Here is a 107,077-nt window from a genome sequence, read left to right as displayed (position 1 = left end):
AACAGCCCGGTGGTCCGATCTACGGCACAGGTTCAAGGACCTCAGGAGCGACTCGGGTTGCCACCGGGCTGACAGGGGATGGTAGCTAATCATCTCCCTGCGGAGAGACACAAGGAGCGACTTCAGTCGCGATGAAGATGGCACCGGAGCGGATCGCGACTGAAGGGAACGCCGCCCTAGGGGGTACCGCTGAAGCGGCGGGCGGCGTCCACCAGCCAGGTCTGGAAGTGCGCCAGGGTCTCGTTGCCGCGCTGGCTGTCAGGCACCACGAACTGGTAGGCGTCGTTGCTGCGGAAGCTGTGCCGGAACGGAATCACCAACTGGCCGCTGTCCAGCTCCTTGGTGATCAGGAACGGCGGAATCAGCGCTACCCCCATCTTCTGAATCGCCGCCTCGGCGAGCATGGTGAACAGCTCGTAGCGGGGTCCGGCCATGTCCCGTTCCACTTTCAGGCCCAGGGATTCGAACCAGGTCCGCCACATATAGGGGCGGGTGGTCTGTTGCAGCAACGGCAGCCGGGCGATGGCCTCGCCGTCCAGGTGGCCGTCGCCGGCCAGGTCCGGGTGGCACACCGGCACTGGCTCTTCGTGCATCAGTGGTACCGCCGTGGTGCCCGGCCACTGGCCGTCGCCGAAGTAGATGGCGGCGTCGAAGCGGGTGTCGGCGAACAGAAACGGCCGGGTGCGGTTGGTCAGGTTCACGGTGATGTCCGGGTGCCGTTCACGGAACGCGGCGAGCCGGGGCAGTAGCCAGCGGGTGCCGAAGGTGGGCACCACCGCCAGTTCCAAAATGTTATTCGTGCCATGCTTGCCCATGGCTGCCAGGGTATCCCGTTCCAGCTCGTTGAGGCGCGCGCTGACCTGGCGGCTGTAGTGCAGGCCGGCGGGTGTCAGGTGCACGCCCTGGCGCCCGCGCCGGAACAGCTTCACCCCCAGGAATTCCTCCAGACCATTGATCTGGCGGCAGATCGCGCTCTGTGTGAGGGACAGTTCCTCGGCGGCCTTGGTGAAACTCTGGTGGCGGGCGGCGGCCTCGAAGCCCACCAGGGCGGTGGTGCTGGGAATGTTGCGGCGCATGGTGTCTCCGGGGCGGGTTCTTGAAGTGAGGAAAAAGCACAATGGGGTGAATATTAATCGCTTGCGGAGAGGGATAACAGGTCCATAGGATGGACGCCCTTTACGGGTCCCGCCCTCGCCGCGGCGCTCTATATCAACAAATGCATAGGTGGACATCATGGCGAATCAGGCTTCGTTCAACTGGGAAAGCCCCCTGCTGCTCGATCAGCAGCTCACCGAAGACGAACGCATGGTGGCGGACTCCGCCCGCCAATACTGCCAGGACAAACTGGCGCCCCGCGTGCTGGAGGCCTTCCGCAACGAGAAGACCGACCCGGCCATCTTCCGCGAGATGGGCGAGCTGGGCCTGCTCGGCGCCACCATTCCGGAAGCCTACGGCGGCGCCGGCATGAACTACGTATGCTACGGCCTGATCGCCCGTGAGGTGGAGCGCGTGGATTCCGGTTACCGGTCCATGATGAGCGTGCAGTCTTCCCTGGTGATGGTGCCGATCAACGAATTCGGCTCCGAAGAGCAGAAACAGAAATACCTGCCCAAGCTGGCCAGCGGTGAGTGGATCGGTTGTTTCGGTCTGACCGAGCCGGACCACGGCTCCGATCCGGGCAGCATGGTGACCCGCGCCAAGAAAGTGGACGGCGGTTACAGCCTGACCGGCGCCAAGATGTGGATCACCAACAGCCCGATCGCTGATGTCTTCGTGGTCTGGGCCAAGACCGAGGACGGCAAGATCCGGGGCTTCATCCTGGAGAAAGGCTGGAAGGGCCTGTCCGCGCCGGCGATCCACGGCAAGGTGGGCCTGCGCGCTTCCATCACCGGTGAAATCGTGATGGACAACGTGTTCGTGCCGGAAGAGAACATGTTCCCGGAAGTGACCGGCCTGCGCGGTCCGTTCACCTGCCTGAACTCCGCTCGCTACGGCATCGCCTGGGGCGCCCTGGGTGCCGCCGAGGACTGCTGGTTCAAGGCTCGCCAGTACACCCTGGACCGCAAGCAGTTCGGCCGCCCGCTGGCCGCCAACCAGCTGATCCAGAAGAAACTGGCCGACATGCAGACCGAAATCACCCTGGGCCTGCAGGGCTGCCTGCGCCTGGGCCGCATGAAGGACGAAGGCACCGCGGCGGTGGAAATCACCTCCATCATGAAGCGCAACTCCTGCGGCAAGTCCCTGGACATCGCGCGCCTGGCCCGCGACATGATGGGCGGCAACGGCATCTCCGATGAATTCGGCGTGGCCCGCCACCTGGTGAACCTGGAAGTGGTCAACACCTATGAAGGTACCCACGACGTGCACGCGCTGATCCTGGGCCGCGCCCAGACTGGCCTGCAAGCCTTCGCCAACTAAACGCTTCGGAGAAGTCTGATGTCCGGAGCATTGTCCCACCTGCGCGTACTGGATCTGTCCCGCGTTCTGGCCGGCCCCTGGGCCGGTCAGATCCTGGGCGACCTGGGCGCCCGGGTGATCAAGGTGGAACGGCCTGGTCGCGGGGACGATACCCGTGGCTGGGGCCCGCCCTACCTGAAGGATGGCGACGGCGGCGACACCGACCAGGCCGCCTACTACCTGACCGCCAACCGCAACAAGGAATCCGTGGCCATCGACATCACCCGGCCGGAAGGCCAGGAACTGGTGCGCAAGCTGGCGGCGGAATGCGACGTGGTGCTGGAGAACTTCAAGGTCGGCGGGCTCAAGCGCTACGGGCTGGACTACGACAGCCTGAAAGCGGTGAACCCGAAGCTGATCTATTGCTCGATCACCGGCTTCGGCCAGGACGGCCCCTACGCCAAACGCGCCGGTTACGATTTTCTGATCCAGGGCATGGGTGGGCTGATGAGCCTCACCGGTCACGCCGAGGGCGAGCCCGGTGCCGGGCCGATGAAAGTGGGCGTGGCGCTCACCGACATCACCACCGGCCTGTACGCCACCATCGCGGTGCTGGCGGCCCTGTCCCACCGGGACCGCACCGGCGAGGGGCAGCACCTGGACATGGCGCTGTTCGACGTGCAGATGGCCTGCCTGGCCAACCAGGCGATGAATTACCTGACCACCGGTCAGTCGCCGCGCCGGTTCGGCAACGCCCATCCCAACATCGTGCCCTACCAGGATTTTCCCACCGCCGATGGCGACATGATCCTGACCGTGGGCAACGATGACCAGTTCGCCCGCTTCTGCGAGGTGGCCGGTCATCCGGAATGGGCCGAGGACCCGCGTTTCGCCACCAACCGCTCGCGGGTGGAGCATCGCGATGTGCTGGTGCCGTTGCTGCGCCAGACCACGGTGATGAAGACCACCACGGAATGGCTGGCGGCTCTGGAAGCGGTGGGCGTGCCCTGCGGCCCGGTGAACAACCTGGAGCAGGCGTTCGCCGATCCCCAGGCCCGGGCCCGTGGCCTGCGCCGGGAGATGGATCACCCCATCGCCGGCACCGTGCCCACCGTGGCCAGCCCGCTGCGCCTGTCGGCGACGCCGGCGGAATACCGTCTGCCGCCGCCGCTGCTCGGCGAGCACACCCGCGCGGTGCTCGGCGACATGCTGGGCCTCGACGAGTCGGCCCTGGAAACCCTATTCGCCAACGGCGTGGTCGCCTGAGGCAGAATCCGCGCGGCCTCCGATCTCGGGCCGCGCTGCGCTGACAGCTGAGATCTCTGCCTTGACTTTGCCGCTCCGGTCCCCCCGGAGCGGTTTTTTTTTGTTCATCGCGGCTAAAGCCGCTCCTACCGCGCAATTCAACCGCCAACGCAACGCTACAAAGCCGCGCGAGACGCCACCTCGTAGCCTGTCGTCGTGTGCCCCCTTCCGGGACCCTGTCAAACAGGATGTTTGACCGGGAGCCCCCATGGGTGAGGCAAGCGTGTTGCGAAGCACTGCTTCGCGCGCCGCCGAACGCCGCCCATCTGTGATGGGTGGCCGGACCCGCTTGCGGGGGTTCACGGCGTTCCCGGAAGGGGGCACACGACGACAGGCGGCCCCGATGGAGGGTTTGGCCCCTGTTCCTCGTCGCGGCTACGAGCCCAACCTCCGGTATTTCGCCGGGGTCTGCCCGGTCCAGCGCTGGAAGGCGCGGATGAAGGCCGCCGTCTCGCTGTAGCCGAGCCGGTCGGCGATGCGCTCCACGCTGAGCGAGGAATCCCCTAGCAAGGCACGGGCCTTGCGCAGCCGCACGTCATCGAGAATTTTCTGGAAGCTGCGTCCCTCCTCCCCCAACCGGCGCCGGAAGCTGCGCTCCGGCAGATCGAAGGTGGCGGCGGCGCGGGCGGCGTCCGGGAAGTCGCCGAGAAACAGATCCAGGTAAGCGGCCACCCGATCCGCCAGCCCTTCCGGGGCGCCGGCCCGACGCGCCAGCAGGGCATCGCATTGGGAGCGGTACAGCTCCTGGGCGGCCTGGTTGTGGAACGGCAGCGGCGTGGCCAGGTCCCGGTTGCGGATGGTGGCCTGGGCCCAGGGCTGGTCGAAGCGGATCGGCGCCCGGAAATATTCTTCATAGAAAGCCGTGTCGCGGGGTTCCGGATAGGGCAGCCAGATTTCCCGGGGCGCCAGGTCCAGGCCCAGCTGGGTCTGCAGATCGTTGACCAGGCGGAAGGTGCCGGTCATGTCCCGGTCGATGAGCATGCGGCGCACCGAGGCGGGCAGGGCGATGGGCTTGAGAATCAGCGCCGTGTCCTGCTCGCCGGGCACCAGGGACAGCTCGCCGTACAGATAGGTCAGCGCCTGGTAGCGCACCCCCAACTGAAAGCCCTCGAAGGCGGTGCGGCTGGTCATCAGCAGCATGGTCAGCGGGCCGTAGCCGGCCAGGCCGAAGCGCTGGCCCATCTCGAAGCCGAACGCCGGGTCGCCGGCCAGCGGCAGCAACTCGGTGAGCACCGCCAGTTCCCGGTCACGTTCGATTTCGCCGTTGGGGTCCAGGCGCGCCGGGTCCAGCCCGTGGCGGGCCAGCACCGCGTCGCACGCCACTCCGCGCTGGCGGAGCAGGTCCACGGTATACATCAGGGCAAGGATCGAGCGCTGCGACATTTTTTGGCCGGAATTATCAATTTCCGGGTCAGCTTAACAGCTTTCTTCCACCTTCCGCCAAGGTAGGGTAGGCCCATCGAAAAGGCGCCCGGGTCAACCGGGCCAGCGCCACCCGTGAACAGGGAGAACAATATGAACAGTCGAGTGAACCCGGCAAACCGGGCCGTGAAGGTCGCCATCGTCGGCGGCGGTTTCGGCGGCCTGTGCATGGCCATCAAGTTGCGCGAGGCCGGCATCGAGGACTTCGTGGTGCTGGAGAAGGCCGGCGAACTGGGCGGCACCTGGCGGGAAAACACCTATCCTGGCTGCGCCTGCGACGTGCAGTCGCACCTGTATTCCTATTCCTTCGAGGGCAACCCGGACTGGTCCGCCCGCTACAGCGGCTGGCGGGAAATTCAGGACTACATCCTGGCCACCGCCGGCAAGCACGGCATTCACGAATGTACCCGCTTCCACGCCGAGGTCACCGGCGCCCACTATGACGAAGCCCGCGCCCGCTGGACCCTGGACCTCACCGACGGCGACCAGGTGGAATGCCAGCACTGGGTGCTGGCCAGTGGCCCGCTGCACGTGCCGCAAATCCCGAATTTCCCCGGCCTGGAGCGATTCCAGGGCAAGGTGTTCCACTCTTCCCAGTGGGACCACGACTACGATCTGAGCGGCAAGAAGGTGGTGTCCGTGGGCACCGGCGCCAGCGCCATCCAGTATGTGCCACAAATCGCCCCGCGGGTGGAGCGGCTCACCGTGGTGCAGCGCACCCCGGGCTGGATCATCCCCCGCGACGAACGCCGCTACAGCGCTTTAAGCAAGCGCCTGTTCCGGCGCTTCCCGGTGCTGCGCAAACTGCACCGGGCGCGGCTCTACTGGAGCAACGAGTCCCGGGTGCTGCCGATCTTTCACCCGCGCCTGGCCACGTTGCTGGAGAAGGGCGTCAAGCAGTTCATCCGCTATCAGGTAAAGGACAAGGACACCGCCCGCCGCCTCACGCCCAGCTATACCCTGGGCTGCAAGCGCATCATGATCTCCAACCGTTACTACCCCACCTTCAACCGGGACAACGTGGAGCTGGTCACCGAAGGTGTGAAGGAAGTCCGTGAACACAGCATCGTGTTCAGCGACGGCAGTGAGCGCGAGATGGACTGCCTGGTGCTGGGCACCGGCTTCGTGGTGGACCCGCGCATCTACATGCAGGGTTTCCCCATCGTCGGTCGGGGCGGGCGCACCCTCCAGGAGGACTGGAAGGACGCCTCCGAGGCCTATCTGGGCGTCACCGTGGCCGGTTACCCGAACCTGTTCCAGATGGTCGGTCCGAACACCGGCCTGGGGCACAACTCCATCGTCTTCATGATCGAGTGCCAGGCCCGTTACATCGTCGACGCCATCGAGAAGACCGACGCCAAGGGCGTGGACGCCCTGGACGTGAAGCGCTCCGAAATGGACGCCTTCAACGAGAAGTTGCAGAAGGATGTGGCCGGCACCGTCTGGCAGCAGGGCGGCTGCAGCAGCTGGTACCAGCAGGCGGACGGCAAGAACGTGGCGATCTGGCCGTACTCCACCTGGCGCTACTGGCTCAAGACCCGCCAGGTGGATGAGAGCAAGTACCACTGGGAAAAAGCCGCGCGGCCCGTCACCAGCACCGCCGCCACCCCCACCAATACGTAGGAGCGACTTCAGTCGCGATCCGGCGTTTGAGCATCGGGCCATACGCCGGATCGCGAATGAAGCGGAATGCCGCCCAGTCGCTCCTACAGCGCCAAGGCCAGCGCCAGGCGCGGTCGGCTTGGGTTCTTTTCGCGATCCGGTTAGGCTTAGGCTCCACGCTCAGGAGCGCCCATGGACGACCGCAAACCGGAGATCATCGACACCCGCCTGATCGCCAGGAGCCGCCTGTTCGGCATCGAGGAAATGCATCTGCGTTTCAGCAACGGCGAGGAGCGCACCTACGAGCGCCTGCGCACGCCGCCCATCGCTGGCGTCATGTGCGTGCCGCTGCTGGACCCGGACACCGTGGTGTTGATTCGCGAGTACGGCGCCGGCGTCGAGGATTACCAGATTACTCTGCCCAAGGGCGCCTACGAACACGGCGAGGACTGGCGCGACGCCGCCAACCGTGAACTCAAGGAGGAGGCTGGCTACGGCGCTCGCAAGCTCACTCTGCTCAAGCGCATGACACTCTCCCCCGGCTACATGGGGCACGCCATCACCGTGGCCCTGGCCGAGGACCTCTACGAGGAAAAACTGCCCGGCGACGAGCCGGAACCCCTGGAAGTGATCACCTGGAAACTGTCCGATCTGGACCGCCTGCTGGAACGCGACGACGTGACCGAGGCGCGGGTGATCGCCGCTCTGCTGATGACCCGACGGATATTGGAAACCCGCTAATGACCGACCTGCACGCCCTGCTGGAACCCGTGGCCCACATCGCCGCGGACGCCGGCGCCGCCATCCTGGAAATCTATAACCGCGGCGACGTGGACGTGGACCGCAAGGACGACGACAGCCCGATCACCGCCGCCGACCGCGCCGCCCATGAACTGATCGTCGCCCGGCTCGCGGAGCTGACCCCGGAGATTCCGGTGTTCTCCGAGGAGTCCGGAGGCATCGAATACGCCGACCGTAAGGACTGGCCGCGCTTCTGGCTGGTGGACCCGCTGGACGGCACCAAGGAATTCATCAAGCGCAATGGCGAATTCACCGTCAACATCGCCCTGGTGGAAGGTAACCGGCCGGTGCTGGGCGTGGTCCAGGTGCCGGTGCTGGACGTCTGTTATCTGGGGGGCGAAGGCCTCGGTGCCTTCAAGGAAGAGAACGGCCAGCGCCAGGCGATCCACTGCCGCGAACGGCACCTGCCGGTCATCATGGTGGCCAGCCGCAGCCATGGTGGTGGTACCCGGATGGAAGTGCTGGAAGCCCTGATCCAGCAACGCCTGGGCGCGGTGGAAAAAACCTCCATGGGCTCATCGTTGAAGCTGTGCCTGGTGGCGGAAGGCAAGGCGGACATCTATCCGCGCCTGGCGCCCACCAGCGAGTGGGATACCGCCGCCGCCCACGCGGTGGTAAGCGCCGCCGGTGGCGAAGTGGTGAACACCGATTTCGAGTCGCTGGTCTACAACAAGGAAGATATTCTCAACCCCCATTTCCTGGTGCTCGGCCAGCCCGCCGCCGATTGGCGCTTCATCCATTCCGCCGTGGCGGAATAAAGGCCGGATCGCGGCTGAAGCGAAACGCCCCCGGCCGCTCCTACACGGTGTCTTCCCGCTGTAGGAGCGGCTTCAGCCGCGATCGGCGGCGAAGCCGTCTATCCCACCCAGCTCGGCAACAACCCCATCAACACCGGCTGCACCTGCTGGTTCAGCCAATACGCCCCGACCGCCACCATGGACAGTTGCACCATGGGCAGCATGATGCCCAGGGCCAGTACGTTCACTAATACTTTCTGGCGTATCCGTCCGCTCCACAGCAGCAGGGCCAGCACCGTGAAAACCGCCAGCGGCAGGGCGAGAAGATCGTGCAGTGCGGGCGGCGCCGGCAACGCGGGGGTGAGGTGGAACGGCAACTCGAACATGGGACATGGAGCTCAGTGGGTATTAGGAAATTAATACTAATGAGTATTACTGTAAGGTTGCGTGAATACTAAGAACTTCGTCACAGTATGGTATCAAAGTGCCATCAGCCGACCTGCGCCGATATCATGGTACATACGTCCTAATTTTCGCCATGGTCCTGGAGGTCCAGGTAGTCGCGCAGCGCCACCGGGTCCGGTACCGTGACCTGCCCATAGCTGAAGGCGATCAGCCCCTCCGCCTCCAGCGTCTTGAGCACGCGGTGCACGCCCTGGCGGGTCATGCCCATCATGTTGGCGATGTGCTCGCGGGTCAGTTTGAAGGTTACCGGCCCGCTGGCGCGGCTGCCCGGGTCGTGCATGGCGGCCAGAAACAGCAGCCGCCGACCGACCCGCCCGGGCATATCGCGCAGGGCGTTGTCCTCGATGATGGAAATCGCCGACCACAGGCGCCGGCTGAGCATGTCCAGCGTGCGTGGGTAGGCCTCGGGATGGCGCGCCAGCAGATCCCGGTAGGCCTGGCCGGGCACCTCCACCAGCTCGCCGTCGCTGTGGGCGGTGGCGCCGAACACCCGTGGCATGCCCGGCGAGAACACGGTATCGCCGAACCAGGCGCCGGGCTCGAACAGGGTCAGCATGATTTCCCGGCCCTCGGCGCTGGTGGAACTGATGCGCACGTTGCCAGCGCCCACCACGGACAGCGCCGACTGCACCTCGCCGCGCTCATAGAGCACCTCGTTGGCCCGGAATGGCCGCACCCGCGCCACCGCTGCCGCTTCCGCCAGCGCCGCCGCCGGCAGGCCGGCCAGCAGGGAGCAACCCCGCAATACTTCAAGACTGTGATCGGACATGGCCCATCCACCCGGCCCCGGAAACTGTAAAGCCGTTGACAGTATGGCCGCCGTCGCCGGCTCTAGACTGTCCCCACGGCATAAACAGCATACCAATAACAGAGCCAGGGCCCGCCGGGCCCCAGCCAGGAGAGCATCATGCACGAGCACGAACCCCGCGCCCAGTTCAAGCATATGGAAGACGGCACCGCCGAGGACTGGCGGATCATTTCCCAGGCCTTCGGTGGTTTCGCCCGCGAGCTGCCCGATCGCATCATCGAGCACCTCAAACTGCTGGAAGGCGATTGCGGTGGCTTTCCGGTGGATCGCCTGACCCATTGCCTGCAGACCGCCACCCTGGCGCACCGTGACGGCCAGGACGAGGAGTACGTGGTGTGTGCCCTGCTGCACGATATTGGCGACACTCTGGGGCCCTACAACCACGCCGACGTGGCGGCCAGCCTGCTGGAGCCCTTTGTCAGCGAGGAGAATCACTGGATGGTGAAGCACCACGCTATCTTCCAGGGCTACTACTTCTTCAACCATCTGGGGCTGGACCGCGACCTGCGCGAGCAATTCCGCGATCACCCGTGCTTTAAACGCACCGTGGAATTCTGCGCCAAGTACGATGCCGCCGCCTTCGACCCGGAGCAGGAAACCCTGCCGCTGTCGTTCTTCGAGCCCATGCTGCGTCGCGTCATGGCCCAGCCCAAACGCTCGCTCTACAAGAAATCCCTGGACCCGCGGCCCGCCGAACAGAGTGCCTGACCGGCGGCGGCGCGCCGGGCCGGGTTTCACGGCGCGGCGCGCGCATGGGGTGTACACCCTCAAACTGTCAAAAACAGCGAAATATTTCGGCCATCGCCGAGTCACACCCGATCCTTAAGGTGAGCCCCGCGTAAACAGTCCTTACTCGGGAGACTCACCATGAATACCCTGCACCCGGCCCGGTGGCGAGCCACCTGGCTGACGCTCTTACTGTGTCTTTTCCTCTCCGCCTGTGGCGGCGACAGCAGCTCCGGTGGCGGTGGCGATAACACGCCGCCGGACGGCAACGATGGCCAGGCCGCCAATGCCTTCACCCTGGCGGTGCTGCCCGATACCCAGAAGTACGCCCGTTATTCGCCGGAGCGTTATACCGTTCAGACGCAATGGATCGCCGACCATTACCAGGAAGAAAACATCAAGTTCACGGTGCATCTTGGCGACGTGGTCGACCGTGCCAATGTGCCCGAGGAATGGGTGGAGGCGCGCAACGCCATGCAGATTCTGGAAGCCAATCCGGAAACGCCCTACAGCGTGCTGGCCGGCAACCATGATGTGATGAACAGCGGGCAGTGGGACGATCAGCGCACCCTGGCCAACGAACCTTTCCTGCAGCACTTCCCAGCGTCCCTGCAGGCCTCCAACTTCGGCACCTTCCAGGGCACCGACGACACTGGCTTCAACAGCTATCACCTGTTCCAGGGCGGCGACCGGGAGTACCTGGTACTGGCCCTGGACTGGCTGCCGTCGCAGCAAACCGTGGCCTGGGTACAGGACGTGCTCGACCAGCATCCGGACACCCCCACGATTCTCACTACCCATCAGTTGCTGGGCATCGGTTCCGATGGTGAAACCGCCGTGTTCACCCCCCTGGGCCAACAGTTGTGGGAAGACCTGATCCGTTCCAATGACCAGATTTTCCTCACCGTGAGCGGCCACAACCACGGCGAAGCGACGCTGATCGGCAAGAACGACTATGGTCGCGACGTGGTGATGGTGGTGGTGGATTACCAGTCCGGTTTCTGGGGCGGCAACGGCATGATGCAGCTGGTGACCTTCAACGAGGCGGACCAGCAACTGGACTTCCGCTCCTACTCACCCTGGGTGGCGGCCATTCCGGAAGCCGAGCGCCAGCCCCAGGATGAACTGTCGCGCTGGGAATTCAGCGTGCCGATGAACTTCGAGCGGCGTTTCGCCGACCTCAACCAGGGCACCGTCGCCGACGCTCCGGGCAACATCGAGGGCACCGAAGCCTATTGGATTCTCGACGACGATCACCGCATCACCCGCGCCGACGGCTCGGTGCAGTTCCTGGACGCCTCCGGTAACGGCAACACTCTGGAGCTGGTGGATTACAACGATCCCCAGGGCGAGCAGAGCGACTTCTTCGAACTGCGCGACGACGCGCCGCCGTTCGGTTACGCCACCGGCACCGCCACCTTCCACGGCAACAACGACATCGGCGGCTATTACCTGACCACCGGCGGGCCGGGGCTGAGCTTTGAAAACAGCGCCGCCGGCAAGCCAGGTTTCCTGCCGCAATACACCATCGAAGCCATCGTCCGCCTGCCGTCCGATTGGATGCGCGACCAGAATCAGTGGTCCGGCATTCTCAACCACGAGCCGGGCATCAGTCAGGTCTGCCAATACCACGAGGTGGGGTGCTCCGGCAGCGATGCGTCCCTGGGCTTGAACGTTTCATCCCTGAAGGAGTTCCAGTGGGTGAGCACTTCCCAGAATGGCAAGGGTCAGGACAACTGGTCCTGGGAAGTGGCCAGCGATTACTGGTACCACATCGCTTTGGTGAACGATGGCGAGCGGGTGCAAATGTACGTGGACGGTTCCCTGACCATGCGTACCGGCGTTGATCCGCAGCAGGGGCTGCTGGTGGAGCCGGGGCAGCCCTGGAACATCGGCATCAACAGCTGGCAGGGCAACCCGGGGAATCTGTTCGCCGGCGATATCGCCGAGATCCGCATCAACAATCGGGCGCTGGATCGCAGCGAGTGGTTGTACAACCAATAACGTTCCGATCACCTCTTCAAGCGCCCCCCGGGGCGCTTTTTTTATGCGCGCTGGATTGGGGAGGCTCCATCGGGGACGCGTCTCGGTGTGGGCCCCCTTCCGGGAACGTCGTGAATCCGTCCCTGGAGACTCCCGGTCAAACATCCTGTTTGACAGGGTCCCGGAAGGGGGCCCACACCGAGACGCTACGAGGTGGCGTCCCGCGCCCCTGCTGGAGCAAACCTACGTCAGGTTCAGAAGCGCGAGGAGGGCATCGGTATTCAGGTGCTGGTCGATGGCGTCGGCCAGGCGGTTCAGGTCGTGCTGGCGGTGGGCGTCATAGTCGACGGCGTTGGCATTGTCGGCCAGGCCGGCCCAGCGCAGCAGGGCGTCGGTGGCGCCGGGGTCGTCGAACAGGCCGTGCAGGTAGGTGCCGCGAAGGCGGTCGTCGTCGCTGAGGGCGCCGTCGGCGCGGCCGTCCAGGCGCAGCAGCGGGCGGTCCAGGGCGGGGCCTTCACTGACGCCGTTGTGGATCTCGTAGCCGTGGATCGGCACGCCGTCCGGCAGCAGGGTGCCGCTGACGTTGCGCAACTGCTTGCCGCGAACCAGGGTGGTGCGCAGGGGCAGCCAGCCCAGGCCATTGTCGCCGCCGGGTTGGCCTTCCAGGCCGTCCGGGTCCTCGATGCGCTCCCCCAGCATCTGAAAGCCGCCGCAGATGCCCAGCACCTTACCGCCGTAGCGCAGGTGCCGTTCGATCTCCTGGTCCCAGCCCTGCTCGCGCAGGAACGCCAGGTCGGCGCGGGTGGCCTTGCTGCCGGGCAGGATCACCAGGTCCGCCGCCGGCCAGGGCCGGCCCATTTCGGCGAAGCGCAGCTCCACGCCGGGGTGCAGGCGCAGGGGATCGAAGTCGTTGTGGTTGCTCATGCGCGGCAGTAGCGGCACCGTCACCTTGAGCGCGCCGGCGTGGTGCTCGCCGCCGCCGGCCACTGCGTCCTCCGCGTCCAGCATCAGGCCGTGCAGGTAGGGCAGCACGCCCAGCACCGGCTTGCCGGTGCGTTGCTCCAGCCAGTCCAGGCCGCTTTGCAGCAGCGCCGGGTCGCCGCGAAAGCGATTGATCACGAAGCCGCGAATGCGCGCCTGTTCCTCCGGCGGCAGCACTGCCAGGGTGCCGACGATCTGCGCGAACACGCCGCCCCGGTCGATGTCGGCCACCAGGATCACCGGGCAGTCGGCCAGCTCGGCGAAGCCCATATTGGCGATGTCGTTGGCGCGCAGATTGATCTCCGCCGGGCTGCCGGCGCCCTCGGCGACCACCACCGGATGGCGGGCCGACAGCGCCGTCCAGGCATCGCGCACCGCGTCCCGGGCCGTCGCCTTGAACGCGTGGTAATCGAGCGCGTCCATGTTGCCGTGCACCCGGCCACGCAGGATCACCTGGGCGCCCCGGTCGGTCTGCGGTTTGAGCAGCACCGGATTCATATCCGAATGCAACGGCACCCCCGCCGCCAGCGCCTGCAACGCGGTGGATCGCCCCACCTCGCCGCCGTCCTCGCTGACCGCGCTGTTCAGCGCCATGTTCTGCGGCTTGAACGGCGCCACCCCCACCCCGCGCCGCGCCAACCAGCGACACAACGCCGCCACCACCAGCGTCTTGCCGGCGTCGGAGGTGGTGCCCTGAACCATCAACGTCGTCACAACTCCACGCCTTTCTGCGCGCGAACCCCCTGATCCTTGAACGCATGTTTGACGACTTTCATTTCCGTCACCGTGTCCGCCAGTTCGATCAGTTCCTTGGGCGCGTAGCGGCCGGTGACCACGGCGTGCTGCAGGGGCGGGCGGTTCTGCAGGTCGTCGAGCACCGTGTCCAGGTCCAGGTAGTCGTAGCGCAGAGCGATGTTGAGCTCGTCCAGCAGCACCAGGTGGTAGCTTTCGTCGCGCAGCATCTTCCTGGCTACTTCCCAGGCCGCCTCGGCGGCGGCCACGTCCCGTGCCCGGTCCTGAGTGTCCCAGGTGTAGCCCTCGCCCATGACGTGGTAGTCCACGTTGGGCAGGTCGCGGAAGAAGGCTTCCTCGCCGGTGCTGAAGGCACCCTTGATGAACTGCACCACGCCTACCTTCATGCCGTGGCCCAGGGCCCGGGCCAGCATGCCGAAGCCGGAGCTGCTCTTGCCCTTGCCCGGGCCGGTGAGCACCAGCAGCACGCCCTGGTCCTTGTCGGCGCGAGCAATGCGTTCCTGCATGATCCGTTGTTTTTTCGCCATGCGTTCGGCGTGGCGTCGCGGGGTCTTGGCGTCCTCTCGCATGCGTGTCTCCTGTTACCGGGAAGGGGGGAAGAGGCCTTCGAAGATCGAGGCCACCAGCGTCGGTGATGAAGGAAAGTAGCCGTGGAAGAAGCTGGCCACCAGACCGTTTTTTACGAACACCGGTTCGCCTCCGGCGCCGCTTTGTTTGTCGCTGAACAGCCGGGCGTCTGGCGCGTCTTCCAGGGCGGCGTGGTGGAAGGTGTGGCCGCGCAGTTCGTGATCGCCCAGGCGCAGTCCGTGCATGCCCAGCCCCTGGAGCTTGCCGGTGAGCCGTGCCGTACCGGGCAGCAGCCCGAAGCCTTGATGGCGTTCGCCGTCGCCGTCCAGCACCGTTTCCAGGCAGACCATCAGGCCGCCGCATTCCGCCAGGATGGGTTTGCCGGCCTGATGGTGGGCGCGAATCGCTTCGCGCATGGCGGTGTTGGCGGCCAGGGTGGCGCCGTGCAGTTCCGGGTAGCCGCCGGGCAGCCAGAGGGCGTCCACCGCGGGCAGCGCCGTGTCGGCCAGTGGCGAGAAGAAGCGGAGCTCGGCACCCAGGTCGCGCAGCAGGTCCAGGTTGGCCGGATACAGAAAGGCGAAGGCCGCGTCCCGGGCCACGCCGATCCGTTTGCCGTCCAGCAGGCGGGGCGGCGGCGCCGGGCGTGGAGCGTTGAAGGCCACCGGTGCCGGCAGCCGGTCGAGGCCGGCCTCGGCGAGCACGGCGGCGGCCTGGTCCAGGCGTTGGTCCAGATCGTCCAGCTCGCCGGCCTGAACCAGGCCGAGATGGCGCTCGGGCAGCGTCATAGCCTCGTGGCGCGGCACCGCGCCCAGCAGGGTCAGGTCCGCCGGCAGGCCCTCGGCGAGCAGATCGCCATGGCGGGGGCTGGCCACCCGGTTGGCGATCACCTCGCGCACCGTCAGATCGTCCCGGTAGCGGGCCAAGCCCAGGGCCACGGCGCCGAAGGTCTGGGCCATGCCCCAGGCGTCGATCACGGGAATCGCCGGGATGCCCGCCAGCACCGCCAGGTCGGCGCTGGACGGGGTGCCGTCAAACAGGCCCATGGCCCCTTCCACCAGTATCAGATCCGCCTGCGTGGCCGCCTCGGCCAGCCGCCAGCGGCATTCCGCCTCGCCGGTCATCCAGGGTTGAAGCTGGTACACCGGCGCGCCGCTGGCCCGCTCCAGGACCATGGGGTCCAGGTAGTCCGGCCCGAACTTGAACACCCGCACCCGGCGGCCGGCGTTGCGGTGCAGCCGGGCCAGGGCGGCGGTGATCAGTGATTTGCCCTGGCCGGAGCCGGGGGCGCTGATCAGGGCGGCCGGCACGGTGCCGGTGAACGATTCGTTAGCGGTCATGGTCCACCGGGTCTCCAGGGTCGGGGGTGGGCACGAACACGGGCGCGCCGCCCACCCGGGTCATGGTCAGCGGCTGGCCGTACAGCCGCTCCAGGGCGCGGGGCTCGAGCATCACCTCGGCGGGGCCGGCGCAGTGCTGGCCGTCCGGGAACAGCAATAGAAGATGGTCGCACCAGCGTGCCGCCAGGTTCAGGTCATGCAGCCCCATGACGACGGTGGCGCCGCGCCGGGCCTGATCGGCGAGCAGCCGCATCACCGCCACCTGATGACGCAGGTCCAGATGGTTGGTGGGTTCGTCGGCCAGCCACAGGGCCGGGGTCTGGGTGAGGGCGGTGGCGATGGCCACCCGCTGGCGCTCGCCGCCGGACAGGGTGGTCACCAGCCGGTCCGCCAGGTGGTCCACCGCCAGGGCGGCCAGGGCCTCCCGGGCCAGGCGCAGGTCCTCGGTCCCTTCCCGTTGCCAGGGGGCCAGGAACGGGTGGCGGCCGATCAGAGCGGTTTCCAGCACCGTGGCCGGAAAGCCGTCCTGGCGCTCCTGGAACACCAGGGCCAGGCGCCGGGCCACCATCTTGCGTTTGAGGGTGGCCAGAGGCGCGCCATCCAGGTAAACCCGGCCGGCGCGGGGCGGGTGCAGCCCGGCCAGGGTGTGCAGCAGGGTGGTCTTGCCGGCGCCGTTGGGGCCCAGAATGCCCCAGCGCTGGCCCGGCGCCAGGCACAGCGACAGCGACCGGCCATCGGCACGGCCGGGAATGTCGATCACCAGGTCCCGGGTTTCCAGCATCGCCATCAGCGGCTCCGGTACAGCAGAAACAGGAAGGTGGGCACCCCCAGCAGGGCGGTGATCACGCCCACCGGCAACTGCTCCGGGGCCAGCAGGGTGCGCGCCAGGGTGTCCGCCAGGGTCAGCAGGGCGCCGCCGGCCAGCACGCTGGCCGGCAGGATCAGGCGCTGGTCATTGCCCAGTAGCAGGCGCAGCATGTGCGGCACCACCAGGCCCACGAAGCCGACGCTGCCGGCGGTGGTCACCGCCACCGCGGTGAGCAGGCTGGCCAGCACGTAGACGGTGATTTCCAGGGGCCGCACCGCCACCCCAAGGGCCGCCGCCTGCAGCGGGCCCCGGGCCAGCACATTGAGCGTGCGCCCCAGGGGCAGGGTGGCCAGCAGCGCGGGTACCAGCACCAGCCAGGCGGGCAGCGGCGAGCGGGCGTAGCTGAGGTCGCCCATCAACCAATAGAGCATGCCAGGCAACTGGTCGGCGGGGCTCAGGGTGAGCAGGAAGGTGACCACGGCGCTCCAGCCGGCGGCCACCACCACCCCGGTGAGCAGCAGCCGGGTCGGGCTCCAGCCGCCCACGCCCTGGGCCAGGCCGAACACCAGCAGCGTGGACAGCAGCGCCCCGGCGAAGGCGGCGCCGGACACGCCGAAGGCCGCCGCCCCCACCAGCATGGCGCCCAGGGCGCCCACCGCCGCGCCGCCGGACAGCCCCAGCACGTAGGGGTCCGCCAGGGGGTTGCGCAGCAGCACCTGCATCAGGGCACCGGCCAGGGACAGCAGGCCGCCGGTGGCGAACGCCGCCAGCGCCCGGGGCAGGCGCAGGGACAACAGCAGCTCCCGGTGCAGCGGGTCGCCGCCGCCGGTGAGCACCGCCAGTAGCTGGGTCACCGTGATCGGCACGCTGCCCACCGCCAGGGCGGCGGCCACCGCCAGCAGGCCGAGCCCGGCCAGCACCATCAGGGCCGCCAGGCCCCGACCGCTAACGCCGGGCACGGGCGGTCTCCAGGTGGCGGCACAGTAGCCGGGTGCCCTTCAGCATCTGCGGAGTGGGGCGCTGCAGGGTGGAGGGCGGCACGAAGAACAGGTTATCCCGCTGCACGGCGGTGAGCGCCGGGAACCGCTTCCAGGGTTCCAGCCACTCCGGATTGTCCTCGCCCATGCCGCCGGCGACGATGGCCTCCGGGTCCTTGGCGATCACCGCTTCCTTGCCGATGCGCGGCGCCAGGCTGGTCTGATCGGCGAACACATTGATGCCGCCGCACACACGGATCGCCTCGCTGATCAGGTGCTCGCCGTTGACCGTCATCAGCGGCTCTTCCCAGACCTCGTAGAACACCGTCACCGGGTCCGCGTCGGCGTAACGTCCACGCAGATCGGTGATGCCGTCGCGGAAATGGTCGGCGGCGGCGCGGCCGGCCCGTTCGGTGCCGGCCAGCACGGAAAAACGTTCCAGGGTGTCGGCCACGTCGGCGAAGCGCAGCGGCTCACCCCGGTAGACGGTGAGCCCAAGTTCCTCCAGCCGCTGAACCTGGGTGTCCGGATTGCCGCTGATCCAGGCCACCACCAGGTCCGGTTTCAGGGCCAGAATCGCCTCCATGTCCAGGCGCTTGTAACTGCCCACCCGGGGCAGCGCCTTGGCCGCCGGCGGGAAGTCGCTGAAGCTCACCGCGCCCACCAGCCGCTCGCCGGCGCCGGCGTCGAACAGCAGCTCGGTGGCGCCGGGGGACAGCGCCACGATGCGCTCTGCCGGTTGCTCCAGGCACACCCGCCGGCCCGCGTCGTCGTCCACGCACACCTGCGCCCGTGCCGAGACCGCCAGCGATATCAGGCCGACGGCCTGAATCAAAGCGCGGAACAGCGATGAGCGAGGCATGGAGGTCTCCGTTTACTGCAGTTCGTAGCGCAGATTCAGCATGGTGAAGCGGCCGGCATTAAGGTAGTCCCAACCGGCGTAATTGGTGCTGGTGGCGTAGCTTTTATCGAGCACGTTCTTGACCGCCAGACGTGCCGACCAGCGCGGCGCGAAACGCCAGTCCGCGCGCAGATCAAGCGTACCAAAGCCGGGCAGTGGTTCCTCGTTTTCGGCGTCATTGTAGCGGTCACTCTTGAGCACCAGGGTACCGCCCAAGGAAACGTCCCCGAGTTGCCGGTCCGCGTCCAGACGCAGGCTGCGTTTGGCGCGGCGCTGCAGAACGTTACCGGTATCGCGATCGCGCGGGTCCTCGATGGATGCCGCCGCCGCCAGACGCCACTGATTCCATTCCAGGCCGGAGGTCAACTCGGCGCCACGAATGCGTGCCTCGTCCACATTGTACGAGCCCAGGCCGAAACCGATGTCGGCGGTACCGATCAGGTCGTCCACATTGGTCTCGTACAAGGCCAGGTCCCAGAACCAGGTTTGCCATTGGCCGCGAACGCCGAGCTCCAGGCTTTTTGATTTCTCCGCTTCCAGTTCAGGGTTACCGAAGCCCGGATAGTACAGCTCATTGAACGACGGCGCGCGAAACGCGGTGGCATAGCTGGCGCGCACACGGTGGTGAGGGGTGACCTTGTAGCCCACGGCCAGACCGCCGGTGGTTTCGCCGCCGAAGGCTTCGTTGTCGTCGTAGCGGCCGCTGGCCTGAATATCGAAGGCGCCGAAATTCAGCAACAGCTGGGCGAAGCCGGCGCTGTTATCGCGCTCGTCCTCGTCATACACGGTGCTGCTCTCCACGCTATCGCGCAGGAAGTCGCCGCCGATCACCAGCTCGTGATCGCCGAACAACAGAAAATTCTGCCAGCTCGCGGCGCGGCTGCGGGTGTTGAAGAAGTTGCTGCGATTACCGTCGGTGTAACCTTCGCTTTCGTCGCGGGCATCGCTGATTTGCAGCTTGCTCAGCCAGTTGTCGCTGACCCAGACGCCGCCGTGGACGCCGGCCGCCTGCAGCGCATAGTCGGTGGTGCGTTCCTGCGCGGGAGTGGAGCCCTCGAACTCGGTGGTGCCTTCGGCGCGGAAGGCGAATACCCCCAGCTCGGCGTCATTGTCGAAGCGGTGGGTCAGGTTGATGACCCCGGAGGTATTGTCGTAACCCCGATCCCCGCTGTTTTCACGCAGTTCGGTGCCATCGGTGTCGAAGCGGTCCACGCCCAGGGTATAGCGGGTGCCTTCACTTTCGCCGGAGGCCCCGGCGGCCAGATGGCGGGTATTGAAGGTGCCGGCGCCGGCTTCCACGAAGGCGCCGTCGGCGGTGCGATCGGTGAATACCTGTACCACCCCACCCATGGCGTCGGCACCGTACAGGCTCCCGCGTGGTCCGCGCACCACTTCCACGCGACTGATCAGCGAGGCGGGCAGGAATTGCCAAGAGGGATTGCCGGCGGTGGCCGAACGCAGACGCACGCCGTTTAGCAGTAACAGCGAGGAGCTGCTGCCGGTGCCACGAATAAAGACGCTGGTGGCCTTGCCGAAACTGCCGTTGCCGGTGACATCGATGCCCGGCTGACCACGCAGTACATCGGTGAATTCCACCGGCTGTTGCCGTCGCAGTTGTTGTTCGTCGATCACCGTCACGGATGACAGCGATGCGTCCACCGTGCGGCTGGAGAGGGTGGGAGTGATCACCACCGGGTCCAGAGCGGCGACGTGCAATGGAGAGGTATCGTCGGCGGCGGCCAACGGTGTTAAAGCGGAACAACAAACAGGCAGGACGGCGAACGCCGTCGAAAAACGCAAAGTCATGCGAAACGATCCCCTTCGCCGAGCTCACCCGCACGGCGTGATAGTGATTGTCGGGGAGGAGCGGGCGGGGCATACGGGCCGGGCGGCTCCGGATCACGCCGCCGTCGCCCTCCGCGACGCCAGGTCGGCACCGGCAGGCCGGTGTCCTTCCTCGCGGCCGGTATCCGGGCTGATGAGAGGGAGGGGTTCCCGGGGCCATCGCCTTCCCGTGTGAAACACACAGTGGCGACTCCGATGGCCTTGCTCTCAATCACCGTTGCGGGGGCAGCGTCGGGCTGGCGCGGGCGCGCGTCACCGACTTCCCGTTTAACCCCGCCGTCGCGGGGCACCGTAAGGAGCGCGAAAGCTAGCAAGTGAAGGCGCAATAATCAACGAAGTCTGGCAATTTTACCGCCGACCTCATGGTGTGGGCTGATGCTCCAGGGCTTGGTGCAGGCGGCGCCAGCAGGCCTCGTCGCCGGGCAGGCCCAGGCGCAGGCCGGCGGGGGTGTCCCAGAGGCGGGTGAGCACCGCCCGGCGGGCCAGGGCGTCATGGTGGTGGGCGGCGTCGGCGGCGGGGCACCAGGCGAACAGGTCGCTGTCGCCTTGTGGGGTCAGGCCGTGGTCGCGGAGCAGGGCGTCCAGCCGTTGGCGGTCGGCGCGCAGCCGTTGCCGGGTGGCGTCTTGCCAGGCGGTGTCGGCCAGAGCCGTGGCCATCACATGTCGGGCCGGGTGGCTCAGCGCCCAGGGGCCCAGTCGCTCCGACAGCGCCCGGCATAGGGCCGGTGGCCCGGCCATCAAGCCGGCGCGCAGGCCGGCCAGGCCGAAGAACTTGCCTAGGGAGCGCAGCACCACCAGGCCCGGCGCGCCCAGCGCCGGCGCCAGGGAGGCGAAGGGGCTCGCCTCGATAAAGGCCTCGTCCACCACCAGCCAGCCGTCCCGCTTCGCCAGCACCCGGTGCCAGCGGAGCAGGGTGTCCGTGTCCAGGCCGGCGCCGGTGGGGTTGTTGGGGTGAATCCACACCAGGGCGTCCAGGTCCGGCAGGGCGGCGGGCAGCTGAGCCGCCGTCAGCGGGATTACCCGGTGGCCGGCCCGGCGCCAGGCGGCGGCATGTTCCCGGTAGCCGGGTGCGGGCACGCCCACCCGGCCGGGGGCACGCAGCAGGGGCAGGGTCTGCAGGGCGGCCTGGCTGCCCGCCACCGGCAGGCAGCCAGCGGGGTCGGGCAGGCCGAGCCAGGCGCGGGCGATGTCCTCCAGGCCGTCGTCCTCCTCCGGAAGCCGCCGCCAGACCCGGGTCGGGATCGCCGGCACCGGGTAACCATGGGGGTTGATGCCGGTGGAGAGATCCAGCCAGTCCGCGGGGGGAATGCCCCATTGGCGCGCGGCCTGGTTGAGACGGCCGCCGTGCTCCGGTCGCGGGTCGGTCATGGGCCGGCTCCCAATAGCAAGGCAAGCAGCAACGCCAGCCCCAGCCACAGGATCAGGGTGCGCCGCACCAGGGTCAGGGCCGCGTCGATGGCGGCGGCGTCCGGCGCCGGGCCCTGGCCCAGCCAGGGGCGGTTTTTGAGCGCGCCGTGGTAGGGTGCCGGGCCGCCCAGGGTCACGCCCAGGGCGCCGGCGCCGGCGGCCATTACCGGGCCGGCGTTGGGGCTGTCCCAGCGCGGCGCCTGGACCCGCCAGCAACGCAGCGCCGGGGTCAGGTGGCCGCACAGTCCATAGCCCAGGGCGGTGAGCCGGGCCGGCGCCCAGTTGAGCAGGTCGTCGAGGCGGGCAGCGGCTTTGCCGAAGCGCTCATAACGGGGCGTGCGGTAGCCCCAGAGGGCGTCCAGGGTGTTCACCACCCGGTGCAGGATGACGCCGGGCAGGCCCGCCACCAGGAACCAGAACAGGCTGGCGAACACTGCGTCGGCGCCGTTCTCCAGCACCGATTCCGTGGCCGCCCGGGCCACGCCTTCGGTGTCCAGGGCGTCGGTGTCGCGGCTCACCAGCAGGCCCACGGCGCGGCGCGCCGCCGGCAGGTCGCCGTTGGCCAGGGGCGCGGCCACCGCCCGGGCATGCTCCGCCAGGCTGCGCGTGCCCAGGGCCAGCCACAGCCCCAGCACTTGCAGCGGCCACAGCAGCCACGCCGGCAGCCACAGGGTCAACGCCAGGGCGATCAGTACCGGCGGCAGGGCCAGCAGAGCCACCGCCAGGACGCCCCGGGCCAGGTCGCCGTCGGCCTGGCGGTTGAGGTGGCGTTCCAACCCGCCGGCGGCCCGCCCCAGCGCCACCAGCGGGTGCCCGCGACGGGGCTCGCCCAGGGCCCGGTCGAGGGCCACGGCGGCGAGGGCGGCGAGGGTCAGGCTCCACATGAGGCGGCATCCGGGCAATGAAAAGAGGCGCAGTGTAGCGGCAAGCGGTTACCGAAGGCACCTTGACAGTGCCGGGAGCCGGGAAGAGGATTGGCCCGCTTTCGTCATCACCCAGAGAGGAGCCCGAGTGACCGATACCGCCGCGTGGCAAGCGCCCATTGCCGCCCCCAGCGAGGCCCACCGTGACCGGGCCCTGACCCGCCAGGCCCGCCTCACCAAGCCGCCGGGCTCCTTGGGCAGGCTGGAGACCGTGGCGGTGGAACTGGCCGCGTTGCAGGGCGCCGACCGGCCCGATGTGGACCCGGTGGCGATCACCGTGTTCGCCGCCGACCATGGGGTGTGCGCCGAGGGCGTGTCCGCCTTTCCCCAGGCGGTGACCGGGCAGATGATCGCCAACTTCGTGGCCGGTGGCGCCGCCATTTCGGTGCTGGCCCGGCAACTGAATGCCCGTCTGGAGGTGGTCAATCTCGGTACCGTGGCGCCGCCGCCGGCGGGCGACGGCGTGGTGGACGAGACCATCGCGGCCGGCACCGACAACCTGGCGGTGCGCCCGGCGATGAGCATGGAACAGCTGGACGCGGCCCTGGCCGCCGGTGACCGGGCCGCCGCCCGCGCCGCCGACCAGGGTGCGCGCCTGTTTATCGGCGGCGAGATGGGCATTGGCAATACCACCAGCGCCAGCGCCGTGGCCTGTGCCCTGCTGGGCAAGCCGGCGCGCTCGCTGACCGGGCCCGGTACCGGCCTGGATCGTTATGGCGTGGGCCGCAAGGTGGCGGTGATTGAACGTGCCCTGCGCCGCCACGCGGACCCTCGTGATCCATTGCAGGCGCTGGCCTCGGTGGGCGGTTTCGAGATCGCCGCCCTGGCCGGTGCCTTCATCGGTGCCGCTACCCGGGGGCTGGTGGTACTGGTGGACGGTTTCATCGTCACCGTGGCCGCCCTGGCGGCGGTGCGCCTGCGCCCGGAGCTGCGCCCCTGGCTGCTGTTCGGCCACCGTTCCCGGGAGCCGGGCCACGCCCGCCTGCTGCAGGCCCTGGAGGCGGAGCCGCTGCTGGATCTGGAACTGCGACTGGGCGAGGGCAGTGGTGCCGCCGCCGCGGTACCCTTGCTGCGTCAGGCCTGCGCCCTGCATAACGAGATGGCCACCTTCGAGGACGCTGGCGTCGAGGCCGGTTCATGACCACCACCTGGTTCGATCTGCTGCGCCATGGCGAGCCGGACGGTGGCCCCCGCTATCGGGGCCACCGGGACGACCCGCTCAGCGAACTGGGCTGGGAACAGATGGGGGCCGCCGTCCGCGACAACGATCACTGGGACCATATTCTCACCTCCCCCCTGGCCCGCTGCCGGGCCTTCGCCGAGACCCTGGCCGCCGAGCGCGGCCTGCCCTGCACCGTGGAACCGGGCTTCAAGGAAATCTCCTTCGGCGCCTGGGAAGGCCTGACGCCGGCACAGGTGGATGAGCGTTTCGGCGACAGCCAGGACCGTTTCTGGCGGGACGCGGAGCGCCATTCCCCGGACGGCGGCGAGCCGATCCAGGGGTTCCATGAGCGGGTGGGTGCCGCCTGGCATCACTGGCGCCAGGCACTGGCCGGCCAGCGTGTGCTGCTGGTGTGCCACGGCGGTGTGATCCGCATGGTGCTGGCCCACGTCACCGGGCTCACCCCGGGCCGCGCCCTGGGCGCCTTCATGGTGCCCTACGCCAACCGCTCCCGGGTGCGCCTGGACGATACCGAGCACGGCCCGCTGGCCTGTCTGGTGCAGCACGGCACCCTGGAGCCAGCGTTATGAACCGGGAGCCGGCACGGCTGGCCCTGTCCCTGCTCACCCGGCTGCCGGTGCGGGTGGCGACGCCGGTGGACGAGCGTGACCAGGGCCGCTCGGTGGCCTGGTACCCGGCGGTGGGCCTGTTGATCGGCCTGCTGCTGTGGGGCCTGGCGTCGCTGCTGGTGTCGGCGCCGGCGTGGCCGGTGGCGGTGCTGGTGCTGGCGGTCTGGGTGGGCCTCACCGGCGCCCTGCATTTGGATGGCCTGGCGGACAGTGCCGACGCCTGGCTGGGCGGCTACGGCGACCGGGCCCGCACCCTGGCGATCATGAAGGACCCCTACTGCGGCCCCGCCGGGGTGGTGGCGGTGGTGCTGGTGCTGCTGGCCAAGGCGGCGGCGCTGGCGGTGTTGATCCCGGTGGCGCCGCTGGCGTTGCTGGTGGCGCCGGTGCTGGGCCGGGCCGCCTGCGCCGGCCTGTTCCTGGCGTTGCCCTATGTGCGCGAGCAGGGTCTGGGCAGCGGCGCCGCCCGGCATCCGGCGCGGCGCGCGGTGAGCCTCGCCATGGTAGCGGCGGCGCTGCTGGCGGTGCTGCTCGGGCAGTGGCTGGTGGTGCTGGTGGCCGGCGCGGTGTTCGCCGCTGCAGTGGCGCTGATGCGCCGCCGGCTGGGTGGCTTCACCGGTGATACCGCCGGGGCTTTGGTGGAGACGGTGGAAGCCGTGGTGCTGCTGGTGGCGGCGTTAATGCTTTGAGGAGAGGATCGCGACTGAAGTCGCTCCTACGAGGAAGGGTACGTTGTAGGAGCGACTTCAGTCGCGATCACCCGGCGCGGCCTATTGGGACAGCGCGGCCCCCTTTAGCACCAGGGGCAGGCCGGCGGCGGTGAGGATGACCCGCTCCGCGCGAGCCGCCAGATCCTGATTCAGCCAGCCCAGCTCGTCGGCGAAGCGGCGACTGAGCGGGTCCATGCCCACCAGCCCCAGTCCTACCTCGTTGCTGACGATGATCACCGTGCCGGGCCAGTCCGCCAGCGCCTCCAGAAACGCCCGCCGCTGTTGTTCAAACACGGCGTCGCCGGCGTGCAGCAGGTTGCTCACCCACAGGCTCATGCAGTCGATCAGGATGCAGGAGGCACTGCCCGCCCGGCCGGTCAGGGCGTTGCCCAGCGCCAGGGGTTCCTCAAGCAGATCCCAGTGCGCCGGTCGCCGTTGTCGGTGGCGCCGGATGCGCTCGCGCATTTCGCCGTCGCCGGGTTCGGCGGTGGCCAGGTACAACACGGTGGGGTGAGCGGCGGCAAGCCGTTCCGCCAGGGCGCTCTTGCCGGAGCGAACACCGCCCAGAATGAGATTGGTGGCCACGCCGGGGAAAGCTCAGATGCCCAGGCGGCGGGCCATGGTTTCCATCACCCGGCGCCAGGCGGCGGCCCCTTCCGGGCCCACTTCCTCGAAGGCGTGGATCAGCAGATCGTGCTGGATACCGGTCAGACGCTGCTCCAGCTCGCTGCCGGTTTCGGTGAGGGACAGGCGTTTGACGCGCTTGTCGGTGGCATCCCGGGTCACCGCCACCAGCTCCTTTTCCACCAGGGTCTTGAGCGGCTTGTGGATGGCCTGTTTGGTCAGGCGCATGGTGTCCACCAGTTCATTGACGCTGAGTTGGTCATTGTGGCCGATGAAGAACAGCAGACGGTGGTGAATGCGGGACAGGCCCTGGGTCTTGAGGATGCTGTCGGGTTCGGCGACAAGTCCCCGGAAGGCGAAGTGCAGGGTTACCAGATTCTGATTCAGGCTCTCCCGCGAAGCGTCGTCGGTCATAATAGTTTCACCACCCCTAAGTTATCGCTATAGGTCACCGAGGTTGACCTTCAAACTTGCCCCATGCAAGCCTTATTTAACCGAGTGCCTGGCGGTTTGGCGAGCATGGGCGCGCGGGGAATGTCCTCGACGGTGACACCATCAACGGATTTTTCCCCTATCCAAAACAGCGCAGTGTACCGGATTCATGGTCTGAAGGCGTGAACGGGGGCGGCGAAAATGTATCGCGCTGTCGGACGGTGCGACGGCAGGAAAGGGGCGGGCGCCAAGGCGCCCGCCCGGCGGCTGATCACGGGTATTGCAGGTTCACCTGGTACACGGCGGTGGTGCCGCTGACCTCGTAGCCCACCACCAGCAGCGGGGTGTCCCCCGGCGCGTCCTTGGCGGGGATGAACACCAGGCCTTCGGGGCCCAGATCCCCGGCGGCGGCCAGCACCGATTCGGTGTCCTCGGTGGCCCAATCGTCGCGGGTGTTCAGGTAGTCCACGCGCACCGGCGCGGCGGGGTCGGTGATATCGTAGACCAGCACGCCACCCATGCGCTCCAGCCCCAGGAACAGGAAGGTCTTGTCGCCGAGATGGGCGAGGGTCAGGCCCTCCGGCTCCGGGCCCTTGGCGTCGCTGCGGCTGTCGAAGGCGTCGCCTTCGTCGTGGCCGGAGTTGAAGTAATCCTTGCAGTCCAGGGTGCGCTGGGTGCCCAGCTTGCACTCGTCGCTGGCCAGGAACCGTTCGATGGCGTCGCCGGAGTCGAACACCAGCTCCCCGTCCTCGCTCCAGATCGAGAAGGAGCGGCCACCGTAGGCGTACAGTTGATCGTACATGAGCCGGTCGCCGTTGGCGTCATCCTGGACGCCGGCGGCAGTGAACAACATCGGGTCGCCGTTTTCGTGCTTGCGGTAGCCCTCGGTCCAGGTGATGTTCAGGCGGCCCAGCACCTCGTCATCGCGGCACTCGCCCGGGTCGCCGGCGCTGGCGCCACAGTAGGCGAAGGTGTCCGGGTTGAGCAGGCCACCGGCGCCCAGGGCACGCAGTTGCGGTGGCAGGTCGTCGCCACAGCGGCGGTCGAAGCCGCTGGCGTGGACCAGGTGCTTGACGCGGAATTCCTCCACGAAGCCCTGGCTGGCGTCGCCGGCGCAGCCGTCTCCCTCGGTGCCCCAGTAGGCGTCGTTGTCCTCGCCCCAGGCACGGGCGTCGCCTTCGTTGGCGGTGACCAGGTAAGTCCGGCCGCCGCTTTGGTAGGCATGAATGGCGTCCGGTTGATACAGGCCGACCACGCCGGGGTAGGCGCGGATATTGATGGCGTCATCCTCATCGCTGGCGTCGATGCCGTTGCCTTCCTGGCCCAGATCCTTCTCGCCCAGGGGCAGGATGTCGGTGACCGTGGCGCTGGCGATGTCCAGTTTGGCCAGGGCATTGTTTTCCTGCAGGGTCACCCAGGCGGTGGCGCTGTCGGCGGACACCGCGATGTATTCCGGTTCCAGGTCCTCGGCGACGCTGGCGCCGGGGCCGTAGATGCGCACGCCGGCGGCTTTCAGGTCCGCTTCCTGGCCGTCGAAGGCGGTGAAGGTGGCGCGGTTTTCCACCGGCTTCTCCGGGGTGCTGATGTCGATGACGCTGATCGAGCCTTCCGGGTCGACACTGTAATCGTCGTTAGGCTCGCCTTCGTTGGCGGTGAGCACATAGTGGCCGTCCGGGGTGAACGCCACCATGTCCGGCAAAGCCCCCACCGGCACGAAGCTGATACGCTCCAGGGTGTTGGCGTCGTACAGGGCCAGGAAACCGGTGTCGGTTTTGGTGCCGGCCTGCACGGCGATCGCCACCAGGTCACCCTGCACCGCCACGCTGTTCACTTCCGAGCCGGCGGAGATGTCGCCGGTGAGCAGGGTGTCTTCCAGGGTCGGGTTGGCGGGGTCCGCCAGGCTCATGATGTCCAGGGCACCCTTGTTGGCGTTGACCACGAACAGACGCTGGGAAGCGGCGTGGTAGGCGGGGATCTCCGCCGCTGATTGGTCGAACTGGCCACTGCCGTGACGGCCCAGGAAGCTGAGCTTCAAGCTGGAGGGCGTGGGCTCCGCCGCCGGCGGGTTGGCGCCGTCGTCGTGATCGCTGTCGCCGCCGCAACCGGCCAGAAGGGTAGTGGCCAGCACGGTGCCGGCGCCAAGGGCAAGCCAGGGTTTCATGAAAACACCTCGTCATTATTCGTTCACGGATACCCGGGTAGTGGGCCGCAAACCCATGACAAGGGGATGACGATTTTTTGAAGAACGGCGGATCGCCAACGGCGGGGCTGAAAAGTTCCGGGACATTATGTCCAATTTGAATGGCGGTTTGCCTGACCTAGACTTGGGCTGATATTTCACGCCTGGAAAGAGTCGGAATGGAATGGATCCCGGTAGTTTTCATTACCTTCAAGGTCGTCGTGCTCGGCACGGGCATGTTCTTCGCCATCAAGTGGCATTACGACAAAGGCAAGAAAAAGAAAGACGAATAGGCGCCAGACGCCAGACGCCAGACGCCGGACGCCAAGTCAAAACCCGGTGCGGCAATGTTCGCGGGTTCGCAGAAACGCTTTTGCGAACTTGACAAGCTTGGCGGAGCCCCCGATTTTTTCGCGTCCAGCGTCCAGCGTCCAGCGTCCAGCGTCCAGCGTCCAGCGTCCAGCGTCCAGCGTCCAGCGTCCAGCGTCCAGCGTCCAGCGTCCAGCGTCCAGCGTCCAGCGTCCAGCGTCCAGCGTCCAGCGTCCAGCGTCCAGCGTCCAGCGCCCCCTCAATCGTCCTTCAGCAACCGGCGCAACACCTTGCCCGCCGGCGTGGCCGGCAGCTTGTCGATAAAGGCGATCTGGCGCGGGTACTTATACGCGGCCATATGTTCCCTGGCCCAGTCGATCAGCTCGCTCTCGCTGACCTTGCCCTGGTGCCCGGGCTTGAGTACCACGAACAGTTTCACCGTTTCGCCACGCTGATCGTCGGGTATGCCGATGGCGGCGGACTGAGCAATGGCCGGATGATCCAGCATCAAGGCTTCCACGTCCTCCGGGAACACACTGTAGCCGGAGCACTTGATCATTTCCTTGATGCGGCCGGTGAAGAACAGGTAGCCCTCCTCATCGAAGTAGCCCACGTCGCCGGTGTACACCGCGCCGTCGCGCAGGGTTTCCGCGGTAGCCTCGTCACGCTTCCAGTAGCCCTTGAACACCGCCTTGTTGCGCACCACGATCTCGCCGCTCTGGTTCGGCGCGCACTCCGCGCCGGTGGCGGTATCGACAATGCGGATCTCGTTCTCCGCCATCGGCACGCCGCAGCTGCCCCACTTGATGCGGTCCTTGGGCATGAAGGTGTCCGAGGTGTGGGTCTCGCTCAACCCGTAGGCGGCCTCGTGGGTCTGACAGCCGGTGAGCGCCTTCCATTCAGCGGCCAGCGGCTCGGTCAGGGGAATACCAAAGCTGGTGCAGGGGTTATTGGTCAGCGACGTCAGGTCGCGCTTTTCCACGCCGGGGAAATCCAGAATCGCGCGCAGCATCGGCGCGATGCTGTACCAGTTGTTTACCCGATAGTGCTCGATGGCATCGATGGTGGTGGCCGGATCGAAGCGCGCCAGGATCACCAGGGTCTGACGGGTGTACACCGGCTGGTAGACGCCGAAGTTCATGCCGGCGATATGGCACAGCGGCGCGATGCCCAGGCTCATGGTGTCTTCGGCCATGCGGTTGGCACGGAAGGAGGCCGCCATCTTGAACAGGCTGGACCCGTAACTGAGCATGGCGCCCTTGGGCCGGCCGGTGGTGCCGGAGGTGAAGGTCATCAGCCCCACGCCTTCCCACAGGTCCACCGGTTCGAAGTGTCGCAGCGGCGCGGTGTGGGTCAGAATCGTGCTCAGGTCGTCGGTTCCCGCCGGGCAGCTTTCCGGTTCGCCGAGCAATTCCTTGGGCACGGCGAGGCTGGGCGTGGCCGGCAGATAATCACCGTAGGCGGTGCTCACCACCGTGGCCAGGGTCGGTACCTGGTCGCGCACCTCGGCGACGATCGGATAGAGATCCCGCGCCACCACCAACGCCTTGGTCTCCGCGTTGCTCAACTGATAGGCCACCTCGGCGGCCTTGTACTGCGGATTCACCGGCGTGACCATGGCGCCCAGCGCCTGCACCGCGTAATGGGCGAAAATGTACTGCGGGCAGTTCTGCATGAACAACGCCACCCGATCACCGGGCCCCACCCCGTGCTCACGCAAATGCGCCGCCAGCCGCCGCACCGCGTCCCCGGCCTCGGCCCAGGTAATCTCGGTACCGTAATAGATATAGGCAACCCGGTCCGGCACTTCCTCGGCGTGCTGGAGCAGATAGTCGTGCAGCGGCTTTTCACCACGCAGATAGGTAACGCTGTCGCCGGCCCAGACGGAACCGGGCACCGGCACCGGCTCGAACCCGGTTGCGGAAACGGTGGACATCTTTGTTCTCCTTAAACTCTCAAAAACCTTTGGCGCGCGCAGGAAGCCGAACGCCGAATGACTGGTAGCGCCAGCGGCATTCCGCTTCAGTCGCGATGCGGTTGGCACCGCCGTTGATCGCGGCTGAAGCCGCTCCTACAACCCCATCCAATCCACGAAGCCACGCCGAGACGCGTCCCCGCTGGAGGGTCCAAACGACCAACGAAGCCGAAATCACCCATGCCCCCGCGCCGTCGGGTCCAGAGCGGTACGCAGGGATTCCCCCAGCGCATTGAACGCCACCGCGGTAATCATGATGATCAGCCCCGGCGCGTACATCTGCTCCGGCACCAGCGACATATACAGATAGCCACGAGCGATCATGGCGCCCCAGCTCACGTCCGGCGGCTGCACCCCCAGACCCAGGAAGCTGAGGCTGGCCTCGGCCAGCAACGCCACCGCCAGCAGCAGAGTGCTCTGCACGATCACCGGCTGGATCGCGTTAGGCAGCACATGGCGCCCCAGCAGCCGCAACGGTGACGCCCCGAAGCAACGCGCCGCGTCCACGTACAGCTCCTGACGCACCACCAGCGTACGGGCGCGAATCAGCCGGGCGATCTGCGGCGCGAATACCAGCCCCACGGAAAACATGGCGTTGGTCAGGCCGATGCCCATGGCACCGGTCACCGCCACCGCCAGAATGATCGCCGGGAACGACAGAAAGGTATCGATCAGGCGACTGATGGCCACATCGGTCCAACCACCCACGAAGCCGGCGATCAGGCCCAGGGGAATGCCGATCAGCAACGCCACCGACACCGCCAGCAGGGCCGCGTACAGGGAATTGGCGCCACCGTGGATCAGCCGGCTGAGCACGTCCCGGCCCAGATCGTCGGTGCCCAGCCAGTGGGCCGCCGACGGCCCCTCCAGCATATGCTCCAGATCCTGGTGGGCCGGGTCGTAAGGCGCTACCCAGGGGGCCAGCAAGGCGGTGCCGAGAATCAGCACCAGCACCAGCAAACTCAAAGCGGCGCGCGGATCGCCGCGCAGCCAGCTCAGCACGCGCCGGGCCAGGCCCGGCTCGTCGGCGGCGTGGCTGGACGAAGAAGAAACGGAGGCGGTGGTCATGCGTGAATCCTCGGGTCGAGCACGGTGCAGGCCAGGTCGGTGCACAGGTTCACCAGAATCACCGTCACCACCATGGCGAGCACGGCGCCCTGCACCACCGGAAAGTCGCCCTGCAGCACCGCGTTGACGATGGAACTGCCAATACCGGGAATGGCGAACACCGCTTCCACCACCACGGTGGCGGCGAGAATCTTGTTGAACAGCAGCCCCACCACGGTGAGCAGATTGACGCTCACGTTCTTGAGGCCGTGCTTCCAGAGAATACGAGCCGGGCTCAGCCCCTTGGCGTGCAGCGTACGCACATGCTGGGAAGACTGGATCTCCACCAGCGAACCGCGCAGCTGCCGGGCCACCTCGGCGATGCCGTTGGTGCACAGCGCCAGCGCCGGCAGGGTGGCGTACCAGAGCGCGCCGCTGAAATCCTCCAGCGGCGACACGAAGCCGGTGGCCGGAAACCACTGCAGCCCCAGGGCCAGGAACAGCACCAGGATCATGCCAAACCAGAAATTCGGCACCGCCACGCCCAGGGAGGCGGCCCCCATGATGGTGCTGTCCAACGGCGAGCCGGCGCGGGTGGCGGCGAGAATACCCAGCGGCACTCCCACCAGCACCGACACCAGCACCGCGTAGACGGCGATCAGCAGGGTATTGGGGAAAGTGCGCGCGATAGTGTGCGCCACCGGTTCACCGGACAGTAGCGAGGTGCCCAGCTCGCCCTGGGCGGCGTGCGCCAGCCACTGGCCGTACTGCACCAGAAACGGCTGGTTCAGGCCGTAGGCCTCGCGGATTTGTTGGATGCGTTCCATGGAGGCGTTTTCGCCGGCCAGGGTCACGGCCACGTCACCGGGAATAAGCTGCATCAGGCAGAACACGATGAAGGTGGCCAGCACCAGAATCGGCAATGCCTGCAGCAGCCGGGCAGCCACCATGCGCTGTTTGACGCGGTTGGCCACGGGATCAGCCCTCGATGGTTACGTCATTGAACTTGGGCTTGCCAAGCAGGTTGTTGCGCAGGTTTTTCACTTTGCCGTTGACGGCGACGATGCTCTCCCGGAACGCCAGCGGCACCACCAGGGCGTCTTCCATCACCAGCCGCTGGACCTTGGCCAGCGCCTCCCGGCGGATGGCCAGGTCGTCGCTACCGCGCGATGCCAGCAGCGCCTCGGTGAAGCCCTCCGGCGGAGCCTTGTCGCCGGCGTTGAAGTAGGACTCCTGGTTGTACATCAGCGAGTAGCTGAGGCTGGGGTCGGGCCGACCGGTCCAGGCGGACAGCAGCAGGTCGCCCTGTTTCTTGGCGAAGTACTCCGCCGACATATCGGCGATGGTGCCGGTGCGGAAGCGGCCCTTGATGTTGGCGCGGGCGAACTGCGCCAGCAGCAGTTCCTGCATCTGCACCGAGGACTGGTCGTTGTAGCCGCGCATGTCCAGGGTCACGCCGTCGGCGTAGCCGGCTTCCTTGAGCAGCGCCCGGGCCTTGTCCGGATCGTGGGGATAGAGCTCGGCGGTGGGCGCGTCGTAGGCCCAGTGGGACTTCGGCAGGTTCATATAGGCGGCCTCGCCGGAGCCGGCCATGGCGCCGCGAATAAAAGCATCCCGGTCGACCGCGTAATTCAGCGCCTGGCGCACCCGGCGGTCCGCCAGGGTGTCCCGGGACATGTTCAGATAGAGCTGGAAGCAATACACCGTGGAGCCGACCACACCGTTCAGGGTGGGCATCTTTTCCACCAGCGGCTTCTGGCGACCGTCCAGGTGATAGGCGAGATCCGCCTGCCCGGACATCACCGCGCGCAGCCGGGTGGCGCTGTCGGTGATGATCGAGAAGGTGATGCCGGCCAGGGCCGGTTTGTCGTCACGACGGTAGCCGTCGAACGCGGTGAGGGTGATTTCGCTGCCGTCGTTCCATTTCTGGAATGTCATGAAGCCGGTGCCCACCGGCTTGCGGTCCACCCGGTTGCCGTTGGCCTCGAGCGCCTTGGGCGACACCATCATCCCGGCCCGGTCGGAGAGGATCAGCGGCAGGGCGGTGTCCGGATTCTTCAGGTGCAGGGTGACGGTGTGCTCGGCGTTCACCGTCACCTGGTCCACCGAACCGAGATCGGAGCGGATGTTGGAAAATTCCGCCGCGCGGCTGCGATCCAGATTGGTTTTCACCGCCTCGGCGTTGAATGGCGTGCCATCGTGGAAGGTGACGCCCTGGCGCAGATGCAGTACCAGGGTTTTCGGGTCGGTGAATTCCCAGCGTTCCGCCAGGCCCGGCTCCGCCTTGAGGCTGGCGAAGTCCCAGGTAACCAGGGTGTCGTAAATCGGGAACAGGAACACATGGTCGGAGCCGGAGCCGCCGGTGGCCGGGTCCAGACTGGACGGGTTGGCGTTGGCGCCCACGCGCAATACGGCGCCGCCGCCCTGGGCCCAGAGCCGGCCTGGCGCGCCCAGGGTGCCGACCGCCAGGGCGCCGGACAGGTAACCGAGAAAGGCCCGGCGGGAGACGGCGTGGCCGCCCACGTCCAGGGTGTCATGGTCCGGGTGTTCGTGATGGTGGGGCGCTTTCATGTTCATGGGGCTCTCCTGGAATTTTGTTGTTTTGTTCGGAAAAACGGGTTGTTCAGGCAGGGCCGGCGAAATGGCAGGCCACGCGATGGTCCGGTGCCACCTCCCGCCATTCCGGCACCTGTTCCGCGCAGCGTGTTTCGGCGCGCGGGCAGCGGGTGCGGAACGGGCAGCCGGAGGGTGGATTCAGCGGGCTGGGAATCTCGCCTTGCAAGCGGATGCGGCGCCGGTGGTCGCGCTGGTCGCTGGGCAGCGGCAATGGCTCCGCCGACAGCAGCGCCTGGGTATAGGGATGCAGCGGCTGTTCGCAGACCGCGCCCGCCGGCCCTTGCTCCATGAGCCGGCCCAGATAGAGCACGCCCACCCGGTCGCTGACGTGGGAGACCACGGAGATGTCGTGGGTGATGAAGGCGTAGGTGATGCCGAACTCGTCCTGCAGATCGGCGAACAGATTCAGAATGGCGCCGCGAATCGATACGTCCAGGGCCGCCACCACCTCGTCGCAGACAATGAAGCGCGGGCGCAGGGTGAGGGTCCGGGCGATATTGACCCGCTGCTTCTGCCCGCCGGACAACTCATGGGGGTAGCGGCGGCCGACCTCCGGTGCCAGGCCCACCCGCTCCAGGGCCTCGTCGGCCACCCGGCGGCGCTGGGCACGGTCGCCGTCGCGCAGAATGTCGAGTGGCTCCATCACCGACTGGGCGATGGTCATGCGCGGGTTCAGGGCGGCGTGAGGGTCCTGGAAGATAATCTGATGATCGCGCCGTTGTCGCCGGCGCTCGGCCCGGTTCAGCGATGACGGCTCGCGGCCGTCGTAGAACAGGCGCCCGTCGCTGAGCGGCTGCAGGCCGGCCAGTGCCCGACCCAGGGTGGTCTTCCCGGAGCCGGATTCGCCGATCAGGCCGAAGGTTTCTCCGGGGCGGATATCGAAGCTCACGTCGTCCACCGCCTTGACGGTGCCGGCGCGGGTGGGGAAGTGCACGCGCACCCGGTCGGCGCGCACGCCGGCGGCCTGGGTGGAAGGGCGGGGTGTCAGGCGGGCATTCATGTCACCGCTCCCGGCAGGGTGAGTTCGGCGCCACGCCAGCAGCGCGCCAGCCGCCCGTTATCGAGCTCGCGCAGGGGCTGGCCCTGTTCACAGCCGTCGGCGGAATGCGGGCAGCGTGCCTGGAACCGGCAGCCGGCGGGCATCTGGCCGGGCGCGGGCACGCGTCCCGGGATCGACGGCAGACGGCCGCCCCGCTCGCTGAGCCCGGGTAGCGAGCGCAGCAGCCCGGAGGAATACGGATGCGCCGGACGGCGCAGCACGGTGTCCACCGGCGCGCTTTCCACCACCTCGCCGGCGTACATGGTGAGCAGCCGCGAGCAAGTCTCCGCCACCACCCCCAAATCGTGGGTAATGAACAACAGGGCGGTGCCGGTGGTGTCGCTGAGTTCACGTAGCAGATCGATGATCTGCGCCTGCACGGTCACGTCCAGGGCGGTGGTGGGTTCGTCGGCGATCACCAGCCGGGGCCGGCAGATCAGTGCCATGGCAATCATCACCCGTTGCCGCATGCCCCCGGAGAACTGGTAGGGGTAGTCGTCGAGGCGCAGGTGCGGCGAGGGGATGCCCACCTCCTCAAGAGCGGCCACGGCCCGTTCGCGGGCTTCCCGGCGGCCCACCTTTTCATGGGCGCGCAGGGTTTCGGTGAGCTGCTCACCGATGGTGAAGACCGGGTCCAGGGCACTCATCGGTTCCTGGAAAATCATGCTGATATCGCGGCCGCGAAGACGGCGCAGCTCGCGGGCTGGCATGTTCAGCAGGTCGCGGCCCTGGAACAGAATCTCGCCGCGCACCCGGGCGGTGCGCTCCGGCAGCAGGCCAAGCAAGGCCAGCCCGGTGACGGTCTTGCCGCAGCCGCTTTCGCCCACCACGCCGACTCGCTCGCCGTGGCCCACCGTGAACGACACATCGCGGGTGATGGCGGTCTCGCCGGCGTCGTTCGCGAATGCGATGTTCAGATTGTTCACCGCCAGCAGGGGCTGCCCGGTGTGGTCATCGTGTGCCATGGTTTATCTCCGTGCGGGCACATCCACGGTCGGCCTCTTCCGAGGCCGAAGGGGATTGTTGTTATCGGTTGCCGTAAGCGGCGGTGACGGTGTCGATCACCGCCTGATAATGGTCGAGCAGTTTGTTCAGGCCGCTGTGTTGGGTGAGCAGGGAGCCGAAATACCAGAGTGGGGTAATCAGCATCACCACCTGGCGCACCGGTGTGTCGGGGCGCAATTCGCCGCTGCCAATGGCCAGCTTCACGGCATGGGACACATAGTCCTCGAAATGTCGCGACATCTCGGAGATGCCTTCCTGGATGCGCTCCGGAATCAGGTGTCGCTCGAACCGCGCCCGTGCCGAAAGGCTCCAGGGGTTACGGCCCTTTTCGCTGTCGTTGAATTCGTAAAAACGGCGTTCGCAATCCGCGGCCACCAGGCCGATGCGTTCCGCCAGGGTCAGCCCCGGACGCGCCCACACATTCTGGAACTGCTGCTCCAGGTCATCGAAGGTTTCCTGGAACACCGCCTCGATCAGTGCCGCCTTGTTACCGAAGTGGTAATGCAGGTTGGCGCGGGTGGTGTTGACCACCTCGGCGATGTCGCCGTAGCTGACGTCGCTGAGCCCGCGCTCGATGAACAGGGCCCGGGCGGCGGCCTTGATCTGGGCCTTCATGGGTGGCTGGCCTAGCTGGGATTTTTTTTCCGGTCGGGCCACGCCGGCCTCCTCATGGTTGGGTGGAACGCTGCGAGTGTTGACTAATCTGCAAGTAAATAAAACCTGAGTCAATACTAATTGACGTGCAAGTCAGTATCTCGCTATCTTGCCGCCAAACGATCTGTGAATCGACTGATAAAAAACCGGACTGCCGCCATGACCCGTAAGCTTCTGATCGCCAACCGTGGCGAAATCGCCGTGCGCATCGCCCGCGCCGCCGCCGACCTGAACATCGCCACCGTGGCGGTCCACCCCGCCGACGATGAGCGGTCGCTGCATACCCGGGTGGCCGACCAGTCGGTGCGGCTGGAGGGGCGCGGCGCCGCCGCCTACCTGGACGCCGAACAGTTGGTGCGGGTGGCCGTGGAGGCCGGCTGCGACGCGGTGCATCCCGGCTATGGCTTTCTCAGCGAAAGCCGTGACTTCGCCGAGCGCTGCCAGCGGGCCGGCCTCACCTTCGTGGGGCCGACCCCGGAGGTGCTGGCGCTGTTGGGCGACAAGGCCCGCGCCCGGGTGCTGGCGGAGGAGTGCGAGGTACCGGTGGTGCCCGGCACCGGTGCCGACACTACCCTTGAGCAGGCGCGGGCGTTCCGCGACGGGCTGGGCGCCGACGCCACCGTGATCGTCAAGGCGATCGCCGGCGGCGGCGGGCGAGGCATGCGCATCGTGCGTCCCGGCGACGACCTGGCCGAGGCATTCAAGCGCTGCCAGGCGGAGGCGCAGGCCGCGTTCGGCAACGGTGCCCTGTACGTGGAGCGTTTTATCGATCGCGCCCGGCACATCGAGGTGCAGGTGGTGGGTGACGGCGGCGACGCGCCGGTGCACCTGTGGGAACGGGAATGCAGCCTGCAGCGCCGTAACCAGAAGCTGGTGGAAATCGCGCCGGCGCCGACGCTTTCCGACGCGACCCGGCACAAGCTGCTGGACGCCGCCCTGCGGCTGGCGGGCCGGGTCGGCTATCGCGGCCTGGGCACCTTTGAATTCCTGGTGGACGCGGATGAAAACCGCTTCGCCTTTATCGAAGCCAACCCGCGCCTGCAGGTGGAGCACACCGTCACCGAGGAAGTCACCGGCGTGGACCTGGTGCAGACCCAGCTGAAAATCGCTGGCGGCGCTTCCCTGGCGGATCTGGGCCTGAGCCGTGACACGGTGCCGGCGCCTTCCGGGTTCGCCGTGCAACTGCGGGTCAACATGGAAACCATGGACGCCAGCGGCGAGGCGCGTCCCGCCGGCGGCACCCTGGCCACCTTCGAGCCGCCGTCCGGCCCGGGCATCCGCGTGGACACCTTCGGCTATCGCGGCTATCGCACCAGCCCCCACTACGATTCCCTGCTGGCCAAGCTGATCGTGCACGGTCGCGGCGACTTCGCCACCGCCGTGCGGCGCGCCTACCGGGCGTTGTGCCAGTTCCGTATCGAGGGCGTGGACACCAATGTCGGCTTCCTGCAGAACCTGCTGCGGCGCGACGAAGTCACCGACAACACCGTTTACACCCGCTTCGTGGACGACCACATGGCCGAGCTGGTGAACGGCGGTGAGCACCCGTCCCTGCACTTCGGCGAGGCCGGTGGCGAGGTGGAATCACAGGGCCCGTCGATCCAGGCGCCGCCGGGTACCGCAGGCGTGGCCACGCCGATGCAGGGCGTGGTGGTGGAGCTGCTGGTTGCCGAGGGCGACAGCGTCCGCGAAGGCCAGCCAGTGGCCTTCGTCGAGGCCATGAAGATGCAGCACCGGGTGGAAGCGACCACCAGCGGCACCGTATGCCAGCTCGCCTTCGCGGTGGGTGACGCGGTGGCCGCCGGCGATCCACTGTTGTTCATCGAACCGGGCGAGGTGGCCGACGACGCCGACGCGGAGGAAGAAGAGATCGATCTGGACCGCATCCGTCCGGACCTGGCGAAACTGCGGGCCCGGGAAGCCCTGTTGCTCGATGAGAACCGGCCGGACGCGGTGGCGCGGCGGCGAAAGACCGGCCAGCGTACCGTCCGGGAAAACGTGGCGGCGATCATCGATGAGGATAGTTTCATCGAATACGGCGCCTTCACCTTCGCCGCCCAGCGCGCTCGCCGCGACCTGGACGACCTGATCACCAACACCCCGGCGGACGGCATGGTGGTCGGCATCGGCGCGGTGAACGGCGGGCTGTTCGACGAAAGCAAAAGCCGTTGCGCGGTGCTGGCCTACGACTACACCGTGTTGGCCGGCACCCAGGGCACCATGAACCACAAGAAAACCGACCGTATTCTGCAGGTGGCCGAGCAGCAGAAGCTGCCGGTGATCTTCTTCGCCGAAGGTGGCGGCGGCCGCCCCGGCGACACCGACAATGCCACCAAGGTGGCCGGCCTGGACGGCCCCAGTTTCCTGCAGTACGCGCGCCTCAGCGGCCTGGTGCCGCGCATCGCCGTGGTGTCCGGCCGCTGCTTCGCCGGCAACGCGGTGTTCGCCGGCTCCAGTGATCTGATCATCGCCACCGAAAATGCCTGCATCGGCATGGCCGGGCCGGCCATGATCGAAGGCGGTGGCCTGGGCGTGTTCAAGCCCGAGGAAGTGGGGCCGGTGGCCGTGCAGCGCGCCAATGGCGTGATTGACTGCGTGGTGAAGGACGAACAGGAAGGCGCCGCCCTGGCGAAAAAACTGATGGGTTATTTCCAGGGCACGGTCACCGGCTGGGACTGCGAGGACCAGCGCTGGCTGCGCCGGGCGGTGCCGGAGAACCGGCTGCACGCCTACGACATGCGCGAGTTGATCCGCCTGCTGGTGGACACCGACTCCACGGTGGAACTGCGTCGGGATTTCGCGCCGGGCATGATCACCGCCTTCGTACGCATCGAGGGCCGGCCGCTGGGCCTGATCGCCAATGATCCCAAGGTGCTGGGCGGCGCCATCGACGCCGCCGGCGCCGACAAGGCGGCGCGCTTCATGCAGCTGTGCGACGCCTTCGGCATTCCCATGGTCAGCCTGTGCGACACCCCCGGTTTCATGGTCGGGCCGGACGAGGAGAAGACCGCCATGGTGCGCCGCACCTGCCGTATGTTCGTCACCGCCGCCAGCCTCACCGTGCCGCTGCTCTCGCTGGTGACGCGCAAGGGCTATGGGTTGGGGGCCCAGGGCATGACCGGCGGTTCTTTCCACGCGCCCATGTTCTGCGCGTCCTGGCCCAGTGGTGAGTTCGGCGGCATGGGCCTGGAAGGGGCCGTGAACCTGGCCTACAAGAAGGAGCTGGACGCCCAGGAAACGCCGGAGAAAAGACAGGCCCTGTTTCAGCAACTGGTGGACAAGCTCTATGAGCGTGGCGAGGCGCTGAGCATGGCCGCCGCTCTGGAAATCGACGCGGTCATCGACCCGGCGGATTCCCGCGCCTGGATTCTGCGCGGCCTGCGCGCCACCCCGCCGGGCGGGCTGGAACCCATCGCTGGGAAGCGCCGGCCGATGATCGACACCTGGTGAGCGGCGGCCTGGCGGGCGCGTAGGAGCGGCTTCAGCCGCGATTCCCCGCGTGGACCAGATTCTGAAGCGGTTCCCCGTTGGCAATGCGGCGTACCTGTTCGCGCAGGTAGGTGGCCAGGCGTGGTTTGAGGGCTTCCGAGCGACCACCCACATGGGGGACCAGACAAAGTCCCGGCGCGTCCCACAGGGGATGGTCGGCGGGCAGAGGCTCCGGGTCCACCACGTCCAGGGCGGCGCGCAGGCGGCCGCTTCGCAGTTCGGCGAGCAGGGCGTCGGTGTTCACCACCGGGCCACGGGCCACGTTCACCACCAGGGCACCGTCTGGCAGGCGGGACAGGAAGTCCGCGTCCACCATGCCCCGGGTGGCGTCGTTGAGCGGCGTGATCAGAATCACGATCTCCGCCGCCGGCAGCAGGGCCGGTAACTCGTCCACGCCATGCACATGCCCGTGCTCATCGTCCCGGGCGCGGGTGCCGACCCGGGTCAGCTCGACGCCGAACGGCGCCAGTCGCTCGGCGATGGCGGCGCCCACGCCGCCGGTGCCGATCATCAGCACCTTGCGGTCCAGTAGCCCCGGCGTGGTGAACGGTCGCCAGGCATGGTCCGCCTGGTCCCGGGCGAAATGGTCCAGGCCACGCTGGGCGGTGAGAATCAGCCCCAGGGTGAGCTCGGCGGTGGGGCCGGCGTGCAGCCCGTAGGCGCTGGCCACGGCGGCGCCGCGCCCCGCTTCGATAAAGCCGTCGTAACCGGTGGACTGGGTCTGGATCAGCTTCAGGTTGGGCAGGGTGGACAGGCGCTGTTTGCCCGCCTCGCCGGCCGGATGGTGGAACACCACCGCCTCCACCTCCGCCTCGCTCAGCCCTTCGGGCGCGCCTTTCAGATCCCAGACGCCCAACCTCAGATCCCCAGCCTGGTCCTTGACGGTGTCCAGGTGCCATTGGGTGGGCAGGGTAAGGGTGCGGATGTTGAGAGTGGTCACGGCAAAGCTCCGAGCGAATAAAGAAATGAACAGTTAATCGTTAACAGTGAAAGGGGACCAGGAGAGGGAGTCTACCGCATGGCGCGCCTCGACGCGGGCACGCCGGTTCCATTTCACCGGCCCCGCGCTCTTAACGGTTCACTTTTAACGGTTCACTGTTAACTTTCCCCCACCATGCCTTGCAGCGCGCCGCCGGCGTCTCTATAACGGGAGCCTGTCATTATTCAAGGTTTTGAAGCGGGAGAATGCTTGTGTCTCAACTGGTGCCCGAGGTGGACCCGGACGGTCTGCTGGAATATTCCGTGGTGTTCACGGATCGCTCCCTGAATCATATGTCCCAGGCCTTTCAGCAGGTGATGCGGGATATCTCCACCACCTTGAAGCAGGCTTATGGCGCCGAAGCGGTGGCGGTGGTGCCCGGTGGCGGCACTTTCGCCATGGAAGCGGTGGCCCGCCAGTTCGCCACCGGCAAGCGTTGCCTGGTGATCCGCAACGGCTGGTTCAGCTACCGCTGGAGCCAGATCTTCGAGATGGGCGGCATCCCCGCCGATGAAACCGTGCTCAAGGCACGGCCGGTGAGCGGCGAGGGCGAGCCGGCGCCGTTCGCGCCGGCGCCGCTGGACGAGGTGCTGGACACCATTCGCCGGGAAAAGCCGGAGATGGTGTTCGCGCCCCATGTGGAAACCGCCGCCGGCATGATCCTGCCGGACGATTACATCAAGGCGGTGGCCGAGGCGGTGCACGAGGTGGGCGGCCTGTTCGTGCTCGACTGCATCGCCTCCGGGGCGATCTGGGTGGACATGCGGGACACCGGCGTGGACGTGCTGATCAGCGCGCCGCAGAAGGGCTGGAGCTCGTCACCCTGCGCCGGCCTGGTGATGTTCAACGACACCGCCCTGGCCCGTCTTGAAGAGACCCGCGGCACCAGCTTCGCCGCCGATCTGAAGCGCTGGCTGGACATCATGCGCGCCTACGAAAACGGCGGCCACGCTTACCATGCCACGCTGCCCACGGACAGTCTGGCGCGCTTCCGCGACTTCATGGAGGAGACCCGTGCCCAGGGCTTCCCGGTGGTGCGGGCCCTGCAGGAAGAGCTGGGTGGCCGGGTGCGTGCGCTGTTCGCCCGCCATGGCATCCGCAGCGTGGCGGCGCCGGGCTTCGAGGCCCCGGGAGTGGTGGTCTGCTACACCGACGATGACGGCCTGCACAATGCCAGCAAGTTCATCGCCGAGGGCCTGCAGACCGCCGGTGGCGTGCCGCTGATGTGCGACGAACCGGCGGACTTCAAGACCTTCCGCGTGGGGCTGTTCGGTCTTGATAAGCTCAACCATGTGGAGCGTACCGTGGAGACCCTGGAAAACGCTCTGAAGCACATTCTGGGTTGACCGCGCCGCCGGGTGCCCACCGGCGCCCGGCGCGTTTTCACGGTTTTTTATAAACCCATCCACCGGATTGCCCTTCTAATAGGGGGAACGAAGCGACGACGGATTGGCAGACAACTTCCCGGGAGTTGTATACCCTTCACGTCGCTCACCGCCTTCAACCGAAGAGGAATCCACCATGATCCGATCCCTGATTTCCGCCCTGGTCGCCGCTCCGCTGCTTACCGCCGGCGCCGCCGCTTGGGCCGCCGACGACAGCCACGCCATCGAGGGTGTATGGGAAACCGACAGTGGCGGTTATGTGCAGATTTACCAGGTGAACGAGGACACCTGGAATGGCCGGGTAGTGGGTTCAAGCAGTGGCGAGGCCCGCTACGACGAGAACAACCCGGATGAGGAGAAGCGCGGCCGCCGTCTGCTCGGCGTGGAGGTACTCAAGGACCTGCACTACGCCGGCGGCAACAAATGGGAGGACGGCAACATCTACTCTCCCGACAACGGCAAGACCTACAGCGCCAAGGCCACTCTGGCCGACCCGGACACCCTGGAAGCGCGCGGCTACATCGGCGTCAGCCTGCTCGGTCGCAGCCAGACCTGGCAGCGGGTCGGTGCCGACGCGCCGCACCTGCACAAGGACCTTCTCAAGTAAAAGACCGCCGCGGCTGAAGCTATTAACTGTTAACTGATTTCCCCAGTTCTCCATCCACGAAGTGGGCGACCATGTCGCCCAGGCCGCGCACCAGGTCGTCGAAATCCACCGCCGGATTGGGGTCGGTGAGATAGCGGATCACCGTGAATATCCCGCCATTGATCATGATGAAGCCCATGGCCGGCAGGTTGCCCAGCCGGGTCAGTTGGGGATGGTGCATGACGTATTGCACCAACAGATTCATCAGTAACTGGGTGATCGGTTCCAACTGATTGCGCGGGGCGAAGTAGGCAGCGTAGCTCATGTAGCGCAGGTAGCGGCCATCGTCCCGTTCCAGCAGGTCACGGTAGCGGTACAGCAATTCGGCGACCAGTTCACGGATGTCCAGGCGCACCAGTTCCGGAATGCGCGGTTGCACCAGGGCCACCACCTCCCTCACCACGTGCTGGTGCATGGCGTCGAACACCTCTTCCTTGTTGGCGAAGTATTCATAGAGAGAGCCGACGCCGACGCCGGCGATTTCGGCGATGTGGCGGGTGGTGGTGCCTTCCAGGCCATGGCGGGACAGGGAAATAAAACCGGCCTCGACGATGGCGTTGACGGTGGCTTTGGCCCGTTTCTGGGTGGGCCGGCGTTGACGCGATGAAGTCCGCATATCCGAGTTGAATCCGAACAAATGATCGGACTACCTTGCCATTGATGAATGTCACGGTCAATTTGACATCGTGCTGGCGAGGACTCTGAACATGACGGACAGCATTTCACGCAACGCCCGCGCCGTGGTCACCGGCGCCGGTAGCGGCATCGGCCGCGCTTTCGCTCTGCAACTGGCGCGCCGTGGTGGTCGGGTAGTGTGCGCCGATCTTGATGCCGACGCCGCCGAGGCCACCGCCGCCGCCATCCGTGATCAGGGCGGCGAGGCGCTGATGGTGGCCTGCGACGTGTCCCGCCTGGAGCAGGTGGAGGCCCTGGCGGAGCGCGCCGCCGAGTGGTTCGGCGAGGAGCCGGATCTGGTCATCAACAATGCCGGCGTGGGTGCCGGCGGCAAGCGCATCGGCGATATCCCCATGGAAGACTGGCACTGGGTGATGGGCGTCAATATGTGGGGCGTGATCCATGGCTGCCATGTGTTCGCGCCTCGTCTGCGCGGACTGTCCCGTGCCGGCATCATCAACGTTTGTTCCACCGCCAGCTTCGCGGCGGCACCGAGCATGGGCCCCTACAACGCCAGCAAGGCGGCGGTGCTGGCGGTGTCCGAGACGCTGGCGGCGGAAAGCGCGGGCAGCGGTCTCAAAGTCACCGCCCTGTGCCCGACGGTGGTGAAAACCAACATTTTCACCAGTGGTCGCATCGACGACTCGGTAACGCCGCTGATGAACCGCTGGGTGTCGCTCACCGGCGTTTCCGCCGAGGGCGTCGTCCGCACCACGCTCAAGGCCCTGGACAAGGGCCGGCTCTATGTCCTTCCGCAGATCGACGCGCGACTGATCTGGCGCGCCAAGCGTTACGTGCCAGCGCTGTACGCGCGTGGCGCCGGTCTGCTCAGCCGCTTCACCCTGGCTTCCTGAATCCTTCAAAAAAGGGAGAACAACATGGCTTCCATCGATCTCGAAAAAATGCTCGCCAAGGTCAAGGCCAGCCAGTGGGCGCTGGCGGACATCGACTGGGACGCGCCGGGCGCCGAGCTGGTCACCGAGGAGCAGTGGCCCAAGCTCAAGGCGTTCATGGCCGATCTGATGTGGATCGAGCACGTCGGTGCCCGGGGCTTCGCGGCCATGGCCAGGAAGGCTCCCAACGACACCCTCAAGGAAATCTACACCTACTTCCACGCCGAGGAGCAGCGTCACGCCAATGCCGAGATGGCGCTGATGAAGCGCTGGGGCATGCTGGATGGCGACCGGGTACCGGAGCCCAACAAGAACCTGCGCCTGGTGATCCAGTGGCTGGATCGTTACAGCGACGACATGCCTCTGGAAGTGCTGGGTTCGGTGATCCCGATGCTGGAGATCGCGCTGGACGGGGCGCTGTGTACTTTCCTGCTTGATACCGTGGACGACCCGGTATGCCACCAGGCGTTCGCGCGCATCAATGACGATGAATCCCGGCACCTGGGTGTGGGGTTCCACGTACTGGAAATGCAGGGTCACGGCGATCTTTATATGAAGGTGCTCAAGACCCTGGGCACGATTCTGGACCCGCGCCTGATCCTGGGTATCGCTTCCTACGCGCCGCTGCTCAATCGCATGCGCGACAACGTGATCGCCATGGGGCTGGGCGAGGAGCGGCTGTACGCGGCGATGAAAAAATTCGAACGCATTGGTGGACGTACCGCCGACGGTCGTCGCAACCCCTGGTATCAGATCATCAGCCGCCATGGGCGCATCGTCGTCAACCGGCGTCAGCGGTTTTACCATGGGCCGGTGGACGCCATGGTGCGTCTCACCGACCTGATCCCGGACCGGGTCATGCCTTCCCGGGTGCCGACCTGGGTCAAGGGCATCACCTACAAACCCGTCGTGTAACCACCCGTAGGCGCGGCTGGGCGGCATACCGCTTTAGCCGCGATCCCCGAGCAAAGCGGAAAATAACATGAGCGAAACCGACGAATCCCGGATCACAACGAACGAAGCCCCCGCCGCCACTCCGCCCAAGGCCACCGCCAGGAAGGCGGCGCCAGGAAAGCGAGCGGTGAAAAAGGCGGCGCCGAAAAAGACGGCCGCGAAGAAAGCCGCCAGTAAAAAAACCGCGAGCAAAAAAGCCCCGCGTAAGGCCGCTACCCGAAAACCAGCCGCCAAACCGGCCTCGGTGCTGATCGTCGGCGCCGGTTTCGCCGGCCTGGGCATGGCCATCCGCCTCAAGAAGGCAGGCATAGACGATTTCGTGATCCTGGAACGCGGCGACGACGTCGGCGGTACCTGGCGGGACAATACCTATCCCGGCGCCGCCTGCGATATTCCGTCCAACCTGTATTCGTTTTCCTTCGCGCCCAACCCGAACTGGTCGCACAGCTATTCCGGTGGCGCCGAGATTCTCGACTACATCCACTACCTGGTGTCCGCCTTCGGGCTGCGAGAGCATATTCGCTTCCAGCACAACGTAACGGCGCTGGACTTCGATGCCCGCCGGGGCCTGTGGACCGCCGAGCTGGAAGGCCGCGAACCCCTGCGTGCCCGCGCCGCCGTGATGGCCCAGGGGCCGCTGTCCAATGCCCGCTTCCCGGACATCGACGGTGTCGAGGATTACCAGGGCAAGAAGATCCACAGTGCCCGCTGGGACCATGACTACGACTTCACCGGCAAGCGCGTGGCGGTGATCGGCACCGGCGCCAGCGCCGTGCAGATCATTCCAGAGCTGGTGGAAAAGGTGCGTAGCCTCAAGGTGTTCCAGCGCACCCCGGCCTGGGTGATTCCACGTCCGGATTTCCGTACCCCGGACTGGAACAAGACCCTGTTCCGGGCTTTGCCCGCCAGCCAGAGGGCGGTGCGCGAAGCGCTTTACTGGACCCACGAAACCATGGCCATGGCGGTGATCTGGAACTCGCCGCTGACCCGGCTGGCGGAGCGCCTGGCCCGCCGTCACCTGCGCCGCCAGGTGACGGACGACTGGATGCGCCGGCAACTGACGCCGGACTTCCGCATCGGCTGCAAGCGGGTGCTGGTGTCCAATGACTATTATCCAGCGCTGCGGAAGGACAACACCCAACTGATTACCTGGCCCATCGCCAAGTTCTCGGAGAACGGCATTCGCACCGCCGATGGCGTGGAGCACGAACTGGATTGCGTGGTGTTCGCCACCGGTTTCGACGTGCCCAAAAGCGGCACGCCGTTTCCGGTGCGCGGCCGTGCCGGCCGCGAGCTGGGCGAGGAGTGGGCGCGCGGCGCCCAGGCCTACAAAAGCATCAACGTGGCCGGTTACCCGAACCTGTTCTTCCTGTTCGGGCCCAACAGCGGGCCGGGCCACAACTCCGCCCTGGTCTACATGGAAGCCCAGCTCGATTACGCCCTGCGCGGCGTGCACCGGCTGCTGGACGACAACCTCAAACTGCTCGACGTGAAGCCGACGGTGCAGGCGCGACACAATAAACAGCTTCAGAAGCGCCTGGCGCGGACCAACTGGAATTCCGGCTGCAAGAGCTGGTACCTCACCGAGGACGGTTTCAACGCCACCATGTTCCCCGGCTTCGCCACCCAGTATCGGGCGCAAATGGCCACCTTCGAGGACGGGGACTACGACAGCGAGCCCCGCTGACGGCGGCTCCCGGGCGGCCGGTTTACGGCTGGACCCCGGCGATCCGTTCCAGCGCCGCCAGGGCGTGATCGGGCAGATTCAGTGTCGCCGCGGTCAGGTTCTCGTGAAGATGGGCCACGGATGAGGTGCCGGGAATCAGCAGGATGTTCGGCGCGCGTTGTAACAGCCAGGCCAGCGCCACCTGCATGGGATGGGCGCCGAGGTCGGCGGCCACCTGATCCAGGGTGGTCGATTGCAGCGGCGAGAACCCGCCAAGCGGGAAGAAGGGCACATAGGCGATGCCATCCGCCGCCAACTGATCGATCAGGGCGTCGTCGTCGCGGTGGGCCAGATTGTATTGATTCTGCACGCACGCCACGGGGGCGATGCGGCGCGCTTCTTCCACCTGCCCGGCGGTGACATTGCTCAGCCCCAGGTGCCGTATCAGGCCCTGCTCCCGTAATTCCGCCAACACCGTGAACGGGCCCTCCAGGGAGCCTTCGGCGGGCTCGTGCGCTGAGAACATGGCGCGCAGGTTGACCACTTCCAGTCTCTCCAGTCCCAGGTTGTCCAGGTTGTCGTGGACCGCGCGGATCAACTCGTCCCTGGAAAAGGCGGGCAGCCAGGCGCCCTGGTCGTCGCGGCGTGCCCCGACCTTGGTGACCAGAGTGAGATCCTGGTGGTACGGCGACAAGGTGTCGCGGATCAGACGGTTGGTGACATGGGGGCCGTAAAAGTCGGAGGTATCGATGTGATTGATGCCGCTGTCGATCACCTCGCGCAGCACCGCTCGCGCCGCCGCCTCGTCCCGGGGCGGGCCGAACACGCCCGGGCCGGCCAGTTGCATGGCCCCGTAACCGAGCCGGTTCACCTCGCGGTCGCCGAGTTTGAATGTCCTGGTGGTCATGGTTCGCTCTCCTGTTCAAGGAGGTTCCAATGTAGAGAGACGGCGCTTGTGCGACAATACGGATTAATTGGAACAAGCTGTACGGAATTATGAACAATGGAGCTGAGTGACCTGAACGCGGTGGCCGCCGTGGCGCGCGCCGGGGGCTTTCGGGAAGCGGCGCGTACTCTCGGTTGTAGCGCGTCGCGGCTGAGTGAGGCGGTGCGGCGTATGGAGGCGTCCCTGGGCGTGCGTCTGTTTCACCGCACCACGCGAAGCGTGGTCCCCACGGAGGCGGGGAAGCTGCTTCTGGCTCGCTTGAATCCGGCCTTGAAGGAGATCGAAACGGCCCTGGATTCACTCAACCGGTTCCGCGACACGCCGGCGGGGACGCTGCGACTGAATGTGCCGGTGAGCGCGGCGCAACTGGTGCTGCCCTCGATCGTGCCGGCGTTCCTGGCGACCTATCCGGACATTGCCTTGGAGATTGTCGCGGAAAGCAACGTGGTCGATGTGATCGAAGCCGGTTGCGATGCCGGTATTCGCTATGAGGAACGGCTGGAGCAGGACATGATCGCGGTGCCCATCGGGCCGCGCATCCAGCGCTTCGCCACCGCCGCGGCTCCGGCACTGCTCGAGCGTCTGGGCCAGCCACGGCACCCTGGCGACTTGCTGGATTTTCCCTGTCTCGGAGGGCGCTATGCCGGAGGCCGCCCGGCGGTCTGGGAATTCGAGCGGGACGGGCAGGTTATCAAGATCGAGCCGACCGGTCCCTTGACCGTCAGTATTGGTGGCGCGGTGGAATTGTCGGTGCAAGCGGCGGTGGCCGGCCTCGGGGTGATCACGCTGTTCGAGGAATGGCTGCGTCCGTATCTGGAAAGCGGCGCGCTGGAGCCGGTGCTGGAGCCCTGGTGGCAGAGTTTCTCCGGCCTCTATTTGTACTACCCTGGGCACCGGCTGGTGCCGGCGCCGTTGCGGGCGTTCATCGATTTCATCAAAGGCGGGGAGCCTGGAGGGTGAAATAGGCGGCGGTGTCGCCTCGGTGTTCGCGGGCTTTTTTGAGTTCGGCGCGGGCCACGGTGCGCAGGTGCACTTCGTCCGGGCCGTCCATGAAGCGCAGCGCCCGGCCCCAGGTGTAGAGGTAGGCCAGCGGCGTGTCCGGGGACAGGCCCATGGCGCCGAACACCTGGATCGCCCGGTCCACCACGCGGGTCTGCAGGCGCGCCGCCACCAGTTTGATGGCGGACACCTGGGTGCGCGCGGCGGCGTTGCCGTGGCGGTCCATGAGCCAGGCGGCGTGCAGCACCAGCAGGCGCGCCTGATCGATCTCCAGCCGGGATTCGGCGATCCAGTCCCTCACGTTCTCATGCTCGCTCAGGCTCTTGCCGAACACGCGCCGTTCCAGGGCCCGTTCGCACATCATTTCCAGGGCCAGCTCGCACTGGCCGATGGTGCGCATGCAGTGGTGCACTCGGCCCGGGCCGAGCCGCGCCTGGGCCATGGCGAAGCCTTCGCCGGGGGCGCCCAGGCGGTGGCTCACCGGCACCCGCACGCCACGGAACACCAACTCGCAGTGTCCTTCCGGGGAATGGTGCTGAAAGATCGGGATGTTGCGTTCCACGGTGAGGCCGGGGGCGTCCATGGGCACGATCAGCATGGAGTGCTGGCGGTGCGGTTCACCGCCGGGGGCGTCGTCGCAGCGGCCCAGCACCACGGCGAAGGCGCAGTGCGGGTGGTTGGCGCCGGTGATGAACCATTTGCGGCCGTCGATCACGTAGTGGTCGCCGTCGCGGCGGAAGGTGGTGCCGATGTTGGTGGCGTCGGAGGAGGCCACGTCCGGCTCGCTCATGGCGAAGCAGGAACGGATCTCGCCATCCAACTGTGGCGCCAGCCACTGGCGGTACTGGTGCTCGTCGGCGAAGCGGTGCAGCAATTCCATGTTGCCGGTGTCCGGGGCGCTGCAGTTGAACACCTCGGAGGCCCAGGGCAGCCGGCCCATGATTTCCGCCAGGGGCGCGTAGTCCAGGTTGCTCATGGCGGTGCCCGGTTCGTTCTCGCGCAGCTCCGGCAGGAACAGGTTCCACAGGCCCAGCTCCCGGGCGCGGGCCTTGAGCGGTTCCAGCACCGCCAGGGGGTAGCGGCCCTCGCCCGCCACGCGGTGCCAGTCGGCGTTGCGGGGCAGTACCTCCTTGTCCATGAAGCGGCGCATCAGGTCCTGGACCTGAACGGCGTACTCGGAAAAACTGAAATCCATGGCGACTCCGGATCATCGGCAAGACGGTGGCATGATCCGGCCAGGGTAGGGCGCCCGGGCGGGGCCGCCGTTGACCCACATCAAGGGCTGGCGAAGGGGCCAGCGGATTGGCCGTAGCGCCGTCGGAACGGCCCGTTTTGCCCTTTCCCCGGCGTCGGGCCGGGGGCATCATGGCGGCCTTTGAAGTTTACATTGAGTAATGTAAGCCTCGGCGCCAATCGGTGCCCGGGCTGGAGGTAAAGCATGGCCGGGAATCATTTCGACGTACTGATCATCGGCGCCGGCCTGTCCGGCGTGGGCGCCGCCTGTCACCTTAGCCGGGACTGCCCCGACCGCAGCGTGGCCCTGATCGAGCGTCGCCAGCGCATGGGCGGTACCTGGGATCTGTTCCGCTATCCGGGCATCCGCTCCGACTCGGACATGTACACCCTGGGCTACAATTTCCGTCCCTGGACCGACCCCAAGGTGCTGGCCGACGGCCCGTCCATCCGCCAGTACATCGTCGACACCGCCCGCCAGTACAGGATCGAGGACAAGATCCATTATGGCCTGCGCATGATCGGTGCTGATTTCTCCACCGAGACCAGTCTTTGGACCGTGCGGGTGGAGCGTGAGGAAACCGGCGAGCGGGAAACCTACACCTGCCAGTTCCTGCTCTGCTGCACCGGCTACTACAACTACGACCAGGGCTATAAGCCCACCTTCCCCGGCGAGGACGATTTCAAGGGCCAGGTGATTCATCCTCAGCACTGGCCGGAGGATCTGGACTACAAGGGCAAGAAGGTGGTGGTGATCGGCAGTGGCGCCACCGCCGTCACTCTGGTGCCGGCCATGGCCGGCGAAGCCGCCCACGTGACCATGCTACAGCGCTCGCCCACCTACATCGCCACGGTGCCCGAACGCGACGAAATTTCCGTGGGCCTGCGCCGCTTCCTGCCGGAGATGGTGGTCTACCGTATGGCGCGGGCGCGCAACATCAGCCTGCAGCGTTTCATCTTCAAGCTTTCCAAGCAGCGCCCGGGTCTGGTACGACGGGCCCTGCTTGCCGCGGCCCGTCGCCAGCTCGGCGACCAGGTCGATATGAAGCACTTCAAACCCAGCTACAACCCCTGGGACGAGCGCCTGTGCGCGGTGCCCAACGGCGATCTGTTCAAGGTGCTGAAGAAAGGCGAGGCGTCCATCGTCACCGACCACATCGACACCTTCACCGAGAGCGGCATCCGCCTGAAGTCCGGCGAGGAACTGGAGGCGGACATCATCGTTTCCGCCACCGGTCTCAACGTGCAGTTGCTGGGCGGCGCCGACCTGACCGTGGACGGCGAGACCCGCGAGCCCAACGACATGCTGGTCTACAAGGGCCTGATGCTGCGCGATGTGCCCAACATGGCGATGGTGTTCGGCTACACCAACTCCTCCTGGACCCTGAAGGCGGATCTGGTGGCGGAGTATGTGGGCCGGCTGCTCAACCACATGTCCCGCAAGGGCCTGCGCCAGGTGACGCCCCGGGACCCGGAGGGCTGCGACACCGACGATTCCTTCCTGGAGCTGCAGTCCGGCTATGTGCAGCGCGCCGCCCATACCCTGCCTCGTCAGGGCAGCAAGGCGCCCTGGAAGGTGCTTAGCAACTACTTCTATGATTTGCCGCGCCTGCGCTACGGGCGCATAGACGATGGCAGCCTGGAATTCGTCAAGGACGAGAGCCGCAAGCGCCGTGGCGTGGCCGCCCTGCTGAGAGGCTAGACGCCGCGCCTGTCATTTAGTTGTCACGGTAATTTTTCCGTGAAGGTCTCATAATCGGGCTCCCATTTTCCTGCTCCGGGGGAGTCCTGCATGAGCCATAGACCGGGCGACGAATCGCCGTTGATGGCGCGTCTCATTGAAGCCGCGCGTGCTCACGACGAGGCCGCGCTGGCCCTGCTAAAGGACCGGGCCACCCTCGACCCGGACCGGGTTCATGACCTCCGTGTCACCGTGAAGCGGCTGCGCGCCCTGTGGCGTCTGATGGGCACCCAGGGTCCGCGCAAGCTGGCCGATAAACAGGACAAGCGGCTGCGTGCCGCCGCCGCCAGCCTGTCCGGCGCCCGCGATCTGCAGGTCATGGGCGAAACCCTCGCCGCCCTGCGCGCCACCTCCCGCCGTGATTACGAAAAAGAGGCCCTGGACCGGGTCCGCGAGCTGGCCCTGCCCGCGGGTGGTGACCCGGCGGTGACGCCGGAGAAGCCCGCCGACCTGGAGAAGACCTTCCTGGAAGACCGCGATCGCTGGACCGACCTTAAGGTGGAGGGCGATGACGGCACCCTGATCAAGAAGGGTGTCGGCCGTGTCTATGCGCACACCCGCCGGCTGGGCTTCGAGGCCATCGCCGAGGATCAGCCGGAGACCTGGCACGGCTTCCGCAAGTGGGTGAAATACCTGCTCTATCAACTGGAACCGATCGCCGGGCCGCTGGAGAACAGCGACATCCCCCTCAAGGAATTAAGAAAACTGGGCAAGAAGCTGGGGGACCTGCACGATTTGCATGTGCTCGACGAATTCCTCCGCCAGGCCAGGAAGAAGACCGATGACAAGGAGCCCTTCGGCCACGCCCGCCAGTTGATCGGTCGCCGTGAATCCGCGCTGGTCAACGATTGCGAAAAGCGGGCGCGCGGCGCTTTCGTGCTCAAGCCCAAGGTATTCCGCGAAGCAATGGGCCAGGTGAAGGACAAGGACGCGGGTGGTGAGACCTCGACATGACGTCCTTCCGCAAAGGGCCATAATCTCCACACTTTAGGAAATTCTCGATGTTTTGCGGGCGGTAAATTCTCTATCATGTTCCCTTGGGCTGCTGAGCTCACCAACCAACGGACCGAATTGAGGGAATGTATGAATTTATCGGGAAGGCCCGTCGCGGGATCGGCCCCCAAGCCAAGGACTCGCACCGACCATGCTTATGCGTTGTTGCGTGGCGATATCATCGCTGGCCGCCTCAAGCCCGGTACCAAGTTGCGAGTGGAACAGCTGCGCGCCGATTATGACATAGGTGCCACGCCGTTACGGGAAGCGCTCAGCCGGCTCAGCGCCGATGGCTTCGTGATCTCCGAGGGGCAACGGGGCTTCCGGGTGGTTCCCATAAGTTATGATGATCTGCAGGACATCACCCGGGTACGTATCCTGATCGAGACCGAAGCGCTGCGTGATAGCATCGAGAATGGTGATGATGCCTGGGAGGCGAGGCTGGTGGCGGCCTATTACCGCCTCTCCAAGCTCGAAGCCCAGGAAGAGCAGGACTACGAACAGCGCGAGCGCGCGAACGAAGCGTTTCACGACGCCTTGCTTGCCGGTTGTACCTCACCGTTGCTGCGCCGCTTGCACCATACTTTGTATGATCAGCACAAACGCTACCGCAATATCTCGTTGATGAACCCGGCGGTACCAAGGGATGTTCATGAAGAGCACCGGGCGATCTACGACGCCGCCCTGGAACGTGACGCGCAACGGGCTTGTGAAGCCACCCGGGTACACGTGATGCGTACCATGGAAGTAACCCTGGATGTGTTCCGCAAGGCGGAAGAAACCCCTACCTCCACCGCCGACTGACCAGCGCGGCATCCGCCGCGCACGCAACCTATCCCCTGTGACGACAAGGATGCCGTTATCGCCTTGGATGGCCCCGCGTAGACAAAAATTCTATATATATTTACCTGTTTATCTATATTTCTTGTAATATATATTTTTATTGAAATATCGTTTTCCGCTGCTATAGTGAACTCATGGTTCGATTTCGCCCGTCCGTTGGCGGGCTACTGAAAATACCTAGAAGAAAAGCGGAGAACTGTAATGCGACACCTGAAACGGCTGGTGGCCGCCGCCATCGCCACCTTCCTCGGTCTTACCTGTGGCGCCGCCCTGGCCGACGGCAATATTCGTATCCTCACCGCCCCCACCGGCTCCATCGTGCACACCACGGGCTCAGCCATCTCCAGCGTGGTTTCCAAGAACACCGACTACACCATGCTCGCCGCGCCCATGTCCGGCCCCCAGATCTATGTGCCACAACTGGACGGCGGCCGTGCTGAATTTGCCCTGCTCAACGCCGCCGATGCCCACGAGGCTTTCAGTGGCGGGGCCGGCTATCGTCAGGCTTACAAGAACCTGCGGTTGGCGGCGGTCGGTTTCACCAACGAGCTTGGCGTGATCGTACCGGCGGATTCCGACATCAAGACCGGCAAGGATCTGAAGGGCAAGCGTGTCTCCGGTGTCTTTTCCGCCCACAAGACCTGCGAGCAACTGGCCTCCGCGCAGATGGCCAACTTCGACGTGTCCTGGGACGACGTTACCGTGGTGCCCGTGACTCACTCGCGTACCGCCGTTCAGGCCTTGGGTGACGGTCGCGTGGACGCGGCGCTGTGCGTCCCTCTGGGGCAGGCCATCGTGCAGGAAATCAATGCCCAGACTCCGGTGCGCTTCATCAGTCTCAATAATGATCCGCAAGCGGTGGCGCGCACACGCGCGAAATTCCCCGCGGGTGAGATCCGGGGCTACAAGGCCGGTGACAGCGTGGGGTTGATCGACGACGCCTACATCTGGAGCTACCCGTTTTATCTCGCCGTCAACAAGGACGTGCCGGACGACGAGGTCTACACCGTGGTCAAGACCATCAGCGAGCACGTTCAGGACCTGCGAGGCATCAGTGGCGTGTTCAATCGCTGGGTGCCGGAAAAGATGATCGGTGTCGATATCACCTTGCCGGTCCATGAAGGCGCCAAGCGGTTCTACCAGGAAGCGGGTTTGTGGAACGACGGCGTCGAAGCCGCCGACCAGAAGCTGCTGCGCGACGCCCGCTGATCGCCGACAGGCACGCTGGAGGACGATGACGTGAAAACAGAAAGCGATATCGAGCAGCGCATCGCGGAAGATACCGGGGAGTCCATGTCCGGGCTCCAGGGCTTCTGGGCTGGTCTGGCGCGCTGGCTACTGGCGGCGATCCCGCTGGCGGGGTTGCTGTATGCCTTCAGCGTACCCTCGTATTTCGGTTACGCCTTATGGGGCGAGCAGGCGGCCCTGGCGGTGCTGGGGCTGGGGCTGGGCGCGACCTTCCTGCTTAAGCCGCTACTGGCCCGATTCGCGGGGCGTACCCGCCCGGCCTGGTACGACATCCTGTGCATGGCGTTGTCGTTATTGCTGTGTCTGTGGACGGCGGTGCGCTATGAGTGGCTGGTATCGATCGGCTTTCTCGGGAGCGGCACGGATTATTACATCAACATCGCGGTGGCCGCTCTGACGCTGTTGCTGGTACTGGAAGCCCTGCGTCGTCTCACTGGCTGGGCGATGGTGATCCTTGTGCTGGTAAGCCTTTTGTACGCGGTGTTCGCCGGAAGCATGCCCGGTGCCTTCAACGGGCAGACCCCGGACCTCGACTTCCTGGTCGGTTACCTGCAGCTGGACTCGGCCGGGATTCTTGGTACACCGCTGTCGGTGGTGGTGTCCACGGTGATTGCCTACGTGCTGTTGGGTAATGCGCTGTTCCGGCTCGGTGGCGGGCAGCTGTTCCTGGATCTGCCGCTGGCGGCCATGGGCCGATTTCGGGGCGGGCCGGCCAAGGCATCGGTGCTGGCGTCGTCGCTGTTCGGCTCGATCTCCGGCAGTGCGGTGGCGAACGTGGCCACCACCGGCATTGTCACCATTCCGCTGATGAAGAGGTGCGGCTATCGCGCGGACCAGGCCGCCGCGGTCGAGGCGGTGAGTTCCACCGGCGGGCAGTTGTTACCGCCGATCATGGGCGCCGCCGCCTTCATCATGGCTGAGTTCCTGGGTATCTCCTACGTGGATGTGGCCCTGGCGGCCCTGATTCCCGCGATTCTGTTTTACATGGCATTGCTGGTGCAGGTGCACCTGCACGCCGCCCGCTCCGGGATTCGGCCGATGACGGCCGAGGAACGACCTGACGCGAAGCGTACTCTACGCCGCTATTGGCCCTTTCTTCTGCCCATTGCTTTGCTCATGGTGATCCTGTTCGCGCTGCGCTGGACACCGGAAAAAGCCGCTTTCGCGAGCCTGGTGGTCACGTTCGTGGCCGCCGCCATGGTCGGCGAGCATAAAGTCACTCCAGGCGTCATCGTCGGCATTTTCGAGGCTGCCGGGAAAAGTCTGCTGGAGATCATCGCGATTACCGCCGCCGCGGGCATCATCGTCGGTGTCCTGTCGATCACCGGTCTGAGTTTTTCCCTGGGCTTGAGCATAGCCGACCTCGCCGGACCGCTACCGATCGTTCTGCTGCTGGTGGCGGCGATCACCGCCATTCTCTTTGGCATGGGCATGCCAACCACCGCCGTATACGTGTTGATGGCGACGCTGATCGCGCCTTCACTGGCCGCCGCCGGCTTCGATCCCCTCGCCAGCCATTTGTTCGTGCTCTATTTCGGTGTGTTGTCGATGATCACGCCGCCGGTCTGTCTGGCGTCATTCGCCGCCGCCTCCATGGCCGGCGCGCCGTTCATGCGTTCCGGCTGGCAATCGATACGTTTCGGCGCGACTGCCTTCCTGGTGCCGTTCGTGTTCGTGGCGTGCCCGCCCTTGCTGCTGCATGGAAACATGAGCGGTGCGGAATGGGTAACGGCGGGTGTTGCCTTTATTACCGCCATGCTCGGTTTTCTGATGATCGCCGCCGCCATCGAAGGTTACCTGTTCCGTGCAATCCGGTGGCAGGTAAGAGTGCTTTCCGGGCTCGCCGGTTTGATGCTCATCGTACCCGAGGACGGTGCCCTGAAGATTTTCCAGCAGGTGCCCACCGATACTATTGGATTGGTACTGGCCGCCATTCTGGTGGTGTTTTGTTGGAGCCGTTCGCGCGGACAGGCATCGCGAACGGTGGTCATAACCGATTAGAAAAAAAGAGAGTGAATGTCATGAATTCCAAAGTTCATAAGCTGGAAGTCCGGCAGGACAATGGCCCGGAAAACGAAATCCTGGACCCCAATGCGATGATCGACAATCGTGTGGAGGAAGGTGTCTATCGTGTTGATCGCCGCTTCTACACCGATCAAGGGCTTTTCGAAAAAGAGATCGAAAATGTTTTCGAAAAGGACTGGGTGTTCCTGTGCCATGAAAGCCAGATCGAGAACCATGGTGATTACTTTTCCACCCACATCGGCCGCCAGCCGGTGCTGGTGATTCGTGACAAGGATGGTTCGGTGAACGGCTTCATCAATGCCTGTGCCCATCGTGGCGCGCTTCTTACTGATCGCCGCCAGGGCAATGCCCGAACCCTGCGTTGCCGCTTTCATGGCTGGTGCTACAACACCGAAGGCCGTTGCACCCGGGTCAAGAACGAGAAGACCGGATGGCCGGAAGGTTTCGACAAGACCCGTGCCAGTCTCAAGAAGATCGGGCGTATCGCCGCCTATCGTGGCTTCGTATTCGGTAGCCTGGAGGCAGAGGTTCCTGAATTGGAAGATCATCTGGGCGAGGCGAAGGTGTTCATCGACATGCTGGCCGACCAGTCGCCCCAGGGTATCGAGGTGATTGGTGGCGCCTCTGATTATGTGATTCGCGGCAACTGGAAGATGCAAGCCGAAAATGGCGTGGACGGCTACCACGTGAGCACCGTGCATCGGGTGTTCGCCTCCACCGTGGCACAGCGTGAGGAGCGCCAGGGCCGAGAGGGAATGGCGAAGACCGAAGCGGGGCGTATCGCGGGTGTGGTGCCAACCGGATGCTACGACCTGGACAATGGCCACATGTTGATTTGGGCGGAGCGCGCCACGCCCGAAGTCGGGCCACTTTGGGAGGCCCGTGAGGAACTGCTCAGCCGCCTGCCGGAAGAAAATGTCAACTGGATGATCGGCCGCGGCCGTAACTTGCTGCTGTTCCCCAACGTGCTGTTGATGGACCAGCCGTCCACCCAGATTCGCGTGTTCCGCCCGTTGTCGGTGGATCGCACCCTGGTGACCGTGTATTGCATCGCGCCACGTGGCGAAAGTGACGAAGCCCGGGAAGCGAGAATCCGAAAATTCGAGGATTTCTACATGGTTACCGGCATGGCCACACCCGATGACCTTGCCGCTCTGGAAGATTGCCAGAAAGGCGCGCACGGCGAATTGTCGCCCTGGACCGAGGTCACTCGCGGGATCGAGACGATGCAGCACGGGCCGGACGAGGGGGCCAGGAAGATCGGTCTGAATCCGGTCACCAGTAATCAGGATTGGGATTTCGAGACGCTCTATTACAGTTTCTATCGCAAATGGCTGGAGCGTATGAACGACGAGGAGAAGCACTGATGACCGCGACCATCGAACAGCAGTATCAACGGTTTCTCCAGGTCAATGCACTGCTTGCCGAAGAGGCCGATCACATTGACCGCCGCCGTTGGCGGGAATGGGTGGATATGTACACCGAGGACTCCGTGTTCTGGGTACCGGCCTGGCGCAACGAGGATGAAACCACCCAGGACCCGAAACGCGAGATCAGTCTGATCTACTTGCCGCAACGTGGCATTGAAGACCGTGTGTTCCGGTTCAGCTCCGGCGATTCCTATGCCTCCACCCCGTTGCCTACCACCTGCCACACGGTCGGCAGCGTGCGCGTCGTCGAGGACCAGGGGGGCGAGCTAAGAGTGCTCGCCAAGGCGACCGTCGTGACCATGGACCCGCGTACAGGCGTTACGACGCGCGGTGTCTGGTACGACTATCGCTTGCTGGAACGCGACGGCCGACTGCTGATTGCCGCGAAGACGGCGACGCTGTTGGAAACGGTCATCGACGGCACTGTGGATGTCTACAACGTGTGACCCTTGAGGGTTTGGAGAGAAGCATGCTTGCGCTGTGTAAGACCGAGGCAACGGTGAACGGCATCGAACTACGGGAAATGGACGTGCCCGAACCCGGGCCCGGTGAAGTGCTGCTGCGGGTACGCTACGCGGGTCTGTGTGGCACGGATATGCATATCTATCACTGGGCGCCGAGGATGGCCCGGCGCATGGTCCTGCCAAGAGTGCTCGGGCACGAGGTATGCGCGGTGGTGGAGACTCTGGGGGAAGGGGTTCAGGGAATGCGCCCCGGCGACCAGGTCAGCCTGGAAAGCCATATCTATTGTGGCCAGTGCCGGCAGTGCCTGATGGATCAAAAACATCTGTGCGCGCACACCCGTTACCCGGGCATTGATGTGGATGGTGGTTTCGCCGAATGGTTGGTGGTGCCCGCGAGCATTGTGTGGGTCAACCCGCCGGATTTTTCCCCGCGTCTGTCGGCGATGATGGAACCCTTTGGTATCGCCGTGCATGCCTGTAACGAAGGCACCGGGGTGGCCGGTCAACGGGTGCTGGTCAATGGCTGTGGCCCGATTGGTCTGATGGCGGTGGCGGTGGCCAAGGCGCTGGGCGCCCGTCAGGTGATTGCCGCGGACCTTAATCCGTTGCGGCTGGCCACCGCCGAAGCGTTGGGAGCGGATCTCTGCGTGAATCCGGCTGAGCGGGATCTGGTGCAAACCACGCGGGCGGTGACTCGTAATGAGGGCGTCGACGTGGCGATCGAACTGACCGGCGCCGAAGCGGGGTTGTTCGCTTCGCTGGATGCCCTGCGCAGGGGAGGGGATTACCGGCTGATCGGCGCGCCGGCGAATCCGGTGGCCATTGATCTGACCACCTGGCTGCGCACCGGCCCCACCATTCACAACATCCATGGTCGTCGTATCTGGCGTAGCTGGCAGCAGGCCGGTGATCTGGTGCTCGATGGCCGTGTCGATCTGACGCCACTGGTTTCGCATGTGGTGCCGCTCAAGGACGGCGCCAGTGCCTTTGACCTGGTGCTGCGGGGGCAGGCGGTGAAACCGTTGCTGGCGATGGATACATAAGGAGCCATGGTATGTCGAGCAAACACCATATTACTTGCGTGTTCGAGGACGGCGGCACCTCGCGATTCACTTCGTCGTCGTTCGAAACCGTATACCAGGCCGCCTTGCGCAGTGGCCTGACCCTGGAAACCGACTGTCGTGAAGGTGCTTGCGGTGTGTGCAAGGCCTACCTCAGCGATGGCGAATGCGATCTCGGTGATTTCAGCGACGAGGCGCTTAGCGAGGATGAAGAGGAACAGGGCTATGTCTTGTCCTGCCAGGCGCGACCGCGCGGCGACCTGGTGCTCCAATTCGGCTACCCGATGTCGCTGCTGAATAAGGAAATGGCCTGTTTGACGGCGAGTGTGACGGCTCTGGAAGCGGTGGCCGACAACGTCATGCGGTTGGTGTTGGAGGGCGATGGAGAACCGCTCCCGTTTCTGCCCGGTCAGTACGTCAATCTGTCCGTGCCGGGGAAAGTGGCGTCACGCAGCTATTCCTTCGCCAACTCGCCATTGAAGCCGGGGGCCATGGAGTTCTTCGTGCGCCTGTTGGACAGCGGCTCGATGAGCGACTGGTTACGGCACCAGGCCCGGGTTGGTGACAGCGTACGGGTGGAAGGTCCTTACGGACAGTTCTTCCTCCGCTCGCCGCGCGGTGGAGAGCTGCTTATGGTGGCCGGCGGTACCGGCCTCGCTCCGATCCTGAGCATGCTGGAGAAGCTGCGCGCCGACCAGGCTCGACCACCTAAGGTGCGTGTTCTGTATGGAGCAAACCATCCGGGCGAGCTGTTCGCGCTGCGCCGGTTGGCCGACTACGGTGATTGGGTCGCGGTGGAGACCGCGGTGGTGGCGGGCGATGGCGACTGGCTTGGCAAAGTCGGCTTTGTCACTGATCTGATCGCGCAACAGAACCTCGACGACCCTTCCCTGGCGGATGCCTATCTGTGTGGCCCGCCGCCGATGATCGAAGCGGCACGCCATGCGTTGGTCGAGCTGGGACTGCCAGAGAACCGGATCTTCGCCGAGAAATTCCTGCCCTCGGAAAAATAGAACAACGAGGAGAGCATCATGATCAACCTGCACGATATTCGTTACGTAAGATTGGGCACCGCCGACCTGGATCAGGCAACCCGTTACTGTGTTGATATTCTGGGCTTGCAGAAGGTACGTGCCCTCGATGGGGCTGTCTATTTCCGGTCCGACGATCGCGATCATACCCTGGTTTATTTTGATGGCGATCCGAATGACCATGCCACCGGCTTCGAAATCAGCAGCATGGAGGAGATGGAACAGGCCAAGCGCGATTTGGAAGAAGCCGGAGTGTCGACGCATTGGGGGAGTGATTCCGAGTGCGAAGCCCGGTTTGTTCGTGATTTGCTGGTGTTCCACGATCCGTCCGGTAATCGTATCGAACTCGTGCACCGTCCCTTTCATTCCGGTTGGCGCTATTTCCCTTCGCGGGATGCCGGCATCTCCGGTTTCTCTCACATCGGTCTGCGCTCCCGGGACCCGGCCCGTGATGAAAAATTCTGGACCCGCATCATGGGGGCCAGGGTATCGGACTGGATTGGTGACTCGCCGTTACTGCGTATCGATGAGATTCATCACAAAATCGCGCTATTCCCGTCCGACCGGCCCGGGGTTCAACACATAAACCATCAGGTGGAAAGCGTCGATGACATCATGCGCAGTTGGTACTTCCTTTCCGAGAGAGATATTCCCATCACTTTCGGACCTGGAAGGCACCCGACTTCAAGCGCCATGTTCCTCTATTTCGAAGGCCCGGAAGGAATGGTCTACGAATACTCCAGCGGCGTGCGCAGCATCGAGGATGAGGATTACCGACCGCGTCAGTTTCCGGCTGAACCGTTGGGCTTTTGCATGTGGGGAGCCAAACCCAACATCAAGGAATTCAAATGATCCGGCGGACCAGGCGGCGTACCCGGGTGCGCCGCGAGCCTTTTTTTTGTCCAAAAATAAAAAATCGATATTTGTTCGCATTATCCAGATATTCGCTTTGTTCAATGGATACACAGGCTATACGCCGCTGAGGGGCGGACTTTGTATCAGGGAAGCGCTCAGGCGCGCCCCTAAGTGAGATTGAGGAACTTATGAAACAGATCAAGCATTTCATCAACGGCGAGTACGTCACGTCCGCCAGCGGCAGGACTTTCGAGGATCGCAACCCGGCCAATGGAGAGTTGATCGCCATGGTCTGCGAAGGCGGCCGTCAGGAGGTGGACGACGCCGTCGCGGCGGCTAACGCGGCACTGCGCGGTGAGTGGGCCAGCATGCCGGTGGAGCGTCGCATGGCGTTGTTGCACCGGGTGGCGGATCGCATCAACGAACGATTCGATGATTTCCTGGAAGCGGAGTGCCTGGATACCGGCAAACCCAAGTCGATGGCATCGCACATCGATATCCCGCGCGGCGCCGCCAACTTCAAGGTGTTCGCCGACCTGGTACGTAACGTACCCACCGAATCCTTCCATATGGATACGCCGGATGGCGCCGGCGCGGTCAACTACGCGGTGCGCAAACCGCGTGGGGTGATCGCGGTGATCGCGCCCTGGAACCTGCCGCTGTTGTTGATGACCTGGAAGGTCGGCCCGGCGCTTGCCTGCGGGAACACGGTGGTGGTCAAACCTTCCGAAGAGACCCCGCATACCGCCGCGCTGCTTGGCGAAGTCATGAACGAAGTGGGCATCCCCCGGGGGGTCTACAACGTGGTACATGGCTTCGGTGGTGATTCCGTGGGCGAGATGCTGACCCGCCACGAGGGCGTGGATGGCATTACGTTTACCGGGGAAACCGCCACCGGCAGCCAGATCATGAAGGCCGCGTCCCATGGTTTGACGCCGCTGTCTTTCGAGATGGGCGGCAAAAACGCCGGCATCGTGTTCGCCGAGGCGGACATGGACAAGGCCATCGAAGGTACTTTGCGATCGGCATTCGCCAATTGTGGCCAGGTCTGTCTGGGTACCGAGCGGATGTACGTGCATCGCTCCCGTTTCGAGGAATTCGTCGATCGGCTCAAGAAGGGCGCGGAGCAACTGACCATGGGCTGGTGGCAGGACGACGCTGTCAGCTTTGGTCCGCTGATCAGCCGTGTGCATCAGGACAAGGTGCTTTCCTATTACGACAAGGCACGTGCCGAGGGCGCCGAGATCATTACCGGTGGCGGCGTGCCGGATATGCCGGAAACACTGCGCGACGGTAACTGGATTCAACCGACCATCTGGACCGGCCTGGCGGAGCATTCCGCGGTGATCCGCGAAGAGATATTCGGCCCCTGCTGTCATATCCGGCCCTTCGAAGATGAGGATGAAGCCATCGCGCTGGCCAACGATACGCCCTATGGCCTGGCAACGTCGCTGTGGACCGAGAATCTGACCCAGGCTCACCGCGTGGCGCCGCGAATGGAGGTGGGCTTGTGCTGGGTGAACAGCTGGTTCCTGCGCGATCTGCGCACGCCGTTCGGCGGCAGCAAGAAGAGCGGCATCGGCCGTGAGGGTGGCGTGCACGGGCTGGAGTTCTACGCCGAACTGTCCAACGTCTGCATCAAGCTGTGAGGGCCGGATCCATGAAATCCGAAATCATTCAACGCCACGGCGACGCCTTGTTCGAAGCGCTGCGCGGCAACACCACGGTGCCGCCGCTGACTGAACAGCATGAGGATCTGAGTATCAATGCCGCCTACCGGATATCCCTGCATTTTCTGCAACGCCGCCTGGATGACGGCGAGCACGTCATCGGCAAGAAAATCGGTGTTACCAGCAAGGCGGTGCAGGACATGCTCAACGTGCATCAGCCGGACTTTGGCTATCTCACGGACCGCATGGTGCACGCGGACGGCGACACCATCCCGGTAAAAGGCAACCTGATCGCACCACGGGCGGAAGGTGAGATCGCTTTCGTGCTCAAGCGTGATTTGCAGGGCCCGGGCGTGACCAGCGCGGAGGTCCTGGCGGCCACTGATTATGTCTTTCCGTGTTTCGAGATCGTCGATTCGCGGATCGAGGACTGGCGCATACGTATCCAGGACACGGTGGCCGACAACGCGTCCTGCGGCGTTTTCGCGCTCGGCGATACCGGCCTGCGGCCATCGGATCTGGACCTCTCCACCTGCGGGATGGTGATGGAAAAGAACGGCGAAATCGTCGCTAGCGGCGCCGGTGCCGCCGCCCTGGGTTCTCCGCTGAATTGCGTGGCCTGGCTGGCCAACACCCTGGGACGGTTGGGCGTGCCGCTCAAAGCCGGGGAAGTAATTCTGTCCGGTTCCCTGGTACCGCTGGTGCCGGTGGCGCCAGGTGATCATATCCAGGTCACCGTGGGCAATCTGGGAAGCTGCTCGCTGCGTTTCGGATGAGCGCGGCGACATAACGGGAGAAGAGTATGAAGATCAAGGCCGCGATCATCGGCTCGGGCAATATCGGAACCGATCTGATGATCAAGCTGTTACGTCATGGCGAGCACGTGGAGGTCGTCGCCATGGTGGGTATCGATCCGCAATCCGATGGCCTGGCCCGTGCCAAGCGGCTTGGCGTGGCGACGACCCACGAAGGCGTGGAAGGCCTGCTCAAGCTACCGGCGTTCCAGGACATCGGTATCGTCTTTGACGCTACCTCCGCCGGGGCACACCACCATAACGAAAAGGTGTTGCGCGCGGCACGGCCGGATATCCGGCTGGTGGATCTGACCCCGGCGGCCCTCGGCCCCTATTGCGTGCCGGTGGTCAACCTGGAGGCCAACCTGAAGGCCCCCAACGTGAACATGGTGACCTGCGGAGGCCAGGCCACCATTCCCATCGTGGCGGCGGTGTCGTCCGTGGCACCGGTGCACTACGCCGAGATCATCGCTTCCATTGCCAGCAAGTCCGCGGGCCCCGGTACCCGGGCCAATATCGATGAATTCACCGAGACCACGTCCCTGGCCCTGGAACAGGTCGGTGGCGCGAAGAAAGGCAAGGCCATCATCGTGCTGAACCCGGCGGAGCCGCCGCTGCTTATGCGCGACACCGTCTACGTGTTTTCCGAAGACGCCGACGAGGCGAGGGTCGAAGGCGCCATCAATGCCATGGTCGAGCGCGTCAACGCCTATGTGCCCGGCTATCGGCTCAAACAGCGCGTCCAGTTTGATCATTACGACCAGGATAACCCGTTGCACATCACCGGGCTGGGGCGCTTCAGCGGCCTGAAAACCTCGGTGTTCCTGGAGGTGGAGGGCGCCGCCCACTACTTGCCCGCCTATGCCGGCAATCTGGACATCATGACCTCGGCCGCCGCGGCCACCGCCGAAAAGCTGGCCGAAGGGCTGCTGGTTCCGGCGGCCACCCAGTAAGGAGCGGACCATGAACACTCTGGAAAAGAAACTCTATATCTCCGACGTCACGCTGCGCGATGGCTCTCATGCCATCCGCCACCAGTACAGCGTGGATAACGTGAAGCGGATCGCGGCCGCTCTGGATAAAGCGAAGGTGGATTCCATCGAGGTGGCCCATGGCGACGGCTTGCAAGGCTCGTCCTTCAACTACGGCTTCGGCGCGCATACCGACCTGGAATGGATCGAGGCGGTGGCGGAGACGGTCAGTCACGCCAAGGTGGCGACGCTTTTGCTGCCCGGTATCGGCACGGTCAGGGATCTGCGCGACGCCCACGCCGCCGGGGCCTCGGTGGTGCGGGTAGCGACCCACTGCACCGAAGCGGATGTGTCCAGACAGCACATCGAGTTGGCCCGGGAGTTGGGGATGGACACGGTGGGTTTTCTGATGATGAGCCACATGACCAGCCCGAAGGAGCTGGCCGGGCAGGCGAAACTGATGGAGAGCTACGGTGCCACCACGGTGTATGTGGTGGACTCCGGTGGCGCGCTCAACATGAATGACATCCGCGAGCGTTTTCGTGCCTTCAAGGATGTGCTCAAGCCGGACACTGGCACCGGCATGCACGCCCATCACAACCTGGGCCTGGGCGTGGCCAACTCCATCGTCGCGGTGGAGGAGGGCTGTGACCGCATTGACGCCAGCCTGGCGGGCATGGGCGCCGGTGCGGGCAACGCGCCGTTGGAGGTGTTCATCGCCGCCGCCGATCGTCTGGGATGGGATCACGGCACCGACCTGTACACCCTGATGGACGCCGCCGATGACATCGTGCGGCCTCTCCAGGACAGGCCGGTGCGCGTGGACAGGGAAACCCTGGCCCTGGGCTATGCCGGCGTCTATTCCAGTTTTCTCCGTCACGCGGAGAACGCCGCTGAAAAATATGGACTGAAAACCGTCGACATCCTGGTTGAACTCGGCCGCCGCCGCATGGTTGGCGGCCAGGAAGACATGATCGTCGACGTTGCCCTGGATATGTTGAAGAAGGAACCCGTTTGATGAGCCTGAGCAAAGACAGCATCGCGAAACTCGCCGAGCACCTGGAAAACGCGGAGCTCAACGCCCATGACGTGACCAAGGTGACCGACGATTACCCGAATCTGGATATCGCCTCCGCTTACGACGTGCAGTGGGAGATTCGGCGCCGCAAGATCAAGCGAGGCGTCCGTGTCATCGGTATGAAGATGGGCCTTACTTCCCGTTCCAAGATGGAACAAATGGGCGTGGACACACCGATATACGGTTTTCTGGCCGACTACTTCGAATCGCCTGAATCCGCTGCCATCGAGGTGGACCGGCTGATCCACCCCAAGGTGGAAGCGGAACTGGCGTTCTTCACCAAGGCACCGCTGCGCGGCCCGGGCTGCCATGTGGGCGCGGTTCTGGCGGCCACCGATTTCGTGCTGCCGGCGGTGGAGATCATCGATTCCCGCTACCGTGACTTCAAATTCGATCTGCCCAGCGTGATCGCCGATAACGCCTCCTCCTCCCGTTTCGTCACCGGCGGCCAGGCCCGCGCGGTGGACGGTCTGGATCTGCGCAACCTTGGGGTAGTGCTGGAGAAGAACGGCGAAGTCGTGGCCACCGGCGCGGGCGCGGCGGTGCTGGGCCATCCGGCGGTCAGTATCGCCATGCTCGCGAATATGCTCGGCGAACGGGGCGAGGAGATTCCCGCCGGCAGCCTGCTTTTGTCGGGAGCGATTACCGCCGCCGTGTCGGTGGACAAGGGCGACAACGTTTCCTTGCGGGCCCAGGGCCTGGGTTCCTTTTCCACCCGTTTCATCTGATCGGAGTCAGCACATGCCCATCGCCACCATCCAAATCATGGAGGGCCGTGACAAAGCGGCCAAGGAACGCCTGATCAAGGAAGTCACGGACGCTATCTGTTCCAGCATTGACGCGCGCCGCGAAGCGGTGCGCGTGGTGTTGCAGGAGGTACCGAAATCGCACTGGGGAATCGCCGGCGAGACCGCCGAAGCCCTGGGGCGATGATCTGAGCCGCGCCGGGCCCACCGAAACGGGGACGGCCGTCCCGGCGCCGAGCGGCTAACCGCGAATTCCAAAACGGAAGGCATGCCTTCCACGGGCGCCCTTTGCCCGGAGAAAACCAAACCGATAACTCAAAAGGTGAGAACCATGAAAAAAACAACATTGAAAACAACCCTGCTGTGTTCCGCACTGCTTTCCTGTTCCGGTGCGTTCGCCGAGACCGGCAATGGCATGCCCCGTTTTTATGGTGAGATGGGCATGGGCGGGCTCAAGGTGGAAGGCCGCGATCTGGATGCCTGGGCGTTTGACCTGACCGCCGGTTTCAAGGGGCTGTATCAGGCTCAGGGGTTGAAGATCGCTTATACGTTCCGGGCTGATTTCACCGGGCCGGTCAACAACATCGATCCTCTGGTTTACACCCGCGGCGGCGATGATGACACCATCTACATTCGTGACGCCAAGATAGTGATGCCCACCCGGTACGGTGCCTTCGTGATCGCTCCCCGTTCGTCGAGTGGCCAATACGCCGACCTGTATGGGGCGGCCACGGACTTTGAATATAACGAGCTGCACGCGCGCACTGGCATCAACAAGATGTTCACTCAGGGTGATATCACCAACAACCTGCTTGCTTATGCCACGCCGACCTTCGCCGGCTGGAAGTTGATTGTTGGCTCCTTTACCTTCAACAAGTACAACGATCGCGACATCGACGCCACGAGCTATCGGGCGCTGTACAGCAATGGTGGTTTTAAGTTCGGCATCGGTCAGGTATTCATCTCCGACGATCAGTCCGCCAGCGGAGAGGACGAGGAACGTAACGCCGCCAACATCGGCTATAGCTGGAAGGACCTGAGTCTGTCCGCCATCGTGGAGCAGAATGACGTGCCCGATGGTAGCGTCAATGATTTCACCACCTACGCGGTGGGCGGCCGCTATCAATTCAATGATAACTGGTCCACGGCGCTCACGTACGCCGATAAGGACCACGAGCAGGACGACCTGGACAACAAGGCCGTGATCGCTCAGGTGCGTCGTCACTTCGGCTCCCAGGCCTACCTCTTCCTGGAAACCGGCCAGTATGACGAAACCCCCTCCAACTACGCGGTGGGCGTGAACCTGAAGTTCTGAGCCGCGGGGCTCTCCACGCAAGGTGCCAGCGAGGCCGCCACTCCCGCGGCCTCGTCTTTCCTTCATCGTGGCGGACGGTTGGCTGTTCTCTCCTTCCCGGGCCTTCCCGCCCTGGATCGTGCCGCCACGATGCTTTTTTGCCCTGGCCCGCTAACGGTTGTCTGGTGCGTCTTCGTCGTCGTCCTTCACCGAAGGCTCGAACGCGCGCTTGTCGTCGGGCAGCGCCACCGGGTCGCCCACCGACAGGCCGGCGTGCTGGTCCAGGCGTTTGCCGCTTTCCGTGTCCATGATCGCCGCTACCTTGCCATGGCTGATGCCCGCCTTGCGGTCGTAGGCATCCACGGTGACGCGCACCACCCGGCCCCGATAGCGGGCCGACAGCACGCTGCCGGCGTGGGGCTCCGGGTCGATGTTGGGGTCGTTCCGGTAATAGGCGGTGACGCTTTGCGCGCCCGGGTCGTCCCAGTCGATATGGGCCATCAAGGCTCTCCTTAAAGTTCGCCGTCCAGTTCCGGGTAATGGCGGAAGATGCCGTTTTCATTGAACGGCAGGCGGCGGTTCGAGTCCAGATAGTCGCGCAGCCGTGGCCGCGCCGCCACCCGCTCCACCAGAGCGCCGATCCTGGGCAGGTCGTCCTCCGCCTGGCGCATGGCCCTGGGCAGCGCGTAGCGCAGGCCGCTGATGGTCTGGAACAGGGACAGATCCACGTAGCCGTGCCGGTCGCCCACCAGCACGTCGTCGCCGACCGGGTTCTGCTCCAGCACCTGCTCGAAATATTCCAGGAAGCGCGGCAGCCGGTGTTCCCGGAACAGGGCGGCGCGCCTTAGCGCTTCGTCGCGCTGTTCCTCGTAGTACAGCGCCGACGACAGCGGATGGTGGGTATCATGGATCTCGGCGACGAAATCCATCAGCGTCAGCTGCAGCCCGTGGGCCCAGTCGCGCTGATTCTCCTCCTCCGGGACCAGATCCAGGCGCGGGGCCAGGAACCGCAGAATATTGGCGGTGTGAGAAAGTACCAGGTCGCCGGCCTTGAGAAACGGCGGCGCGAACGGCGGGCGCGGGGTGGCGTCGCCGCTCAGGTAGGTGTCCAGGGCCGGTACGCCCAGCTCCTGGTCCGGGGCGCCGCGGCCCACGTCCAGGTAGTCGGCGCCAACGTCCTCAAGGGCCAGCCGGATGTATTCGCCGCGCCCCTGAATGCCCGGCCAGTAGAACAGTTCGTAGCGCATGACGGTCTCCCTGCTCGTTCCTGTCGACGTTCAAAACCCTAGGGTACCCGGAGGGGGCGCGTCCAGTTCGACGGCGCTCAGGCGTGCACGCCGGGCTGGGTGCGCAGCAGCTCGATGAGCCAGTCAACGAACACCTTCACCTTGGCGGAGAGATGGCGATTGTGGGGGTAAACCACGGACACCAGCGAGGGGTGGGGCCGGTACTCGGGCATCACTTCCACCAGCTCGCCGCCGGCCAGGTAGCCGTGGCAGCCGTGCAGCGGAATCTGCACCAGCCCCAGGCCGGCCAGGGCGGCAGCTACATAGGCTTCGGTGTTGTCCACGGTGATCGAGCCGGGCGGGTCCAGGTAATGGGCCCGGCCTTCCACGTCGCAATATTCCCAGCGCAGTGGCCGGCCGGTGCGGGCGGCGTGATAGCGCACCACCCGGTGGTGGGCCAGATCTTCCGGCACGCGCGGCACGCCGTGGCGTTCCAGGTAGGCCGGCGAGGCGCAGTTCACTTCCTCCACTTCGCCGACGCGGCGCGCCACCAGCCCGGAGTCAGGCAGCGGGCCTACCCGCAGGGCGCAGTCCACCCGTTCCTCGATCAGGTCCACCGGGCGGTCGCTGATACCGATCTCCAGTTCGATGTCCGGGTAACGTTCCTGGAAGGCGGGCAGGGACGGGATGATCAGCCGCCGCGCCGGGTGGCCGGGCAGGTTCACCCGCACCCGGCCGCTAGGGCGCTGCTGTTCGGTGAGCGGTGCCTCGGCATCGGTCAGGGCCTCCAGCACGTGCAGGCAGCGCTCATAATAGGCGCCACCGTCCAGGGTTGGAGACACTCGCCGGGTCGTGCGGTGCAGCAGCCGGGTACCCAGGTGGGCCTCCAATTGTTGCACCGCCGTGGTGACCGTGGCGCGGGGCATCTCCAGGGTGTCGGCGGCGCGGGTGAAACTGCCGGCTTCCACCACCCGGGTGAATACCAGCATGGCTTTAAAACGGTCCATGGCGGGCTCGATTGTTCAGATTCATGAATAGAGTAACCGATCATCACCGGTTTATCGGGGGAATACGAACGGCGAGACTGTTCCCTTCTTTCACGGCGAACGGAGAACCGAGATGCAACAACGTCAACTGGGACAGGATGGCCCTCTGGTTTCCGCCCTGGGCCTGGGCTGCATGGGCATGAGCGCCTTTTATGGCCACCGCGACGACCGGGAGTCCATCGCCACCCTGCACGCCGCCCTGGACGCCGGCGTCAATCTGATCGACACCGCCGATATGTACGGCCCGCACACCAACGAGGAGCTGGTGGGCCGGGCCATCGCCGATCGCCGCGACCGGGTCTTCCTGGCCACCAAGTTCGGCGTGGTGCTGGATCCCTCGGACCCCCACGCCCGGGGCGTGGATGGCCGCCCGGAGTACGTGCGACGGGCGGTGGAAGGCAGTCTGCGCCGCCTGGGCGTGGACCACATCGATCTGTACTACCAGCACCGCATCGATCCGGCGGTACCCATCGAGGACACGGTGGGCGCCATGGCCGACCTGGTGCGCGAGGGCAAGGTCCGTTACCTGGGGCTCAGCGAGGCGGCCCCGGACACCCTGCGCCGGGCCCAGGCGGTGCACCCCATTGCCGCCCTGCAGATGGAGTATTCCCTGTGGACCCGGGACGCGGAGGAAGGGCACCTGGCCACCTGTCGCGAACTGGGGATCGGCTTCGTGGCCTACAGCCCCCTTGGCCGGGGATTTCTCAGCGGCGCGATCCGTTCCCCGGAGGATTTCGACGCCGACGATTACCGCCGCCATAACCCCCGCTTCCAGGGCGACAACTTCCAGCGCAACCTGGAGCTGGTGGATCAGGTGCACGACCTGGCGGAGGAAAAAGGCGTCAGCGCCTCGCAACTGGCCCTGGCCTGGGTGCTCGCCCGGGGCGAGGATGTGGTGCCCCTGTTCGGTACCAAGCGGCGCAACTATCTGAACGACAACCTGGGTGCCCTGGATGTGGTCTTGAGCGCGGAGGAAGTGGCGCGGCTGGACGCGATCTTCCCGCCCCACGCCGCCGCCGGCGAACGCTACAGCGCCGAGGGCATGGCCAGCGTGGGTCATTGAAGCCGCTTCTACCGCTCCGGGGTGCAGGGCTCCGCCCATCTCGGGTCGGCGGTGAACAGGGTGTCGGTGACCTGCTGCGGGTAGACCGCCGATACCGCTCGCTCAAGCCGTTCGCGCAGCGCGTCCAGTTCGGCCAGGCCGTGGACCCGGTAATCCGGCGGCAGCACCACATGGATGATCACGTAGAGCTGGCGACCGGGGCGCACCATGCGCACCTCCACCTGGCGCACCGGCAGACCCGCCAGGGCGGCGTCGATGGCGGCGCGTACCGGGCGGCGCAGGTTGCGGGGCGGCGCCCGGTTGAGCAGCTCACGCAGGGCGCCGCGGGCCATGCGGATCGGCATGCCCAGACAGAACAGCACCACCGCGATCACCAGCACCGAGTCCACGTACGGCAGGATCTGGTACCAGCCCAGCCAGCGCGCCACCGGCAGGAAGCAGAAGGTGAGCAGCACCGAGCTGGAGATCAGCGCGTTGATCAGCCAGTTCTCGTAATCCGCGCGCACCAGCGGCGTATCCAGGTGCCCCAGACTGCGGCGCAGGGTCCAGGCGGTGAATGAGCAGGCCAGGGTGGCGAACACCGCATAGACGATGGCCGGGCCGGCGAGGATTTCCCGGCCGCCGCTGGCCAGGGCGATCAGGGCGTCGACCAGGGCGAAGAGGGCCACGCCGAGAATCAGCAGGCCCTTGCCGGCGTTCACCAGGGATTCGAAATAGCCGTAGCCGAAGGGGAACTTGCGGTCATCGGGCTGGGTGGTCAGGGCGCTGATGCGCACCGTGACCAGGGCCACCAGAAAATAGACCAGATTGAACAGGCCATCCAGAAGAATGGCCTTGGACTGCGTGATACTGGCGGCCGTCACTGCCGCGCTGCCCACCACCACGGACATGAGCGCCGACAGGAGCAACACCCCTCGTTCGGTTTTCATCGCCTTGCCGTTCCTTTTCCACGTCACTGAACATACCGACCGCCCAGTCTACCCGAAGCGGCGCTTCGGGGAGCGGTTCAGTGATCGTCGCCGGAAAAGTCGCGGTAGGCGTCGATGGCCTTGCGGGTCAGCACCGGGCCGGCGGTCCGGGTGAGAAAGCGGCGGGTGCCCGGGCTGGCGGCGATCAGCACGCCGGCGGCCAGCGCGCCCAGGGCCACCACGGTGGTGTGTTCCCGGGTCCAGCGCAGCGCCGGGTCGCCGATCAGCGGCCGCAGGCTGTCTTCCAGGCGTGCCTCCACCGGCGGCGGCGCCGGCGGTTCCGCTTGTGCCCGGCCCACGGCCAGCCGCCGCACACCCAGCCCCAGCAGCACCGCCACCACCAGCAGGCCAAGCCCGGTGAACAGGCTCGCCAAGGGGGCGCCCACCCGGGGGGCGAGCGCCAGCCAGCCGGCGGTGGCGAAGCACAGCAGCGCCGCCAGGCCGGTGAGCATGGCCAGCCAGACCAGGGCGTTGAGGCTGAACAGGGACGACAGCGGCCGGCGCAGGTTCATGGCGTCAGCGGCTGATCAGCTTGCCGAGCAGAATGCCCACGCCGAAGGCGGCGAGCACGCTGGTGAACGGGCGTTCCTTGATCTGGGCGCCGACCTGCTCGGTCTGCAACTCGGCCTGCTTGCGCACATCGTCGAACTGGGCGCGGGCGCTTTCCACGCCGGCCTGGGCCCGTTGCTGAGTGGACTTCTTGACCGCGTCGGCCAGGGTGCCCAGATCACGGCGGAGTTGATCGATGTCCTTTTTGAGGGCTTCGGTTTCCTGACTCATGTAACCACCTCCTGTCGGTAATAAAGGATGCGAATCCTTGAACAACAAAGGATAGTCAACCGGGGCGGGGCTTGCCTATAGATCCGGGTCAATAAAGATGAACCGGCATCAACAAAGCGCGCCCCAGCCCCGCCGCGCGGCATGGCCGGGCGGCTTTGCAAAAGATTGATAAAGCCAGCCTCAGAGGTGGCGGATCAATTCGTCGGTGAATTCGTCGGTGGAGGCGTTGCCACCCAGGTCCGGGGTCACCACCTTGCCTTCGCCGACCACATGGCGGATGGCGCTGCGCAGGCGCTCGGCCTTTTCGTTCATCTCCAGGTATTCGAGCATCATGCCGGCGCCCAGCATCAGGGCGGTGGGGTTGGCGATGCCCTTGCCGGCGATGTCCGGGGCGCTGCCGTGCACCGCCTCGAAGATGCCGCGATGCTCGCCCACGTTGGCGCCCGGTGCCAGGCCCAGGCCACCGGTCAGGCCGGCGCACAGATCCGAGAGGATGTCGCCGAACAGGTTGGTGGTGACGATCACGTCGAAGCGGTGCGGGTTCATGGCCAGCTGCATGGCGCAGTTGTCGACGATCATTTCCTCGTGCTCGATGTCCGGGTATTCCTCGGCGATGCTACGCGCCACGCTCAGGAACAGGCCGGAGGTGGACTTCATGATGTTGGCCTTGTGCACCACGGTGACCTTGCGGCGGCCCAGGCGCCGGGCGGCTTCGTAGGCGAAGCGGATCAGGCGCTTGGATTCCTTGCGGGTGATCACGCTGCGCAGTTCGGCCCGTTCGCCGTCGTCGGTGACCATCTGGCCTTCACCGGAATAGATGCCCTCGATGTTCTCGCGGATGGTGAGGATGTCCACATTGTCGTAGCGCGAGCGTACCCCGGGGATGGACAGTGCCGGGCGCAGGTTGGCGAACAGATCGAAGTGCTTGCGCAGGGTCACGTTGACCGAGCGGAAGCCCTTGCCCACCGGGGTGGTGATCGGGCCTTTCAGGGCCACCGGGTTCTTCTCGATCATGTCCAGGGTTTCCTGGGGCACCAGATCCATGCCCTGATCCAGGGCGGTCTGCCCGGCAATGGCCCGGTCATAGACGAAGTCACAATCCAGGGCGTCCAGCAGGCGCAGGGTGGCATCGATGATATCCGGACCAATTCCGTCGCCGGGAATGACTGTTACGCGTGTTTCCGCCATGGATCTAACTCCTATGATTATCGGGTGGGATAATGGTTGGGCCGGTTCACCCCGTCGATACGACTTTCGCAGCGAGGGCGGGCCGGAGCCCGAATCTGGGATCGCCAGTGGGACGCTAGTCTACCAGAACCGTGGCTTTTCGTCGGGGCCTTTGGCATTCAAAGTCCATGCCATGAGCCGTTTCGAGGTTTCCTTGGGATGGCCCGGGCGTCATGATAGATCGGGTTTTTCGTAATCAGGGGACGGACCATGTGGTTATCGGTGGTCGCCATTGCCGTGGGCGCGGCGCTGGGTGCCAATCTGCGCTGGCTGCTCAGCCTGTGGTTGAACGCGCTGTTTCCGGCGGTACCGTTGGGCACCCTCGCCGCCAACTTGCTGGGCGGCTGGCTGATCGGGCTGGCGCTGGGCGTTTTCGCCGGGCTGCCATCGCTGACGCCGGAGTGGCGGCTACTGGTGGTGACCGGCTTTCTGGGCGCGCTCACCACTTTCTCGTCGTTTTCCGCGGAGATGTTCATCAACCTCCAGGCCGGGCGCTGGGGGTTGGCCCTGGGCGGCATCGCCGCCCATGTGGTCGGTTCGCTGTGCATGACCGGCCTGGGCCTGGGGATGGTGGCGCTGGCGCGCCATTGGTTGGCTCGCTGAGGAGGTTGGCTCGCTGAGAGGGTTGGCTCGCTGAGCGGCGGCGCCGGCGACTAGGCCCGCGCCGATACCGGCTCCCGGCTGGTCATCGGCTGCTCGCCGCGCAGCTTGACCACGTCCGCCCGGGGCGGGTTGCCGAACAGGCGACTGTATTCGCGGCTGAAATGGGACGGGCTCTCGTAACCCACCCGGAAGCTGGCGGTGGCCGCCTCCAGGCCCTCGGCGAGCATCAGCCGGCGTGCCTCGTGCAGGCGCAGCTTTTTCTGGAACTGCAGCGGCGACATGCGCGTGACCTGCTTGAAACTATGGAACAGGGACGACTCGCTCATGTTCGCCAGGTCCGCCAGATCACGGATGCGCAACGGCTCGGTGAAGCGGTCCTTGAGCACTGAAATCACCCGGGCGATGCGGTGCGCCTGGGTGTCCGCCACGGCGAACTTGCGCATGCGCGGGCCGATCTCGCCGATCAGGGCCCGGTAGATGATCTCGCGGCGGGCCAGGGGCGCCAGAATGCGCGCGTCCCGGGGGTTGTCCAGCAGCGCCACGAGGCGCAGCACCGCCTCCACCATGTCCTTCTCCGCCTGGGCCCGGCCCAGGCCGCAGCTGCAGGCGTTTTCCGGGTCCTCGGGGTCCCCCGGTTCCAGCAGTTCCTCGCCCAACTCCAGCATCAGGTCGGTGACCTCCTGCGGGTCCACGTTCACCTTCACCCCCAGATAGGGATTTTCCGGGGTGGCGTCGGTGACCTTGCCGAGCACCGGCAGGTGCACCGAGGACACCAGGCAACTGAGAGGCCCATAGGCGATTTCCCGATCCCCCAGCCACACCGTCTTGGCGCCCTGGGCGATCAGGCAGAACGACGGGTCGTACACCGAGGAGCCCATGCAACTGGTGGTGGTGTTGGCGCGCACCAGCTCCAGGCCGGGGATCGCGGTATCGTTGAGGCCTTCATCCGGCGTCCATTTTTGGATCTGGCGCGCCAGAGTTTTCGCCAAGTGGCTCAGTTCGTCGTCCAGTGGTTCGAGGATGGTTTGGTTGGCAATCACGAATCCGCCCTCCGGTTCGCGGGCAAGCCGCTGTTTCGTCGATGAGCGGCGAGTATACGCCCGCATTCCGGGGCCTGGATGACAAAACGCCAATCCCTGCAGGATCGGGCAAGCACCCGGCAGAAACGGGCAATCCGGCAAGGATTATGCCCCGATCCGGCCCGTTTTGTCGCCACCGCACCGGATCGGGGCGGTGGTTTTCAAACAGAATCAGGCAATACCCGCGCAGGAATCGGATAACGTTCCCTTCCTCTTTCCCCCTAGATTGTTCCGCCCTACCCGAAGCGTTTTTAAAAAACGGAGCGACACATGATGGAAAGCGTCAACGAGGGTCCCTTGGCCGGCGCGAGCCTGTACTGGGGGTTGATCGCGGTGTTGATGGCGGCCCTGTTCCTGGTCGGTTGCGACGCCCGTGGCGAGGCGGAGGCCGGCGCCGCGCCGCCGCCCCCGGAAGTGGATGTGGCACCGGTATTGGTGGAGCCGGTGACTCTGTGGGAAACCTTCACTGGTCGGCTGGAGGCGCCGGAAACGGTGCAACTGCGCCCCCGCGTGAGCGGTTATATCGACGAGGTGGCCTTCGAGGAAGGTGAACTGGTGGAGGCCGGTGATCTGCTGTTCCGCATTGATCCGCGTCCCTATGAGGCACGGGCGCGGGCCGCCCGGGCTTCCCTGGCCCAGGCTCGCAGTCAGGCGCGCCTGGCCAGTGGCGAGGCGGAGCGGGCCCGCAAGCTGCTCGGCAGTCGCGCCATTTCCCGGGAAGAACACGACCAGCGTCAGGCGGCGTTGCTCAACGCTCGTGCCCTGGTGGATGAGGCCGAGGCGGCCCTGGCCAGCGCCGAACTGGATCTGACCTACACCCGCGTCACCGCGCCGGTGGATGGTCGCATCGGTCGTGCCCGGGTCACCAAGGGTAACCTGGCCAGCGCCGACCAGACCTTACTTGCCACCCTGGTGTCGGTGGACCCGCTGCATGTCTATTTCGACAGCAATGAGGCTGACGCCCTGGATGCCCAGCGTCTGCAACAGGCGGGAAAGGCGCCGCCGGTTCGCATCGGTCTGACCGGCGAGCCGGGTTTCCCGCACCAGGGGCGGCTGGACTTCGTGGACAACCGCCTCAACGCGGACACCGGCACCCTGCGCTACCGGGCGCTACTGCCCAATCCGGATGGCGTTTTTAAGCCGGGCCAGTTCGCGCGGGTGGAAATGCCGGTTACCCGGCTTGATCAAGCGGTACTGATCAGCCGCAAGGCGGTGCTCGCCGACCAGGATCGGCGTTTCGTCTACGTGGTGGGTGAGGACAATACCGTGGCCCGCCGGGCAGTGAACACCGGCCGTCAGGTAGACGACCTGGTGGTGGTCCGCGATGGCTTGAAATCCGGTGACCGTGTGATCGTCAACGGTACCCAGAAGGTGTTCGGCGCCGGCATGCCGGTGGCGCCCCATCTGGTATCCATGCGCGAGGCGCCTGCCGGCGAGGTGGCCGCCCGGCCCTGACTTTTTAACTGGGAACGACGAACCGCGGCGGCCTTCCGGGCCGCCGTTCAGGAGCCCTTTGTCATGAATTTCTCCCGTTTCTTCGTGGACCGCCCGATTTTCGCCGCGGTGCTGTCCATCATTATTTTCGCGGTGGGGGCGATCTCGATCCCCAACCTGCCGATCAGTGAGTACCCGGAAGTGGCGCCGCCTTCGGTGTTGGTGCGCACCGTCTACCCGGGTGCCAACCCCAAGGAAATCGCCGAGACCGTGGCGACGCCCCTGGAAGAAGCCATCAACGGCGTCGAGGACATGATGTACTTCAAGTCCGTGGCCGGCTCCGACGGCGTGTTGCAAATGACCATCACCTTCCGCCCCGGCACCAATGCCGAGGACGCCACGGTGCGGGTGCAGAACCGGGTTAGCCAGGCCCTGGCGCGGCTGCCGGAAGCGGTGCGCCGCCAGGGCGTAACCACCCAGAAGCAGTCGCCCACCTTCCTGATGGTGGTGCACCTGACCTCCCCGGACGGTCGCTACGACACCCTCTACCTGCGCAACTATGCGCGGCTGCATGTACGTGACCAGTTGGCGCGCATCCCCGGCGTCGGCGAGGCGCAACTGTTCGGCGGCGGCGACTACGCCATGCGTGCCTGGCTGGACCCGGACAAGATCGCCGCCCGGGGCCTCACCGCCGGCGATGTGATCGCCGCCATGCGCGAGCAGAACGTGCAGGTCTCCGCCGGCCAGATCGGCGCCGAGCCCATGCCCGGCAGTGATTTCCTCACCCTGATCAACGCCAAGGGACGTCTGGAGAGCGAGGAAGAATTCGGCGACATCGTGCTGCGCGCCGGCGACGACGGTCAGATCCTGCGGCTGCGCGACGTAGCCCGGTTGGAGCTGGGCGCCGGTGATTACACCCTGCGCGCCCGGCTGGACGGCCAGGACGCGGTGGCCATGGGCATCTTCCAGGCCCCCGGTGCCAACGCCCTGGAAATCCGCGACCAGGTGATCGCCACCATGGACGAGCTCGCCACCCGCTTCCCGGAGGGCGTGGAATATCGCAGCGTCTACGACACCACCCTGTTCGTGCGCGACTCCATCCATTCGGTGATTCAGACCCTGCTGGAAGCGATCTTGCTGGTGGTACTGGTGGTGACCCTGTTCCTGCAGACCTGGCGGGCGTCGATCATCCCGTTGCTGGCGGTGCCGGTGTCCGTGGTGGGCACCTTCGCGGTGCTTTATCTGCTCGGTTATTCCATCAACACCCTGACCCTGTTCGGTCTGGTGCTGGCCATCGGCATCGTGGTGGACGATGCCATCGTGGTGGTGGAAAACGTGGAGCGGAACATCGAGGAAGGCCTGACGCCCCTGGCCGCCGCCCACCAGGCCATGCGCGAGGTGTCCGGGCCGATCGTCGCCATTGGTCTGGTGCTGTGCGCGGTGTTCATTCCGATGGCGTTTCTCAGTGGCGTCACCGGCCAGTTCTACCGGCAGTTCGCGGTGACCATCGCCATCTCCACGGTGATTTCCACCATCAATTCCCTGACCTTGTCGCCGGCCCTGGCCGCCATGCTGCTCAAGCCCCATGATGCCGCCCCGGACCGGCTCACCCGTCTGATCGACGGGATGTTTGGCTGGCTGTTCCGGCCCTTCAACCGCTTCTTCAACAAAAGCTCGGAGAAGTATCAGGGCGCGGTGTCGCGCAGCCTGCGCCGGCGCGGCGCCGTGTTCGTGATCTACCTGGTGCTGCTGGGCGCCACCGGTTCCCTGTTCAAGCTGGTGCCGCCGGGCTTTATTCCGATCCAGGATAAGATGTACCTGATCGCCGGGGTGAAACTGCCGGAAGGGGCCTCCCTGGAACGCACCGACGCCCTGCTCAAGGAGGTGGTGGACATCGCCATGGACACCGAGGGCGTGGCCCATGCCATTTCCTTCCCGGGCCTGAACGCCTTGCAGTTCACCAACACTTCCAACACCGGCCTGGCGTTCCTGCCCCTGGAACCGTTCGAGGACCGGGACCGCAGCGCCGCGGACATCAACGCGGAAATCGCCGGGCGCATCGGTGCGCTCAAGGAAGGCATCGCCTTTTCCTTCATGCCGCCGGCGATCCAGGGGCTGGGCAACGGTTCCGGTTATCAATTGTTCATCGAGGACCGGGACGGGCTCGGCTACGGCCCTCTGCAGGAAGCGGTCACCGCCTTCCAGGGGGCGGTGATGCAAACCCCGGGCATGACCTACCCGATCACCAGTTACCAGGCCAATGTGCCGCAGCTCGATGCCGAGGTGGATCGCCTCAAGGCCAAGGCCCAGGGGGTGGCGGTCACCGATCTGTTCATGACCCTGCAGACTTACCTGGGCTCCACCTACGTCAACGACTTCAACCGCTTCGGCCGCACCTGGCAGGTGATCGCCCAGGCGGATGCCTCCTATCGGGACAGCGTGGCGGACATCGCCCGGCTGCGTACCCGCAATGACCAGGGCGAGATGGTGCCGATTGGCTCCATGGTGGACATTCACCAGAGCTTCGGCCCCGACCCGGTGCTGCGCTACAACGGTTACCCGGCGGCGGACCTGGCCGGCGAGGCGGACCCGCGGATTCTGTCTTCCACCCAGGCCATGGACGTGCTCACCGCCCTCGGCGAACGCACCCTGCCGGAGGGCGTGGAATTCGAGTGGACCGACTTGAGCTACCAGCAGGCCACCCAGGGCAACGCTGCTCTGGTGGTGTTCCCCCTGGCGGTGCTGCTGGTGTTCCTGGTGTTGGCGGCTCTGTACGAAAGCTGGACGCTGCCCCTGGCGGTGATCCTGATCGTGCCGATGTGTCTGTTGTCGGCATTGACCGGCGTATGGCTCATGGGGGGCGACACCAACATCTTCGTGCAGGTGGGGCTGGTGGTGCTGATCGGTCTGGCCTGCAAGAACGCCATCCTGATCGTGGAGTTCGCCCGGGAGCTGGAATTCCAGGGCCGTACCGTGGTGGAAGCGGCGTTGGAAGCCTGCCGCCTGCGATTGCGCCCAATCATCATGACGTCGATCACCTTCACCGCCGCCGTGGTGCCGCTGGTGCTGGGCAGCGGCGCCGGCTCCGAGGTGCGCCAGGCCCTGGGTATCGCGGTGTTCGCCGGCATGCTGGGCGTCACTCTGTTCGGTCTGTTCCTGACGCCGGTGTTCTACGTGGGGCTGCGCAAGCTGGCCGGTCCCTTGAAGAAGGCCGATAGGAAAAGCCTTGACCTGAACTTAAGTTGAGGAAGTAGTTTTCTTTGCTCCTGAATACCAAGCATGCGGAGCGAAACACGATGGAAAGCGTCAACGAGGGGCCCGTGGCGGGCATGGGTTTGTACTGGGGGCTGTTGGCGCTGTTGGCGTCCGCCCTGTTGCTGGCCGGTTGCGATGCCCGTGAGCAGGCGGAAGGCGGCGGCCCGCCGGCGCCGGAAGTGGACGTGGCCGAGGTGCTGGTACGGCCGGCCACGCTCAAGGAAGTGTTCACCGGCCGGCTGTCCGCCCCGGAAACCGTGCAACTGCGATCGCGGGTGAGCGGCTACATCGAAGAGGTGGCGTTCGAGGAAGGGGAGCGGGTGGAAGCCGGCGACCTGCTGTTCCGCATTGATGCGCGCCCCTACCAGGCCCGGGTGGACGCCGCCCGCGCCGCCCTCGAACAGGCCCGCAGCGATGCCCGCCTGGCCGGGCTGGAGGCGGACCGGGCGCGAAAGCTGCTCGACAGCCGGGCCATCTCCCGGGAGGAATTCGACCGCCGCGAGGCGGCGCGGCTCGGTGCCCGGGCCCGGGTGGCGGAAGCCAAGGCGTCGCTGATCAGCGCCGAACTGGACCTGAGCTACACCCGCGTCACGGCGCCGGTGACCGGCCGCGCCGGCCGCGCCCTGGTGACCAAGGGCAACCTGGCCAGCGCCGACCAGACGCTGCTGACCACGGTGGTCTCGGTGGACCCGCTGCACGTCTATTTCGACAGCAACGAGAGCGATGCGCTCAATGCCCAGCGGCTGATGAACGAGGGAAAGGCGCCGTCGGTGGCGGTGGGAATGAGCGGCGAGAGCGGCTTCCCGCACGCGGGCCGGCTGGACTTCGTGGACAACCAGATGAACCCGGACACCGGCACCCTGCGCTACCGGGCGGTGCTGCCCAACCCGAATGGCATTTTTAAACCGGGCCAGTTCGCCCGGGTGGAAATGCCGGTGGCGCGTCTGGAGCAGGCGATCCTGATCAGCCGTAAGGCGGTGCTCACCGATCAGGACCGGCGCTACGTCTACGTGGTGGGCGAGGACAACACGGCGGCCCGGCGCGCGGTGAAAACCGGCCGCGAACTGGACGACCTGGTGGTGGTGCGCGAGGGCCTGGAGCCCGGCGACCGCGTGATCGTCAACGGCACCCAGAAGGTGTTCATGCCCGGCATGCCGGTGCAACCGAACACGGTGTCCCTGGATGAACCGGCGGGCGGCGATCTCGCCGGCCAGCCCTGATCAACGCGGCGTGCAAAGCCCAGGAGTCTTGTTGCCATGAATTTTTCGCGGTTTTTCGTGGACCGGCCGATCTTCGCCGCGGTGCTGTCCATCATTATTTTCGCGGTGGGGGCGATCTCGATCCCCAACCTGCCGATCAGTGAATACCCGGAGGTGGTGCCGCCGTCGGTGGTGGTGCGCGCCGTCTACCCGGGCGCCAACCCCAAGGAGATCGCCGAGACCGTGGCGGTGCCGCTGGAAGAGGAGATCAACGGCGTCGAGGGCATGATGTACTTCAAGTCCGTGGCCGGCTCCGACGGCGTGCTGCAGATGACCATCACTTTCCACCCGGACGTGGACGCGGAGGACGCCACGGTGCGGGTGCAGAACCGGGTCAGCCAGGCGCTGGCGCGGCTGCCGGAAGCGGTGCGCCGCCAGGGCGTGACCACCCAGAAGCAGTCGCCCACCTTTCTGATGGTGGTGCACCTCACCTCCCCGGACCAGAGCTACGACACCCTCTACCTGCGCAACTACGCGCGGCTGCATGTGCGCGACCGGCTGGCCCGGGTGCAGGGCGTGGGCGAAGCCCAGGTGATGGGCGGTGGCGACTACGCCATGCGTGCCTGGCTCAACCCGGACAAGATCGCCGCCCACGGCCTCACCGCCGGTGACGTGGTCAACGCCATCCGCGAGCAGAACGTGCAGGTGTCCGCCGGCCAGCTCGGCGCGGAACCGGTGGAAAACAGCGATTTCCTTACCCTGATCAACGCCAAGGGGCGTTTGGTCACCGAGGACGAATTCAGCAATGTGGTTCTGAAAACCGGCGCGGATGGCGAACTGGTGCGCCTCGGCGACGTGGCCCGGCTGGAGCTGGGCGCCGACGATTACAGCCTGCGCTCCCAGGTGGACGGCCAGGACGCGGTGGGCATCGGCATTTTCCAGTCGCCGGGGGCCAACGCCCTGGAGATCCGCGAGAAGGTGCTGGCCACCATGGAGGAACTGTCGGCGCAATTTCCCGAGGGCGTGGCCTATCGCACCGACTACGACACCACGGTATTCGTCAGTGATTCCATCGATTCGGTGATCCACACCCTGCTGGAGGCGATCCTGCTGGTGGTGTTGGTGGTGACCCTGTTTTTGCAGACCTGGCGCGCCTCCATCATTCCGCTGCTGGCGGTGCCGGTGTCCGTGGTGGGCACCTTCGCGGTGCTTTATCTGCTCGGTTACTCCATCAACACCCTGACCCTGTTCGGCCTGGTGCTGGCCATCGGCATCGTGGTGGACGACGCCATCGTGGTGGTGGAGAACGTGGAACGGAACATCGAGGATGGCCTGGCGCCCCGCCAAGCGGCCCACCAGGCCATGAAGGAAGTGTCCGGCCCCATCGTCGCCATCGGCCTGGTGCTGTGCGCGGTGTTCGTGCCGATGGCGTTCCTGTCCGGCGTCACCGGTCAGTTCTACCGGCAGTTCGCGGTGACCATCGCCATCTCCACGGTGATCTCCACCATCAATTCCCTGACCCTGTCGCCGGCCCTGGCGTCCATGCTGCTCAAGCCCCACGGCGCGTCGCCGGACCGGCTCTCGCGGCTGATCGACCGCTTGTTCGGCTGGCTGTTCCGGCCCTTCAACCGCTTCTTCAATAGAAGCTCGGAGAAGTATCAGGGCGCGGTGTCGCGCAGCCTGAGCCGGCGCGGCGCGGTGTTCGTGGTCTATCTGGTGCTGCTGGTCGCCACCGGCTCCATGTTCAAGCTGGTGCCGCCGGGCTTCGTGCCGGTGCAGGACAAGATGTACCTGATCGCCGGGGTGAAGCTGCCGGAAGGCGCCTCCCTGGAGCGCACCGATGAACTGCTGCGCCAGGTCACCGACATCGCCCTGGACACCGAGGGCGTGGACCACGCCATCTCCTTCCCGGGGCTGAACGTGCTGCAGTTCACCAACACCACCAACACCGGCATGGCGTTTTTGCCCCTGGCGCCCTTCGACGAACGGAGCCGCACCGCCGAGGAGATCAACGCGGAGATCAACCGCAAGATCGCCGGGCTCAAGGGCGGCATGACGTTCTCGATCATGCCGCCGCCGATCCTCGGCCTGGGCAACGGCTCCGGCTACCAGATGTACATCGAGGACCGCGCCGATCTCGGTTATGGCGCCTTGCAGGAAGCGGTCGCCGCCATGCAGGGCACGGTGGCGCAAACGCCGGGCATGAGTTACCCGATCACCAGCTACCAGGCCAACGTGCCGCAGCTGGACGCCGACGTGGACCGGCTCAAGGCCAAGGCCCAGGGGGTGGCGGTCACCGATCTGTTCATGACCCTGCAGACTTACCTGGGCTCCACCTACGTCAACGACTTCAACCGCTTCGGCCGCACCTGGCAGGTGATCGTGCAGGCGGACGGTCCCTACCGGGACAGCGTCGAGGACATCGCCCGTCTGCGCACCCGCAACGACCAGGGCGAGATGGTGCCGATCGGTTCCATGGTGGATATCAAGCAAAGCTTCGGGCCGGACCCGGTGATGCGCTACAACGGCTTCCCGGCGGCGGACCTGGCCGGCGAAACCGACCCCCGGGTGCTGTCCTCCAGCCAGGCCATGGACCGGCTCGCCGGCATCGGCGACCAGGTGCTGCCGCCGGGCATCGAGTTCGAATGGACCGACCTGAGTTACCAGGAAGCCACCCAGGGCCACGCCGGCCTGGTGGTGTTCCCGCTGGCGGTGCTGCTGGTGTTCCTGGTGCTGGCGGCCCTCTACGAAAGCTGGACCCTGCCCCTGGCGGTGATCCTGATCGTGCCCATGTGCGTGCTCTCCGCCTTGCTGGGCGTGTGGCTGGTGGGCGGCGACATCAACATCTTCGTGCAGGTGGGCCTGGTGGTGCTGATCGGCCTGGCGTCGAAGAACGCCATTCTGATCGTGGAATTCGCCCGGGAGCTGGAATTCCAGGGCCGCACCGTGGTGGAGGCGGCGCTGGAAGCCTGCCGCCTGCGGCTGCGCCCCATCGTCATGACCTCGATCTGCTTCACCGCCGCGGTAATTCCGCTGGTGCTGCGCACCGGCGCCGGCGCCGAAGTCCGCCAGGCCCTGGGCGTGGCGGTGTTCGCCGGCATGCTCGGCGTCACCCTGTTCGGCCTGTTCCTGACGCCGGTGTTCTACGTGGCCCTGCGCAAGCTGGGCGGGCCGCTGAAATACGACCATCCCTCAACAATGGAAGGCGAAGCCCATGGCTCGCCGGGAGAAACCCATGCGTAATCTTCCCCTCCTCGGCGCGGCGCTGCTGATCAGTGCCTGCGCCGTGGGGCCGGACTACCAGGCCCCGGAACCGGACGCCCCGGACCGCTTCACCGAGGCCCGCGACGACTCGTCCTTCGACGACCAGGCGCGGCGCTTCTGGGGCGGTTTCCAGGACCCGATGCTGGCCGAGCTGATCGGCGAGACCCTGGCCGCCAACCAGGATCTGCAAGCGGCCCTGGCGCGGCTGGATCAGGCCGAGGCGCTGCTGCGCGGCGCCCGCGCCGACCAGTACCCGACCCTGAGCGCCAGCGGCTCCGCCGGCGAGCAATACCTGGCCGAGGTGGAGCGCACCGACCCGGACCAGGAAAGGGTCACCCGCTACCAGGTGGGCGCCGCCGCCCGCTGGGAGCTGGATCTGTTCGGCCGCCTGCGCCGCGCCCGCCAGGCGCGCCAGGCGGAGCTGGAAGCCGCCGGCGCCGACCTCAACGCGCTCCAGGTGGCCCTGGTGGGGCGCCTGGCCAGCAGCTATTTCGAGCTGCGCGGGCTGCAGCAGCAACTGGATCAGGCGCGCCGCAGCGTGGCCAACCAGCGCGAGTCCCTGGCGATCGTCGAGGCCCGCCTGGACGCGGGCCGCGCCACCGAGTTCGACCGCCAGCGGGCGCGCGCCCGGCTGGACGCCATCCGCGCCACCCTGCCCAGCCTGGAGGCCGGCGTGCGCGAGCGCCTGTATCGCATCGCCGTGCTCGCTGGTCGGCAACCGGCGGCGCTGGTCAGCCGCCTGTCGGCGCCGGCGCCGCTGCCGGAAAGTCTGCCGGCGATCCCGGTGGGCAGCCCCGGCGACGCCCTGCGCCGGCGTCCGGACATCCGCGCCGCGGAACGGCGCCTGGCCGCCGCCAGCGCGCGCATCGGCGTGGCCACCGCGGACCTGTTCCCCAGCTTCAGCCTGGACGCGCTGATGGGCTCCGTGGCGGCGGACTCCTCGGATCTGTTCAGCGGCCCGGCGGAATCCCGCGCCGTGGCCCTGGGCGTGGACTGGACCTTCCTGGATTTCGGTGGCGTGCGCAGCCGCATCGACGCCGCCGACGCGGCCAGCCGCGCGGCCCTGGCCGACTACCGGCAAACCGTGCTGGAGGCTCTGGCGGAAACCGAAACCCAGCTGTCCCGTTACCAGCGCGCCCAGGTGCGCACCGAGCGGCTGGCGGACGCCACGGACTCCGCCGCCCGCGCCGCGCGCCTGGCCCGGGACCGCTATGAGCAGGGCTACATCGGCTACTTCGAAGTGCTCGCCGCCGAGCAGGAGCTGATCGACACCCGCGATAACCTGATCGAAAGCCGCACCTCGGAAACCCTGGCCATGGTCAACATTTACCGCACCCTGGCCGGGCCGCCGGTGGGAGAATGATGGCCATGGAACCTTCCAGCCTGGGCTTTTGCCGGGGCGCCGTGAACGACAATCGGGACAACCGGGCGCGGCTGCTGCACGCGGCCACGGACCTGTTCGCCCGCCAGGGCTTCCATGCCACCGGCATGAGCGACCTGGAGCAGGCCACCGGCCTGGGCCGCAGCTCCCTGTACCACTACTTCGCCAGCAAGGAGGCGCTGCTGGTGGCCATTGTGCAGCGCTGCCTGGGGCAACTGGTGATGTTCGGCGAGCGGTTGCTGGAGGAAGAGCGGGACTCGGAAACCCGCCTGCGCCGTTTCTCGCGGGCGGTGGTCGGCGGCATCGCCGAGCGCCCGTCCGAGCTTCGGGTGTGCGTGCACGAGCGTCACGTTTTCACCGGCGACCACCGCCACCGGGTGGCGGGCTTTTACCAGGAGTACGAACGCATCTGGGCCCGTATACTGGCCGCCGGCCACGCCGACGGCGTGTTTCGTAACGCGGACGGAGTCACGGTGACGGCGGTCATGGGCATGCATCATCAGGCCTGGTCCGGGGCAGGGCGGCCCGGCGACCCGGACCTTCTCGCCGACCGCTTCTGCGATCTGCTGCTGGCCGGCCTGCGCGAACCGCCGGTTCGCCCCCTCTGACGACAGTAACAGGAGTCCCCCCTTGAACCCTATCCCATTGATTATCCGCGCCGCCGTGGTTTGCCTCGGCCTTACGGCGGCCAGCCTCGTCGCCGCCGGGACGCCGCTGGTCTCCACGGCCCAGGAGATTGAAAGCCGTCTTAACGCGCGGGTCGGCATCGCCGTGTCGGACCAGGAAACGGGCCGTGCCTGGCGCTACCACGCCGACCAGCGCTTCCCACTCGCCAGCACCTTCAAGGTGCTGGCCTGCGGCGCGCTGCTGCGCAAGGTCGATGCCGGCGAGGACCGCCTGGACCGGATGATCCACTATGGCGAAGCGGACCTGGTCACCTACTCGCCGGCGACCGGGGAGCACGTCGACACCGGCATGACGTTCGGCGCGCTCTGCGAAGCGGCCATCACCCTGAGCGACAACACCGCCGCCAACCTGGTGCTCGACGCCATAGACGGCCCCGCCGGCCTGACCCGCTTCCTGCGTGGCGCCGGCGATAACGTCACCCGCCTGGACCGCCGCGAACCGGAACTGAACGAAGCCACCCCCGGCGACCCCCGGGACACCACCACCCCGGACGCGATCCTCGAAACCCTGCGCGAGCTGCTGTTCGGCGACACCCTTGCCGAACCGTCGCGCCGGCAACTGCTGCAATGGATGAAGGACGACCAGGTGGCGGACGCGCTGTTGCGCGCCGGCATCCCCGACGACTGGACTATCGGCGACAAGACCGGCGCCGGCGGGCACGGCTCCCGGGCGATCATCGCCGTGATGTGGCCACCGCAACGCGGCCCGGTACTGGCGGCCATCTACATCACCGAAACCGACGCCACCCTGGAGCAACGCAACGCCGCCATCGCCGAGATCGGCAAGGCGCTGGCCTTGGTTCTCCCTCAGGGTTATTTTAAAGAACCACTTCTTGAGAAAACAAAACGGAACGACTAGTTTTTCGGGTGGGGAAAATAAATAGAAGCGGGGAGGGGGAATGGACAATCCTTATCTGGCGCCGGCGGGGATAGCCGCCGACGAAAGCACCACGAAAGAAAGCAATGACCCGGTCCTGGCGCAGCGAGGCCAGCGTCTGGCGGCGGTCTTTTTGGATAATCTGATCGGTATCGGTTTTACTCTTGCGGTCCTTTTTCTATACGGCCTGTTTTTCCATAACGATCCTTTCATGGGAGGCCAGTTGATGCAGCCGACGTTGCCGAATTTGCTCGTGCTTACGGCTATTCCACTGGTGGGTTGGTTAGTGATTAACGGCTATATGATCGCTCACAACGGGCAGACGCTCGGCAAACTGGCGCTCAAGATCAAAATGGTCCGCGCCGAGTCCGACGAGTTACCGTCACTGGGCCGGGTGTTCTTTCTGCGGTTGCTGCCGGTCAATCTGGTGGTGTTGATTCCGGTGGTCGGCCACCTCCTGTTGATCGCCGACGGGCTGTTTATCTTTGGCAAGGAAAGGCGTTGTCTGCACGACCGGCTGGCGGGAACCCGGGTGGTAGAGGCGAGGCCCGGGCCTTAGACCGAATAGCGGAACAATACTGGCGCCGGGGCATCGCGGTGGAATCACCGCTCTTACCGTTCCTGGTCGTCGCGCAGGTTGTCGAGCATGCGGTTGCCGGTCTCGATAAAGGCGTCCACGTCTTTTTTCGGGATGCCTTTCAGCAGCGTCTTCCTGACCTCGTCCTCCGCCTCCTGAATGCGCGCCATCAGTCCCTGACCGGTCTTGCTGAGCGCCAGCAACTGGCTGCGGCGGTCCTCCGGGTTGGGGGTGCGGGTGACCAGGTCCATGGCCTCCAGCTCCTTGATGACGCGGGTGATCTGCGCCTTGTCGCGGCCGGTGACGGCGGCGATATGCTGGGCGGTGCAGTCCGGCTGGCGGTGGATCATCTGCAACAGACGCACGTGCATGCCGTTGATGGGCAGGTCGTAGTCGCGGATCGCGCGCTTGCTGCTGACCTTGAACTGGAAGGCCAGCTGCCAGAGCACCTGGCGGATATCGGCTTGGTGTGGCATGGATGTCGGGGTGTTGTATTTGATTGACAAAGTCAACCAGTGAATTTATGGTTGATATTGTCCACTAATTGCCGGGGCGCCACAAGCGCCCCCGTTTCCCATGAGGTGACCCATGCCCCGACCCGCGCCCCGTATCCTGGAGGTGCTGCGCACCGAGAACCCGACCCCGAACATGAAACGGGTGGTGCTCGGCGGCGGCGATCTGAGCGACTTCCCCGACGACCACGAAAGCGCCAACTTCAAGCTTTTGATTCCTCGGCCCGGCCAGACCGGCATCGCCTTGCCGCCATTCAACGACACCCCGGAAGAGCACAAGCCCTTCGTGCGCACTTATACCCTGCGCCATTTCGATCGCGGGCGCGGTGAGGTGGTGGTGGATTTCATGATGCACTCGGACCACGGTCCCGCCTCTGGCTGGGCCGCCCAAGCCCGGCCCGGCGACCGCATCGGCTTCGCCGGACCCGGCGCGCCCAAGTTCGTGGACTTCGACGCCGACTGGTTTCTGTTCGCCGGCGACATGTCGGCGCTGCCGGCCATCGGCGCCAACATCGAGCGCCTGCCTGCCCACGCCCGTGGCTACGCGGTGCTCGATATTCTCGATCCCGCCGACCAGCAGCCGCTGCCGTTTCCGGACGGCATCCAGGTCACCTGGCGGGTCAATCCCTACCCGGAGCAGCCGGCGGTAGGCCTGGTGGACACGGTGCTGGCGTTGCCCTGGCTGGACGGCTCCCCGGCGGTCTGGGTGGCCGGCGAAAGCGGAGCGGTGCGCGCCCTGCGCCGCTACTTCACCCAGGAACGCCAGGTGGACCGCCGCCGCCTCTACGCCAGCGGCTACTGGCAAATCGGCCTCACCGAGGACCGCCACCAAATCGAAAAGCGCAAGGATAAGGATTGAGGGAGACCGGAGGCAGGATCGGGCAAGAACCGCGCGCTAACCGGCTACCGGGATGCGGCCCCGGCGGTGGATACTGAACGCCACGATACAGACATGTCGTGGTCCATTCTTACCCCCCAGGGCCAGCGGACGGCCCGCTCTTTTTTTGCGGTATTCACGCCGCGCAGCACTTCTTGAATTTCTTGCCGCTACCGCAGGGGCAGGGCTCGTTGCGGCCCGGCTTCAGGTTGCTCACCGTGCTGTCGCCGTCCAGGTAAAACCAGTGGCCGTCCTCGCGCACGAAGCGGGACTTTTCCTCCAGCACCGAAAACCCCTTATCGCGCCGGCGCAGGGCGCGAAAATGCACCTGCCCCCGGTCGCCTTCGGCATCGCTGTCCAGCACCTTAAGTTCCAGCCAGTCGTCACCGTCATCCAGCATCAGCCCGGTGGGGCGGGTGTCCGGGTGCCAGCTTTTGGCCACGTAGGTCGTATCGTTGCGCACGAAGGCGCTGTAGCGCGAGCGCATCAGCGCTTCCGGCGTGGACGCCGGCTCACCGCGATGCAGCGGCGCGCAGCAGTTTTCGTAAACACGGCCGGACTGGCAGGGACAAGGTACGGCGTCGTCGGTGGGGGCGGGGTGTCGCGGGTCGGTATCGGTCATGGGGCGCTATTCTGCCAGAACCAGGAATTTTCGCCTCCGGTGTATTGAATATTTCGAGCGCTCGCTATATTTTTGACGGGCGCCTGAAAAATAATCGCGGCATTAAACAGACCCGGCAGCAGAGTAAGAGTAGAGGTCGGTAATCGCCATGAACAATAAGTACAAGAACGGGCTGGAAAAAAACGGGGCCAACTATGCCCCCCTTTCGCCCCTGTCTTTCCTGCAGCGCTCGGCCACCGTGTTTCCCGACAAGATCGCGGTGATCGACGACGACATGACCCTGGACTATCGCACCTTCCTGGCCCGCTGCCGCCGGCTGGCGGCGGCGTTGGCGCAAAGCGGGGTGGGGCCCGGTGATACCGTGGCGGTGCTGGCGCCGAACGGCCATGAACTGCTCGAGGCCCACTATGGCGTGGCCCTGGCCGGCGCCGTGCTGAACGCGCTCAACAGCCGCCTGGACGGCGCCAGCCTGGGGTTCATCCTGGACCATGGCGAGGCCCGGGTGCTGATCTACGACAGCGAATACGAAGCGGTGATCAAGGACGCCCTGGCCGGCCTGGCGACACCGCCGGCCACCGTCGCCATCGAGCGCGACGGCGGCCCCGCCAGCCTGGACGGCCCGCGCTACGAGGCCTGGCTGGACGCCGCCGGTGACCCGGGCCAATGGCGTACGCCAACGGACGAGTGGGACGCCATCACCCTCAACTACACCTCCGGCACCACCGGCAATCCCAAGGGCGTGGTCTACCACCATCGCGGCGCCTACCTGGCGGCCATGAGCAACGCCATGGCGTTCGAGATGAACGCCGACACCGTCTACCTGTGGACCCTGCCCATGTTTCATTGCAACGGCTGGGGCTACACCTGGGCGATCACCGCCGTGGGCGGCACCCATGTGTGCCTGCGCAAGGTGGACGCGGACCTGATCTACCGGCGCATGGAAGGGCACGGAGTGACCCATCTGTGCGGCGCGCCGGTGGTGCTCAACATGCTGCTGGCGGACATGGACCAGCGTGGCCGGGCCCTGAGCCGGCCGGCCCGGTTCGCCCTGGGCGGCGCGGCGCCGCCCAGCTCGGTGATCCGCAAGGCCCGCGAGCTGGGCTTCGACATCACCCATCTCTATGGCCTCACCGAAACCTTCGGCCCGGCCACCCTGTGCGTGCCGCAACCGGACTGGGCGGCGCTGCCCACCGAGCAACTGGCCGGGCGCATGGCCCGTCAGGGGGTGATCAACTTCGCCGTCAACGACGCCCGGGTCTACGACCACGATCGCCGCCGGGTGGTGCCGGCGGACGGCGAGACCCTGGGCGAGATCCAGCTGCGCGGCAACACCCTGATGAAGGGCTATCTCAAGAATCCGGAGACCACCGCCGAGGCGTTCCGTGATGGCTGGTACAACACCGGCGACCTGGCGGTGATGCACCCGGATAACTACATCGAGATCAAGGACCGCGCCAAGGACGTTATCATTTCCGGCGGCGAGAATATCTCCAGCCTGGAAGTGGAGGAAGTGCTTTATCAGCACCCGGGCGTCTCGGAGGCGGCGGTGGTGGCCATGTCCGATGAGAAGTGGGGCGAGGTGCCCTGCGCCTTTATCGACCCGCGCCCCGGCCCGGAGCTGGACCTGGACGAACTGATCGGCTTCTGCCGGGAGCGGCTGGCCGGCTTCAAGATTCCCAAAAAGGTGGTGCTGGGCGCGCTACCGAAAACCGTGACCGGGAAGATTCGCAAGAACGTGCTGCGTGACCGTCTCGCCGGTTAGCCACGGGACAAAACATACGACAACAACACTGATAAAAAGAGAGGACCCGTCATGCAACTGCTCAAACCCGCACGACTCCTGATGACGCTGGTGGCCGTTACCGGCCTGGCCGGCGCCCCCGCCTGGGCGGACGACGATCCGATCCGCATCGGCGCCATCTATATTCTGTCCGGCAGCGCCGCCAACTACGGCAAGTTCGCCCAGCAGGGTATTCAACTGGCCATCGACGAAATCAACCAGGATGGCGGCGTGATGGGCCGCGACCTGGAAGTGATCACCGAGGACAGCCAGGGCAAGGCATCGGTGGCGATCCAGGCGGCCCGCAAGCTGGTTTACCAGGATCAGGCCGACGTGCTGATGGGGCTGGACAGCTCCGGCGTGGCCCAGGGCCTGGTGCCGGTGATGCCGGAACTGAAGAAGCCGCTGATCATCACCCACGCCGCCACCCCGGACGTGACCGGCAAACTCTGTAACGCCTACACCTACCGGATCAGCAACAACGTGGCCCAGAACATGAAGGCCGCCGCCATCATCGCCGGGGAAACCGGCGCCAAACGCTGGACCACCATCGGCCCGGACTATGCGTTCGGCCATCAGTCCTGGGAGTTTTTCGGCAAGGCGCTCAAGGAAGCCAACCCGGACGTGGAGCTGATGAGCGACACCGCCTTCCCGCGCTTTGGCGCCGAGGACTTCACCCCGTTCATCAATGGCGTGATGGCCGCCAAGCCGGATGGCGTGCTGATCTCGGTGTGGGGCGGCGACCTGGTCAACTTCGTACGCCAGGCCAACAACCTGGGCTTCTTCGAGCAGGACATGGAAATCATGTTCACCGTGGGCGCCGCCACCGAGGTGCTGTCCGCCCTGGGTGAGCAGATGCCGGAAGGCGTGTGGCTGTCCACCCGCTACTGGTACGACGGCTTTGATAACGATGTGAACAAGCGCTTCGTCAGCGCCTACATCGATCGCTACGGCGTGCCGCCCAGCTACAACGCGGAAGGCGCCTACGCGGCGGTGTACGCCTACAAGAAAGCCATCGAGAGCGCCGGCTCCACCGACGGCGACAAACTGGCGCAAACCCTTAGCGGCATGAGCCTGGACGCCCCCAACGGCACCATCGCCTTCCGCGCCGGCGATCATCAGGCGCTGGTCGGCCCCAACTGGGGCAAGTCCGGCCCGATGAACGAGAAGCACGGCATCCGCACCCTGGCGGACCTGCGCATCTTCGACGGCGAGAAGGTTTCCCGCACCATCGAGGAAACCGGCTGCCAGCTCTGAACACCCTGACGCCGCCGGCTCCGGCCGGCGGTTCCCTTCCCTGAATTCCGTGTTACGGGGGTGTCATGTCCGGCTTTGGCGCGGCTTTACTCAATAGTCTGGATATCGGCCTGCTGCTGTTCGTGATCGCGGTGGGTCTGAACATCGTGTTCGGCGTGCTCAACGTGATCAATTTCGCGCACGGCGCGCTGTATATGCTCGGGGCCTATCTGGCCTATACCTTGATCAATCTGGTCGGCCTGTCGTTCTGGCCCACCTTGCTGCTGGCGCCGCTGGGCGTGGCGGCGGTGGCGGTGCTGATCGACCGGCTGGTGCTGCGGTTCATCTATCAGCGCGACGTGGCGGACAGTCTGCTGCTGACCTTCGCGCTGCTGCTGATCATCAACGAATCGGTGCGCTCCATCTGGGGCTCCGGTATCCACGTGGTGGAACCGCCGCCGATTCTGCAGGGCACCGTGCGCGTGTTTGGCGGGCCCAGCTATCCGATTTACAGCCTGTTCGTGATTCTGGTGGGGCTGCTGCTGCTGGCCGGTCTCTGGTATCTGTTCAACCGCACCCGGGTGGGACGCATCATGCGCGCCGCCGCCCTGGACCGGGACATGGCGGAGGCGTTGGGCATCAACACCAAGCGCGTGGTCACCGGCGTGTTCGCCTTCGGCGCCTGGCTGGCGGCGGTGGGCGGCGCGGTGGCGGCCCCCATGCGCGCCATCGACCCGGGCATGGGCGACAAGATCATTATCGAGTCCTTTATCGTGGTGGTGATCGGTGGTCTGGGCAGTTTCCCCGGCGCGCTGATCGGTGCCCTGGCGCTGGGCCTGATGCACGGTTTCGGCGGGCGCTATATGCCCGAGATCAACATGTTGCTGCCGTTCGTGGGCATGGCGCTGGTGCTGCTGTTCAAACCCACCGGCATCATGGGCAAGGGGGCTACCGCATGAAACAGACGATTCTGCTCGGCGCGCTGCTGGTGGCCCTGATCGGGCTGGTGGCGTTGCCCTGGTTCGCGCCGTATTTCTATATTTTCATCGTCACCGAAATTCTGATCATGGGGTTGTTCGCCGCCAGTTTTAATCTGGTGTTCGGCTACACCGGCATGCTCAGTTTCGGCCACGCGGCGTTCTTCGGCGTCGGCTGCTATGCCACCGCCATGACCTTGCTGCATCTGAAATGGCCGTTTCTCTATTGCCTGGTGCTGTCGGTGGGCGCCGGCGCGCTACTGGCGCTGGTGATCGGCTTTTTCAGCGTGCGCCTCAACGAAGTGTATTTCGCCATGCTGACCCTGGCGTTCGGCATGATGGTGTTCTCGGTGGCCCATCACTGGCGTTCGGTGACCAACGGCAGCGACGGCATCGCCGGCTTCACCCTGGGGGATTTCGGCCTGGGGCTGGACCTGACACTGGGTAATCCGGCGGTCTACTACCACGTGGTGCTGGTGTTCGTGGTGGTGGCCGCGGCGGTGCTCTATCTGATCGGTCGGTCCTCGTTCGGCATGATCCTGCAGGCGATCCGCCAGAACCCGGAACGGGTGGCGTTCTGTGGTCTCAATGTGCGCAGCTACCGGCTGGCCGCCTTTACCCTCGGCGGCGCCTTCGCCGGCCTGGCCGGCGGCCTGATGGCCCCGTTCCTGCGCGTGGCCAGCCCGGAAATGCTGCACTGGTCCACCTCGGCGGAACCGGTGCTGATGTCGATCCTGGGCGGCACCGGCTATTTTCTCGGTCCCTTCGTGGGCTCGGCCATGTTCATCCTGCTGGAGACCTGGATCACCAGCATCACCCAGGCGTGGATGCTGTTCCTCGGCATCGTGCTGGCGCTGATGGTGATGTTCTTCCGGCGTGGCCTGCTGGGCACCTTCCTCGACTGGTGGCTGGAGCGAAAATGAGCGAACCGATTCTGAGCATCCAAGACCTGACCAAGCACTTCGGCGGCAACGCCGCGGTGTCCGGCATCACCCTGGACGTACAGCCCCGCGAGACCCTGGCCATTATCGGCCCCAACGGCGCCGGCAAGACCACCTTCTACAATATGGTGTCCGGCCGCATGACGCCTACCCGGGGCAAGGTGTTATTGGACGGCCAGGACATCACCGGCCTGCCGCCGCACCGCATCAGCCGGCTGGGCGTGTCGCGCTCGTTCCAGATCAACAACATTTTCACCGAGATGACGGTGCGCGAGAACGTGGAAGTGGCGCTGGCGGCGCTGCATCACCACAGCCGACGTTGGTTCAACCTGGCCTCCCGCGACACCGTGCTCCAGGAAGAAGCCCAGGCGCTGCTGGAGCGGCTGTCCATCGGCGGGCTGGCGGAGCGCCGCGCCGGCGTGATCAGCTACGGCGACAAGCGCCTGCTGGAAATCGCCGTGGTGCTGGCCACCCGGCCGCGTCTGGTGTTGCTGGATGAACCCACCGCCGGCATGACGCCGGATGAAACCCGCCGTGTCACCGGGCTGGTGAAATCCCTGGCCGACAGCGGCGACTACACCTTCCTGATCACCGAGCACGATATGGAGGTGGTGTTCAGCCTGGCCGACCGCATCCTGGTGATGCACCGGGGCGAGGCGCTGGTGGTGGGCACGCCGGAGGAAGTGCGCCGCCACCCGGAGGTGCGGCGCGCCTATCTGGGAGAAGAAGATGAAGAAGAACAGGAGGCCGGCGCATGATTCTTCAACTCGATGACGTGCACACCTACTACGGCGAGAGCCAGGCCCTGCAGGGCGTCACCCTGGCGCTCAACGAGGGCGAGACCGTGTGCCTGCTGGGGCGCAATGGCGCCGGCAAAAGCACCACCCTGAAAAGCATCGTGGGGCTGACGCCGCCGCGCCGGGGCACGGTCACCTGGCAGGGCCGGGACATCACCCGCCTGGCGCCGCACCGCATCGCGCGGCTGGGCATCGGCTATGTGCCGGAGGATCGGCGCATCTTTCCTGGCCTGAGCGTGCGCGAGAACCTGGACGTGGCGGACCGGCGCGGCCCCGGCGGCGAGAACGCCTGGAGCGTGGAGCGGATTTTCGACGAGTATCCGATGCTGGCGGAACTGGCCGACCAGGACGGCGCCACCCTGTCCGGCGGCCAGCAGCAGATGCTTGCGGTGGCCCGTTCGCTGATGATCGAACCGCGCCTGCTGCTGCTGGACGAGCCCAACGAAGGGCTGGCGCCGGTGATCGTGCAGCAGATCGGGCGCCTGATCGATGATCTGTCGCGCACCACCAGCATCCTGTTCACCGACCAGAGCGTGCACTTTGCCCTCAAGCATGCCGACCGCGCCTACATTCTGGAGAAAGGCCGGGTGGTGCACGAAGCTCTCAGCGCCGAGCTGAAACAGGACGTGGACACCCAGAACCGCTTCCTGTCGGTCGCCTGAGGGCCGGCGGCGAATCGGCGGCGGGGTTTGGTGCAACCGGCCCCGCCTCTTTTATACTCACCGCTTTTCAGCCCATTGACGACCCATGATCACCGATTACGACGCCTTTAAAGTGGACCTGCGTCTGTCCAAGGAAGACATCTGCCGGGAGCTGTTCCGGCAGAACCAGGACAAGATTCGCATCAAGAAGGAAGCGGTGGCGGTGCGCAATTTGGTGCGGATCATCGATTCCACCCTGCGTCTGGCCAATTCGAAAGGCTTCCACGCCATGACCCTGCGCGACCTGTGCGCCGATTCCGGCCTCAGCATGGGCGGGCTGTACGCCTATATCCGCAACAAGGACGACCTGATCCACCTGATCCAGAGCCACGGCATCCTGCTCACCCGCCAGACTCTGCTCAGCCACACCCGGGAGATCGCCGATCCTCGGGACAAGCTGTTCACCGCGATTCAGGCGCACCTTTATCTCAGCGAGATCATGCGCGCCTGGTTCTACTTCTCCTACATGGAAGCCAAAAGCCTGCCGGAGAAAGAGAAACATGACGCCGTCGCCATCGAACGGGAAGTGGAAGACATCTTCCGTGCCATCATCGAGGAAGGCATCGCCGCCGGCGCCTACCGCGACGTCAACGCCCGCCTGCTCGCCTCGCTCACCAAGGCGATGCTGCAGGACTGGTACCTCAAGCGCGGCAAATACCGGGAACAGAAAATCTGCGTGAACCATTACGCCGAGGTGATTCGCGACGTGCTGGAGCGCTATTTGAATATTGCCGATGATTGAACGGTAATCCGTAATTAACGTGGATGATGAAACAATAAAAAGGGGAAGGATATGAAGAAGCCGGTCTGCTTTGTTTTCTTGGCGGGGGTGGTGCTGCTTGCGCTGGGAGGATGTGCCAGTAAGGCACCGTTCGAGCACGAAGACATGGAACGGATCGCGGTGCTGTCCTTAATGGGCGACGAGGTGGATATTGCTTATAAAGGCGCCACCAATTTCGGCAATGACCGGATCAAGGTGGATTTGTCGGAGGCAAATCTGGACCAGATCTATCGGACTCGTATCGAGCAGAGCCTTCGCGATCACTTCAATTACCAGTTGGTTCACGTGGACTATGACCGCCAAATCTGGTTGGACTCGGACATTGAACAGCCTTTTTTTAGTTTGAAGACTTGGATGGAAACGCCCATCGACAGATACCGTCCGCTGGTAAGCGACTTGGCCCGGGAGAACCGGTTGGACGCGGTTCTTTTGCTGATACCGCTGGATGCTTACACGGGGTTTATCGTAGAACCTCATGGGTTGGGTATTTACACCGGTGGATTCAACGGTGGTGTCACCCATGCCACGGCTGGGATTTTTGCGGGGCTGGGGTTATTCAACGGGCAGGATGGCAGCCTGGTCGAGATGGCGATTCTGGAAGCGAATCCCGAGAATCCGGTCCTGGATTTTTTCTCCATCAACATGTTCAAGGGGCGCCCGATCAAGAACCTGACAGGCACTGACCTGTACCGCATCGCCAAGGAACCGATCACCGAGCAGCACAAGCGGGAACTCGTCCAGCTCTACGACGATCTGATGGCGGACCCTTATCTGGCCGACACCGTCAAGGATGTGATGGTGTCGGACTGGGCTAAGTCTTCGGGCGATACATCTGGAAGCGGGTCGTCTCGTTGACGGAGAAATAATCCGCCGGGCCGCCGGCGCGCAGGATCGGTTCGGCGGCGGCGGTGTCGTAGACGCCGTCCTTGAGCAGGTGCCGGGCGATGTGCACGCCCACCACTTCACCCAGCACCAGCCAGGTGTCGGTCTCGGCGCCGTCGGCGCCGGTCAGGCGCAGTACCTGGCTGAGGCGGCATTCGAAGGACACCGGGGTTTCCTTCACCCGGGGCACGTCGATGATTCGTGACGGCTCCGGTGTCAGCCCGCTCAGCTCGAATTCATTCACCTCCGGCGCCACCGCCGCGCAGCTCTGATTCATGGCGTCCGCCAGGGGGCGGGTGGCCAGGTTCCAGCCGAACTCCCCGGTGGCCTGGATGTTCCGCACGCTGTCCTTGTAGCCGATGCTGGCGAAGCCGACGATCGGCGGCCGGTAGTTGAAGGCGTTGAAGAAACTGTAGGGCGCCAGGTTGAGCACGCCGTCCTGGCTCTGTGAGGAAATCCAGCCGATCGGGCGCGGCGCCACCAGGGCATTGAAAGGGTCGTGGGGCAGGCCGTGGCCGGCGGAGGGCTGGTAGAAATGGGTGTCGTCGTTCATCGGGCAATGTTAGGGCGGCGGGGTGCGTGCCACAAGCGGCGCGCACCACCCCGTCCGTGTTACCTCACCAGCGGTAGGTGACGGTGGCGGTGTAGGTGCGTTCCTGGCCGTAGAAGCACAGGTAGGTGCAGGTGGCGTACTCCTCGTCGGTGAGGTTCTGCACGTTGAGGGCCAGGCGCCAGTCGTCCAGCCAGTAGCCGAGCAGGGCATCGTAGACGGTGTAGTCCGGCACCCGCACGTTGTTGGCCAGGTCGTAGCTGGCGCCGATGTAGCGGGCGCCCGCGCCCACGTTCAGGTTGCTGAGCGCGCCGCCGAAACGGTAGTCCGCCCACAGGGAAGCGCTGTGCTCGGGCACGGCGCCGGGTTCGTTGCCTTCGCTGCCGCTGTTGCTTTTGGTGATCTCGGCGTTGGTGTAGGCGTAGCCGGCGATCAGGCTGAGCCCGTTGGTGAGCTGGGCACGGGCTTCCAGCTCCGCGCCCCGGGAGCGGACTTCGCCTTCCTGGATCTGCGGGCCACCGGCCGGGTCCGTGGTGAGCACGTTCTGCTGAATCAGGTCGTACACCGACAGCGTCACCGACAAATCCCGGTCATCCGGCGCGTAGCGCAGGCCGGCCTCGTACTGCTCGCCCTCGGTGGGCTCGTAGTCGGTGCCGGTGCTGCTTTCCACTGGCTCGAAGGATTGCGAGTAGCTCAGGTAGGGCGCCCAGCCGTTGTCGAACAGATACACCAGGCCGGCCCGTCCGGTGAAGGTGCTGTCGTCGTACGTGGTGGCGCGGTCGCCGGTGAGCCGGTCGCGTTGCTCGTTGTCGAAGCGGTCGTAGCGGCCGCCCAGCAGGATCACCCAGCGGTCGTCTACCTTGATGTGGTCCTGGGCGTAGATGCCCAGTTGCTGGTTGTCCGATTTAAACGAGCCCAACGGCGTGGCGCCCAGCACCACCGGGGACCCGTACACCGGTGCGTACACATCCAGCGGCGCCACGGTGCCGCTGTACTGGGCACGGGCGAAGCTCTGCTCGGTGTAGTCGGCGCCGAACAGCAGAGTGTGTCGCGTCCGGCCCAGGTCGAACACCCCTTCAAGCTGGTTATCCAGGCTCCAGCTGTGGTTGTCGTCGTTGCGGGTATAGGCGCTGCGGCTCACGGTGCGCTGGCCGGCGGCGTAGCTACCCACGCCGATATCCGCGTAATTCGCGTCGGCGGTGAAGTAGAGCGCGTTTTGTCGCACCGTCCAGGTGTCGTTGAGGCGGTGGCTGAACAGGTAGCCCAGGGTGTAGCTCTCGGAGACGAATTCGTTGAAGCCGGGTTCGCCGATGAAACGGTCCCGGTCGATGCGCCCATTGGGGTTGGATTCCACGGTGCCGGCCACCGGCAAGCCGTAGACATAGGCGGTGTCGTTTTTCTGGTAGGTGGCGAATGCCGTCAGCCGGGTGCTGTCGGTGGGTTGCCAGGTCAGGGCGCCCTGCAGGAAGTCCCGGTCATCGGGAATGTAGTCCACCATGGTGTCGCTGTCCCGGGTCAGGCCGGTGACGCGATAGGCGAAGCGGCCGTCGTCGGTGAGCGGGCCGCCGAAGTCCGCCGCCAGCTGGCGGCGATCATGGCTGCCGCCCTGCAGGCGGATCTCGCGCAGTGGCTCTTGGGTGGGCAGCTTGGTGACCATGTTGACCACGCCGCCGGGCGCGGCGGCGCCGTACAGGATCGAGGCCGGCCCGCGCAGCAGCTCGATGCGTTCCATGCCATAGGGCTCCGCGGTGGTGCTGAAGGTGTTACGGGCCAGCTTGGCGCCATTCAGGTAAAACGGGCTGGAGCCGGTGACGTTGAAACCGCGGATCTGCAGACCGTCGCTGGTGGTGCTGTTGGCGCCACCGGTGAGCGATTGCACGCCCGGGGTGTAGGCCAGGGCCTGGTCCAGGGTCTGGGCGTTCTGGTTCTCGATCTGCTCCCGGGTCACCACGGACACGGATTGCGGAGTCTCCTTGAGGGCCACGTCGCTTTTAGTGGCGGTGACGCTCTGGCGGGCCACGTAACCGTACACCGGCGCCAGGCCGGCGCGCTCCGCCTCGCCGTTCACTTCCACCGCTTCCAGGGTATTGCCGCGCTCCAGGATGACGCTGTCGTCACCGGTCACCCGGAAGGTCACCGGAGTGCCGGCCAGCAGTCGGCGCAGGGCGTCCAGGGGCGCGTAGTCGCCGCTCAGGGCCGGTGCCCGGTGGCCGCGCAGCAGGCTGGCGTCGCCGCCGATGGTCAGCCCGGTCTGACGGGCCAGCTCGGTGACGGCTTGATCCAGGGGTTGGGCGGGCAGGTCGAGCTCGGCGGCGCCGGCGGGCAGCGCCAGGGCGCCGAGCAGGCAGGGCATTGTTAGCCAGGATAGGGTTAGCCGGGATAGGGCTAGCCGGGATAGGGTCAGCCGGGGGCGGAAGGGTAGGGGCATGGAGGTCTCCTTTGGTTGCCTATACCTCCCATGACCGGCGACGGCCCGGATCGGGCAGAAAAAAATCAGTCCACCCACACCACATAGGGGGTGATACGCCGCACCCGCACCGGCAGGGCGTCACCCAGCACCGCCAGGGCCCGCTCGCTGTCGTCGGCGGGCAGTACGCCGGTGAAGCGCAGGTCCGAGGGCAGCGCCGGGCTGGCCAGCAGCCAGCCCGGGCGGTGTCGGGACAGTCTTGCCAGCACTTCCTTCAGGGGCGCGTCATTGAACACCAGCCGGCCATCCAGCCAGTCGAAGCGCCCCGGTGGCAGCGCCGCCGGGGCGTCACTGCGCGTGCGGGTCAGGGTGGTGCCCTCGCCGGCGTGCAGCACCCGGGCCGCCGCCGGCCGGGCGGCGGGGATCAACCGCACCGAGGATTCGCGCACCGCCACCCGGGTACGCTCGCCCTCCAGGGCCACGCTGTACTCGGTGCCCAGGGCTTCGGCGGTGCCATCGCGGGTGACCACCTGGAACGGCCGGTTGGCGTCCGGCGCCACCTTCACGAACAGCCGGCCGCGCAGCAGCCGAACGCGCCGCAGGTCCGCGTTCAGGGTCAGGCGCACGGCGCTGTCCGCGTCCAGGGTCAGGCGGCTGCCGTCGTCGAGCACCAGCACGCGGCGCTCGCCGGTGCCGGTGTGGGCATCGCCGCGCCACAGGGTCCACGGCAACTGCCAGGCGATCAGCCCGATCAGCAGCCACACCACCAGCACGCCGGCCCGGGAACGGCGCGGGCGTTCGGGCATCAGGCCGTCCCACAAAGTGCGCATCTCATGGAACACCCGGCGGTGGCGCTCGTCCTCCGCCTGCCAGGCCTGGCAACGGCGTTCCAGCTCGGCGCGCTCCGCCTCGCCGGCCTCATGCAGGGCCACCACCCAGTCCGCCGCCCGATCGCGGATGCCGTCCGTGCCGCTCATTGGCCGCCCCCCTGTTCCAGGGCATCGTGCAGGCGCCAGTGGCAATGGGCCAGGCAGCGCGCCAGGTACTGCTTCACGCTGCTCTCGGACACCGCCAGCCGCTCACCGATGGCCCGGTAGCTCAGGCCCTCCAGGCGCGCCATCAGGAAGGCGCGGCGGGGTTTTTCCGGCAGCTCCTCAAGCAGCAAGTGCAGCACCCGGGATAGCAGATCCCGGGCCCCGGCCACCTGCTCCGGGCCGCGCCGATCGGTGCCCTCCAGCAGCACCGCCACGCTGTACAGCGCCTCGCGCTCAATGCGTTGCCGCTGGTTGCGGTTGATCAGAAGGCGGCTGGCGATGACCAGCAGGTAGGCGCGCGGTTCATGAAGCTGGGCCGGGGCGCCCGTGATCAGGCGCACGAAGGTGTCGTGGGAGAGGTCGGCGGCGTCCTGGGGGCTGAGCAGCTTGCGCCGCAGCCAGTTGAACAGCCAGCCGTGATGTTCGTGGTAGAGCAGGCCGATGTCCGGCATCGCGCCCGAAGACGCCCCGGCGGTGTCCCGTCGCCGGGGCACCGACAACGACCTTGGTGTCATGCTCACCCCTCGCCCCTTTCCTGATAATGCGAACAATTATCATTAAATGAGGCGGGAGTGACAAGCGGGCGATCGCGACTGAAGCGGTACGCCGCCCGGTCGCTCCTACGGTGCCAAACGCAGTGCCGTAGGAGCGACTTCAGTCGCGATAATGCGTTTCAGCCCGCGGCCACCTTCGCCGGCGCGTCCCCGTATTTGATGTCGTACTTGCGGATCAGCTCCTCGCGCCGGGCCGGGTCGAAGTTGATGTTGCGCGCATCGTAGCCGGCGTGTTCCAGCAGACGCTTGTCCATCACCTTGTACCAGAGCGGCGGGAAGTAGCTGATGAAGAACATGCCGAAGTAGCCGTTGGGCAGGGTGGGCAGGTTCTCGAAGTGGCGCAGGCTCTGATAGCGCCGGGTCGGGTGGGCGTGGTGGTCCGAATGTCGCTGCAGGTGGAACGTGGCCCAGTTGGAGAACATGTGGTTGCTGTTCCAGCTGTGGTACGGCTTGGTGCGTTCATAGCGACCGTTGGCGGTTTTGTGGCGCAGCAGGCCGTAGTGCTCGATGTAGTTGGCGGAGGTGAGCTGAAACGCGCCCCAGAACGCGGTGGCCAGAATGTAGGGCAGCAGGCCGATGCCGAAGATCGCCAGCACCGAGCCCCAGGCCACGGCGGTGATGATCGCCGGCTGGATGATCTCGTTCTCCAGGGACCACACTGATTTGCCGCGCGCCTCCAGACGATCTTTTTCCAGACGCCAGGCACGCTTGGCGGCGCCGGGAATCTCCCGCAGCACGAACTTCCAGATGCTCTCGCCCATGCGCGAGGAGGCCGGGTCCTCCGGCGTGGCCACGTCCTTATGGTGGCCCTTGTTGTGCTCGATGAAGAAGTGCCCGTAGCCACACGGCGCCAGCACGAACTTGGCCAGCCAGCGCTCGCCCTTGCCCTTCTTGTGGCCCATCTCGTGGCCCAGGTTGATGCCCACGCCACAGGTGCCGCCGATCAGGTAGACCATGGCCAGCACCCCGTACCAGGGCAGATCCTGGGTGCCCACGAACCAGGCGCCGAAGAACCAGGCGCCCCAGATCAGCGGTACCAGGGCGTAGGTCACCCAGCGGTAATAAGGATCTTCCTCCAGCTGCGGGACGATCTCCTCCGGCGGGTTGCTCAGGTCCTCGCCGATGATCATGTCCAGCACCGGCACCGTCAGGTAGTAGAACACCAGCGGAATCCACAGCGTCCAGGCGTTGCCGGTGGCGAAATACAACGCCGGGCCGACGAACACGATGGCCGGCACGAAGATGGAGGTGAACCACAGTTTTCGCTTGCGGTCGCGGTACACGACCCCGGAAGGTCCGGTGAAAACGCCTGCCTTGCTCATAGCAACCTCGATATTGTTGTTCGATGGGATACAGAATGTCTCCCCCGGACCTTGCAAGGCACCGCCTAAGGTGGCAATAAGTCGTCATATAGTGACAAAGGACCCGACCATGGTCGCCACCGACACCGGCCGCCTGCGCCCCGCCATCCACCCGGTCTACCCCCGGCTGATGTGCGCCTATCTGCACGAAAGAGGCTTCGAAAACGACGCCATCTTCCGTGGCACCCGGCTGCAATGGGAGCAACTGCTCGGTGAACACCGCTACCTGAGCCTGGAGCAGGTGTCGCGCCTGGAGCGGCGCGCCGTGGCCCTCACCGGCACCCCCTGGCTGGGCCTGGAAATCGGCGCCGCCACCTCGGTGTCCGCCCACGGCCCGCTGGGCTACGCGGTGATCTCCGCCCCGGACCTGCGCGCCGTGCTCAAGGTAGTGGCCCGCTTCGTGGCGGTGCGCTTCCAACTGGTGGAACTCAGCTTCGAGGAGGACGAACGGGAAGGGCGGCTCACCCTCCACGAAAAAGTGGACCTGGGCGACATGCGGGAATTCAACGCCGGCTCGATCCTCGCCACCTACTTCCAGCTGGTGGACACGGTCACCTCCCGGCGCCTGCGCGACGCCCGCATCCAGGTGCCCTTCGAGGCGCCGCCCTGGGCGGAACACTATGAACAACGGCTCGGCTGCCCGGTGACCTTCGGCGCCGACCACCTGGCCATCACCCTGCCCAAGCCGGTGCTCGACACCCCCTGCCTCACCGCCGACCCGGGCCTGCACCGCACCGCGCTAAGGGATTGCGAACACCAGCTCAAGCAACTGCAGAGCGGCGGCCCGCTCAGCCAGCGCATCGGCATCGAACTGCTCGACGGCGACGGCCAGTACCCCACCCTGGAAGACATGGCCGCCCGCTTCGCCATGTCGCCGCGCACCCTGATCCGCAAGCTAAAAAGCGAAGGCACCCGCTACCAGGAACTGCTCGACGACGTACGCGGCGAGCTCGCCGCCTGGTATCTCCTGGAAACCGACCTCCCGGTGGAACGCATCGCCGAACGCCTCGGCTACCAGGACCCCTCCAACTTCAGCCGCACCTTCCAACGCTGGTTCGGCGTCTCCCCCCGTCAAATGCGAAGAGAACAGTAGGAGCGACTTCAGTCGCGATTCCACACCCGGCTACACCACACCACGCTCAACACCTCTCCACCCCCAACAAAAACC

General features: G+C 65.7%; 97 protein-coding genes and 1 riboswitch (1 of these 98 running past the window's edge). Of the genes, 54 read left to right on the top strand and 43 right to left on the bottom strand.

Going from position 1 to position 107,077, the window contains the following annotated elements:
* Positions 1–176 precede the first annotated feature (176 nt).
* Complete coding sequence (locus tag JF515_RS19325) at positions 177–1,076, bottom strand: LysR family transcriptional regulator (protein WP_203106086.1); 900 nt, start codon at positions 1,074–1,076, stop codon at positions 177–179.
* Positions 1,077–1,233: 157 nt separating this feature from the next.
* Between JF515_RS19325 and JF515_RS19320 the strand changes: the two genes are divergently transcribed.
* Positions 1,234–2,418, top strand: a complete 1,185-nt coding sequence (locus JF515_RS19320) for an acyl-CoA dehydrogenase (protein ID WP_203106085.1) — start codon at positions 1,234–1,236, stop codon at positions 2,416–2,418.
* Positions 2,419–2,436: 18 nt separating this feature from the next.
* On the top strand, positions 2,437–3,663 hold the full coding sequence (locus JF515_RS19315; RefSeq protein WP_203106084.1) for a CaiB/BaiF CoA transferase family protein: 1,227 nt from the start codon (positions 2,437–2,439) through the stop codon (positions 3,661–3,663).
* A 414-nt stretch (positions 3,664–4,077) separates the two neighbouring features.
* Here the strand turns inward: JF515_RS19315 and JF515_RS19310 are convergent, their stop codons facing one another.
* The gene (locus tag JF515_RS19310; protein WP_203106083.1) at positions 4,078–5,085 is read right to left on the bottom strand and encodes an AraC family transcriptional regulator; all 1,008 of its coding nucleotides are present in this window, start codon (positions 5,083–5,085) and stop codon (positions 4,078–4,080) included.
* Positions 5,086–5,217: 132 nt separating this feature from the next.
* Between JF515_RS19310 and JF515_RS19305 the strand changes: the two genes are divergently transcribed.
* The 3 genes from JF515_RS19305 (at position 5,218) to cysQ (ending at position 8,285) form a co-directional block, all read left to right on the top strand.
* On the top strand, positions 5,218–6,747 hold the full coding sequence (locus tag JF515_RS19305) for a flavin-containing monooxygenase (protein ID WP_203106082.1): 1,530 nt from the start codon (positions 5,218–5,220) through the stop codon (positions 6,745–6,747).
* Between the two features lie 171 nt (positions 6,748–6,918).
* Positions 6,919–7,467 (top strand): ADP compounds hydrolase NudE, encoded by a 549-nt coding sequence (gene nudE / locus JF515_RS19300; RefSeq protein ID WP_203106081.1) that lies wholly within the window; start codon positions 6,919–6,921, stop codon positions 7,465–7,467.
* Positions 7,467–8,285 (top strand): 3'(2'),5'-bisphosphate nucleotidase CysQ, encoded by an 819-nt coding sequence (gene cysQ, locus JF515_RS19295; protein ID WP_203106080.1) that lies wholly within the window; start codon positions 7,467–7,469, stop codon positions 8,283–8,285. Before nudE ends, cysQ begins: the two co-directional genes overlap by 1 nt.
* Before the next feature lie 98 nt (positions 8,286–8,383).
* Here the strand turns inward: cysQ and JF515_RS19290 are convergent, their stop codons facing one another.
* Together JF515_RS19290 and JF515_RS19285 are read right to left on the bottom strand one after the other, a co-directional pair.
* Positions 8,384–8,650, bottom strand: coding sequence for a hypothetical protein (locus tag JF515_RS19290; protein ID WP_203106079.1), 267 nt, complete (start codon positions 8,648–8,650; stop codon positions 8,384–8,386).
* Positions 8,651–8,790: 140 nt separating this feature from the next.
* The gene (locus JF515_RS19285; RefSeq protein WP_203106078.1) at positions 8,791–9,498 is read right to left on the bottom strand and encodes a Crp/Fnr family transcriptional regulator; all 708 of its coding nucleotides are present in this window, start codon (positions 9,496–9,498) and stop codon (positions 8,791–8,793) included.
* 138 nt (positions 9,499–9,636) lie between these two features.
* Between JF515_RS19285 and JF515_RS19280 the strand changes: the two genes are divergently transcribed.
* Together JF515_RS19280 and JF515_RS19275 are read left to right on the top strand one after the other, a co-directional pair.
* Positions 9,637–10,245: an HD domain-containing protein gene (locus JF515_RS19280; RefSeq protein ID WP_203106076.1), complete on the top strand. Its 609-nt coding sequence runs from the start codon at positions 9,637–9,639 to the stop codon at positions 10,243–10,245.
* Between the two features lie 159 nt (positions 10,246–10,404).
* Positions 10,405–12,267, top strand: a complete 1,863-nt coding sequence (locus tag JF515_RS19275) for a LamG-like jellyroll fold domain-containing protein (RefSeq protein ID WP_203106074.1) — start codon at positions 10,405–10,407, stop codon at positions 12,265–12,267.
* A gap of 222 nt (positions 12,268–12,489) precedes the next feature.
* Here JF515_RS19275 and JF515_RS19270 read toward each other — a convergent pair whose 3' ends face one another.
* The 9 genes from JF515_RS19270 to cbiB form a co-directional block, all read right to left on the bottom strand.
* Complete coding sequence (locus JF515_RS19270) at positions 12,490–13,941, bottom strand: cobyric acid synthase (RefSeq protein WP_203106073.1); 1,452 nt, start codon at positions 13,939–13,941, stop codon at positions 12,490–12,492.
* Entirely contained in the window at positions 13,938–14,549 is a 612-nt protein-coding gene (gene cobO / locus JF515_RS19265; protein ID WP_203106072.1) for a cob(I)yrinic acid a,c-diamide adenosyltransferase, read from the bottom strand. The genes JF515_RS19270 and cobO overlap by 4 nt, the downstream gene beginning before the upstream one ends.
* 12 nt (positions 14,550–14,561) lie before the next feature.
* Complete coding sequence (locus JF515_RS19260; protein WP_203106071.1) at positions 14,562–15,884, bottom strand: cobyrinate a,c-diamide synthase; 1,323 nt, start codon at positions 15,882–15,884, stop codon at positions 14,562–14,564.
* Positions 15,874–16,671 (bottom strand): ABC transporter ATP-binding protein, encoded by a 798-nt coding sequence (locus JF515_RS19255; protein ID WP_203106070.1) that lies wholly within the window; start codon positions 16,669–16,671, stop codon positions 15,874–15,876. Before JF515_RS19255 ends, JF515_RS19260 begins: the two co-directional genes overlap by 11 nt.
* On the bottom strand, positions 16,671–17,615 hold the full coding sequence (locus JF515_RS19250; RefSeq protein WP_203106137.1) for a FecCD family ABC transporter permease: 945 nt from the start codon (positions 17,613–17,615) through the stop codon (positions 16,671–16,673). The genes JF515_RS19255 and JF515_RS19250 overlap by 1 nt, the downstream gene beginning before the upstream one ends.
* A 22-nt stretch (positions 17,616–17,637) precedes the next feature.
* A complete protein-coding gene (locus tag JF515_RS19245) occupies positions 17,638–18,531 on the bottom strand; it encodes a cobalamin-binding protein (protein WP_203106069.1) in 894 nt (297 codons plus the stop codon).
* Between the two features lie 12 nt (positions 18,532–18,543).
* Complete coding sequence (locus tag JF515_RS19240) at positions 18,544–20,376, bottom strand: TonB-dependent receptor domain-containing protein (RefSeq protein WP_203106068.1); 1,833 nt, start codon at positions 20,374–20,376, stop codon at positions 18,544–18,546.
* A gap of 138 nt (positions 20,377–20,514) precedes the next feature.
* Positions 20,515–20,724, bottom strand: a riboswitch (cobalamin riboswitch).
* Positions 20,725–20,775: 51 nt separating this feature from the next.
* Positions 20,776–21,783: a threonine-phosphate decarboxylase CobD gene (gene cobD, locus JF515_RS19235; RefSeq protein ID WP_203106067.1), complete on the bottom strand. Its 1,008-nt coding sequence runs from the start codon at positions 21,781–21,783 to the stop codon at positions 20,776–20,778.
* Positions 21,780–22,706 (bottom strand): adenosylcobinamide-phosphate synthase CbiB, encoded by a 927-nt coding sequence (gene cbiB, locus JF515_RS19230; protein WP_203106065.1) that lies wholly within the window; start codon positions 22,704–22,706, stop codon positions 21,780–21,782. The genes cobD and cbiB overlap by 4 nt, the downstream gene beginning before the upstream one ends.
* Before the next feature lie 127 nt (positions 22,707–22,833).
* Here cbiB and cobT point away from each other — a divergent pair, with 127 nt between their 5' ends.
* From cobT to JF515_RS19215, 3 genes are read left to right on the top strand one after another with little or no spacing between them, the layout of a single operon-like run.
* A complete protein-coding gene (gene cobT, locus JF515_RS19225) occupies positions 22,834–23,886 on the top strand; it encodes a nicotinate-nucleotide--dimethylbenzimidazole phosphoribosyltransferase (protein ID WP_338015258.1) in 1,053 nt (350 codons plus the stop codon).
* Positions 23,883–24,497, top strand: a complete 615-nt coding sequence (locus JF515_RS19220) for a histidine phosphatase family protein (RefSeq protein WP_203106061.1) — start codon at positions 23,883–23,885, stop codon at positions 24,495–24,497. The genes cobT and JF515_RS19220 overlap by 4 nt, the downstream gene beginning before the upstream one ends.
* Entirely contained in the window at positions 24,494–25,222 is a 729-nt protein-coding gene (locus tag JF515_RS19215; RefSeq protein WP_203106059.1) for an adenosylcobinamide-GDP ribazoletransferase, read from the top strand. Before JF515_RS19220 ends, JF515_RS19215 begins: the two co-directional genes overlap by 4 nt.
* Before the next feature lie 81 nt (positions 25,223–25,303).
* Here the strand turns inward: JF515_RS19215 and cobU are convergent, their stop codons facing one another.
* From cobU to JF515_RS19165, 10 genes are all read right to left on the bottom strand, one after another.
* On the bottom strand, positions 25,304–25,828 hold the full coding sequence (cobU, locus tag JF515_RS19210; RefSeq protein WP_203106058.1) for a bifunctional adenosylcobinamide kinase/adenosylcobinamide-phosphate guanylyltransferase: 525 nt from the start codon (positions 25,826–25,828) through the stop codon (positions 25,304–25,306).
* A 12-nt stretch (positions 25,829–25,840) separates the two neighbouring features.
* A complete protein-coding gene (locus JF515_RS19205) occupies positions 25,841–26,281 on the bottom strand; it encodes a MarR family winged helix-turn-helix transcriptional regulator (RefSeq protein WP_203106056.1) in 441 nt (146 codons plus the stop codon).
* A gap of 289 nt (positions 26,282–26,570) precedes the next feature.
* Entirely contained in the window at positions 26,571–28,460 is a 1,890-nt protein-coding gene (locus JF515_RS19200; RefSeq protein ID WP_203106054.1) for a choice-of-anchor I family protein, read from the bottom strand.
* Between the two features lie 586 nt (positions 28,461–29,046).
* The gene (locus JF515_RS19195) at positions 29,047–30,723 is read right to left on the bottom strand and encodes an AMP-binding protein (protein WP_203106053.1); all 1,677 of its coding nucleotides are present in this window, start codon (positions 30,721–30,723) and stop codon (positions 29,047–29,049) included.
* Positions 30,724–30,936: 213 nt separating this feature from the next.
* A complete protein-coding gene (locus JF515_RS19190; protein ID WP_203106052.1) occupies positions 30,937–31,830 on the bottom strand; it encodes an ABC transporter permease in 894 nt (297 codons plus the stop codon).
* Positions 31,827–32,783, bottom strand: coding sequence for an ABC transporter permease subunit (locus JF515_RS19185; RefSeq protein WP_203106050.1), 957 nt, complete (start codon positions 32,781–32,783; stop codon positions 31,827–31,829). Before JF515_RS19185 ends, JF515_RS19190 begins: the two co-directional genes overlap by 4 nt.
* 4 nt (positions 32,784–32,787) lie before the next feature.
* Positions 32,788–34,386 (bottom strand): ABC transporter substrate-binding protein, encoded by a 1,599-nt coding sequence (locus JF515_RS19180; RefSeq protein WP_238401182.1) that lies wholly within the window; start codon positions 34,384–34,386, stop codon positions 32,788–32,790.
* A gap of 46 nt (positions 34,387–34,432) precedes the next feature.
* Entirely contained in the window at positions 34,433–35,425 is a 993-nt protein-coding gene (locus JF515_RS19175) for an ABC transporter ATP-binding protein (RefSeq protein ID WP_203106042.1), read from the bottom strand.
* Positions 35,422–36,429, bottom strand: a complete 1,008-nt coding sequence (locus tag JF515_RS19170) for an ABC transporter ATP-binding protein (RefSeq protein WP_203106041.1) — start codon at positions 36,427–36,429, stop codon at positions 35,422–35,424. Before JF515_RS19170 ends, JF515_RS19175 begins: the two co-directional genes overlap by 4 nt.
* 61 nt (positions 36,430–36,490) lie before the next feature.
* Positions 36,491–37,126, bottom strand: coding sequence for a TetR family transcriptional regulator (locus tag JF515_RS19165; protein ID WP_203106040.1), 636 nt, complete (start codon positions 37,124–37,126; stop codon positions 36,491–36,493).
* Positions 37,127–37,282: 156 nt separating this feature from the next.
* Here JF515_RS19165 and JF515_RS19650 point away from each other — a divergent pair, with 156 nt between their 5' ends.
* The gene (locus JF515_RS19650; RefSeq protein ID WP_203106038.1) at positions 37,283–40,573 is read left to right on the top strand and encodes a carboxyl transferase domain-containing protein; all 3,291 of its coding nucleotides are present in this window, start codon (positions 37,283–37,285) and stop codon (positions 40,571–40,573) included.
* Between the two features lie 31 nt (positions 40,574–40,604).
* Here JF515_RS19650 and JF515_RS19155 read toward each other — a convergent pair whose 3' ends face one another.
* A complete protein-coding gene (locus JF515_RS19155) occupies positions 40,605–41,552 on the bottom strand; it encodes a 2-hydroxyacid dehydrogenase (RefSeq protein ID WP_338015257.1) in 948 nt (315 codons plus the stop codon).
* A 251-nt stretch (positions 41,553–41,803) separates the two neighbouring features.
* Here JF515_RS19155 and JF515_RS19150 point away from each other — a divergent pair, with 251 nt between their 5' ends.
* Together JF515_RS19150 and JF515_RS19145 are read left to right on the top strand one after the other, a co-directional pair.
* Positions 41,804–42,937, top strand: coding sequence for an aminotransferase class V-fold PLP-dependent enzyme (locus tag JF515_RS19150; RefSeq protein ID WP_203106037.1), 1,134 nt, complete (start codon positions 41,804–41,806; stop codon positions 42,935–42,937).
* A gap of 175 nt (positions 42,938–43,112) precedes the next feature.
* Positions 43,113–43,583: a DUF2147 domain-containing protein gene (locus JF515_RS19145; protein WP_203106036.1), complete on the top strand. Its 471-nt coding sequence runs from the start codon at positions 43,113–43,115 to the stop codon at positions 43,581–43,583.
* A gap of 22 nt (positions 43,584–43,605) precedes the next feature.
* Here JF515_RS19145 and JF515_RS19140 read toward each other — a convergent pair whose 3' ends face one another.
* Entirely contained in the window at positions 43,606–44,238 is a 633-nt protein-coding gene (locus tag JF515_RS19140) for a TetR/AcrR family transcriptional regulator (protein ID WP_203106035.1), read from the bottom strand.
* Between the two features lie 91 nt (positions 44,239–44,329).
* On the opposite strand from JF515_RS19140, the gene JF515_RS19135 reads away from it, so the two are divergent.
* From JF515_RS19135 to JF515_RS19125, 3 genes are all read left to right on the top strand, one after another.
* Entirely contained in the window at positions 44,330–45,151 is an 822-nt protein-coding gene (locus JF515_RS19135; protein WP_203106034.1) for an SDR family NAD(P)-dependent oxidoreductase, read from the top strand.
* A 24-nt stretch (positions 45,152–45,175) separates the two neighbouring features.
* Positions 45,176–46,105, top strand: a complete 930-nt coding sequence (locus tag JF515_RS19130; RefSeq protein WP_203106033.1) for a ferritin-like domain-containing protein — start codon at positions 45,176–45,178, stop codon at positions 46,103–46,105.
* Between the two features lie 67 nt (positions 46,106–46,172).
* The gene (locus JF515_RS19125) at positions 46,173–47,831 is read left to right on the top strand and encodes a flavin-containing monooxygenase (RefSeq protein WP_203106032.1); all 1,659 of its coding nucleotides are present in this window, start codon (positions 46,173–46,175) and stop codon (positions 47,829–47,831) included.
* A 22-nt stretch (positions 47,832–47,853) separates the two neighbouring features.
* On the opposite strand, the gene JF515_RS19120 is transcribed toward JF515_RS19125, so the two are convergent.
* Positions 47,854–48,717: an aldo/keto reductase family oxidoreductase gene (locus JF515_RS19120; RefSeq protein ID WP_203106031.1), complete on the bottom strand. Its 864-nt coding sequence runs from the start codon at positions 48,715–48,717 to the stop codon at positions 47,854–47,856.
* A 96-nt stretch (positions 48,718–48,813) separates the two neighbouring features.
* On the opposite strand from JF515_RS19120, the gene JF515_RS19115 reads away from it, so the two are divergent.
* Positions 48,814–49,716, top strand: a complete 903-nt coding sequence (locus JF515_RS19115; protein WP_203106030.1) for a LysR family transcriptional regulator — start codon at positions 48,814–48,816, stop codon at positions 49,714–49,716.
* Here JF515_RS19115 and JF515_RS19110 read toward each other — a convergent pair.
* Entirely contained in the window at positions 49,691–50,950 is a 1,260-nt protein-coding gene (locus tag JF515_RS19110) for an acyl-CoA dehydrogenase family protein (RefSeq protein ID WP_203106029.1), read from the bottom strand. The two genes, JF515_RS19115 and JF515_RS19110, sit on opposite strands and share 26 nt — an antisense overlap.
* 243 nt (positions 50,951–51,193) lie before the next feature.
* Here JF515_RS19110 and JF515_RS19105 point away from each other — a divergent pair, with 243 nt between their 5' ends.
* From JF515_RS19105 to JF515_RS19025, 17 genes are all read left to right on the top strand, one after another.
* Positions 51,194–52,690 carry a flavin-containing monooxygenase gene (locus tag JF515_RS19105; protein WP_203106028.1) on the top strand — a complete coding sequence of 499 codons (1,497 nt, stop codon included), beginning with the start codon at positions 51,194–51,196 and terminating at the stop codon, positions 52,688–52,690.
* A 90-nt stretch (positions 52,691–52,780) separates the two neighbouring features.
* Entirely contained in the window at positions 52,781–53,683 is a 903-nt protein-coding gene (locus JF515_RS19100) for a CHAD domain-containing protein (protein WP_203106027.1), read from the top strand.
* 75 nt (positions 53,684–53,758) lie between these two features.
* Positions 53,759–54,526: a GntR family transcriptional regulator gene (locus JF515_RS19095; RefSeq protein ID WP_338015256.1), complete on the top strand. Its 768-nt coding sequence runs from the start codon at positions 53,759–53,761 to the stop codon at positions 54,524–54,526.
* 240 nt (positions 54,527–54,766) lie between these two features.
* The gene (locus JF515_RS19090) at positions 54,767–55,774 is read left to right on the top strand and encodes a TAXI family TRAP transporter solute-binding subunit (RefSeq protein WP_203106025.1); all 1,008 of its coding nucleotides are present in this window, start codon (positions 54,767–54,769) and stop codon (positions 55,772–55,774) included.
* A 30-nt stretch (positions 55,775–55,804) separates the two neighbouring features.
* Positions 55,805–57,814 carry a TRAP transporter fused permease subunit gene (locus JF515_RS19085; RefSeq protein WP_203106024.1) on the top strand — a complete coding sequence of 670 codons (2,010 nt, stop codon included), beginning with the start codon at positions 55,805–55,807 and terminating at the stop codon, positions 57,812–57,814.
* Between the two features lie 20 nt (positions 57,815–57,834).
* Positions 57,835–59,205 (top strand): aromatic ring-hydroxylating oxygenase subunit alpha, encoded by a 1,371-nt coding sequence (locus JF515_RS19080; protein ID WP_203106023.1) that lies wholly within the window; start codon positions 57,835–57,837, stop codon positions 59,203–59,205.
* Positions 59,205–59,714 (top strand): aromatic-ring-hydroxylating dioxygenase subunit beta, encoded by a 510-nt coding sequence (locus JF515_RS19075; protein ID WP_203106022.1) that lies wholly within the window; start codon positions 59,205–59,207, stop codon positions 59,712–59,714. The genes JF515_RS19080 and JF515_RS19075 overlap by 1 nt, the downstream gene beginning before the upstream one ends.
* A gap of 23 nt (positions 59,715–59,737) precedes the next feature.
* Positions 59,738–60,775 (top strand): zinc-binding dehydrogenase, encoded by a 1,038-nt coding sequence (locus tag JF515_RS19070; RefSeq protein ID WP_203106021.1) that lies wholly within the window; start codon positions 59,738–59,740, stop codon positions 60,773–60,775.
* Between the two features lie 11 nt (positions 60,776–60,786).
* Entirely contained in the window at positions 60,787–61,806 is a 1,020-nt protein-coding gene (locus JF515_RS19065) for a 2Fe-2S iron-sulfur cluster binding domain-containing protein (protein ID WP_203106020.1), read from the top strand.
* 18 nt (positions 61,807–61,824) lie between these two features.
* The gene (locus JF515_RS19060; protein WP_203106019.1) at positions 61,825–62,676 is read left to right on the top strand and encodes a VOC family protein; all 852 of its coding nucleotides are present in this window, start codon (positions 61,825–61,827) and stop codon (positions 62,674–62,676) included.
* Between the two features lie 191 nt (positions 62,677–62,867).
* Positions 62,868–64,328 (top strand): 2-hydroxymuconic semialdehyde dehydrogenase, encoded by a 1,461-nt coding sequence (locus JF515_RS19055; protein ID WP_203106018.1) that lies wholly within the window; start codon positions 62,868–62,870, stop codon positions 64,326–64,328.
* 11 nt (positions 64,329–64,339) lie between these two features.
* Positions 64,340–65,125 carry a 2-oxopent-4-enoate hydratase gene (dmpE, locus tag JF515_RS19050; protein ID WP_203106017.1) on the top strand — a complete coding sequence of 262 codons (786 nt, stop codon included), beginning with the start codon at positions 64,340–64,342 and terminating at the stop codon, positions 65,123–65,125.
* A 26-nt stretch (positions 65,126–65,151) separates the two neighbouring features.
* Entirely contained in the window at positions 65,152–66,096 is a 945-nt protein-coding gene (locus JF515_RS19045) for an acetaldehyde dehydrogenase (acetylating) (RefSeq protein WP_203106016.1), read from the top strand.
* Between the two features lie 10 nt (positions 66,097–66,106).
* A complete protein-coding gene (dmpG, locus tag JF515_RS19040; protein WP_203106015.1) occupies positions 66,107–67,132 on the top strand; it encodes a 4-hydroxy-2-oxovalerate aldolase in 1,026 nt (341 codons plus the stop codon).
* Entirely contained in the window at positions 67,132–67,920 is a 789-nt protein-coding gene (gene dmpH / locus JF515_RS19035; RefSeq protein WP_203106014.1) for a 2-oxo-3-hexenedioate decarboxylase, read from the top strand. The genes dmpG and dmpH overlap by 1 nt, the downstream gene beginning before the upstream one ends.
* A 13-nt stretch (positions 67,921–67,933) precedes the next feature.
* The gene (locus tag JF515_RS19030; protein ID WP_203106013.1) at positions 67,934–68,125 is read left to right on the top strand and encodes a tautomerase family protein; all 192 of its coding nucleotides are present in this window, start codon (positions 67,934–67,936) and stop codon (positions 68,123–68,125) included.
* A 144-nt stretch (positions 68,126–68,269) separates the two neighbouring features.
* Positions 68,270–69,253: a porin gene (locus JF515_RS19025; protein WP_203106012.1), complete on the top strand. Its 984-nt coding sequence runs from the start codon at positions 68,270–68,272 to the stop codon at positions 69,251–69,253.
* Between the two features lie 150 nt (positions 69,254–69,403).
* Here JF515_RS19025 and JF515_RS19020 read toward each other — a convergent pair whose 3' ends face one another.
* The 3 genes from JF515_RS19020 to JF515_RS19010 all read right to left on the bottom strand — a co-directional run bounded on the left by JF515_RS19020 (position 69,404) and on the right by JF515_RS19010 (position 71,465).
* Positions 69,404–69,733, bottom strand: coding sequence for a hypothetical protein (locus JF515_RS19020; protein WP_338015255.1), 330 nt, complete (start codon positions 69,731–69,733; stop codon positions 69,404–69,406).
* 11 nt (positions 69,734–69,744) lie between these two features.
* Positions 69,745–70,479: a glutathione S-transferase gene (locus JF515_RS19015; protein ID WP_203106010.1), complete on the bottom strand. Its 735-nt coding sequence runs from the start codon at positions 70,477–70,479 to the stop codon at positions 69,745–69,747.
* A 77-nt stretch (positions 70,480–70,556) separates the two neighbouring features.
* Positions 70,557–71,465 (bottom strand): LysR family transcriptional regulator, encoded by a 909-nt coding sequence (locus JF515_RS19010; protein ID WP_203106009.1) that lies wholly within the window; start codon positions 71,463–71,465, stop codon positions 70,557–70,559.
* 112 nt (positions 71,466–71,577) lie between these two features.
* Here JF515_RS19010 and JF515_RS19005 point away from each other — a divergent pair, with 112 nt between their 5' ends.
* Entirely contained in the window at positions 71,578–72,567 is a 990-nt protein-coding gene (locus JF515_RS19005) for an aldo/keto reductase (protein WP_203106008.1), read from the top strand.
* A gap of 8 nt (positions 72,568–72,575) precedes the next feature.
* Here JF515_RS19005 and JF515_RS19000 read toward each other — a convergent pair whose 3' ends face one another.
* From JF515_RS19000 to JF515_RS18985, 4 genes are all read right to left on the bottom strand, one after another.
* Positions 72,576–73,496, bottom strand: coding sequence for a cation diffusion facilitator family transporter (locus tag JF515_RS19000; protein ID WP_203106007.1), 921 nt, complete (start codon positions 73,494–73,496; stop codon positions 72,576–72,578).
* A gap of 77 nt (positions 73,497–73,573) precedes the next feature.
* The gene (locus tag JF515_RS18995; protein WP_203106006.1) at positions 73,574–74,047 is read right to left on the bottom strand and encodes a hypothetical protein; all 474 of its coding nucleotides are present in this window, start codon (positions 74,045–74,047) and stop codon (positions 73,574–73,576) included.
* A gap of 4 nt (positions 74,048–74,051) precedes the next feature.
* Positions 74,052–74,315: a DUF883 family protein gene (locus tag JF515_RS18990; RefSeq protein ID WP_194296867.1), complete on the bottom strand. Its 264-nt coding sequence runs from the start codon at positions 74,313–74,315 to the stop codon at positions 74,052–74,054.
* A 180-nt stretch (positions 74,316–74,495) separates the two neighbouring features.
* Positions 74,496–75,503, bottom strand: a complete 1,008-nt coding sequence (locus tag JF515_RS18985) for an isocitrate dehydrogenase (RefSeq protein WP_203106005.1) — start codon at positions 75,501–75,503, stop codon at positions 74,496–74,498.
* 249 nt (positions 75,504–75,752) lie between these two features.
* Here JF515_RS18985 and crcB point away from each other — a divergent pair, with 249 nt between their 5' ends.
* On the top strand, positions 75,753–76,145 hold the full coding sequence (gene crcB / locus JF515_RS18980; RefSeq protein WP_203106004.1) for a fluoride efflux transporter CrcB: 393 nt from the start codon (positions 75,753–75,755) through the stop codon (positions 76,143–76,145).
* A 50-nt stretch (positions 76,146–76,195) separates the two neighbouring features.
* Here crcB and JF515_RS18975 read toward each other — a convergent pair whose 3' ends face one another.
* The gene (locus JF515_RS18975) at positions 76,196–77,185 is read right to left on the bottom strand and encodes an AraC family transcriptional regulator (protein ID WP_338015254.1); all 990 of its coding nucleotides are present in this window, start codon (positions 77,183–77,185) and stop codon (positions 76,196–76,198) included.
* A gap of 312 nt (positions 77,186–77,497) precedes the next feature.
* On the opposite strand from JF515_RS18975, the gene JF515_RS18970 reads away from it, so the two are divergent.
* The 8 genes from JF515_RS18970 (at position 77,498) to JF515_RS18935 (ending at position 89,879) form a co-directional block, all read left to right on the top strand.
* Positions 77,498–78,679: an efflux RND transporter periplasmic adaptor subunit gene (locus tag JF515_RS18970; RefSeq protein ID WP_203106134.1), complete on the top strand. Its 1,182-nt coding sequence runs from the start codon at positions 77,498–77,500 to the stop codon at positions 78,677–78,679.
* A gap of 63 nt (positions 78,680–78,742) precedes the next feature.
* Positions 78,743–81,904 (top strand): efflux RND transporter permease subunit, encoded by a 3,162-nt coding sequence (locus JF515_RS18965; protein WP_203106002.1) that lies wholly within the window; start codon positions 78,743–78,745, stop codon positions 81,902–81,904.
* Positions 81,905–81,954: 50 nt separating this feature from the next.
* Positions 81,955–83,133: an efflux RND transporter periplasmic adaptor subunit gene (locus JF515_RS18960; RefSeq protein ID WP_203106001.1), complete on the top strand. Its 1,179-nt coding sequence runs from the start codon at positions 81,955–81,957 to the stop codon at positions 83,131–83,133.
* A 36-nt stretch (positions 83,134–83,169) separates the two neighbouring features.
* Entirely contained in the window at positions 83,170–86,355 is a 3,186-nt protein-coding gene (locus tag JF515_RS18955) for an efflux RND transporter permease subunit (protein WP_203106000.1), read from the top strand.
* Positions 86,348–87,739, top strand: coding sequence for an efflux transporter outer membrane subunit (locus JF515_RS18950; protein ID WP_238401180.1), 1,392 nt, complete (start codon positions 86,348–86,350; stop codon positions 87,737–87,739). Before JF515_RS18955 ends, JF515_RS18950 begins: the two co-directional genes overlap by 8 nt.
* A gap of 5 nt (positions 87,740–87,744) precedes the next feature.
* Positions 87,745–88,365, top strand: a complete 621-nt coding sequence (locus JF515_RS18945; protein WP_203105998.1) for a TetR/AcrR family transcriptional regulator — start codon at positions 87,745–87,747, stop codon at positions 88,363–88,365.
* 22 nt (positions 88,366–88,387) lie between these two features.
* Complete coding sequence (gene bla / locus JF515_RS18940; RefSeq protein WP_203105997.1) at positions 88,388–89,302, top strand: class A beta-lactamase; 915 nt, start codon at positions 88,388–88,390, stop codon at positions 89,300–89,302.
* A 40-nt stretch (positions 89,303–89,342) separates the two neighbouring features.
* Positions 89,343–89,879 (top strand): RDD family protein, encoded by a 537-nt coding sequence (locus JF515_RS18935; RefSeq protein WP_203105996.1) that lies wholly within the window; start codon positions 89,343–89,345, stop codon positions 89,877–89,879.
* A 53-nt stretch (positions 89,880–89,932) separates the two neighbouring features.
* Here the strand turns inward: JF515_RS18935 and JF515_RS18930 are convergent, their stop codons facing one another.
* A complete protein-coding gene (locus tag JF515_RS18930) occupies positions 89,933–90,373 on the bottom strand; it encodes a MarR family winged helix-turn-helix transcriptional regulator (RefSeq protein WP_203105995.1) in 441 nt (146 codons plus the stop codon).
* A 112-nt stretch (positions 90,374–90,485) separates the two neighbouring features.
* Between JF515_RS18930 and JF515_RS18925 the strand changes: the two genes are divergently transcribed.
* Positions 90,486–91,268, top strand: coding sequence for a siderophore-interacting protein (locus JF515_RS18925; RefSeq protein WP_203105994.1), 783 nt, complete (start codon positions 90,486–90,488; stop codon positions 91,266–91,268).
* Positions 91,269–91,422: 154 nt separating this feature from the next.
* Here the strand turns inward: JF515_RS18925 and JF515_RS18920 are convergent, their stop codons facing one another.
* Positions 91,423–91,908 (bottom strand): YchJ family protein, encoded by a 486-nt coding sequence (locus JF515_RS18920; protein WP_203105993.1) that lies wholly within the window; start codon positions 91,906–91,908, stop codon positions 91,423–91,425.
* 148 nt (positions 91,909–92,056) lie between these two features.
* Here JF515_RS18920 and JF515_RS18915 point away from each other — a divergent pair, with 148 nt between their 5' ends.
* From JF515_RS18915 to JF515_RS18880, 8 genes are all read left to right on the top strand, one after another.
* Positions 92,057–93,670, top strand: a complete 1,614-nt coding sequence (locus JF515_RS18915; RefSeq protein WP_203105992.1) for an AMP-binding protein — start codon at positions 92,057–92,059, stop codon at positions 93,668–93,670.
* 51 nt (positions 93,671–93,721) lie between these two features.
* The gene (locus tag JF515_RS18910; protein WP_203105991.1) at positions 93,722–94,945 is read left to right on the top strand and encodes an ABC transporter substrate-binding protein; all 1,224 of its coding nucleotides are present in this window, start codon (positions 93,722–93,724) and stop codon (positions 94,943–94,945) included.
* A gap of 65 nt (positions 94,946–95,010) precedes the next feature.
* Positions 95,011–95,883 carry a branched-chain amino acid ABC transporter permease gene (locus JF515_RS18905; RefSeq protein WP_203105990.1) on the top strand — a complete coding sequence of 291 codons (873 nt, stop codon included), beginning with the start codon at positions 95,011–95,013 and terminating at the stop codon, positions 95,881–95,883.
* Positions 95,880–96,824: a branched-chain amino acid ABC transporter permease gene (locus tag JF515_RS18900; protein ID WP_203105989.1), complete on the top strand. Its 945-nt coding sequence runs from the start codon at positions 95,880–95,882 to the stop codon at positions 96,822–96,824. Before JF515_RS18905 ends, JF515_RS18900 begins: the two co-directional genes overlap by 4 nt.
* Positions 96,821–97,600 (top strand): ABC transporter ATP-binding protein, encoded by a 780-nt coding sequence (locus JF515_RS18895; RefSeq protein ID WP_203105988.1) that lies wholly within the window; start codon positions 96,821–96,823, stop codon positions 97,598–97,600. The genes JF515_RS18900 and JF515_RS18895 overlap by 4 nt, the downstream gene beginning before the upstream one ends.
* Positions 97,597–98,301, top strand: a complete 705-nt coding sequence (locus JF515_RS18890; protein ID WP_238401179.1) for an ABC transporter ATP-binding protein — start codon at positions 97,597–97,599, stop codon at positions 98,299–98,301. Before JF515_RS18895 ends, JF515_RS18890 begins: the two co-directional genes overlap by 4 nt.
* A gap of 85 nt (positions 98,302–98,386) precedes the next feature.
* Positions 98,387–99,082, top strand: a complete 696-nt coding sequence (locus JF515_RS18885) for a TetR/AcrR family transcriptional regulator (protein ID WP_203105987.1) — start codon at positions 98,387–98,389, stop codon at positions 99,080–99,082.
* A gap of 51 nt (positions 99,083–99,133) precedes the next feature.
* Positions 99,134–99,976, top strand: a complete 843-nt coding sequence (locus JF515_RS18880; protein WP_203105986.1) for a hypothetical protein — start codon at positions 99,134–99,136, stop codon at positions 99,974–99,976.
* Here the strand turns inward: JF515_RS18880 and JF515_RS18875 are convergent.
* From JF515_RS18875 to JF515_RS18855, 5 genes are all read right to left on the bottom strand, one after another.
* Entirely contained in the window at positions 99,933–100,556 is a 624-nt protein-coding gene (locus tag JF515_RS18875; RefSeq protein WP_203105985.1) for a flavin reductase family protein, read from the bottom strand. The genes JF515_RS18880 and JF515_RS18875 overlap by 44 nt on opposite strands.
* A 64-nt stretch (positions 100,557–100,620) precedes the next feature.
* A complete protein-coding gene (locus JF515_RS18870; protein WP_238401178.1) occupies positions 100,621–102,906 on the bottom strand; it encodes a TonB-dependent siderophore receptor in 2,286 nt (761 codons plus the stop codon).
* A gap of 140 nt (positions 102,907–103,046) precedes the next feature.
* Entirely contained in the window at positions 103,047–103,937 is an 891-nt protein-coding gene (locus JF515_RS18865; protein WP_203105983.1) for a FecR family protein, read from the bottom strand.
* The gene (locus JF515_RS18860) at positions 103,934–104,509 is read right to left on the bottom strand and encodes a sigma-70 family RNA polymerase sigma factor (RefSeq protein WP_238401211.1); all 576 of its coding nucleotides are present in this window, start codon (positions 104,507–104,509) and stop codon (positions 103,934–103,936) included. The genes JF515_RS18865 and JF515_RS18860 overlap by 4 nt, the downstream gene beginning before the upstream one ends.
* A 158-nt stretch (positions 104,510–104,667) precedes the next feature.
* Positions 104,668–105,870 (bottom strand): alkane 1-monooxygenase, encoded by a 1,203-nt coding sequence (locus JF515_RS18855; protein WP_203105982.1) that lies wholly within the window; start codon positions 105,868–105,870, stop codon positions 104,668–104,670.
* Between the two features lie 109 nt (positions 105,871–105,979).
* On the opposite strand from JF515_RS18855, the gene JF515_RS18850 reads away from it, so the two are divergent.
* Positions 105,980–107,002, top strand: coding sequence for an AraC family transcriptional regulator (locus tag JF515_RS18850; protein ID WP_203105981.1), 1,023 nt, complete (start codon positions 105,980–105,982; stop codon positions 107,000–107,002).
* A gap of 46 nt (positions 107,003–107,048) precedes the next feature.
* Here JF515_RS18850 and JF515_RS18845 read toward each other — a convergent pair whose 3' ends face one another.
* A protein-coding gene (locus JF515_RS18845; RefSeq protein WP_203105980.1) for a gamma-glutamylcyclotransferase crosses the window boundary here: on the bottom strand, positions 107,049–107,077 show its 3' portion. Its footprint extends 541 nt past the window's final position; the window shows 29 of its 570 coding nt (coding positions 542–570); its start codon lies off the right edge, out of view; its stop codon occupies positions 107,049–107,051.

The organism is Alloalcanivorax marinus (assembly GCF_016785095.1).
Taxonomy (GTDB): domain Bacteria; phylum Pseudomonadota; class Gammaproteobacteria; order Pseudomonadales; family Alcanivoracaceae; genus Alloalcanivorax; species Alloalcanivorax marinus_A.
Note: the sequence above shows the minus strand (reverse complement) of the source record. Positions and strands in the feature narration are given on the sequence as shown.

What these genes read in the sequence shown, in the direction of transcription:
- JF515_RS18920 (WP_203105993.1), bottom strand. Translation starts at nt 91,908, where the DNA reads ATGACCGATACCGACCCGCGACACCCCGCCCCCACCGACGACGCCGTA.
- JF515_RS19060 (WP_203106019.1), top strand. Translation starts at nt 61,825, where the DNA reads ATGATCAACCTGCACGATATTCGTTACGTAAGATTGGGCACCGCCGAC.
- JF515_RS18985 (WP_203106005.1), bottom strand. Translation starts at nt 75,503, where the DNA reads ATGGCGGAAACACGCGTAACAGTCATTCCCGGCGACGGAATTGGTCCG.
- JF515_RS19095 (WP_338015256.1), top strand. Translation starts at nt 53,759, where the DNA reads ATGTTCCCTTGGGCTGCTGAGCTCACCAACCAACGGACCGAATTGAGG.
- JF515_RS18850 (WP_203105981.1), top strand. Translation starts at nt 105,980, where the DNA reads ATGGTCGCCACCGACACCGGCCGCCTGCGCCCCGCCATCCACCCGGTC.
- JF515_RS19030 (WP_203106013.1), top strand. Translation starts at nt 67,934, where the DNA reads ATGCCCATCGCCACCATCCAAATCATGGAGGGCCGTGACAAAGCGGCC.
- JF515_RS18955 (WP_203106000.1), top strand. Translation starts at nt 83,170, where the DNA reads ATGAATTTTTCGCGGTTTTTCGTGGACCGGCCGATCTTCGCCGCGGTG.
- JF515_RS19285 (WP_203106078.1), bottom strand. Translation starts at nt 9,498, where the DNA reads ATGTCCGATCACAGTCTTGAAGTATTGCGGGGTTGCTCCCTGCTGGCC.
- cbiB (WP_203106065.1), bottom strand. Translation starts at nt 22,706, where the DNA reads ATGTGGAGCCTGACCCTCGCCGCCCTCGCCGCCGTGGCCCTCGACCGG.
- JF515_RS19090 (WP_203106025.1), top strand. Translation starts at nt 54,767, where the DNA reads ATGCGACACCTGAAACGGCTGGTGGCCGCCGCCATCGCCACCTTCCTC.
- JF515_RS18880 (WP_203105986.1), top strand. Translation starts at nt 99,134, where the DNA reads ATGAAGAAGCCGGTCTGCTTTGTTTTCTTGGCGGGGGTGGTGCTGCTT.
- JF515_RS19325 (WP_203106086.1), bottom strand. Translation starts at nt 1,076, where the DNA reads ATGCGCCGCAACATTCCCAGCACCACCGCCCTGGTGGGCTTCGAGGCC.
- dmpE (WP_203106017.1), top strand. Translation starts at nt 64,340, where the DNA reads ATGAAATCCGAAATCATTCAACGCCACGGCGACGCCTTGTTCGAAGCG.
- JF515_RS19075 (WP_203106022.1), top strand. Translation starts at nt 59,205, where the DNA reads ATGACCGCGACCATCGAACAGCAGTATCAACGGTTTCTCCAGGTCAAT.
- JF515_RS19175 (WP_203106042.1), bottom strand. Translation starts at nt 35,425, where the DNA reads ATGAATGCCCGCCTGACACCCCGCCCTTCCACCCAGGCCGCCGGCGTG.
- JF515_RS18895 (WP_203105988.1), top strand. Translation starts at nt 96,821, where the DNA reads ATGAGCGAACCGATTCTGAGCATCCAAGACCTGACCAAGCACTTCGGC.
- JF515_RS18960 (WP_203106001.1), top strand. Translation starts at nt 81,955, where the DNA reads ATGGAAAGCGTCAACGAGGGGCCCGTGGCGGGCATGGGTTTGTACTGG.
- JF515_RS19275 (WP_203106074.1), top strand. Translation starts at nt 10,405, where the DNA reads ATGAATACCCTGCACCCGGCCCGGTGGCGAGCCACCTGGCTGACGCTC.
- JF515_RS19025 (WP_203106012.1), top strand. Translation starts at nt 68,270, where the DNA reads ATGAAAAAAACAACATTGAAAACAACCCTGCTGTGTTCCGCACTGCTT.
- JF515_RS19010 (WP_203106009.1), bottom strand. Translation starts at nt 71,465, where the DNA reads ATGGACCGTTTTAAAGCCATGCTGGTATTCACCCGGGTGGTGGAAGCC.
- JF515_RS18950 (WP_238401180.1), top strand. Translation starts at nt 86,348, where the DNA reads ATGCGTAATCTTCCCCTCCTCGGCGCGGCGCTGCTGATCAGTGCCTGC.
- JF515_RS19170 (WP_203106041.1), bottom strand. Translation starts at nt 36,429, where the DNA reads ATGGCACACGATGACCACACCGGGCAGCCCCTGCTGGCGGTGAACAAT.
- JF515_RS18900 (WP_203105989.1), top strand. Translation starts at nt 95,880, where the DNA reads ATGAAACAGACGATTCTGCTCGGCGCGCTGCTGGTGGCCCTGATCGGG.
- JF515_RS19290 (WP_203106079.1), bottom strand. Translation starts at nt 8,650, where the DNA reads ATGTTCGAGTTGCCGTTCCACCTCACCCCCGCGTTGCCGGCGCCGCCC.
- JF515_RS18990 (WP_194296867.1), bottom strand. Translation starts at nt 74,315, where the DNA reads ATGAGTCAGGAAACCGAAGCCCTCAAAAAGGACATCGATCAACTCCGC.
- JF515_RS18890 (WP_238401179.1), top strand. Translation starts at nt 97,597, where the DNA reads ATGATTCTTCAACTCGATGACGTGCACACCTACTACGGCGAGAGCCAG.
- JF515_RS18935 (WP_203105996.1), top strand. Translation starts at nt 89,343, where the DNA reads ATGGACAATCCTTATCTGGCGCCGGCGGGGATAGCCGCCGACGAAAGC.
- JF515_RS18855 (WP_203105982.1), bottom strand. Translation starts at nt 105,870, where the DNA reads ATGAGCAAGGCAGGCGTTTTCACCGGACCTTCCGGGGTCGTGTACCGC.
- JF515_RS19250 (WP_203106137.1), bottom strand. Translation starts at nt 17,615, where the DNA reads ATGGTGCTGGCCGGGCTCGGCCTGCTGGCGGTGGCCGCCGCCCTGGCG.
- JF515_RS19105 (WP_203106028.1), top strand. Translation starts at nt 51,194, where the DNA reads ATGGCCGGGAATCATTTCGACGTACTGATCATCGGCGCCGGCCTGTCC.
- JF515_RS19305 (WP_203106082.1), top strand. Translation starts at nt 5,218, where the DNA reads ATGAACAGTCGAGTGAACCCGGCAAACCGGGCCGTGAAGGTCGCCATC.
- JF515_RS18945 (WP_203105998.1), top strand. Translation starts at nt 87,745, where the DNA reads ATGGAACCTTCCAGCCTGGGCTTTTGCCGGGGCGCCGTGAACGACAAT.
- JF515_RS19130 (WP_203106033.1), top strand. Translation starts at nt 45,176, where the DNA reads ATGGCTTCCATCGATCTCGAAAAAATGCTCGCCAAGGTCAAGGCCAGC.
- JF515_RS19125 (WP_203106032.1), top strand. Translation starts at nt 46,173, where the DNA reads ATGAGCGAAACCGACGAATCCCGGATCACAACGAACGAAGCCCCCGCC.
- JF515_RS19650 (WP_203106038.1), top strand. Translation starts at nt 37,283, where the DNA reads ATGACCCGTAAGCTTCTGATCGCCAACCGTGGCGAAATCGCCGTGCGC.
- JF515_RS19055 (WP_203106018.1), top strand. Translation starts at nt 62,868, where the DNA reads ATGAAACAGATCAAGCATTTCATCAACGGCGAGTACGTCACGTCCGCC.
- JF515_RS19260 (WP_203106071.1), bottom strand. Translation starts at nt 15,884, where the DNA reads ATGACCGCTAACGAATCGTTCACCGGCACCGTGCCGGCCGCCCTGATC.
- JF515_RS19120 (WP_203106031.1), bottom strand. Translation starts at nt 48,717, where the DNA reads ATGACCACCAGGACATTCAAACTCGGCGACCGCGAGGTGAACCGGCTC.
- cobD (WP_203106067.1), bottom strand. Translation starts at nt 21,783, where the DNA reads ATGACCGACCCGCGACCGGAGCACGGCGGCCGTCTCAACCAGGCCGCG.
- dmpG (WP_203106015.1), top strand. Translation starts at nt 66,107, where the DNA reads ATGAACACTCTGGAAAAGAAACTCTATATCTCCGACGTCACGCTGCGC.
- JF515_RS19205 (WP_203106056.1), bottom strand. Translation starts at nt 26,281, where the DNA reads ATGACCGACGACGCTTCGCGGGAGAGCCTGAATCAGAATCTGGTAACC.
- JF515_RS19005 (WP_203106008.1), top strand. Translation starts at nt 71,578, where the DNA reads ATGCAACAACGTCAACTGGGACAGGATGGCCCTCTGGTTTCCGCCCTG.
- dmpH (WP_203106014.1), top strand. Translation starts at nt 67,132, where the DNA reads ATGAGCCTGAGCAAAGACAGCATCGCGAAACTCGCCGAGCACCTGGAA.
- JF515_RS18865 (WP_203105983.1), bottom strand. Translation starts at nt 103,937, where the DNA reads ATGAGCGGCACGGACGGCATCCGCGATCGGGCGGCGGACTGGGTGGTG.
- JF515_RS18915 (WP_203105992.1), top strand. Translation starts at nt 92,057, where the DNA reads ATGAACAATAAGTACAAGAACGGGCTGGAAAAAAACGGGGCCAACTAT.
- JF515_RS19215 (WP_203106059.1), top strand. Translation starts at nt 24,494, where the DNA reads ATGAACCGGGAGCCGGCACGGCTGGCCCTGTCCCTGCTCACCCGGCTG.
- JF515_RS18905 (WP_203105990.1), top strand. Translation starts at nt 95,011, where the DNA reads ATGTCCGGCTTTGGCGCGGCTTTACTCAATAGTCTGGATATCGGCCTG.
- cysQ (WP_203106080.1), top strand. Translation starts at nt 7,467, where the DNA reads ATGACCGACCTGCACGCCCTGCTGGAACCCGTGGCCCACATCGCCGCG.
- JF515_RS19310 (WP_203106083.1), bottom strand. Translation starts at nt 5,085, where the DNA reads ATGTCGCAGCGCTCGATCCTTGCCCTGATGTATACCGTGGACCTGCTC.
- JF515_RS18860 (WP_238401211.1), bottom strand. Translation starts at nt 104,509, where the DNA reads ATGACACCAAGGTCGTTGTCGGTGCCCCGGCGACGGGACACCGCCGGG.
- JF515_RS19255 (WP_203106070.1), bottom strand. Translation starts at nt 16,671, where the DNA reads ATGGCGATGCTGGAAACCCGGGACCTGGTGATCGACATTCCCGGCCGT.
- JF515_RS19020 (WP_338015255.1), bottom strand. Translation starts at nt 69,733, where the DNA reads ATGGCCCATATCGACTGGGACGACCCGGGCGCGCAAAGCGTCACCGCC.
- JF515_RS19280 (WP_203106076.1), top strand. Translation starts at nt 9,637, where the DNA reads ATGCACGAGCACGAACCCCGCGCCCAGTTCAAGCATATGGAAGACGGC.
- cobO (WP_203106072.1), bottom strand. Translation starts at nt 14,549, where the DNA reads ATGCGAGAGGACGCCAAGACCCCGCGACGCCACGCCGAACGCATGGCG.
- JF515_RS18885 (WP_203105987.1), top strand. Translation starts at nt 98,387, where the DNA reads ATGATCACCGATTACGACGCCTTTAAAGTGGACCTGCGTCTGTCCAAG.
- JF515_RS19065 (WP_203106020.1), top strand. Translation starts at nt 60,787, where the DNA reads ATGTCGAGCAAACACCATATTACTTGCGTGTTCGAGGACGGCGGCACC.
- JF515_RS19100 (WP_203106027.1), top strand. Translation starts at nt 52,781, where the DNA reads ATGAGCCATAGACCGGGCGACGAATCGCCGTTGATGGCGCGTCTCATT.
- JF515_RS19140 (WP_203106035.1), bottom strand. Translation starts at nt 44,238, where the DNA reads ATGCGGACTTCATCGCGTCAACGCCGGCCCACCCAGAAACGGGCCAAA.
- nudE (WP_203106081.1), top strand. Translation starts at nt 6,919, where the DNA reads ATGGACGACCGCAAACCGGAGATCATCGACACCCGCCTGATCGCCAGG.
- JF515_RS19320 (WP_203106085.1), top strand. Translation starts at nt 1,234, where the DNA reads ATGGCGAATCAGGCTTCGTTCAACTGGGAAAGCCCCCTGCTGCTCGAT.
- JF515_RS19180 (WP_238401182.1), bottom strand. Translation starts at nt 34,386, where the DNA reads ATGAACATGAAAGCGCCCCACCATCACGAACACCCGGACCATGACACC.
- JF515_RS19245 (WP_203106069.1), bottom strand. Translation starts at nt 18,531, where the DNA reads ATGCCTCGCTCATCGCTGTTCCGCGCTTTGATTCAGGCCGTCGGCCTG.
- JF515_RS19240 (WP_203106068.1), bottom strand. Translation starts at nt 20,376, where the DNA reads ATGACTTTGCGTTTTTCGACGGCGTTCGCCGTCCTGCCTGTTTGTTGT.
- JF515_RS19220 (WP_203106061.1), top strand. Translation starts at nt 23,883, where the DNA reads ATGACCACCACCTGGTTCGATCTGCTGCGCCATGGCGAGCCGGACGGT.
- JF515_RS18970 (WP_203106134.1), top strand. Translation starts at nt 77,498, where the DNA reads ATGGAAAGCGTCAACGAGGGTCCCTTGGCCGGCGCGAGCCTGTACTGG.
- JF515_RS19000 (WP_203106007.1), bottom strand. Translation starts at nt 73,496, where the DNA reads ATGAAAACCGAACGAGGGGTGTTGCTCCTGTCGGCGCTCATGTCCGTG.
- JF515_RS19145 (WP_203106036.1), top strand. Translation starts at nt 43,113, where the DNA reads ATGATCCGATCCCTGATTTCCGCCCTGGTCGCCGCTCCGCTGCTTACC.
- JF515_RS19135 (WP_203106034.1), top strand. Translation starts at nt 44,330, where the DNA reads ATGACGGACAGCATTTCACGCAACGCCCGCGCCGTGGTCACCGGCGCC.
- JF515_RS18925 (WP_203105994.1), top strand. Translation starts at nt 90,486, where the DNA reads ATGCCCCGACCCGCGCCCCGTATCCTGGAGGTGCTGCGCACCGAGAAC.
- JF515_RS19195 (WP_203106053.1), bottom strand. Translation starts at nt 30,723, where the DNA reads ATGTCCACCGTTTCCGCAACCGGGTTCGAGCCGGTGCCGGTGCCCGGT.
- JF515_RS19045 (WP_203106016.1), top strand. Translation starts at nt 65,152, where the DNA reads ATGAAGATCAAGGCCGCGATCATCGGCTCGGGCAATATCGGAACCGAT.
- JF515_RS18910 (WP_203105991.1), top strand. Translation starts at nt 93,722, where the DNA reads ATGCAACTGCTCAAACCCGCACGACTCCTGATGACGCTGGTGGCCGTT.
- JF515_RS19070 (WP_203106021.1), top strand. Translation starts at nt 59,738, where the DNA reads ATGCTTGCGCTGTGTAAGACCGAGGCAACGGTGAACGGCATCGAACTA.
- JF515_RS19015 (WP_203106010.1), bottom strand. Translation starts at nt 70,479, where the DNA reads ATGCGCTACGAACTGTTCTACTGGCCGGGCATTCAGGGGCGCGGCGAA.
- JF515_RS18930 (WP_203105995.1), bottom strand. Translation starts at nt 90,373, where the DNA reads ATGCCACACCAAGCCGATATCCGCCAGGTGCTCTGGCAGCTGGCCTTC.
- JF515_RS19190 (WP_203106052.1), bottom strand. Translation starts at nt 31,830, where the DNA reads ATGACCACCGCCTCCGTTTCTTCTTCGTCCAGCCACGCCGCCGACGAG.
- JF515_RS18995 (WP_203106006.1), bottom strand. Translation starts at nt 74,047, where the DNA reads ATGAACCTGCGCCGGCCGCTGTCGTCCCTGTTCAGCCTCAACGCCCTG.
- JF515_RS19110 (WP_203106029.1), bottom strand. Translation starts at nt 50,950, where the DNA reads ATGGATTTCAGTTTTTCCGAGTACGCCGTTCAGGTCCAGGACCTGATG.
- JF515_RS18965 (WP_203106002.1), top strand. Translation starts at nt 78,743, where the DNA reads ATGAATTTCTCCCGTTTCTTCGTGGACCGCCCGATTTTCGCCGCGGTG.
- JF515_RS18875 (WP_203105985.1), bottom strand. Translation starts at nt 100,556, where the DNA reads ATGAACGACGACACCCATTTCTACCAGCCCTCCGCCGGCCACGGCCTG.
- JF515_RS19315 (WP_203106084.1), top strand. Translation starts at nt 2,437, where the DNA reads ATGTCCGGAGCATTGTCCCACCTGCGCGTACTGGATCTGTCCCGCGTT.
- JF515_RS19115 (WP_203106030.1), top strand. Translation starts at nt 48,814, where the DNA reads ATGGAGCTGAGTGACCTGAACGCGGTGGCCGCCGTGGCGCGCGCCGGG.
- crcB (WP_203106004.1), top strand. Translation starts at nt 75,753, where the DNA reads ATGTGGTTATCGGTGGTCGCCATTGCCGTGGGCGCGGCGCTGGGTGCC.
- JF515_RS18870 (WP_238401178.1), bottom strand. Translation starts at nt 102,906, where the DNA reads ATGCCCTGCCTGCTCGGCGCCCTGGCGCTGCCCGCCGGCGCCGCCGAG.
- JF515_RS19200 (WP_203106054.1), bottom strand. Translation starts at nt 28,460, where the DNA reads ATGAAACCCTGGCTTGCCCTTGGCGCCGGCACCGTGCTGGCCACTACC.
- JF515_RS19080 (WP_203106023.1), top strand. Translation starts at nt 57,835, where the DNA reads ATGAATTCCAAAGTTCATAAGCTGGAAGTCCGGCAGGACAATGGCCCG.